At 50.1% G+C, this 115,343-nt stretch carries 105 protein-coding genes and 1 riboswitch (1 of these 106 running past the window's edge); of the genes, 54 read left to right on the forward strand and 51 right to left on the reverse strand.

The window, feature by feature from the left end; genetic code table 11:
• The first annotated feature begins 51 nt into the window (after positions 1-51).
• Positions 52-1,409 (forward strand): IS3 family transposase gene (locus tag OGX98_RS15820; RefSeq protein WP_286594712.1). Its coding sequence is split into 2 segments (ribosomal slippage): positions 52-514 and positions 514-1,409, totalling 1,359 coding nucleotides; the frame shifts between segments, so codons are not numbered across the junction.
• A 62-nt stretch (positions 1,410-1,471) separates the two neighbouring features.
• Here OGX98_RS15820 and clpA read toward each other — a convergent pair.
• Both clpA and clpS read right to left on the reverse strand, forming a co-directional pair.
• Positions 1,472-3,748, reverse strand: coding sequence for an ATP-dependent Clp protease ATP-binding subunit ClpA (gene clpA, locus OGX98_RS15825; protein ID WP_045444765.1), 2,277 nt, complete (start codon positions 3,746-3,748; stop codon positions 1,472-1,474).
• Positions 3,749-3,778: 30 nt separating this feature from the next.
• Positions 3,779-4,099, reverse strand: a complete 321-nt coding sequence (gene clpS / locus OGX98_RS15830; RefSeq protein ID WP_003036810.1) for an ATP-dependent Clp protease adapter ClpS — start codon at positions 4,097-4,099, stop codon at positions 3,779-3,781.
• A gap of 322 nt (positions 4,100-4,421) precedes the next feature.
• On the opposite strand from clpS, the gene cspD reads away from it, so the two are divergent.
• Positions 4,422-4,646, forward strand: a complete 225-nt coding sequence (gene cspD / locus OGX98_RS15835; protein WP_003036813.1) for a cold shock-like protein CspD — start codon at positions 4,422-4,424, stop codon at positions 4,644-4,646.
• Between the two features lie 84 nt (positions 4,647-4,730).
• Here the strand turns inward: cspD and macB are convergent, their stop codons facing one another.
• A complete protein-coding gene (gene macB / locus OGX98_RS15840) occupies positions 4,731-6,677 on the reverse strand; it encodes a macrolide ABC transporter ATP-binding protein/permease MacB (RefSeq protein WP_286595543.1) in 1,947 nt (648 codons plus the stop codon).
• Positions 6,674-7,789: a macrolide transporter subunit MacA gene (macA, locus tag OGX98_RS15845; RefSeq protein WP_045444771.1), complete on the reverse strand. Its 1,116-nt coding sequence runs from the start codon at positions 7,787-7,789 to the stop codon at positions 6,674-6,676. The genes macB and macA overlap by 4 nt, the downstream gene beginning before the upstream one ends.
• Before the next feature lie 161 nt (positions 7,790-7,950).
• Here macA and OGX98_RS15850 point away from each other — a divergent pair, with 161 nt between their 5' ends.
• Positions 7,951-8,901: a VirK/YbjX family protein gene (locus tag OGX98_RS15850; protein WP_286595545.1), complete on the forward strand. Its 951-nt coding sequence runs from the start codon at positions 7,951-7,953 to the stop codon at positions 8,899-8,901.
• On the opposite strand, the gene OGX98_RS15855 is transcribed toward OGX98_RS15850, so the two are convergent.
• Positions 8,898-10,556, reverse strand: a complete 1,659-nt coding sequence (locus OGX98_RS15855; protein WP_048221084.1) for an ATP-dependent endonuclease — start codon at positions 10,554-10,556, stop codon at positions 8,898-8,900. The two genes, OGX98_RS15850 and OGX98_RS15855, sit on opposite strands and share 4 nt — an antisense overlap.
• Positions 10,557-10,926: 370 nt before the next feature.
• Here OGX98_RS15855 and aqpZ point away from each other — a divergent pair, with 370 nt between their 5' ends.
• From aqpZ to hcr, 4 genes are all read left to right on the forward strand, one after another.
• The gene (gene aqpZ, locus OGX98_RS15860) at positions 10,927-11,622 is read left to right on the forward strand and encodes an aquaporin Z (RefSeq protein WP_045444783.1); all 696 of its coding nucleotides are present in this window, start codon (positions 10,927-10,929) and stop codon (positions 11,620-11,622) included.
• A gap of 171 nt (positions 11,623-11,793) precedes the next feature.
• The gene (locus tag OGX98_RS15865; protein ID WP_045444786.1) at positions 11,794-12,693 is read left to right on the forward strand and encodes a LysO family transporter; all 900 of its coding nucleotides are present in this window, start codon (positions 11,794-11,796) and stop codon (positions 12,691-12,693) included.
• 155 nt (positions 12,694-12,848) lie between these two features.
• Complete coding sequence (hcp, locus tag OGX98_RS15870; RefSeq protein WP_048221081.1) at positions 12,849-14,501, forward strand: hydroxylamine reductase; 1,653 nt, start codon at positions 12,849-12,851, stop codon at positions 14,499-14,501.
• Between the two features lie 10 nt (positions 14,502-14,511).
• Positions 14,512-15,480 (forward strand): NADH oxidoreductase, encoded by a 969-nt coding sequence (hcr, locus tag OGX98_RS15875; protein ID WP_045444792.1) that lies wholly within the window; start codon positions 14,512-14,514, stop codon positions 15,478-15,480.
• Positions 15,481-15,570: 90 nt separating this feature from the next.
• Here the strand turns inward: hcr and OGX98_RS15880 are convergent, their stop codons facing one another.
• Positions 15,571-16,005 carry a DoxX family protein gene (locus tag OGX98_RS15880; RefSeq protein WP_286595546.1) on the reverse strand — a complete coding sequence of 145 codons (435 nt, stop codon included), beginning with the start codon at positions 16,003-16,005 and terminating at the stop codon, positions 15,571-15,573.
• A gap of 152 nt (positions 16,006-16,157) precedes the next feature.
• On the opposite strand from OGX98_RS15880, the gene poxB reads away from it, so the two are divergent.
• The 4 genes from poxB to OGX98_RS15900 all read left to right on the forward strand — a co-directional run bounded on the left by poxB (position 16,158) and on the right by OGX98_RS15900 (position 21,467).
• Positions 16,158-17,876, forward strand: coding sequence for a ubiquinone-dependent pyruvate dehydrogenase (poxB, locus tag OGX98_RS15885; protein ID WP_286595547.1), 1,719 nt, complete (start codon positions 16,158-16,160; stop codon positions 17,874-17,876).
• 36 nt (positions 17,877-17,912) lie between these two features.
• Positions 17,913-18,914: a low-specificity L-threonine aldolase gene (ltaE, locus tag OGX98_RS15890; RefSeq protein WP_045444803.1), complete on the forward strand. Its 1,002-nt coding sequence runs from the start codon at positions 17,913-17,915 to the stop codon at positions 18,912-18,914.
• 10 nt (positions 18,915-18,924) lie between these two features.
• Positions 18,925-20,355 carry an SDR family oxidoreductase gene (locus OGX98_RS15895; RefSeq protein ID WP_286595548.1) on the forward strand — a complete coding sequence of 477 codons (1,431 nt, stop codon included), beginning with the start codon at positions 18,925-18,927 and terminating at the stop codon, positions 20,353-20,355.
• A gap of 98 nt (positions 20,356-20,453) precedes the next feature.
• Positions 20,454-21,467 carry a 3-beta-hydroxysteroid dehydrogenase gene (locus OGX98_RS15900; RefSeq protein WP_045444810.1) on the forward strand — a complete coding sequence of 338 codons (1,014 nt, stop codon included), beginning with the start codon at positions 20,454-20,456 and terminating at the stop codon, positions 21,465-21,467.
• Here OGX98_RS15900 and OGX98_RS15905 read toward each other — a convergent pair.
• Complete coding sequence (locus tag OGX98_RS15905) at positions 21,464-22,294, reverse strand: N-acetylmuramoyl-L-alanine amidase (protein ID WP_045444813.1); 831 nt, start codon at positions 22,292-22,294, stop codon at positions 21,464-21,466. The two genes, OGX98_RS15900 and OGX98_RS15905, sit on opposite strands and share 4 nt — an antisense overlap.
• Positions 22,291-22,614 carry a heavy metal-binding domain-containing protein gene (locus OGX98_RS15910; protein WP_001160725.1) on the reverse strand — a complete coding sequence of 108 codons (324 nt, stop codon included), beginning with the start codon at positions 22,612-22,614 and terminating at the stop codon, positions 22,291-22,293. Before OGX98_RS15910 ends, OGX98_RS15905 begins: the two co-directional genes overlap by 4 nt.
• Before the next feature lie 375 nt (positions 22,615-22,989).
• On the opposite strand from OGX98_RS15910, the gene OGX98_RS15915 reads away from it, so the two are divergent.
• From OGX98_RS15915 to yegS, 9 genes are all read left to right on the forward strand, one after another.
• Entirely contained in the window at positions 22,990-23,508 is a 519-nt protein-coding gene (locus OGX98_RS15915) for a ClbS/DfsB family four-helix bundle protein (RefSeq protein WP_286595549.1), read from the forward strand.
• A gap of 161 nt (positions 23,509-23,669) precedes the next feature.
• A complete protein-coding gene (locus OGX98_RS15920) occupies positions 23,670-23,999 on the forward strand; it encodes a YkgJ family cysteine cluster protein (RefSeq protein WP_071828981.1) in 330 nt (109 codons plus the stop codon).
• A 205-nt stretch (positions 24,000-24,204) separates the two neighbouring features.
• Positions 24,205-24,720 carry a lipoprotein gene (locus tag OGX98_RS15925; protein ID WP_045444822.1) on the forward strand — a complete coding sequence of 172 codons (516 nt, stop codon included), beginning with the start codon at positions 24,205-24,207 and terminating at the stop codon, positions 24,718-24,720.
• 227 nt (positions 24,721-24,947) lie between these two features.
• A complete protein-coding gene (gene artP, locus OGX98_RS15930) occupies positions 24,948-25,676 on the forward strand; it encodes an arginine ABC transporter ATP-binding protein ArtP (protein ID WP_045444825.1) in 729 nt (242 codons plus the stop codon).
• Positions 25,677-25,693: 17 nt separating this feature from the next.
• Positions 25,694-26,425: an arginine ABC transporter substrate-binding protein ArtI gene (gene artI, locus OGX98_RS15935; protein ID WP_045449691.1), complete on the forward strand. Its 732-nt coding sequence runs from the start codon at positions 25,694-25,696 to the stop codon at positions 26,423-26,425.
• 6 nt (positions 26,426-26,431) lie between these two features.
• Complete coding sequence (gene artQ / locus OGX98_RS15940) at positions 26,432-27,148, forward strand: arginine ABC transporter permease ArtQ (RefSeq protein ID WP_286595551.1); 717 nt, start codon at positions 26,432-26,434, stop codon at positions 27,146-27,148.
• Positions 27,148-27,816, forward strand: coding sequence for an arginine ABC transporter permease ArtM (gene artM / locus OGX98_RS15945; protein ID WP_045444831.1), 669 nt, complete (start codon positions 27,148-27,150; stop codon positions 27,814-27,816). The genes artQ and artM overlap by 1 nt, the downstream gene beginning before the upstream one ends.
• Before the next feature lie 194 nt (positions 27,817-28,010).
• Positions 28,011-28,742, forward strand: coding sequence for an arginine ABC transporter substrate-binding protein ArtJ (gene artJ, locus OGX98_RS15950; protein WP_286595552.1), 732 nt, complete (start codon positions 28,011-28,013; stop codon positions 28,740-28,742).
• Positions 28,743-28,870: 128 nt separating this feature from the next.
• The gene (yegS, locus tag OGX98_RS15955) at positions 28,871-29,770 is read left to right on the forward strand and encodes a lipid kinase YegS (protein ID WP_200012742.1); all 900 of its coding nucleotides are present in this window, start codon (positions 28,871-28,873) and stop codon (positions 29,768-29,770) included.
• 21 nt (positions 29,771-29,791) lie between these two features.
• Here yegS and fbaB read toward each other — a convergent pair whose 3' ends face one another.
• Positions 29,792-30,844: a class I fructose-bisphosphate aldolase gene (gene fbaB, locus OGX98_RS15960; RefSeq protein WP_045444840.1), complete on the reverse strand. Its 1,053-nt coding sequence runs from the start codon at positions 30,842-30,844 to the stop codon at positions 29,792-29,794.
• 252 nt (positions 30,845-31,096) lie between these two features.
• On the opposite strand from fbaB, the gene OGX98_RS15965 reads away from it, so the two are divergent.
• Genes OGX98_RS15965 through OGX98_RS15975 form a run of 3 tightly spaced genes read left to right on the forward strand, consistent with a single transcriptional unit; the run spans position 31,097 to position 34,337 of the window.
• Positions 31,097-32,374, forward strand: a complete 1,278-nt coding sequence (locus OGX98_RS15965) for a nucleoside permease (protein ID WP_045444843.1) — start codon at positions 31,097-31,099, stop codon at positions 32,372-32,374.
• On the forward strand, positions 32,371-33,375 hold the full coding sequence (locus tag OGX98_RS15970; RefSeq protein ID WP_286595553.1) for an ADP-ribosylglycohydrolase family protein: 1,005 nt from the start codon (positions 32,371-32,373) through the stop codon (positions 33,373-33,375). Before OGX98_RS15965 ends, OGX98_RS15970 begins: the two co-directional genes overlap by 4 nt.
• A complete protein-coding gene (locus OGX98_RS15975) occupies positions 33,372-34,337 on the forward strand; it encodes a PfkB family carbohydrate kinase (RefSeq protein WP_286595554.1) in 966 nt (321 codons plus the stop codon). The genes OGX98_RS15970 and OGX98_RS15975 overlap by 4 nt, the downstream gene beginning before the upstream one ends.
• On the opposite strand, the gene OGX98_RS15980 is transcribed toward OGX98_RS15975, so the two are convergent.
• The 4 genes from OGX98_RS15980 to OGX98_RS15995 all read right to left on the reverse strand — a co-directional run bounded on the left by OGX98_RS15980 (position 34,311) and on the right by OGX98_RS15995 (position 37,211).
• Positions 34,311-35,057 carry a GntR family transcriptional regulator gene (locus tag OGX98_RS15980; RefSeq protein ID WP_045444852.1) on the reverse strand — a complete coding sequence of 249 codons (747 nt, stop codon included), beginning with the start codon at positions 35,055-35,057 and terminating at the stop codon, positions 34,311-34,313. The two genes, OGX98_RS15975 and OGX98_RS15980, sit on opposite strands and share 27 nt — an antisense overlap.
• Before the next feature lie 114 nt (positions 35,058-35,171).
• Complete coding sequence (thiD, locus tag OGX98_RS15985; protein WP_225761158.1) at positions 35,172-35,972, reverse strand: bifunctional hydroxymethylpyrimidine kinase/phosphomethylpyrimidine kinase; 801 nt, start codon at positions 35,970-35,972, stop codon at positions 35,172-35,174.
• On the reverse strand, positions 35,969-36,757 hold the full coding sequence (gene thiM / locus OGX98_RS15990; protein WP_286492452.1) for a hydroxyethylthiazole kinase: 789 nt from the start codon (positions 36,755-36,757) through the stop codon (positions 35,969-35,971). The genes thiD and thiM overlap by 4 nt, the downstream gene beginning before the upstream one ends.
• 31 nt (positions 36,758-36,788) lie before the next feature.
• Positions 36,789-36,885: riboswitch (TPP riboswitch) on the reverse strand.
• 119 nt (positions 36,886-37,004) lie between these two features.
• A complete protein-coding gene (locus OGX98_RS15995; protein ID WP_225761160.1) occupies positions 37,005-37,211 on the reverse strand; it encodes a glycogen synthase in 207 nt (68 codons plus the stop codon).
• A 276-nt stretch (positions 37,212-37,487) separates the two neighbouring features.
• On the opposite strand from OGX98_RS15995, the gene OGX98_RS16000 reads away from it, so the two are divergent.
• A complete protein-coding gene (locus tag OGX98_RS16000) occupies positions 37,488-38,570 on the forward strand; it encodes a hypothetical protein (RefSeq protein WP_286595555.1) in 1,083 nt (360 codons plus the stop codon).
• 109 nt (positions 38,571-38,679) lie between these two features.
• On the opposite strand, the gene OGX98_RS16005 is transcribed toward OGX98_RS16000, so the two are convergent.
• From OGX98_RS16005 to OGX98_RS16015, 3 genes are read right to left on the reverse strand one after another with little or no spacing between them, the layout of a single operon-like run.
• Positions 38,680-39,819 (reverse strand): M20 metallopeptidase family protein, encoded by a 1,140-nt coding sequence (locus OGX98_RS16005; protein ID WP_048221063.1) that lies wholly within the window; start codon positions 39,817-39,819, stop codon positions 38,680-38,682.
• Positions 39,820-39,837: 18 nt separating this feature from the next.
• Positions 39,838-40,296, reverse strand: a complete 459-nt coding sequence (locus tag OGX98_RS16010) for a hypothetical protein (RefSeq protein ID WP_045444921.1) — start codon at positions 40,294-40,296, stop codon at positions 39,838-39,840.
• Between the two features lie 2 nt (positions 40,297-40,298).
• Positions 40,299-41,135, reverse strand: coding sequence for a DUF3100 domain-containing protein (locus tag OGX98_RS16015; RefSeq protein WP_286595556.1), 837 nt, complete (start codon positions 41,133-41,135; stop codon positions 40,299-40,301).
• Positions 41,136-41,423: 288 nt separating this feature from the next.
• On the opposite strand from OGX98_RS16015, the gene tdcA reads away from it, so the two are divergent.
• Both tdcA and OGX98_RS16025 read left to right on the forward strand, forming a co-directional pair.
• A complete protein-coding gene (gene tdcA, locus OGX98_RS16020; protein ID WP_286595557.1) occupies positions 41,424-42,362 on the forward strand; it encodes a transcriptional regulator TdcA in 939 nt (312 codons plus the stop codon).
• A 170-nt stretch (positions 42,363-42,532) separates the two neighbouring features.
• Positions 42,533-42,865 (forward strand): RcnB family protein, encoded by a 333-nt coding sequence (locus tag OGX98_RS16025; protein WP_144243075.1) that lies wholly within the window; start codon positions 42,533-42,535, stop codon positions 42,863-42,865.
• A gap of 67 nt (positions 42,866-42,932) precedes the next feature.
• Here OGX98_RS16025 and OGX98_RS16030 read toward each other — a convergent pair whose 3' ends face one another.
• From OGX98_RS16030 to apbC, 6 genes are all read right to left on the reverse strand, one after another.
• On the reverse strand, positions 42,933-43,916 hold the full coding sequence (locus OGX98_RS16030) for a fimbrial protein (protein WP_286595558.1): 984 nt from the start codon (positions 43,914-43,916) through the stop codon (positions 42,933-42,935).
• An 11-nt stretch (positions 43,917-43,927) separates the two neighbouring features.
• The gene (locus tag OGX98_RS16035; RefSeq protein WP_286595559.1) at positions 43,928-46,411 is read right to left on the reverse strand and encodes a fimbrial biogenesis outer membrane usher protein; all 2,484 of its coding nucleotides are present in this window, start codon (positions 46,409-46,411) and stop codon (positions 43,928-43,930) included.
• A gap of 14 nt (positions 46,412-46,425) precedes the next feature.
• Positions 46,426-47,106: a fimbrial assembly chaperone gene (locus OGX98_RS16040; protein WP_286595560.1), complete on the reverse strand. Its 681-nt coding sequence runs from the start codon at positions 47,104-47,106 to the stop codon at positions 46,426-46,428.
• Positions 47,107-47,171: 65 nt separating this feature from the next.
• Entirely contained in the window at positions 47,172-47,708 is a 537-nt protein-coding gene (gene yehD, locus OGX98_RS16045; protein ID WP_286492447.1) for a fimbrial protein YehD, read from the reverse strand.
• 274 nt (positions 47,709-47,982) lie between these two features.
• Positions 47,983-48,264 (reverse strand): DUF2574 family protein, encoded by a 282-nt coding sequence (locus OGX98_RS16050; RefSeq protein WP_045444945.1) that lies wholly within the window; start codon positions 48,262-48,264, stop codon positions 47,983-47,985.
• A 261-nt stretch (positions 48,265-48,525) separates the two neighbouring features.
• The gene (gene apbC / locus OGX98_RS16055) at positions 48,526-49,635 is read right to left on the reverse strand and encodes an iron-sulfur cluster carrier protein ApbC (protein ID WP_048221056.1); all 1,110 of its coding nucleotides are present in this window, start codon (positions 49,633-49,635) and stop codon (positions 48,526-48,528) included.
• A gap of 164 nt (positions 49,636-49,799) precedes the next feature.
• On the opposite strand from apbC, the gene metG reads away from it, so the two are divergent.
• Positions 49,800-51,833, forward strand: a complete 2,034-nt coding sequence (gene metG, locus OGX98_RS16060; protein WP_045444951.1) for a methionine--tRNA ligase — start codon at positions 49,800-49,802, stop codon at positions 51,831-51,833.
• 66 nt (positions 51,834-51,899) lie between these two features.
• Here the strand turns inward: metG and OGX98_RS16065 are convergent, their stop codons facing one another.
• The 3 genes from OGX98_RS16065 to OGX98_RS16075 are packed head-to-tail and all read right to left on the reverse strand — an operon-like array spanning position 51,900 to position 54,818.
• A complete protein-coding gene (locus OGX98_RS16065; protein ID WP_045449699.1) occupies positions 51,900-52,370 on the reverse strand; it encodes a YehS family protein in 471 nt (156 codons plus the stop codon).
• A 46-nt stretch (positions 52,371-52,416) separates the two neighbouring features.
• The gene (btsR, locus tag OGX98_RS16070; protein ID WP_045444954.1) at positions 52,417-53,136 is read right to left on the reverse strand and encodes a two-component system response regulator BtsR; all 720 of its coding nucleotides are present in this window, start codon (positions 53,134-53,136) and stop codon (positions 52,417-52,419) included.
• Complete coding sequence (locus OGX98_RS16075; RefSeq protein ID WP_045444957.1) at positions 53,133-54,818, reverse strand: sensor histidine kinase; 1,686 nt, start codon at positions 54,816-54,818, stop codon at positions 53,133-53,135. The genes btsR and OGX98_RS16075 overlap by 4 nt, the downstream gene beginning before the upstream one ends.
• 225 nt (positions 54,819-55,043) lie before the next feature.
• Between OGX98_RS16075 and mlrA the strand changes: the two genes are divergently transcribed.
• Both mlrA and OGX98_RS16085 read left to right on the forward strand, forming a co-directional pair.
• Complete coding sequence (gene mlrA, locus OGX98_RS16080) at positions 55,044-55,775, forward strand: HTH-type transcriptional regulator MlrA (protein WP_045449701.1); 732 nt, start codon at positions 55,044-55,046, stop codon at positions 55,773-55,775.
• 51 nt (positions 55,776-55,826) lie between these two features.
• Positions 55,827-55,934: a protein YohO gene (locus OGX98_RS16085; protein ID WP_003027354.1), complete on the forward strand. Its 108-nt coding sequence runs from the start codon at positions 55,827-55,829 to the stop codon at positions 55,932-55,934.
• Here OGX98_RS16085 and OGX98_RS16090 read toward each other — a convergent pair.
• The 5 genes from OGX98_RS16090 to bglX all read right to left on the reverse strand — a co-directional run bounded on the left by OGX98_RS16090 (position 55,915) and on the right by bglX (position 62,163).
• Positions 55,915-56,646: an ABC transporter permease gene (locus OGX98_RS16090; RefSeq protein WP_286595561.1), complete on the reverse strand. Its 732-nt coding sequence runs from the start codon at positions 56,644-56,646 to the stop codon at positions 55,915-55,917. The genes OGX98_RS16085 and OGX98_RS16090 overlap by 20 nt on opposite strands.
• The gene (locus tag OGX98_RS16095) at positions 56,630-57,577 is read right to left on the reverse strand and encodes an ABC transporter ATP-binding protein (RefSeq protein ID WP_286595562.1); all 948 of its coding nucleotides are present in this window, start codon (positions 57,575-57,577) and stop codon (positions 56,630-56,632) included. Before OGX98_RS16095 ends, OGX98_RS16090 begins: the two co-directional genes overlap by 17 nt.
• The gene (locus tag OGX98_RS16100) at positions 57,570-58,736 is read right to left on the reverse strand and encodes an ABC transporter permease (RefSeq protein ID WP_502873404.1); all 1,167 of its coding nucleotides are present in this window, start codon (positions 58,734-58,736) and stop codon (positions 57,570-57,572) included. The genes OGX98_RS16095 and OGX98_RS16100 overlap by 8 nt, the downstream gene beginning before the upstream one ends.
• A gap of 15 nt (positions 58,737-58,751) precedes the next feature.
• The gene (gene osmF, locus OGX98_RS16105; protein WP_045444969.1) at positions 58,752-59,669 is read right to left on the reverse strand and encodes a glycine betaine ABC transporter substrate-binding protein OsmF; all 918 of its coding nucleotides are present in this window, start codon (positions 59,667-59,669) and stop codon (positions 58,752-58,754) included.
• 196 nt (positions 59,670-59,865) lie between these two features.
• Positions 59,866-62,163 carry a beta-glucosidase BglX gene (gene bglX / locus OGX98_RS16110; RefSeq protein ID WP_284096290.1) on the reverse strand — a complete coding sequence of 766 codons (2,298 nt, stop codon included), beginning with the start codon at positions 62,161-62,163 and terminating at the stop codon, positions 59,866-59,868.
• A 231-nt stretch (positions 62,164-62,394) separates the two neighbouring features.
• Between bglX and dld the strand changes: the two genes are divergently transcribed.
• A complete protein-coding gene (gene dld, locus OGX98_RS16115) occupies positions 62,395-64,134 on the forward strand; it encodes a D-lactate dehydrogenase (RefSeq protein WP_045444972.1) in 1,740 nt (579 codons plus the stop codon).
• Positions 64,135-64,200: 66 nt separating this feature from the next.
• On the opposite strand, the gene pbpG is transcribed toward dld, so the two are convergent.
• Entirely contained in the window at positions 64,201-65,148 is a 948-nt protein-coding gene (gene pbpG / locus OGX98_RS16120) for a D-alanyl-D-alanine endopeptidase (RefSeq protein WP_045444975.1), read from the reverse strand.
• Positions 65,149-65,327: 179 nt separating this feature from the next.
• Positions 65,328-65,915 carry a Yip1 family protein gene (locus OGX98_RS16125; protein ID WP_045444978.1) on the reverse strand — a complete coding sequence of 196 codons (588 nt, stop codon included), beginning with the start codon at positions 65,913-65,915 and terminating at the stop codon, positions 65,328-65,330.
• Positions 65,916-66,078: 163 nt separating this feature from the next.
• Here OGX98_RS16125 and OGX98_RS16130 point away from each other — a divergent pair, with 163 nt between their 5' ends.
• Positions 66,079-66,648, forward strand: coding sequence for a DedA family protein (locus OGX98_RS16130; RefSeq protein ID WP_045444981.1), 570 nt, complete (start codon positions 66,079-66,081; stop codon positions 66,646-66,648).
• Between the two features lie 37 nt (positions 66,649-66,685).
• On the opposite strand, the gene mdtQ is transcribed toward OGX98_RS16130, so the two are convergent.
• A complete protein-coding gene (gene mdtQ, locus OGX98_RS16135; RefSeq protein WP_045444984.1) occupies positions 66,686-68,125 on the reverse strand; it encodes a multidrug resistance outer membrane protein MdtQ in 1,440 nt (479 codons plus the stop codon).
• Between the two features lie 169 nt (positions 68,126-68,294).
• Between mdtQ and OGX98_RS16140 the strand changes: the two genes are divergently transcribed.
• Positions 68,295-69,029, forward strand: coding sequence for a class I SAM-dependent methyltransferase (locus OGX98_RS16140; protein ID WP_286595563.1), 735 nt, complete (start codon positions 68,295-68,297; stop codon positions 69,027-69,029).
• A 71-nt stretch (positions 69,030-69,100) separates the two neighbouring features.
• Positions 69,101-69,184, forward strand: coding sequence for a small membrane protein YohP (gene yohP, locus OGX98_RS16145; protein ID WP_015572324.1), 84 nt, complete (start codon positions 69,101-69,103; stop codon positions 69,182-69,184).
• A gap of 122 nt (positions 69,185-69,306) precedes the next feature.
• On the opposite strand, the gene dusC is transcribed toward yohP, so the two are convergent.
• Positions 69,307-70,245: a tRNA dihydrouridine(16) synthase DusC gene (gene dusC / locus OGX98_RS16150; RefSeq protein ID WP_045444989.1), complete on the reverse strand. Its 939-nt coding sequence runs from the start codon at positions 70,243-70,245 to the stop codon at positions 69,307-69,309.
• A 217-nt stretch (positions 70,246-70,462) separates the two neighbouring features.
• On the opposite strand from dusC, the gene OGX98_RS16155 reads away from it, so the two are divergent.
• From OGX98_RS16155 to preA, 7 genes are all read left to right on the forward strand, one after another.
• A complete protein-coding gene (locus OGX98_RS16155) occupies positions 70,463-70,861 on the forward strand; it encodes a CidA/LrgA family protein (protein ID WP_045444991.1) in 399 nt (132 codons plus the stop codon).
• The gene (locus tag OGX98_RS16160) at positions 70,858-71,553 is read left to right on the forward strand and encodes a CidB/LrgB family autolysis modulator (protein WP_045444993.1); all 696 of its coding nucleotides are present in this window, start codon (positions 70,858-70,860) and stop codon (positions 71,551-71,553) included. The genes OGX98_RS16155 and OGX98_RS16160 overlap by 4 nt, the downstream gene beginning before the upstream one ends.
• Before the next feature lie 148 nt (positions 71,554-71,701).
• Positions 71,702-72,586 (forward strand): cytidine deaminase, encoded by an 885-nt coding sequence (cdd, locus tag OGX98_RS16165; RefSeq protein WP_286595565.1) that lies wholly within the window; start codon positions 71,702-71,704, stop codon positions 72,584-72,586.
• A gap of 130 nt (positions 72,587-72,716) precedes the next feature.
• A complete protein-coding gene (gene sanA, locus OGX98_RS16170; RefSeq protein ID WP_045449709.1) occupies positions 72,717-73,436 on the forward strand; it encodes an outer membrane permeability protein SanA in 720 nt (239 codons plus the stop codon).
• Between the two features lie 2 nt (positions 73,437-73,438).
• Positions 73,439-73,678 carry a DUF2542 family protein gene (locus OGX98_RS16175; RefSeq protein ID WP_048221049.1) on the forward strand — a complete coding sequence of 80 codons (240 nt, stop codon included), beginning with the start codon at positions 73,439-73,441 and terminating at the stop codon, positions 73,676-73,678.
• Between the two features lie 245 nt (positions 73,679-73,923).
• A complete protein-coding gene (locus OGX98_RS16180; RefSeq protein WP_286595566.1) occupies positions 73,924-75,165 on the forward strand; it encodes an NAD(P)-dependent oxidoreductase in 1,242 nt (413 codons plus the stop codon).
• On the forward strand, positions 75,159-76,394 hold the full coding sequence (gene preA, locus OGX98_RS16185; protein ID WP_286595567.1) for an NAD-dependent dihydropyrimidine dehydrogenase subunit PreA: 1,236 nt from the start codon (positions 75,159-75,161) through the stop codon (positions 76,392-76,394). Before OGX98_RS16180 ends, preA begins: the two co-directional genes overlap by 7 nt.
• Before the next feature lie 59 nt (positions 76,395-76,453).
• Here preA and mglC read toward each other — a convergent pair whose 3' ends face one another.
• The 6 genes from mglC to folE form a co-directional block, all read right to left on the reverse strand.
• Positions 76,454-77,464, reverse strand: a complete 1,011-nt coding sequence (gene mglC / locus OGX98_RS16190) for a galactose/methyl galactoside ABC transporter permease MglC (RefSeq protein WP_003027393.1) — start codon at positions 77,462-77,464, stop codon at positions 76,454-76,456.
• A 15-nt stretch (positions 77,465-77,479) separates the two neighbouring features.
• Positions 77,480-79,000, reverse strand: coding sequence for a galactose/methyl galactoside ABC transporter ATP-binding protein MglA (gene mglA, locus OGX98_RS16195; RefSeq protein ID WP_045445012.1), 1,521 nt, complete (start codon positions 78,998-79,000; stop codon positions 77,480-77,482).
• Positions 79,001-79,195: 195 nt separating this feature from the next.
• Positions 79,196-80,194, reverse strand: a complete 999-nt coding sequence (gene mglB / locus OGX98_RS16200) for a galactose/glucose ABC transporter substrate-binding protein MglB (RefSeq protein WP_045445015.1) — start codon at positions 80,192-80,194, stop codon at positions 79,196-79,198.
• A 296-nt stretch (positions 80,195-80,490) separates the two neighbouring features.
• Positions 80,491-81,513 (reverse strand): HTH-type transcriptional regulator GalS, encoded by a 1,023-nt coding sequence (gene galS / locus OGX98_RS16205; protein WP_045445018.1) that lies wholly within the window; start codon positions 81,511-81,513, stop codon positions 80,491-80,493.
• A gap of 144 nt (positions 81,514-81,657) precedes the next feature.
• On the reverse strand, positions 81,658-82,815 hold the full coding sequence (gene yeiB / locus OGX98_RS16210; protein ID WP_048221045.1) for a DUF418 domain-containing protein YeiB: 1,158 nt from the start codon (positions 82,813-82,815) through the stop codon (positions 81,658-81,660).
• A 15-nt stretch (positions 82,816-82,830) separates the two neighbouring features.
• Positions 82,831-83,499, reverse strand: a complete 669-nt coding sequence (folE, locus tag OGX98_RS16215; protein ID WP_043000121.1) for a GTP cyclohydrolase I FolE — start codon at positions 83,497-83,499, stop codon at positions 82,831-82,833.
• A 321-nt stretch (positions 83,500-83,820) separates the two neighbouring features.
• Here folE and fghA point away from each other — a divergent pair, with 321 nt between their 5' ends.
• A complete protein-coding gene (fghA, locus tag OGX98_RS16220) occupies positions 83,821-84,657 on the forward strand; it encodes an S-formylglutathione hydrolase (protein WP_048221044.1) in 837 nt (278 codons plus the stop codon).
• Positions 84,658-85,117: 460 nt separating this feature from the next.
• Entirely contained in the window at positions 85,118-87,103 is a 1,986-nt protein-coding gene (locus OGX98_RS16225; protein WP_048221043.1) for a ligand-gated channel protein, read from the forward strand.
• A gap of 106 nt (positions 87,104-87,209) precedes the next feature.
• Here OGX98_RS16225 and lysP read toward each other — a convergent pair whose 3' ends face one another.
• Both lysP and yieE read right to left on the reverse strand, forming a co-directional pair.
• On the reverse strand, positions 87,210-88,679 hold the full coding sequence (gene lysP, locus OGX98_RS16230) for a lysine-specific permease (protein WP_045445033.1): 1,470 nt from the start codon (positions 88,677-88,679) through the stop codon (positions 87,210-87,212).
• Between the two features lie 207 nt (positions 88,680-88,886).
• Positions 88,887-89,768, reverse strand: coding sequence for a DNA-binding transcriptional regulator YeiE (yieE, locus tag OGX98_RS16235; protein ID WP_045445036.1), 882 nt, complete (start codon positions 89,766-89,768; stop codon positions 88,887-88,889).
• A 131-nt stretch (positions 89,769-89,899) separates the two neighbouring features.
• On the opposite strand from yieE, the gene OGX98_RS16240 reads away from it, so the two are divergent.
• Both OGX98_RS16240 and nfo read left to right on the forward strand, forming a co-directional pair.
• A complete protein-coding gene (locus tag OGX98_RS16240) occupies positions 89,900-90,949 on the forward strand; it encodes a YeiH family protein (RefSeq protein WP_048221042.1) in 1,050 nt (349 codons plus the stop codon).
• A gap of 65 nt (positions 90,950-91,014) precedes the next feature.
• A complete protein-coding gene (gene nfo, locus OGX98_RS16245; protein WP_048221041.1) occupies positions 91,015-91,872 on the forward strand; it encodes a deoxyribonuclease IV in 858 nt (285 codons plus the stop codon).
• Between the two features lie 47 nt (positions 91,873-91,919).
• On the opposite strand, the gene hypT is transcribed toward nfo, so the two are convergent.
• Positions 91,920-92,825 (reverse strand): hypochlorite stress DNA-binding transcriptional regulator HypT, encoded by a 906-nt coding sequence (gene hypT, locus OGX98_RS16250; protein WP_075261762.1) that lies wholly within the window; start codon positions 92,823-92,825, stop codon positions 91,920-91,922.
• Positions 92,826-93,164: 339 nt separating this feature from the next.
• Between hypT and cuyB the strand changes: the two genes are divergently transcribed.
• Entirely contained in the window at positions 93,165-93,884 is a 720-nt protein-coding gene (gene cuyB, locus OGX98_RS16255) for a cysteate racemase (RefSeq protein ID WP_045445049.1), read from the forward strand.
• Positions 93,885-93,960: 76 nt separating this feature from the next.
• Complete coding sequence (locus OGX98_RS16260) at positions 93,961-95,259, forward strand: anaerobic C4-dicarboxylate transporter (protein WP_045445052.1); 1,299 nt, start codon at positions 93,961-93,963, stop codon at positions 95,257-95,259.
• A gap of 109 nt (positions 95,260-95,368) precedes the next feature.
• Here OGX98_RS16260 and fruA read toward each other — a convergent pair whose 3' ends face one another.
• From fruA to fruB, 3 genes are read right to left on the reverse strand one after another with little or no spacing between them, the layout of a single operon-like run.
• On the reverse strand, positions 95,369-97,057 hold the full coding sequence (gene fruA / locus OGX98_RS16265) for a PTS fructose transporter subunit IIBC (RefSeq protein ID WP_045445055.1): 1,689 nt from the start codon (positions 97,055-97,057) through the stop codon (positions 95,369-95,371).
• Between the two features lie 16 nt (positions 97,058-97,073).
• Complete coding sequence (fruK, locus tag OGX98_RS16270; RefSeq protein ID WP_003027446.1) at positions 97,074-98,012, reverse strand: 1-phosphofructokinase; 939 nt, start codon at positions 98,010-98,012, stop codon at positions 97,074-97,076.
• Positions 98,012-99,142 carry a fused PTS fructose transporter subunit IIA/HPr protein gene (fruB, locus tag OGX98_RS16275; RefSeq protein ID WP_048221038.1) on the reverse strand — a complete coding sequence of 377 codons (1,131 nt, stop codon included), beginning with the start codon at positions 99,140-99,142 and terminating at the stop codon, positions 98,012-98,014. Before fruB ends, fruK begins: the two co-directional genes overlap by 1 nt.
• Positions 99,143-99,510: 368 nt before the next feature.
• Here fruB and setB point away from each other — a divergent pair, with 368 nt between their 5' ends.
• Positions 99,511-100,692: a sugar efflux transporter SetB gene (gene setB / locus OGX98_RS16280; protein WP_048221037.1), complete on the forward strand. Its 1,182-nt coding sequence runs from the start codon at positions 99,511-99,513 to the stop codon at positions 100,690-100,692.
• Positions 100,693-100,711: 19 nt separating this feature from the next.
• Here setB and OGX98_RS16285 read toward each other — a convergent pair whose 3' ends face one another.
• The gene (locus OGX98_RS16285; RefSeq protein ID WP_045445064.1) at positions 100,712-100,966 is read right to left on the reverse strand and encodes a YkgJ family cysteine cluster protein; all 255 of its coding nucleotides are present in this window, start codon (positions 100,964-100,966) and stop codon (positions 100,712-100,714) included.
• A gap of 281 nt (positions 100,967-101,247) precedes the next feature.
• Here OGX98_RS16285 and yeiP point away from each other — a divergent pair, with 281 nt between their 5' ends.
• Complete coding sequence (yeiP, locus tag OGX98_RS16290; protein ID WP_045445067.1) at positions 101,248-101,820, forward strand: elongation factor P-like protein YeiP; 573 nt, start codon at positions 101,248-101,250, stop codon at positions 101,818-101,820.
• 55 nt (positions 101,821-101,875) lie between these two features.
• Here the strand turns inward: yeiP and torD are convergent, their stop codons facing one another.
• The 3 genes from torD to torC are packed head-to-tail and all read right to left on the reverse strand — an operon-like array spanning position 101,876 to position 106,139.
• Complete coding sequence (torD, locus tag OGX98_RS16295) at positions 101,876-102,508, reverse strand: molecular chaperone TorD (protein ID WP_045445070.1); 633 nt, start codon at positions 102,506-102,508, stop codon at positions 101,876-101,878.
• Positions 102,498-104,996, reverse strand: coding sequence for a trimethylamine-N-oxide reductase TorA (gene torA / locus OGX98_RS16300; RefSeq protein WP_286595570.1), 2,499 nt, complete (start codon positions 104,994-104,996; stop codon positions 102,498-102,500). Before torA ends, torD begins: the two co-directional genes overlap by 11 nt.
• Positions 104,997-104,999: 3 nt before the next feature.
• Positions 105,000-106,139 (reverse strand): pentaheme c-type cytochrome TorC, encoded by a 1,140-nt coding sequence (gene torC, locus OGX98_RS16305; RefSeq protein ID WP_286595571.1) that lies wholly within the window; start codon positions 106,137-106,139, stop codon positions 105,000-105,002.
• 166 nt (positions 106,140-106,305) lie between these two features.
• On the opposite strand from torC, the gene pdxR reads away from it, so the two are divergent.
• Positions 106,306-107,781 (forward strand): MocR-like pyridoxine biosynthesis transcription factor PdxR, encoded by a 1,476-nt coding sequence (gene pdxR, locus OGX98_RS16310; RefSeq protein ID WP_286595573.1) that lies wholly within the window; start codon positions 106,306-106,308, stop codon positions 107,779-107,781.
• Between the two features lie 42 nt (positions 107,782-107,823).
• Here pdxR and uxuA read toward each other — a convergent pair whose 3' ends face one another.
• Positions 107,824-109,014: a mannonate dehydratase gene (uxuA, locus tag OGX98_RS16315; RefSeq protein WP_200010125.1), complete on the reverse strand. Its 1,191-nt coding sequence runs from the start codon at positions 109,012-109,014 to the stop codon at positions 107,824-107,826.
• 202 nt (positions 109,015-109,216) lie between these two features.
• Between uxuA and OGX98_RS16320 the strand changes: the two genes are divergently transcribed.
• From OGX98_RS16320 to OGX98_RS16340, 5 genes are all read left to right on the forward strand, one after another.
• Positions 109,217-110,683: a mannitol dehydrogenase family protein gene (locus OGX98_RS16320; protein ID WP_286595574.1), complete on the forward strand. Its 1,467-nt coding sequence runs from the start codon at positions 109,217-109,219 to the stop codon at positions 110,681-110,683.
• A gap of 267 nt (positions 110,684-110,950) precedes the next feature.
• Positions 110,951-111,937 (forward strand): CobW family GTP-binding protein, encoded by a 987-nt coding sequence (locus OGX98_RS16325; protein ID WP_225761182.1) that lies wholly within the window; start codon positions 110,951-110,953, stop codon positions 111,935-111,937.
• Between the two features lie 33 nt (positions 111,938-111,970).
• A complete protein-coding gene (locus tag OGX98_RS16330; RefSeq protein ID WP_045445099.1) occupies positions 111,971-112,684 on the forward strand; it encodes a phosphatase PAP2 family protein in 714 nt (237 codons plus the stop codon).
• A gap of 413 nt (positions 112,685-113,097) precedes the next feature.
• Complete coding sequence (gene mepS, locus OGX98_RS16335; RefSeq protein ID WP_045445102.1) at positions 113,098-113,667, forward strand: bifunctional murein DD-endopeptidase/murein LD-carboxypeptidase; 570 nt, start codon at positions 113,098-113,100, stop codon at positions 113,665-113,667.
• Positions 113,668-113,851: 184 nt separating this feature from the next.
• Positions 113,852-115,343, forward strand: the 5' portion of a protein-coding gene (locus tag OGX98_RS16340) for a cyclic di-GMP phosphodiesterase (RefSeq protein ID WP_048221026.1). Its footprint extends 65 nt past the window's final position; the window shows 1,492 of its 1,557 coding nt (coding positions 1-1,492); its start codon is at positions 113,852-113,854; the stop codon falls past the right edge of the window.

Here is a 115,343-nt window from a genome sequence, read left to right on the forward strand (position 1 = left end):
TGAACTGCACCCAAAAAGTTGGACACCCAACGAAGTAAGGTGCAGTTTTTTATGAGCAAGTATTCTCTCAGCTTTAAGCTTGAGGTTGTGCAGCACTATCTTTCCGGGCAGGAAGGACAGGAAGCGACGGCAAAACGTTTTGGTATCGATCACAGTGCCGTTCGTAAGTGGTCTGCTGCCTGGAAGCTTCATGGCGAAGCCGGGCTTACAACCCGGCATTTTACCTATTCTCCTGCGTTTAAAGAGTCCGTTATCCTGCATATGCGTGAACACCACCTGTCTGTTCGCGAAGTCTGTGCAAAATTCATTATCCCGGCCTTTTCCACTGTTTGTCAGTGGGAACGACTGTATGATGAAGGGGGATTAGAAGCCCTTACAGACAGCCGACGCAGGAAAAAAACGATGCCAGAACACCCTGAGAATCACCCTGTCCCTCCTTTGCAGGCTCCTCTTGACCCGGATGAACGTGAGGAGCTTGAACAACTGCGTGCTGAAGTGGCATATCTAAAAAAGCTGCAGGCCTTACTCAGGGAAAGGAGCACGTCAGGACGCGGGATAAAGCGCAGGTCGTGAATGAGTTAAGGCTGAAGTTCTCTCTTGCACGCTTGTTAAACGCCGCAGGGCTGGCGAGAAGCACGTTCTACTGGCAACTGGCCAGCGGTAAAAAACCAGACAAATATGCTGATGACAAGCAGCAGATTTTAACGCTGTTCCATAAACATAAAGGACGGTATGGATACAGGCGAATCACGCTGGCTGGCCGCCGGGAAGGAAGCTTACTGAACCATAAAACGGTTCACAGGTTAATGAAGGCTCTGGGTTTAACCTGTTGTATCAGAAGGAAGAAATATAACTCTTACAAAGGCCGGTATGGGAAAGTTGTGGGTAATGTACTGAACCGGCAGTTCAGTGCGGATAAGCCCAACCAAAAGTGGGTTACAGATGTCACGGAATTTAAAATCAGCGGAGAAAAGCTGTATCTGTCCCCGATTCTGGATCTGTATAACGGAGAAATAGTTGCGTACCAGATGGGGCCCCGTCCTCTTCTGTCGATGGTGGATAACATGCTGTCGAAGGCTATATCTGTACTGGGCAAAAACGAATACCCGCTGCTCCACTCAGATCAGGGCTGGCAATATCAGATGGCACATTATCAGAACCGGCTTAAGGAGGCGGGTCTGAGACAGAGCATGTCAAGGAAGGGGAACTGTCATGACAATGCAGTGATGGAGAGCTTCTTCGGCACACTGAAATCTGAGTGTTTTTACCTCACGGAACACGAGAATATCAGCGAGTTGCGCATGGCTATCGATGACTATATCCACTATTACAACCATGAAAGAATAAAACAGAAACTGAAAGGCCTGAGTCCGGTAGAATACCGAATCCAGGCCCAGATAACCGCTTAAAATAAACTGTCCAATATTATGGGGTCAGTTCATTTACGCCCGGTCTGTTATGAGATAAGAATTTAATGTGCTGCTTCCGGTTTATGCTTTTGCGCACTCTGGAAGCCATACGTCAGCTCATTTTTCTCTTTATCCAGCGCGACTGTCACCTGCCCACCATCCACAAGCGAACCGAACAGCAGTTCGTTTGCCAATGGTTTTTTCAGGTTGTCCTGGACTACACGCGTCATCGGGCGTGCGCCCATAGCGCGGTCATAGCCTTTCTCTGCCAGCCAGTCACGTGCTTCCTGACTCACTTCAAGAGAGACGCCTTTCTGATCCAGCTGAACCTGAAGTTCGACAATAAATTTATCCACAACCTGGTGAATGACCTCAGTAGAGAGATGATCAAACCAGATAATATTGTCGAGACGGTTACGGAACTCCGGCGTAAATACTTTTTTGATCTCGCCCATCGCATCAGTACTGTTGTCCTGATGAATAAGCCCAATCGATTTACGTTCAGTTTCACGCACCCCGGCGTTCGTGGTCATTACCAGCACCACGTTGCGGAAATCCGCTTTGCGCCCGTTGTTGTCAGTCAACGTACCGTTATCCATCACCTGCAGCAGCAGGTTAAAGACATCCGGGTGCGCTTTTTCGATTTCATCCAGCAGCAGTACCGCATGCGGATGTTTAATCACCGCATCCGTTAACAAACCGCCCTGGTCAAATCCAACGTACCCCGGAGGCGCACCAATCAGGCGGCTGACGGTATGGCGCTCCATATATTCAGACATATCAAAACGCAGCAGTTCAATACCCAGCGCTTTGGACAGTTGCACCGTGACTTCGGTTTTACCGACGCCAGTCGGACCAGCAAACAAGAACGAACCGACAGGTTTATGCTCGTGACCAAGACCTGCACGACTCATCTTGATCGCTTCAGTCAGTGCCTCAATAGCTTTATCCTGCCCGAACACCAGCATTTTCAGGCGGTTGCCCAGATTTTTCAGCGTATCTCGATCGCTCTGCGAAACACTCTTTTCCGGGATCCGCGCAATGCGAGCCACAACGGACTCAATATCCGCTACGTTGACGGTTTTCTTGCGCTTGCTGACCGGCATCAGTCGCGCACGGGCGCCAGCTTCATCGATCACATCAATCGCTTTATCCGGCAGATGACGATCGTTGATATATTTCACCGCCAGCTCAACCGCTGCACGCACTGCTTTTGCGGTATAACGAACATCGTGGTGCGCTTCATATTTGGGTTTCAAACCGTTAATAATCTGCACGGTCTCTTCCACCGACGGTTCAGTAATATCGATTTTCTGGAAGCGACGCGCTAACGCACGGTCTTTCTCGAAAATATTGCTGAACTCCTGATAGGTGGTCGAACCGATCACGCGGATCTTCCCGCTGGACAGCAGCGGTTTGATCAGGTTTGCGGCATCAACCTGGCCGCCAGATGCAGCCCCCGCACCTATAATGGTGTGGATCTCATCGATAAACAGAATACTGTTGGTATCCTGTTCCAGCTGTTTCAGCAGAGCTTTAAACCGTTTTTCAAAATCACCACGGTATTTGGTTCCCGCCAGCAGCGACCCAATATCCAGCGAGTAAAGCGTGCAGTCTGCCATGACTTCCGGCACGTCACCCTGGACAATACGCCAGGCGAGGCCTTCAGCAATCGCGGTTTTCCCGACGCCAGACTCACCCACCAGCAGCGGGTTGTTTTTACGGCGGCGGCACAGTACCTGAATGGCTCGCTCCAGCTCTTTTTCCCGGCCAATGAGCGGATCAATACCGCCCACGCGAGCAAGCTGGTTAAGGTTAGTGGTGAAGTTCTCCATACGGTCCTCCCCGCCAGCTTGTTCTTCGCTATTTGGCTGATTACCTGAATCAGAAGACTGACTCGGTTCGTCTTTGCGCGTGCCATGAGAAATAAAATTCACCACGTCCAGGCGACTGACTTCATGCTTACGCAGCAGATACGCCGCCTGAGATTCCTGCTCGCTGAAGATGGCAACCAGCACATTTGCGCCAGTGACTTCATTACGCCCGGAGGACTGAACATGAAAGACAGCACGTTGCAGTACACGCTGAAAACTCAGCGTCGGTTGCGTGTCGCGCTCTTCTTCGCTGGCAGGCAATACGGGTGTGGTTTGTTCAATGAAGGCTTCGAGTTCCTGACGGAGCGCCACCAAATCCACAGAACACGCTTCCAGCGCTTCGCGGGCCGATGGGTTACTGAGCAATGCCAGTAACAAGTGCTCGACGGTCATAAACTCATGTCGGTGCTCGCGCGCTCTGGCGAAAGCCATGTTTAAACTGAGTTCCAGTTCTTGATTGAGCATAGGCACCTCCCCCAATATTTATGCCTGCATTCAGGCTTTTTCCAGCGTACACAGCAACGGATGCTCGTTCTCCCTCGCATATTTGTTCACCATCGCAACTTTGGTCTCAGCCACTTCCGCGGTAAATACGCCGCAGATAGCTTTACCTTGATAGTGAACAGCAAGCATCAGTTGCGTTGCACGTTCTACATCATAAGAAAAGAATTTTTGTAACACGTCAATAACAAACTCCATCGGAGTGTAATCATCATTGACTAATATCACTTTATACATAGATGGCGGTTTTAGCGCGTCGCGCAATTTGTCTTCCGCCAGCAGGTCGAAATCCAACCAATCGTTCGTCTTACCCATTGTCAGTCGTCATCTTCAGTTACGGTTACCGGCAGAATAACTTGCCGCTGACAAGAGCCTATGCGCACAATCAATCTACCTCAAGTATTAGATAATTATCATCTATCAGTGTCATTCGCGACATCTGTCACAGAACCGACAATAGCGTTAACTGCTTCAAATTTTGATGCATTTTTACCCTATTCCACTAGCCTGACGCTTGACGCCCCGCCTGATTTCTCTAAATTGTAGTCTCGAGAGTTGGCGAGGTTTTGAACAGCCCCCACTCCGCCACCGGTTCATTCCATCTTACTTATATAAGATTTACGAAGGATGTCGAAGCATGGAAACGGGTACTGTTAAGTGGTTCAACAATGCCAAAGGGTTTGGTTTCATCTGCCCTGAAGGCGGTGGCGAAGATATCTTCGCCCATTACTCCACCATTCAAATGGATGGTTACAGAACGCTAAAAGCCGGACAGTCTGTCCAGTTTGATGTCCACCAGGGGCCAAAAGGCAATCACGCCAGCGTCATCGTGCCTGTCATTGAAGCAGAAGCTGTCGCATAGCTCTTCTGTCTCATTGTGTACATCCCGCAGACAAAATGCCAGCCCCGGAGGCTGGCATTTTTATTTCCTATGCAATACAACACGTTATTCACGCGCCAAAGCATCGACGGGATCAAGGCGCGCCGCATTACGCGCAGGCAGCCAGCCAAACAAAACGCCGGTCGCCGTTGAGCACAGGAAAGCCGTCAGCAGGGCAAAAGGAGAGAATCCAATTTCCCATCCAGGCAGAAAAAGTTGCAACGTAAAAGCGATTAGCATCGACAGGCTAATACCTAACGCCCCACCGACCAGACACACCAGCACTGCTTCAATTAAGAACTGCTGCAGCACATCACTGGCACGCGCACCAACCGCCATACGAATGCCAATTTCACGCGTTCGTTCAGTCACGGAAACCAGCATAATGTTCATCACGCCTATTCCGCCGACCACCAGGGAAATCACCGCAACCAGAGTCAGGAACAACTGTAAAGTACGTGTGGTTTTTTCGGCGGTTTTCAAGACGCCGTCCATGTTCCAGGTGAAGAAATCTTTTTTACCATGGCGCAACGACAACAGTCGGGTCAGTTGCTGCTCCGCCTGCGCGCTGTCGAAACCATCCTTAACACGCACGGTAATAGAGTTCAGCCACGATTGCCCCATGATCCGCCCGGACATGGTGCTGTAAGGCAACCAGACCCGCAGGATCTTGCTGCTGCCAAACATCGACTGCTTCTCTTCGGCGACCCCAATCACGGTGGCAGGCATATTTCCCACCAGGATAACTTCTCCCACTACCTGCGCTTTGTTGGGGAATAGCTGGCGTCGGGTATTGCTGTCAAGCACCACCACCTGTGCCCGACCATTTAACTGTTCTGCGTTAAAAGTGTTCCCTTCGCTAAACGTCATGCCATAAACGTTAAAGTAATCTCCACTAACGCCGTTCGCGCTGGCCGCCACGTCGATATTTCCATAACGCAGACGCAAATTCTTCGACACCGCAGGCGTAACGGAACTCACCCAGGGCTGCTTCTGAATAGCGACTAAGTCGTCATATTTCAGCGCCTGCTGATACCGTGGGTCATCATCACCGAAATCTTTGCCGGGGTAGATATCAATGGTGTTCGTCCCGATAGCGCGAATATCAGCCAGCACCAGCTGTTTTGCTGCGTCACCAACAACCACAATAGAGACCACAGAAGCAATACCGATGATAATGCCAAGCATGGTCAGCAGTGTACGCATCTTATTGGCGGCCATTGCCAGCCACGCCATGGTAAGCGCCTCACGAAAACCGCTGGCAAACTGACGCCAACCGGAGGCCGTCGTCACCGTCGGTTCCGCAATACCGCGCCCTGCAGAGGGTTTCTGTGACGGCGGATTACGCACGATTTCGCCATCACGAATTTCAATCACTCGCTCGGCCTGTGCAGCTACCTGCGGGTCGTGAGTTACGATAATCACCGTATGTCCACGATCGCGCAGCTGATGCAGAATAGCCATCACCTCTTCGCCAGAATGGCTGTCCAGCGCCCCGGTCGGTTCATCGGCCAGAATCACCTGTCCGCCATTCATCAGCGCACGCGCAATACTGACGCGCTGCTGCTGCCCACCGGAAAGCTGGGAAGGTTGATAGTCGACCCTGTCACCCAGTCCCAGTCGCTGGAGCAACTCCTGCGCTCGTGCCAACCGCTGCTTACGCTCGGTTCCGGCGTAGACCGCGGGTACCTCAACGTTTTGCGCTGCCGTCAAATGCGAGAGTAAATGATACCGCTGGAAGATGAAGCCGAAATGCTCACGCCGTAGTTGCGCTAACGCGTCGCTGTCCAGGGTGGAAACATCGCGCCCGGCAACCTGATACGTCCCGTTGGTAGGCTTGTCCAGACATCCCAGAATGTTCATCAGCGTCGATTTGCCCGAGCCAGAAGCCCCGACAATCGCCACCATTTCGCCGGCCTGGATGCTCAAGGAGACGTTCTTTAACACCTCGACCTGCCCTTCTCCTGACGGGTAACTGCGGCAGATATTGCTCAGCTCAAGCAATGCCGTCATTGCGCCGCTCCAGGTTTCGCCTCACCGATGATGACTTCATCCCCTTCTTCCAGCCCTTTTACAATCTCTACATCGGTGTCATTACGTGCGCCGATAGAGACCTCACGTTCCCGGGTCTCGCCGTTGCGCAACAGTCTGACGTTATAACGGTTGTTGCCAATAGGATCGCCAAGGGCCGCTAACGGGATTGTCAGCACATTTTTCACATCCGTTAGCTGAATATGAACCTGCGCGGTCATATCCAGACGCAGGATCCCTTTCGGGTTAGGCACTTCGAAGCGGGCGTAATAGAAAATAGCGTCATTCACTTTCTCTGGCGTTGGCAACACATCTTTGAGTGTACCTTCATAGCGCGTCTGCGGATCGCCCAGCACAGTAAACCAGGCCTTTTGCCCCGGATGCAGATGAATAACATCCGCCTCGGACACCTGCGCTTTTACCAGCATGGTGCTCATATCTGCCAGAGTCAGAATGTTTGGTGCCTGCTGTGCAGCAATCACGGTTTGCCCCTGCAGGGTGGTAATTTGGGTTACCTCACCGGCCATAGGAGCCACGATGCGGGTGTAATCGAGGTTAGTCTTTGCCGTATCAAGCGAGGCCTGATTACGCTTAATTTGTGCATCAATGGTGCCAATTTGCGCCTGTTTAACCGCCATTTCGGTAGCAGCAGTGTCGAGATCCTGCTGAGAAACAGCCTGTGTTTTCGCCAACTGTTGCTGACGAGAAAGCGTTACCCGCGCCAGTTTCCATTCGGCTTCTGCCTGCAAACGCTGAGCGCGTAATTCCATGAGCGTCGCCTCGACCTCTTTGATCTGGTTTTGCGCCTGTTCAGGATCAATAACACCAAGCAGTTGATCTTTTTTTACTTTATCGCCAATCGCTACTGACAACGTTTTCAGCTGCCCGCTCACCTGCGCACCTACGTCAACTTTGCGTAACGCATCCAGTTTCCCGGTTGCCAGTACGCTTTGCTGGAGATCGCCAGGTCGAACAATTAACGTCTGATACTGAGGTAATGGAGCATTTAGTGTTCTCCAAAGTGCAATCATCACCACAATAATAATGATGGCGATGAGAAAATACCGTTTTTTAATTTTTCCCTTGAGCTTCATAAAAATCCCAGTTTCCCCCAATACGTCCACCAGAGTGGAGTGATAAACATCAACGATAAATTAACAGGCGTTGAAAAGTTCAAAGAATAACAGAGTTATTGATGAATCGTTAAGATCCACCGTGCTGAAATTAGTACCAGTATATCAATTGGATTGTTATTATGAGCCAGCTAACTGAAAACACTTTTCATTCTGCAAAACCGGCAACTGGTTTTGGCCTTTTTTGCAACCTGGCATCCGGTCATTTACGGCCCAGTAAATTTTGGGGTAAACGGAGTTTTCGCCGTAAGTTTATCTGGCGCTCATTACTGACACCTCGCCTTACCAGAGAATGGATGACTGAACTGGCACAGTGGCCAGATCTAGATAACCTGCTCGCCCGGCATCCCCGACTGCCGGTTCGTCTGCACCGTCCTTACCTTGCCGTAAACTTCGATCGCAATATGCGCTTAGATGCCGTACGTTTTCACTATCATGTCATCCGTCATGCATTCTTACCTGGCGAATTTAACGCCTTATTAAGCAATGACGGCTTACAGTTGGCGCAATTTGAGGGCAAAGATGGTGAAATATTTACCATAGTATTAACTACATTCATTGCACTGGATAAAGAAGGTGAAAGCACCATACTTGTGCGTAATAGTAACGGTGAAACGTTGGCGGAAATAACCTTTACGCTATGTCAGTATGAAAAGATAACCACTGTTTTTATTGGAGGATTACAAGGAGGAAGTCGCCTACTGCCGCACGAAGAAATTCAAAAAGCGACCAAATCATGCCATGGAATTTTTCCTAAGCGTATTGTAATGGAGGCTATTTGCCGCTTTGCGGAACAGCTTAATATCGAACAAGTTCTGGCTGTCAGTAATGAGCAGCATATTTTTCGCAGCCCACGTTACCATGATAAAAACAAGGTTATTCTTTCTGACTATAATGCCTTTTGGGAGTCGGTAGGTGGAGAATGCGACAGCCACGGGTATTATCATATTCCACGCTCGTTGGCTCGAAAAAACGAGGCAGATATTGCCAGTAAAAAACGCGCGGAATACCGCCGCCGCTATCAGTTACTGGACAATATACACGCTCAGTTATCGCTGATGTTCCGCCACTAATCAGCCCGCCCGCGCGCCAACCACAGCACGCGCGAAAACATTTTCCTGAGCAGGGTTGGTACGGCTTCAACGCCGCGTCGCCCTGCTTCCATCGCCACTTCAATCGCCAGATCCGGTTTTGACGAACGATGAATAGCTTTCGATATAATCTTGCGCATATTCATTGGTACATTTTCCGGAATTTGTGCCACCCGATGAAAGACGTCAGAGAATCCCTGTCGGTACATAAAGTGTTCCATATCCAGCGCAGGCAGTATGGTTAAATGTTCGCGTTCTTCTTCCCGATCGTTATTCAGCAAGCTGCGTACGGTAGCGGCGTACTTTTTGCCCGCTTCATCTCCATCGACCAACACATGCCACTCTATCCCCATACGCCGGGCAAACTTAACCAACGGTTTAAGGCCTGACTGGGCGAACTCAATGACTTTAATGCCTTCGGCATCAAAGTGATGTCCGCACTGACGAGCCAGTTCGTTAATAACCCAGGTTTCCGTTTCCCCCTCCACCAGCAGCCAGCAGCGGGCAAACAACGACGACGCTCGATTAAAGCGAATATGAAACGCAATACGCCGTCCGTCTTCCGCACTCAAACCCCCCGGCCCCAGCCGCCAGGCGGCAACGCGAGAGGATTCACGCACCAGACGGACAACATGCTCAACGGGCGTGAGAGACAACAATTCTCCGGAGTTGGTGGTCGCCACACGCTGCAGAGGAAGTAGATTCAGCAACTGCCAGGCGACAGAGAGCATAATAGGATGCAACCGTGTTTCTGGATCTTCTACCAGCAACAAAGGACGGGCATCTTTATCCAGTCTAAGTGTGCCTTTAGCCTGTAACAGGGTCGAAAAAAGCCCCAAAAGGATCACGCGGTGCGTACGTCCTCCAGGCTTATCAATCATGCGGTTAATAATGTCCAGATAACGCCAGCTACGTTGTTCGTTATTGGATCGCCGACGCATCAGACGATAACGTGACTGACTAGATCCCTGCTCAGAAAAATAGTGCTCCAGCAGTTGAACCATGGCTGAAAGCCCCTGGCGAATCTGTCCATCCGTCAAATTTTGTGGACGGTTAGCGAGTTCGCGCGCCAGAAAATCCAGTTGACGGGCGGTGACTTCAACATCGGCCATATCTGGCACCGTACCGTTGCGGATCCGCCGCATAAAACGCGCATCACGCAGACGTAGAACCGGCATCAGGCGGACGAGATGGCGGGCCTGGTCGTTAATATCGTCGATGGGTAAAGGATGGCCTGCGCCATCAAGGAAGCTGCGCAGCGTCAGGACACTACCATCATCCGCACACTCTCCTTCCAGCCGATAGAAAATACGGTGATAGTTATCCGAACATGGGGACCAGCATGCTTCCAGCGGACGGTACCGACGTACCCGATGGCGGCCCGGTTGAGATTCGCGAAACGTCAGAATAATGTGCAAATGATGTTCCCGCCCCTGGACATCACCCGGTGGGAACCAAAAGTCTTCGCGATCAAAATGGTATAAATCCGACTCAGGTGACAACAACAGGGTTAATGCATCCAGCAGGCTGGATTTACCCCACGCGTTCTCCCCAATCAGCACGTTGTTTTGCTCCAGCACCAACGACAGCCGATTAATACCACGAAACCCAACAATCTCAACGCGTTCGAGAATCATATAGCCTCCGGAAATGCTAACTTTTTCCTTCAAGTTATCAGGAGTATAACGGCAAGCAGGCACTCAGGACACCCGATATCACCCAAACCGAAACCGGGGGAACTAAAAAACATAAGAATATTCTTCTTAAAATTTACAATGAATATTATTTCAGGGCACAACAATCCGCTTAATGTAATTAAACGATACCTTATCTACATCAAATCCAAAAAGGATTGACGTCGCATTGCCTTAAATCAAATTTTTTTATTAATTTAAGTGGCGAAGGGATGATGTTTTTTTCTAAAATATACGCTCTTTAATCATCGCCCCTTTTAGCGATGAATAACCGGGTACGACAACGAACCCGGAACTTTTAATTGAGGTGGTTATGTTCAGGAAATTAGCAGCCGAATTCTTCGGTACATTCTGGCTTGTTTTTGGTGGATGTGGGAGTGCCGTGCTGGCCGCAGCATTCCCTGAGTTAGGTATTGGATTTGCCGGTGTTGCGCTGGCCTTCGGTCTCACTGTTTTGACAATGGCATTTGCCGTCGGTCATATTTCAGGCGGACATTTTAACCCAGCAGTGACATTCGGTTTATGGGCTGGTGGTCGCTTTCCGGCAAAAGACGTTATTGGTTATGTTATTGCCCAGGTCGTGGGCGGTATTGTTGCGGCAGCTGTGCTGTATCTTATTGCCAGCGGTAAAGCAGGCTTCGATGCTACAGCCAGTGGGTTTGCGTCAAACGGCTACGGTGAACATTCTCCGGGCGGCTATTCGATGCTTTCCGCTATCGTTATTGAAATCGTTCTGACCGCAGGTTTCTTACTGGTTATCCACGGTGCTACCGATAAACATGCTCCGGCAGGTTTCGCACCCATTGCTATTGGTCTTGCGTTAACGCTGATTCACCTGATCAGCATTCCGGTCACCAACACATCCGTAAACCCGGCACGTAGTACCGCCGTTGCCCTCTTCCAGGGCGGCTGGGCGCTAGAACAACTGTGGCTGTTCTGGGTCATGCCGATTATCGGTGGGGTTCTCGGTGGACTTATTTATCGCACCCTGCTGGAAAAACGCGATTAATCCCACGTAGGCCATAGTGTCAGGTGGCAGTGTCTTACCTGACCTACAGTTCACTGCAATATGTAAGCCGGGTAGGCATCAGCGCCACCCGGCTTTTTTTGTAACTTTACCTGAAAGCTTTTATTGGGTAGTGTCATTGCGCTGCTTCACATATAAAGGACCCGGTTGTTCATGTTTTCAGGACTGTTAATCATTCTGGTCCCACTTATTGTGGGTTATCTGATTCCGCTTCGGCACAGGGCTGCTTTAAAACTCATTAATCGCCTGCTGAGTTGGATCGTCTACCTTATTCTCTTCTTTATGGGCATCAGCCTGGCGTTTCTGGATAATCTCGCCAGTAATCTGTTATCCATTCTTCATTATTCTGCCGTCAGTATTACGGTCATTCTGCTATGTAACATTGCGGCGCTACTGTGGCTGGAACGTGCACTGCCCTGGCGACACAACCACCAGCAAGAAAAGTTACCTTCGCGAATTGCAATGGCACTTGAGTCGCTACAACTTTGTGGTGTCGTTGTCCTGGGTTTTCTGCTCGGGCTTACCGGGTTTTCAATGCTGCAGCACGCAACCGAAGCCAGCGAATATACGCTGATCTTTTTATTGTTCCTCGTGGGAATTCAATTGCGCAACAGCGGCATGACCTTAAAACAGATTGTGCTGAACCGCAGAGGCATGATTGTTGCCGTCGTCGTGGTTGCCAGTTCGCTGCTGGGTGGAGTCATCAATGCACTAATCCTCGGTCTACCGATGAAAACGTCACTGGCGATGGCATCGGGATTTGGCTGGTATTCCCTTTCCGGTATTTTGTTGACCGAATCGTTCGGGCCGGTTATCGGCAGCGCCGCTTTCTTTAACGATCTGGCGCGCGAACTGATTGCCATTATGTTAATTCCGGGATTAGTTGGCCGCAGTCGATCCACCGCCTTAGGACTCTGCGGTGCGACATCAATGGATTTCACCCTGCCCGTTTTACAACGTAGCGGTGGTCTGGAGATGGTTCCAGCTGCAATCGTTCACGGCTTTATTCTGAGTTTACTGGTGCCTCTGTTGATGGCATTTTTCTCCGCCTGATATACAGACAAATACCTCTCTGGCGGTAGTCAGCTACCGCCAAAATTGCGCTAAATCAATCTCCCTGCAAGTTGTATTAGAAATCCCTTTAATCCCTGCGCGCGCAGGCATAACCTTAAACATGTATATTAAATATAACTTTAAAAGGTGTGACCATGTTTTGTGTGCAATGTGAACAAACCATCCGTACTCCGGCAGGGAACGGCTGCTCTTACGCGCAGGGTATGTGCGGTAAGACAGCGGAGACCTCCGATCTGCAGGATCTGCTGATTGCTTCCCTACAAGGTCTGTCTGCATGGGCGGTTAAAGCGCGTGAATACGGCATCATCGACCATGAAGTTGATAATTTTGCTCCGCGCGCGTTCTTCTCCACGCTGACCAACGTAAACTTCGACTCCCCACGTATTGTCGGCTATGCTCGCGAAGCTATCGCCATGCGTGACGCACTGAAAGCACAATGTCTGAATATTGATGCTAACGCGACTGTCGATAACCCGATGGCTGACCTGCAACTGGTCAGCGACGATCTGGGTGACCTGCAACGTCAGGCAGCGGAATTTACCCCGAATAAAGACAAAGCGACCATTGGCGAGAACATTCTCGGCCTGCGTCTGCTTTGCCTGTACGGCCTGAAAGGTGCGGCAGCCTACATGGAACACGCACATGTTCTGGGTCAGTACGACAACGATATCTACGCTCAGTACCACAAAATCATGGCATGGCTGGGTACCTGGCCTTCCGATATGAACGCTCTGCTGGAGTGCTCTATGGAAATAGGCCAGATGAACTTCAAAGTGATGAGCATCCTGGATGCCGGTGAAACTACCAAATACGGTCACCCGACACCGACTCAGGTCAACGTGAAAGCGACCGAAGGGAAATGCATTCTGATCTCTGGTCATGACCTGAAAGATCTGTATAACCTGCTGGAGCAGACCGAAGGCACCGGCGTTAACGTCTACACCCACGGTGAAATGCTGCCAGCGCACGGTTACCCGGAGCTGCGTAAATTCAAACACCTGATCGGTAACTACGGCAGTGGCTGGCAGAACCAGCAGGTGGAATTCGCCCGCTTCCCAGGTCCAATCGTAATGACCTCTAACTGCATCATCGACCCGACCGTTGGCGCATACGACGACCGTATCTGGACTCGTAGCATCGTCGGTTGGCCGGGCGTGAGCCATCTGGAAGGCGACGACTTCGGTCCGGTTATCGCTCAGGCGCAGCAAATGGCGGGCTTCCCGTACAGCGAAATTCCACACCTGATCACCGTCGGTTTCGGTCGTCAGACGTTGCTGGGCGCAGCTGATACCCTGATCGACCTGGTGAGCCGCGAAAAACTGCGTCACATCTTCCTGGTTGGCGGCTGCGACGGCGCACGTGGTGAACGTAACTACTTCACCGACTTCGCCACCAGCGTACCGGACGACTGCCTGATCCTGACCCTGGCCTGTGGTAAATACCGTTTCAACAAACTGGACTTCGGCGATATTGAAGGTCTGCCACGTCTGGTCGACGCCGGTCAGTGTAACGATGCTTACTCTGCCATCATCCTGGCGGTAACCCTGGCGGAAAAACTGGGCTGTGGCGTCAATGACCTGCCGCTGTCTCTGGTGCTCTCCTGGTTCGAACAGAAAGCGATTGTAATTCTGCTGACCCTGCTGTCCCTGGGTGTGAAAAACATCGTCACTGGCCCAACTGCACCTGGCTTCTTCACGCCGGATCTGCTGGCTGTACTCAACGAGAAATTCGGTCTGCGTTCTGTGACCACCGTTGAAGAAGACATGAAGCAGCTGCTGAGCGCGTAAGGAGTAGAGAATGACAATGCCAACCCATCAGTGCCCGTGGCGGATGCAGGTTCATCACATCCATCAGGAAACGCCGGATGTATGGACAATTTCGTTGCTATGCCACGACTATTACCCATATCGTGCCGGGCAGTATGCACTGGTCAGCGTACGTAACTCAGCGGATACGCTGCGTGCTTACACCCTCTCCTCAACACCGGGCGTTAGCGAATACATCACGCTGACTATTCGGCGGATTGACGACGGTGCAGGTTCTCAGTGGTTAACCCGTGACGTGAAGCGCGGCGACTACATCTGGCTGTCCGATGCCATGGGTGAATTCACCTGTGAAGATAAAGCGGAAGACAAGTTCCTGATGCTGGCTGCTGGCTGTGGTGTTACGCCAATCATGTCAATGCGTCGCTGGTTGGCAAAGTATCGTCCGCAGGCCGATGTACAGGTGATCTTTAACGTCCGTTCGCCGGAAGATGTCATTTTTGCCGACGAATGGCGTGAGTATCCGGTCACGTTAGTCGCCGAAAACAATGCTACCCATGGCTTTGTTTCCGGCCGACTGACAACCGAACTACTGAAGAGCGTACCGGATCTGACCGCACGTACCGTAATGACCTGCGGCCCGGCGCCGTACATGGATCTGGTTGAAAAAGAAGTGAAAGCGCTTGGCGTGACGCGCTTCTTTAAAGAGCAGTTCTTCACTCCGGTCGCGGAAGCCGCCACCAGCGGTCTGAAGTTCACCAAGTTACAACCGGCAAAAGAGTTTTATGCACCGGTTGGCACGACCCTTCTGGAAGCGCTGGAAAGCAACAGCGTGCCGATCGTCGCCGCATGCCGTGCGGGCGTATGCGGCTGCTGTAAAACCAAAGTCGTTGATGGTAACTACACGGTCTCCAGCACCATGACGCTGACTGACGCGGAAATTGCTGAAGGTTATGTACTGGCCTGCTCCTGCCATCCACAAGGTGATCTGGTACTTGCATAATCATTAATAGCCGGATGACACTGAGCTTATCCGTCCTACAAGAACAACCGTAGGACGGACAAGCTGTTTATGTTGTCATCCGACTATTTTTTACCGCCAGGCCGAGTTGCCACCCAACGCATATCTCCCCGCACCTAAAAATGCCACTGCCAGCGCACCAATAAAAAAATACACCAGGCTTTCAATCGCCCATGCGCCGGTTTTGTCCAGCGACCAGGTCTCCCCCATCCCGACCATCAGCCATGCTACAACCATCGTAAACGCCAGCCCTAACGCCGCCGGACGCGTCAGGATACCGAGAATAATCAGGCAAGGAGCAACCACCTCCCCCAACAAAACACCGTAAGCGATGAAACCCGGGAATCCCCTAGCGATCAACATGCCGCTGATACCATCAATACCCGCAAAAAGCTTATGCAAGCCGTGAAACAGCATCAGTCCCCCAACGGCAAGGCGTAACAAAAATTTGCCAAAGTCCTCATGAGTCAGCATCCGATTCACTGCATTTAATAGGCTCATAAACATTTGAATTTATTCCTTGTTTTACCATGTCTGCTCTCAAACTACGCTTTATCTATCTGAAAAGAAAGCTGCCGAAAATCAGGGGGAATGAGAAGCATAACTATTATCTTCATCTAAACTTGTAACCGGTATCACATTAAAGGAGATGGAAAACCATGAAACAAACGGTTGCTGCGTTTATTGCTAAAACCCTTGAACAAGCTGGGGTAAAACGCATTTGGGGCGTAACAGGGGACTCACTGAATGGCCTGAGTGATAGTCTGAATCGCATGGGAACGATTGACTGGATGCCAACCCGGCATGAAGAGGTTGCGGCCTTTGCCGCAGGTGCAGAAGCACAACTGACTGGTGAACTGGCGGTGTGTGCCGGTTCATGTGGGCCGGGAAACCTGCACCTGATTAACGGCCTGTTTGATTGCCACCGTAACCACGTCCCGGTGCTGGCGATTGCCGCGCATATTCCCTCCAGTGAAATCGGCAGTGGTTATTTTCAGGAGACCCACCCGCAAGAGTTGTTCCGTGAATGTAGCCACTATTGCGAGCTGGTTTCCAGCCCTGAACAGATCCCGCAGGTACTGGCAATTGCCATGCGTAAAGCGGTGTTAAATCGCGGCGTTTCCGTGGTCGTTCTACCAGGTGACGTGGCATTAAAACCGGCCCCTGAAAGCGCCAGTACACACTGGTACCACGCGCCGTTACCGGTGGTGACCCCAGCAGAAGAAGAGATTAAAAAGCTGGCGCAACTGCTACGCTATTCCAGCAATATCGCGTTGATGTGCGGCAGTGGTTGCGCTAGTGCGCATAAAGAACTGGTCGAGTTTGCTGCGAAAATCAAAGCACCGATTGTTCATGCCCTGCGCGGGAAAGAGCACATTGAATATGACAATCCGTACGATGTCGGCATGACCGGGCTAATTGGCTTTTCATCAGGTTTTCATACCATGATGAATGCCGACACGCTGATCTTACTCGGCACCCAGTTCCCCTATCGTCCCTTCTACCCAACCGACGCCAAAATTATTCAGATTGATATCAATCCGGCGAGCATTGGCGCGCACAGTAAAGTCGATATGGCGCTGGTGGGTGATATTAAATCCACACTTAGCGCCCTGCTACCGCTGGTGGAAGAAAAAACCGACCGGCAGTTTTTGGATAAAGCACTGGAACACTATCGTGATGCACGCAAAGGCCTGGATGATTTAGCCAAACCCAGCGATAAAGCCATACATCCGCAGTATCTGGCGCAACAGATCAGTCATTTCGCCGCCGACGACGCCATCTTTACCTGCGATGTCGGCACGCCTACCGTATGGGCAGCTCGCTATCTGAAAATGAACGGTAAGCGCCGTCTGCTTGGTTCGTTTAATCACGGATCAATGGCGAATGCTATGCCACAGGCGTTAGGCGCTCAGGCGACAGAACCAGGACGCCAGGTAGTCGCAATGTGCGGCGACGGTGGGTTCAGCATGCTGATGGGAGATTTTCTTTCAGTCGTGCAGATGAAACTGCCAGTGAAGATTATCGTTTTTAACAATAGCGTGCTGGGATTTGTGGCGATGGAGATGAAGGCCGGCGGCTACCTGACTGACGGTACTGAACTGCACGATACCAACTTCGCGCGCATTGCCGAAGCATGTGGGATCACCGGCATTCGCGTGGAAAAATCATCAGACGTAGATGAGGCACTACAAAGGGCAATGTCGATTGATGGCCCGGTGCTGGTTGACGTGGTTGTAGCGAAAGAAGAACTGGCAATTCCACCACAAATCAAGCTCGAACAGGCTAAAGGTTTTAGCCTGTATATGTTGCGCGCGATCATCAGCGGACGCGGTGATGAAGTGATCGAACTGGCGAAAACCAACTGGCTCAGGTAAAACAGAGGGCATTACCTCACACTACAAGGAATGCCCGTGATCGATTTACGCAGTGATACCGTTACCCGGCCGAGCCGTGCCATGCTCGAAGCAATGATGACCGCCCCGGTCGGGGACGACGTGTACGGGGACGACCCTACCGTCAATGCACTTCAACAATATGCCGCTGAGCTTTCAGGCAAAGAAGCGGCAATTTTCTTACCTACCGGCACTCAGGCAAATCTGGTTGCGCTACTCAGTCACTGCCAACGCGGTGAAGAGTACATTGCAGGCCAGGGGGCGCATAACTATTTATACGAAGCCGGTGGTGCCGCAGTGCTGGGCAGTATTCAGCCGCAGCCTATCGACGCAGCACCAGACGGCTCTCTTCCATTGGATAAAGTTGCTGCCAAAATCAAAGCAGACGATATCCATTTTGCCCGCACACGCCTGCTCAGTCTGGAAAATACCCACAACGGTAAAGTGCTGCCGCGCGAGTATTTAAAGGATGCCTGGGACTTCACCCGCGAACGAAATCTTGCGCTACACGTTGACGGCGCACGTATTTTTAACGCTGTCGTTGCCTACGGATGTGAGCTGAAAGAGATCACCCAGTATTGCGACTCGTTCACCATTTGCCTCTCCAAGGGTCTGGGAACGCCGGTCGGCTCACTGTTAGTCGGTAGCCAGGACTACATCAAACGCGCCATTCGCTGGCGTAAAATGACCGGCGGCGGGATGCGTCAGGCTGGTATTCTGGCGGCTGCCGGCCTGTACGCGCTTAAAAATAACGTTGCGCGTTTGCAGGACGATCATGACAACGCGGCCTGGATGGCAGAGCAACTACGAGAAGCTGGCGCTGACGTGATGCGTCACGACACCAATATGCTGTTTGTCCGTGTCGGTGAAGAGCATGCTGCCGCGCTGGGCGAGTATATGAAATCGAAAGACGTTCTGATTAACGCCTCGCCAATTGTACGTCTGGTAATGCATCTGGACGTCTCGCGTGAGCAACTTGCTGAAGTCGCCGCTCACTGGCGCACATTCTTAAACCGCTAAGGAGACAGGCGTGCCGCAACGGATTTTGGTACTTGGCGCCAGTGGTTACATTGGTCAGCATCTGGTTCAGGCGCTCAGCCAGCAAGGGCATCAGGTGCTGGCTGCGGCACGTCGCATTGAGCGACTGGAAAAACAGCAGCTGGCTAACGTCAGTTGCCATAAAGTCGATTTAAACTGGCCGGATAACCTGACGCCTCTTCTGGCTGGGGTCGATACTGTCTATTATCTGGTTCATGGCATGGGCGAAGGTGGCGATTTTATCGCTCATGAACGTCAGGTCGCGCTGAATGTCCGTGATGCGTTGCGTAACACCCCGGTCAAACAGCTTATTTTCCTGAGTTCATTACAGGCTCCCAAACATGAACAGTCCGATCACTTGCGCGCACGCCAGATAACGGCGGACACACTGCGAGAATCCGGTGTGCCGGTAACTGAGCTACGGGCTGGCATAATCGTGGGGGCTGGCTCAGCAGCCTTTGAGGTGATGCGCGACATGGTCTACAACCTGCCGGTGCTGACTCCCCCCCGTTGGGTACGCTCACGCACCACACCAATTGCACTGGAAAACCTGCTGCATTACCTGGTGGCATTGCTGGATCACCCAACAAGCGAACATCGTGTGCTCGAAGCCGCAGGGCCACAGGTATTAAGTTACCAAGAGCAATTCGAGCATTTTATGGCAGTCAGCGGCAAGCATCGCCTGCTTATTCCCATCCCCTTTCCTACCCGTTGGATCTCGGTCTGGTTTTTAAATGTGATTACCTCAGTTCCGCCGAACACCGCAAAAGCGCTGATACAAGGGCTGAAACACGATCTTCTGGCCGATGACACCGCGCTACGGTTGCTTATTCCGCAACAATTGATTGCGTTTGACGATGCGGTACGCAGTACGCTCAAAGAAGAAGAGAAGCTGGTCAACTCCAGCGACTGGGGTTACGACGCCCAGGCATTCGCACGCTGGCGCCCTGAATACGGCTATTTTGCCAAACAGGCCGGTTTTAGCGTCGAAACGTCTGCCAGCCGGAAAGCGCTGTGGCAGGTAGTAAACCGGCTCGGCGGTAAGGAAGGTTATTTCTTTGGCAATATATTGTGGAAAACGCGTGCAGCACTGGACCTGCTGGTAGGCCATAAGCTGGCGAAAGGTCGACCCGAACACCCGATTTTACAGGTCGGCGATACCGTTGATAGCTGGAAAGTCATTATTGTAGAGCCGGAAAAACAGCTCACCCTGCTGTTTGGAATGAAAGCTCCAGGACTTGGCCGCCTGAGCTTTACGCTGGAAGATAAAGGCGATCACCGCCGTATAGACGTTCGCGCCTGGTGGCATCCACATGGTATGCCAGGCCTCTTCTATTGGTTGCTGATGATCCCGGCTCACCTGTTCATTTTCAGGGGGATGGCGAAGCGTATCGCCAAACTTGCAGAACAAATCACAGACTAAAGACAAAAAGAGGCTGTATTCTTTCACGTTTCCCATTGCATACAGTCGTATTTCACGGAAGAATGCGCGTGAAGTTCTATTAAACACAGCGGATTGATATGAAGGTACTGGTTACCGGAGCCACCAGCGGCTTAGGCCGAAACGCGGTTGAGTTTTTACGCAACAAAGGCATCAGCGTCAGAGCCACCGGTCGCAACGAAGCGATGGGTAAGCTGCTGGAGAAAATGGGCGCAGAATTTGTGCATGCAGATTTGACCGAACTGGTCTCTTCGCAGGCAAAAGTGATGCTCGCAGGCATCGACACGCTGTGGCACTGCTCCAGTTTTACCTCGCCGTGGGGAACACAAGAAGCGTTCGATCTGGCCAACGTCCGTGCGACCCGTCGTCTGGGCGAATGGGCCGTCGCCTGGGGCGTGCGTAACTTTATTCATATCTCCTCCCCGTCGCTCTATTTTGATTATCACCACCATCGCGATATTAAAGAGGACTTCCGTCCACACCGTTTCGCCAACGAATTCGCCCGTAGTAAAGCGGCTGGTGAAGACGTTATTGCGCTGTTGGCCCAGGCCAACCCGCAGACCCGCTTTACAGTGCTTCGTCCGCAAAGCCTGTTCGGCCCTCACGATAAAGTTTTTATCCCCCGCCTGGCACACATGATGCATCACTACGGCAGCATCCTTTTGCCACACGGTGGCAGTGCGCTGGTGGATATGACCTATTATGAAAATGCGGTTCACGCAATGTGGCTGGTAAGTCAGGAAACCTGCGATAACCTGCCGTCGGGTCGTGCGTATAACATTACCAATGGTGAGCATCGTACCCTGCGTAGTATCGTGCAAAAACTTATCGACGAGCTCAATATTGATTGCCGTATTCGCTCAGTGCCCTATCCGATGCTGGACATGATTGCCCGCAGCATGGAGCGTCTTGGTAACAAATCGGCTAAAGAACCTAAGCTCACTCACTACGGCGTTTCAAAGCTGAATTTTGACTTTACGCTGGATACCACTCGCGCCCAGGAAGAGTTAGGCTATCAGCCCGTTGTGACGCTGGATGAAGGAATTGAGCGTACCGCGGCCTGGCTGCGCGACCACGGTAAGCTACCGCGTTAATCCTGCCCGTATTTCTCCAGTAGCGCTTCGGCAATCGCCTGAGTTTCAGCATCCGCCACGCCGTTCCACAACGCCGGGCGGAAGTGCATCTGAAACGCCATAATCAACCGCTGCTGCTCGCGTGACGTCATTTCCGGTTTTACCTCATAGCCATAACGCGACAACAGATCGAGTAACGATGCCGTTTCAACTAACTCATGAGGTGCGCGTCCGCCGAGATAAAACATCACGCGCTGCGCATCCGGCCATGCGCCAATCCCCTGTGCCGCCAGTTCACGCCACGGAAACAGGGGACCAGGATCGTCTTTGCGCTGCGGCGCAACATCCGCATGTGCCACCACGTTCTGTGGTTTGATGTCGTAGCGAGCAATGATTTCCTTCGCCAGAGGGATCAATGCCTGAATCTGCGCGGGCTCAAACGGGGCAAAATACTTTATGCCTGCCGATTTCTGCCAGCCACGGTTTTCCAGTTCAATACCAATCGACGTATCGTTAATACGTGTGGCGCCACGCCAGAAACTAATCCCCGCATGCCATGCCAGATCTTTCTCCGGAACCAGTTGCCAGATACGCGGCTTTCCGTGGTACAGCGGCGGTATCGCCGGGATCAGATAGTGCGAACTGACGTTTTTATCCGTCAGTGTCGCCAGAGAAGAGTCAAAATCGTCTGCCGTATAGTGGATAACCAGCACTTTTATCCGCGGATACGCCGCCTGAGCCTGACGGCGGGTATCCAGTTGATACCCGTCTTTATCAACAATACCTTTCTCACCGGCACACCCTGCCAATAGCAGGGTAAACATCAGCAGACATAACAAACGTTTCATCGGCGAGTTTTCACCGCAGTACCGCTGACGCTCACCATCAACATGCTGCCGTCTTTACCTACAGTTTCGTAGTCAATATCGATACCGACGACCGCGTCCGCACCCAGCGCTTTCGCCTGTTCCCCCAGCTCCTGAAAGGCAATTTCACGCGCTTTTCGCAACTCTTTTTCATACGCGCCGGAGCGGCCCCCGACAATATCACGAATGCCCGCAAAGAAATCACGGAAGATATTTGCGCCCAGAATAGCTTCACCAGTTACCACACCGCAGTATTCCACGATGCTCTGCCCTTCAAGCGTAGGGGTAGTCGAAAACTGCATGGTTAATCTCCTTAATGCGCTAAGCGTGCGATCTCAAAAGTATTCTCAAACCTATACACTATCATTGAAAATGATGTGATTGTATATTTTTCAAAACGACAAAAAGCACGTCCAGAAGTCGATTACCTTTCAGCAAATTATATAAATTTCAAATTAATATATTTGATTTTTTTGAGCTCGATGCTGCCTCAATAAACAATTTTCCTCCCAATAGTTTCCCTGTTTTTTGTATTGATATCTTATGAAGAAAAAGCAAATGAGCTTATCTACCCAAGGGCCTTTCCCTGCTGTTGTAAGTGATACATAATTGACTGTTTTTCAAACACTACACCGTAGTCTTTATGGTAACTCTTCTGAAGCGAGAGGGAATTCTTTATGAGTGTGCCGCAAACCAAATCTGAACTACTTTTCGCTATTGATAAAAATTTCAGTAAATTAATGAGTTACCTTAGCGCAATCCCTCCCGAGTTAACTGCAGATAGCTCGATGGAGGGACATGCCAAAGGGACAGAAATGAGCGTTCATGACCTGGTTTCATACCTGCTCGGATGGAACGCCCTGGTTGTAAAGTGGATCACTTCTGACGCGAAAGGGATGCCCGTCGACTTTCCTGAGACGGGCTATAAATGGAATCAGCTTGGTCTTTTAGCGCAGAAATTCTACTCAGATTACAGTGAGTTGAGCTATAGCTCATTAGTAACCGAGCTTCAGTCCGTAAAAAATGAAATTGTGAAGCTTATTGATGAGCGCTCTAATGACATTTTGTATGGAAAACCATGGTACACAAAATGGACAATGGGAAGGATGATCTCCTTTAATACATCTTCACCTTATGCCAATGCTAATGGAAGATTAAGAAAATGGGCCAAAAATAAGAATATCAGCTTAAAGTAAACATCTGCGCAAAATAGCATGGATGAAAAATTATCCTGCCCCCCTATTTACAAATACCCAACTGGATGCAATATCAGTAACGTACACTTGCCCGGGTACCAAAGGCTGACATAATTTATATGTCGATTTAATTGATATGTAATGTTGTAACAGGTGAAGTAATGAGCAATCTGAACCCATGCATGACATGTGGCGCGTGTTGTGCATTTTTTCGTGTTTCTTTCTATTGGTCTGAAGGTGATGATGCTGATGGTGTAGTGCCAGCCCAATTAACCGAACAGGTATCCCCTTTCCTGCGCTGTATGACAGGCACTAACCAACCCCGCCCCCGCTGCGTTGCCCTTTGTGGAACGCCAGGACAATCTGCCCACTGTACTATTTATGAAAACAGGCCTACTACATGTAGAGAGTTTGCCATGACTGGTGAAAATGGTGGTGTGAATGAAGCGTGTAATCGTGCAAGGACATATTACGGACTCCCCCCACTTTGAACGTGGCTCCCCAGGGAGCGAGCAAAAACAATGCCTTAATCAATTATGCTATCATTGAAAAGATATGATTCATTATCGCTGTTGTAGAACGCTCATACTCTGAATCGTTCGAGCGCCGGTCACGCTGCTACGCAGTGACCGGGATGAGCGAGTATAGCCAACGCATCAGCAACTTGAAATATAACGAGTATATAAGGAAATCATTATGCGCTACTCAAAACTCTCTCTGCTGGTTCCATGTGCACTACTTCTCAGCGCCTGTACGACGGTGACTCCGGCCTATAAAGACAATGGTCCGCGTAGCGGCGCATGTGTGGAAGGTGGGCCGGACAGCGTGGCACAGCAATTCTACGATTACCGCATTCAGCATCGTAACAATGATATGACCGCCCTTCGTCCGTACCTGAGCGACAATCTGGCGAAACTGCTGACCGATGCCAGCCGCGACAACACGCACCGTGAACTGTTTAACAGCGATCTTTTCTCCAGCCGCACCACATTACCGGATAGCGCCAGCGTTGCCAGTGCATCGACCATTCCGAATAGTGATGCACGCAACATTCCACTGCGCGTAGAGCTTAAACAAGGGAATCAGACCTGGCGTGATGAAGTGCTGATGATCCGTGAAGGCCAGTGCTGGGTTGTGGACGATGTACGCTATCTCGGAGGCAGCGTACACGCGCCAGCCGGGACGCTGCGCCAGTCCATCGAAAATCGCTAATTACCACCATTCAACAGCTTAAATCATAACCCCCATAAATTGTCTGGCATTCTGCATAGAATGCCGACAATTATTCTTGCCCACTGGTGACCCCGCTATTTTGTGCTATGTTTAGATAAGAATGCGGTTTGCATTTAACTTTTAACGCATAAATATTGCATAACTATTCTGTCAAAGGTAGTATCTGCGGCTTCAATAGCTATCAGACTGCCAGTATACGAGTGTCAATGAGTATTCAATTAAACGGCATTAACTGCTTCTACGGCGCCCATCAGGCGCTGTTCGATATCACGCTGGATTGCCCTCAGGGTGAAACACTGGTGTTACTTGGCCCAAGTGGAGCCGGGAAAAGCTCGCTACTGCGCGTACTCAATCTGCTTGAGATGCCGCGCTCGGGCACGCTCTCTATTGCGGGCAACCGTTTCGACTTCACGAAAACCCCTTCCGATAAAGCCATTCGTGAGCTGCGTCAGAACGTGGGTATGGTTTTCCAGCAATACAATCTTTGGCCGCATCTCACAGTGCAGCAAAACCTGATTGAAGCGCCCTGCCGCGTACTCGGTCTGACGAAAGAAAAAGCGCTGGCACGTGCCGAGAAACTGCTGGAACGTCTGCGCCTCAAGCCTTACAGCGATCGTTACCCACTGCATCTTTCCGGCGGTCAGCAACAGCGTGTGGCCATTGCTCGTGCGTTGATGATGGAGCCGCAGGTACTGCTGTTTGATGAGCCTACCGCGGCGCTTGATCCGGAAATTACGGCACAAATCGTCAGCATCATCCGTGAGCTGGCTGAAACCAACATTACTCAGGTGATCGTCACCCATGAAGTGGAAGTTGCACGTAAAACTGCCAGTCGTGTGGTGTATATGGAAAACGGTCATATCGTAGAGTTTGGGGATGCGAGCTGCTTTGCCAACCCGCAAACCGAAGCGTTTAAAAACTATCTCTCTCACTAAGATTCGGGACAATGACAATGAAAAAAGTTCTGATTGCCGCGCTAATCGCAGGTTTTAGCCTTTCCGCTACCGCAGCCCAAACTATTCGTTTTGCTACAGAAGCGTCTTATCCTCCGTTTGAATCCATCGATGCTAATAATAAGATCGTGGGCTTTGACGTTGATCTGGCGAATGCGCTGTGTAAAGAGATTGACGCTACCTGTACGTTCACTAACCAGGCGTTCGACAGCCTGATCCCAAGCCTGAAATTCCGTCGTTTTGACGCGGTAATGGCCGGCATGGACATCACTCCGGAGCGTGAAAAACAGGTACTGTTCACTACTCCTTATTACGACAACTCTGCGTTGTTTGTTGGTCAGCAAGGTAAATTTACCAGTATTGACCAGCTGAAAGGCAAAAAAGTCGGCGTGCAAAACGGCACCACGCACCAGAAATTCATCATGGATAAACATCCGGAAGTGACCACCGTTCCGTATGACAGCTACCAGAATGCCAAACTTGATCTGCAAAACGGTCGTATTGATGGCGTCTTTGGTGATACTGCAGTCGTGACTGAATGGCTGAAAGACAATCCGAAACTGGCCGCAGTCGGCGATAAAGTCACGGATAAAGATTACTTCGGCACCGGCCTGGGCATTGCTGTGCGCCAGGGTAATACCGAGCTGCAGCAGAAATTTAACGCTGCGCTGGAAAAAGTGAAGAAAGATGGGACTTACGAGACCATCTACAACAAATGGTTCCAGAAGTAATACTTGATGAATGAATTTTTTCCTTTAGCAAGCGCCGCCGGGATGACCGTCGGCCTTGCGGTTTGTGCGCTGATCATCGGCCTTGCGCTCGCCATGCTTTTTGCCGTCTGGGAGTCTGTAAAATGGCGTCCGGTGGCCTGGACGGGCTCAGCTCTGGTCACTATCCTGCGTGGGCTACCAGAAATTCTGGTCGTTCTGTTTATCTATTTTGGTTCCTCTCAACTTCTGCTGACGCTGGCCGATGGCTTTACGATCAATCTTGGGCTCGTACAGATCCCCGTTCAGATGCAGATCGAAAACTTCGACGTCAGCCCGTTCCTGTGCGGCGTCATTGCATTGTCATTGCTGTACGCGGCCTATGCCTCGCAAACGCTGCGCGGTGCGCTGAAGGCCGTTCCGCTCGGACAATGGGAGTCGGGTCAGGCGCTGGGGTTGTCTAAGACCGCCATCTTCTTTCGTCTGGTGATGCCGCAAATGTGGCGCCATGCTCTGCCAGGCCTGGGTAACCAGTGGCTGGTACTCCTGAAAGATACCGCATTAGTTAGCCTGATTAGCGTGAATGATCTGATGCTGCAAACCAAAAGCATTGCTACCCGTACTCAGGAGCCATTTACCTGGTACATCGTTGCAGCCGCTATTTACCTGGTGATTACGCTGGTGAGTCAGTACATTCTCAAACGCATTGACCTGCGCGCAACACGTTTTGAGCGGAGACCGGGCTGATGCTTGAGTATTTACCTGAATTGATGAAAGGGCTGCATACCAGCCTGACACTCACGGTCGCATCCATCGTTGTGGCTCTGGTTCTGGCGCTAATTTTCACCGTCATCCTGACGCTGAAAACCCCCGTGCTGGTCTGGCTGGTTCGCGCCTATATCACGCTGTTTACCGGTACGCCGCTGCTGGTGCAAATCTTCCTCATCTACTACGGGCCAGGACAATTTCCCGCGTTGCAGGAATACCCGGTACTCTGGCATCTGCTGTCAGAACCGTGGTTGTGCGCCCTGATTGCGTTGTCATTAAACAGCGCGGCCTATACCACGCAACTGTTCTACGGCGCTATCCGTGCGATACCGGAGGGCCAGTGGCAATCATGTGGTGCGCTGGGGATGAGCAAAAAGGATACGCTGGCAATACTGCTACCTTACGCCTTTAAACGCGCCCTATCCTCTTATTCAAACGAAGTGGTGTTGGTGTTCAAAAGCACCTCGCTGGCCTACACCATTACGTTGATGGAAGTCATGGGCTACAGCCAGTTGTTGTACGGTCGCACTTATGACGTGATGGTCTTCGGTGCAGCAGGCGTCATTTACCTGATCGTAAACGGGCTGTTGACGTTAATGATGCGCTTAATCGAGCGCAAGGCACTGGCGTTTGAACACAGAAATTAACTATATAATCCAGACCGTATAAACTGCATAAGACAATAACATCAAGACGGACAAGTCTCTCAACTGTCCGTCTTTTTTTGTCTTGCAAAAAATATTTAATCATTTTTATTGCATACAAATTCATTAAATGGCATTGTAAATCCATGCCGCAGACACGGTAAATAATCATAAGATTGACAGACGGGAGTTCCACCATGAAAAAGTTAGTACTGGCCGCATTACTTGCTACTTTCGCCTCCGGCGCCTCAGCTGCTGATAAAATTAATTTCGGTGTATCAGCGACCTACCCGCCATTTGAATCGCTGGATGCGAGCAATAAAATTGTCGGTTTTGACATCGACCTGGCAACAGCATTGTGCAAACAAATGCAGGCTGACTGTACTTTTACCAATCATGCTTTTGACAGTCTGATCCCCGCGCTAAAATTCAAAAAATATGATGCGGTGATTTCCGGTATGGATATCACCCCAGAGCGTAGTAAGCAGGTCTCCTTTACTCAGCCATACTATGCAAACTCTGCGCTGGTGATTGCGAAAAAAGATACCTATAAAACTTTTGCCGATCTAAAAGGCAAACGTATCGGAATGGAAAACGGCACCACACACCAGAAATACCTGCAGGACAAACATCCTGAAGTAAAAACTGTAGCCTATGACAGCTACCAGAATGCGATCATCGACCTGAAAAATGGACGTATTGATGGCGTATTTGGTGACACCGCGGTGGTTAATGAGTGGCTGAAAACCAACCCTCAGTTAGGTACGGCAACGGCAAAAGTAACTGACCCTGAATATTTCGGAACCGGCCTTGGTATCGCAGTTCGCCCGGATAACAAAGCCCTGCTGGAAAAATTGAATAATGCGCTGGCCGCCATCAAAGCTGACGGTACTTATCAAAAAATCAGCGACCAGTGGTTCCCGCAATAATCTCCCCTTGTCAGAAAAGCCGCAATCGCGGCTTTTTTTCTCTTTACGCTTCCGCTTTCAGTCTGTTCCTGGGTCATATCCCGATTCCTGGCATACACTTGTTAAAACGATAAAAGTGAGGTGAAAGGATGATAGCGTTCCCTGCCAGCTTACTGATCCTGAATGGAAAAAGTGCTGATAATCTCCCTCTACGTGATGCAGTCGCCCTGCTTCGCGATGAAGGCGTGGAAATTCATGTTCGCGTTACCTGGGAAAAAGGTGATGCCCGGCGCTACGTTGATGAAGCCCGTCAACTGGGTGTCGCAACGGTGATTGCCGGCGGGGGTGACGGCACCATCAATGAAGTCTCCACCGCGTTAATTCAGTCGGAGGATAGCCACGCTATCGCACTGGGTATTCTGCCGTTGGGAACAGCGAATGACTTCGCCACCAGCGCAGGCATCCCGGAGGCGCTGGATAAAGCGTTAAAGCTTGCTATCGCCGGGAATACGGTAGAGATCGATATGGTACAGGTGAACGATAAAACCTATTTTATCAATATGGCGACGGGGGGTTTTGGAACCCGGATCACCACCGAGACACCGGAAAAACTCAAAGCCGCACTGGGAGGCGTGTCGTACTTTATCCATGGACTAATGCGAATGGATACCCTCAAACCCGACAGTTGCGAAATTCGCGGTGAGGGCTTTCACTGGCAGGGCGACGCGCTGGTGATTGGCATCGGCAACGGGCGCCAGGCTGGTGGCGGACAGCAGCTTTGCCCAACAGCACTGATTAATGACGGTTTGCTACAGTTGCGGATATTTACCGGAGAAGAACTGCTTCCGGCACTGCTTTCGACGTTAACGCAATCCGATGACAACCCTAACATCATTGATGGAGCATCGGCATGGTTTGACATCCGTGCGCCACATGAAATCACCTTTAATCTCGATGGTGAACCGCTCAGCGGACAGGAGTTTCATATTGAAATCCTGCCCGCAGCGTTGCGTTGCCGGTTACCACCAGATTGCCCGCTGTTACGTTAGTACAAAGCAATCCGCAATGATTCAGGCAATTGTGACTTTGCTATCCAGATAAACATCCTGCACGGCGTTAATCAGCTTAACGCCGTCTGCCATAGTTTTCTTGAAGGCTTTACGACCAAGAATTAATCCCATCCCACCGGCACGTTTATTAATCACCGCTGTGCGCACCGCATCGCTGAGATCGGTTTCGCCCCCGGCGGCCCCGCCTGAGTTAATTAATCCAGCCCGGCCCATGTAGCAGTTCGCTAGCTGATAGCGCACCAGATCGATAGGGTTGTCAGTCGTCAATTTGCTATAGACGCGATCGTCGGTGTAGCCGAAATTAACCGCTTTATACCCGCCATTGTTTTCTGCCATTTTCTGCTTAACGATATCTGCACCGATAGTGGCAGCCAGGTGGTTAGCCTGCCCGGTTAGATCGGCGGAAACATGGTAATCCACGCCGTCTTTTTTAAATGCCGAATTACGCAGATAGGCCCACAGAACCGTCACCATCCCCAGTTCATGAGCACGCTCAAATGCCGCAGAAATCTCTTCAATCTGGCGACGTGACTCCTCTGAACCAAAATAGATGGTCGCTCCAACCGCTACCGCCCCCATGTTGAACGCCTGCTCCACGCTGGCATACAGCGTCTGATCAAAAGTATTAGGGTAACTGAGCGTTTCATTGTGGTTAATTTTCACAAGGAATGGGATACGGTGCGCGTAGCGGCGAGAAACGGAAGCCAGTACACCATAGGTCGATGCCACGCAGTTACAGCCCGCTTCGATAGCCAGCTCAACGATATTCTTTGGATCAAAGTACAACGGATTAGCAGCAAACGATGCCCCGGCGGAATGCTCCACACCCTGGTCCACCGGCAAAATAGACAGATATCCCGTCCCGGCGAGTCGGCCTGTGTTGTACAGCGTCTGCATATTACGCAGCACGGCAGGCGGACGGTTATTATCCACCATCACTCGGTCGACGTAGTCATGTCCAGGCAGGTAAAGTTGATCAGAAGGAATGGTCATACAACGATGCTGTAAAAGGTTGTCGGCGTCTTTGCCAAGCAACTGCGCAATATCAGTCATAGCTATGCTCCCGTAAGTTCCGGCCAGATACCGGAATATGGATTGTCCTGACCCGCCTTGTTGCGGGCAGCAATAAGTCTGGTACTGACTGCGCATTTTTTCCATCTTTAGCGCACTTTTCAGCGGTTTCCGCTGGCTCGATTCAGGCAGAAAAAATGTTACAGCGGTCAAATTTAAGCCACAAAGGTATTTTAAAGGTATTATCAAGTGGTACTATCGAGGCGTACCTTACCTGTCATGAAGGATTTAAAGATGAAAACTACAGTTAAGCTGTCGTTCATGATGTTTGTAGAGTGGTTTATCTGGGGCGCCTGGTTTGTGCCTCTCTGGCTATGGCTGAGTAAAAGCGGATTTACCGCCGGTGAAATTGGCTGGTCCTATGCCTGTACAGCGATTGCTGCCATTCTCTCACCAATTTTTGTTGGCTCGTTAACTGACCGCTTTTTCTCCGCGCAAAAAGTGCTGGCCGTGCTGATGTTCGTCGGGGCAATTCTGATGTACTTTGCGGCGCAGCAAACGACATTTAGCGGATTCTTCCCGTTATTACTGGCGTACTCGTTAACCTATATGCCGACCATTGCGCTCACTAATAGCATCGCTTTTGCCAACGTACCGGACGTCGAACGCGATTTCCCACGCATCCGTGTTATGGGGACAATTGGCTGGATTGCTTCCGGTTTAGCATGCGGATTCTTACCGCAAATGCTCGGCTACAACGATATCTCACCAACCAATATTCCACTGCTCATCACCGCCGGAAGCTCTGCTTTACTCGGTGTTTTTGCCTTCTTCTTACCGGATACACCACCGAAAAGTACCGGCAAAATGGATTTCAAAGTCATGCTGGGGCTGGACGCATTAATCCTGCTGCGTGATAAAAACTTCCTCGTCTTTTTCTTCTGTTCGTTCCTGTTTGCTATGCCACTCGCGTTTTATTACATCTTCGCCAACGGCTACCTCACGGAAGTCGGGATGAAAAACGCTACCGGCTGGATGACGCTGGGCCAGTTCTCTGAAATCTTCTTTATGCTGGCGCTGCCGTTCTTCACGAAACGCTTTGGCATCAAAAAGGTATTACTGCTTGGTCTTATTACCGCGGCGATCCGTTACGGATTTTTCGTTTACGGCGGCGCGGAAGAATATTTCACTTACGCACTGCTGTTTCTCGGCATTCTGCTGCACGGGGTCAGTTACGACTTCTACTACGTGACGGCCTATATCTATGTCGATAAAAAAGCGCCAGTACACATGCGGACTGCCGCCCAGGGGTTGATCACTCTCTGTTGTCAGGGATTCGGCAGCCTGCTTGGGTACCGTCTGGGCGGGGTGATGATGGAAAAAATGTTTGCCTATAAAGAACCGGTAAATGGTCTCACTTTCAACTGGGCAGGTATGTGGGGATTTGGCGCGATTATGATCGCCGTCATTGCCGTACTGTTTATGATTTTCTTTCGCGAATCAGACAAAGAAATCACCGCAATTAAGGTGGACGATCGCGATACTGCGTTGACACAAGGGGAAGTAAAATGAAAGCAGAACGTATTCTCGGTGCTCTTTATGGGCAGGCGTTAGGGGATGCGATGGGTATGCCGTCGGAACTATGGCCAAGAAGCCGTGTTAAAGCACACTTTGGGTGGATCGACCGCTTTTTGCCTGGCCCTGCGGAAAATAACGCTGCCTGTTATTTTAACCAGGCAGAATTCACTGATGACACATCAATGGCATTGTGCCTGGCTGACGCCCTGCTTGAATGCAACGGGGAAATCGTACCAGACGTGATTGGACGCAATATTCTGGCCTGGGCCGAACGCTTTGATGCCTTCAATAAAAACGTACTCGGCCCCACGTCTAAGATTGCGCTAAACGCTATTCGCGATGGTAAGCCGGTCGCCGATCTTGAAAATAACGGCGTAACCAACGGCGCAGCGATGCGCGTTTCTCCGCTGGGTTGTCTGCTGCCAACACGCGATCTCGATGCTTTTATCGATGATGTGGCGCTGGCATCCAGCCCGACGCATAAATCAGACCTGGCGGTGGCCGGTGCAGTGGTGATCGCATGGGCGGTTTCGCGTGCGATCGACGGAGCGAAATGGGCGGATATTGTCGAGGCTCTCCCAGCCATTGCCCTGCATGCACAACAAAAACGGATCACTACCTTTAGTGCATCGCTCTGCGCACGTCTGGAGCTGGCGCTTAAAATCGTCCGCAACGCAGACGGTGCAGAATCGGCCAGCGAGCAGTTGTATCAGGTCGTTGGAGCCGGTACCAGTACCATTGAATCCGTCCCCTGCGCAATCGCCATGGTTGAACTGGCGGGGACCGACCCCAACCGCTGCGCCATTCTGTGCGCTAACCTCGGCGGCGATACGGACACTATCGGCGCAATGGCGACAGCTATTTGCGGCGCGTTGCACGGCCCTGACGCTATTGATTCGATGTTGAAACTGGAGCTGGATACCGTTAATCAACTGGACTTTACACGCTACGCCACGGAATTGACGCGCCTGCGCGAACAACGGGAGGTATTATGAGCATCACGCGTCTGCGAGATCTTCTTCCGCAATTACACACTCAGCAGCCGGTAACGGTGGTGGGCGCGGCGGTAATTGATGTGATTGCCGATGCGTATGCCCTTCCCTGGCGCGGTTGTGACATTGAGCTGAAACAACAGGGCGTTAACGTTGGCGGCTGTGCGCTGAATATTGCTGTAGCGCTCAAGCGTTTAGGTATCAACACCAGTAATGCTCTACCGCTAGGCCAGGGCGTGTGGGCCGATATTATCCGCAACCGGATGGCAAAAGAGGGATTACACAGTCTGATCGATAATGCTGAAGGCGATAATGGCTGGTGTCTGGCACTGGTGGAGCCGGATGGTGAACGCACCTTTATGTCCTTCAGCGGCGTAGAAAATCAGTGGAATGCTGACTGGCTGGCACAATTGAACATTCCGCGCCAGAGCCTGGTTTACCTGTCAGGCTACCAGCTGGCCTCACCGTGCGGCGAGCTGCTTGTGCAATGGCTGGAGGGTCTGGAAGAGGTGACGCCGTTTATCGATTTTGGTCCACGGATCAGCGATATTTCTGATGCCCTGATGGCACGAATTATGGCTTGTCATCCGCTGGTGTCACTGAATCGCCAGGAGGCAGAAATCGCCGCCGGGCGGTTCAGGTTAAGCCCCGATGTTGAAGGTTTCGGCGCCGAATGGGTGAAAAAATTTACCACACCGGTTGTGGTCCGCCACGATAAAGAGGGTGCATGGTATTTCAGCGAGCAAACGTCCGGTTGCGTTGCCGCATTCCCCACGACGGTCGTGGATACTATTGGCGCGGGTGACAGCCACGCAGGAGGAATGCTGGCTGGACTGGCCTCGGGCTGGTCGCTGGCCGATGCCGTACTCCTTGGCAACGCAGTGGGATCGTGGGTGGTCGGTCATCGCGGCGGCGATTGTGCCCCCTCACGTGACGCGTTACTCCTCGCACACAAAGACGTATAGATCGCTTCGACAATAGCTAATACTGTACTCAATGGGCCGTTGCTGCTGGTCGAGCGCTACCTGCTTGATCACCAGTACCGGCACTCTGCTGTCCATCTGAATATGCGACTGAAATTCCGCATCTGGCATCCGCGCGCTGACGCGTGAGCGCGTACGCTGCGGGAAAATATGCTGGCTGCGGAAATAGTCATAAAGAGAAACACCGATGGAATCCACATCATGAATAAGATGCGCGGGAACCCACGATTCTTCAATTGAAACGGCATCTTCATCCACGTAGCGAATACGTTTGAGCAGGAAAACTTCACTTCCGACGGCAATTGCCAGTTGCTGCGCCACCTCTTCCGGGCATGCCACCACACGTTTGTTAACCCACAGCGTATCCGGCTTTTTACCGCGTAAAACCACCTGCTGCGAAAAACCGCGTGCTTCTTTTAGCGAATACTCGAAGATATTATTAATCTGCGTCCCGTAACCACGGGCGCGGGTTACCACACCTTCTTCTTCCAGCGCCTGCATCGCTTTGCGCACCGTAATTCGTGAAACACCAGTCAACTGGCTGAGATCGCGTTCACCAGGCAGAATATTGCCATGTTCCAGGATCCCGCTGCGCACAGCGTCCTTAACCGTTTGAGCGAATTTCATATACAGCGGCGTGTTATCTGCCGCTGAAATACGTTCATTCAGTTGCGCGATAAGCTGGGTATGCGCTTGTTCCATTTATCTTTTTCCTGGCTGCCAGTACTGCAGTCAGTATATACAAAAAATCATTCAAGATGCATCGTGGTGGCGAATGTGAAATCGACCGGGAGCAATATTGAAAGATAATCTGTGTTACCACCACGCATGGAAATGATGCACCGGACCAATCCCCTCCCCCACCTCAAGCGTATCCGCCTGAGCCAGTGCTGCAGAGAGCCACAACTTAGCCTCCTGTACCGTGTCGGCCCAACTGGAATGACGCGGACGCAGTGCCGCCAGCGCCGCCGATAGCGTACAACCAGTACCGTGGGTATTTTTGGTCATCACCCTTGGGGCGGTAAAACGCTGTTCACCATCGCGGGTAAAAAGCCAGTCCGGGCTTTGTTCGTCATCCAGATGACCACCTTTCATTAATACTGCATCACAGCCTAACGCACGAAGTGCACGCCCTTGTTCGAGCATTTCCTGTTCCGTTCGTGCGTGCGATGCCCCAAGTAACGCCGCAGCTTCAGGCAAATTCGGCGTGATAATCGACACCTGCGGCAACAAACGGGTACGTAGTGTTTCAACCGCAGAAGACGAAAGTAATGGATCGCCGCTTTTCGCCAGCATGACCGTGTCCAGCACCACGTTCTGCACCTGATGACGGCGCAGGCGTTCAGCGACCGCCTCAACAATGTCCGTTTCAGCCAGCATGCCGATTTTGGTGGTATCGATACGCACATCATTGAATACGGAGTCCAGTTGCGCGGCGACAAAATCAGGTTCGATCCGATAAACCGACTGCACCCCGCGCGTATTTTGCGCCACTAACGCCGTAATTACAGAGCAACCATATGCCCCGAGCGCTGAGAAGGTCTTCAAGTCAGCCTGAATACCTGCGCCGCCGCTAGGGTCGGTTCCGGCTATCGTTAATGCGTTAATGCGTTTCATGCTTGCTCCTGCATTTCCAGGTTATAGAGGGCATCGAGAAATGCCGGGATAAAACTTCCCGGTCCGATTGCTTGTTCAGAGGCTATTTTTCCAGCCTGCTTCATCCAGCTACAGGCGGAAGCCACGTTATCAAGCCGATCACCATGCAGTGCGCAACTGGCTGCTACCACCGCCGACAGAGCACATCCAGTACCAACCACACGCGTCATCAGCGGATCACCTCCGCTCACGCTGACGGTGCGCTGGCCATCGGTGACGTAATCCACTTCCCCGGTGACCACAACAATAGTTCCAGCCTGGCGCGCCAGCGCCTGTGCCGCCGGAAGTGCTGCGACTGCCGTATCGGTGGTATCCACCCCTCGCCCACCGCTGTTCATCCCCGCGAGGGCAAGTATTTCCGAGGCATTACCGCGAATTGCGGCAGGCCGAAGCGTCAGTAAATCCAGACAAAAATAACGACGATAGTCCAGAACACCCACGGCAACGGGATCGAGAGTCCAGGGGGTTTTAGCAAGATGCGCCCGCTCGGCTGCAGCACGCATTGCTGTGGCGCGACGTTGAGTGAGAGTACCTACATTAATCAGTAACGCACTGGCGATAGCTGCAAACTGGCTCGCTTCTTCCGGTTCAATCACCATTGCAGGCGACGCACCTAAAGCCAGTAATGTATTGGCAGTAAAACTCTGTACGACCTCATTGGTCATACAATGTGTGAGCGGGGAAAGTGTTCTAAATTGGTGAAGGGTATGAGCCGCGAGCGTGCGGCTGTGCAGGTCAGGCTGCATGGTTCAGCTCCTGCCCGCGCGAAGAAGGGACACGAGCAGTGTCAGACTTCCCTACGCTGGCATTATCCAGATCAGGTGGTACGGGTATTTCTCAGCCTTCACAAGGAAGGGCACCCCGAGTCGTTGTCACATAAAATTTTGTAACACTGGCAGCGTAGAGGAAGTCGTTTGCTGATGCAAGTCCTTGCCAGGTATCCCATCTTTATATCTGATACAAGCCAACAGCAGAAACATCAACACCTAATAATCACTTATTGTTAGCATGCCTGTTTCTGTGAAAATCGAGACGCGCCAGAAAAATTTCTTTTTGTTCATCGGTCATATTCCCGGCGACTTCCTCGGGACTCAATTGAGTCCCGTTTGATTCCATCATAACCAGGCTACGCGCGATGAAATCCAGCCCGGTAAAAGTTTTGGCACTGTCGAATTTTTCAGCGGTGAGCGTTTTTGACATTTTGGCAGTTTCCTTACATTTTATGATGCGTCTTAGTCTGATAGTACATCGTCAGGCTTAGAAAAATGCTCAGTGGCTCTCAGTTCTGTTCTACCGAACTCACTTTGATACTTAGTAAAGAAGCGAAATACCTAAATTTATCGCCCTGAACGTCAAAAATAACATTCGCAACGTCTCACATCTCCATTCATTCATTTGAGATTAAAAACAACTCGCTTTTAAGTTTCCCACTGGTTCTGTCGTTTTACTTCCAGAGATAAATTGGAAATTTAAATCATGATGACACCACTTCGTCCAGCCAGGGCCATTGCTCAGCGTTTATTTGTTGGCTCACTGCGCTCGGCCTTTTCATCAGAAAATGCAAATGGCAATAAAACCGTACAAACTGACAGTGCCATCGTCACATCAGTTGTTGAGATAGCGGAATCTTCGCTACAACCGCCTCAACCGGAAACGATAAAAAGAGAGGTATTGCTGGCAGCGACAAAATATCTTCTGGATGAGGATATTCAGCCTGAACCTGAACCTGAACCTGAACCTGAACCTGAACCTGAACCTGAACAGCATTATTCAGCATCTCCATCGCTGATAAAATCCACTCGTTTGCAATTAGCACCGCCGCCAACAGCTCCAACATTACCAAACCGCTCCCCTGCTCCTTCAGATAAAATATCGCCACAACCCGCAACGCCAGACCGCAGCCAACCCGCTGGCACTGAAAAACCTGGCATAGAGGGGGGCAAGCGGGAACAAACTGCGTCCCCCATTGTGTTAACGGGTAAAATCGGTACGTTGAGGTTACCAGATGAAACTCTTGCCGCTTCTCGCCGCTCGCCCGAACTCGTCACCACACAAGCACCGATGACTCGTATAGCCACTGACAGTTTGTCGGTGACAACAGAAAGTACTCAGAAGCTCCCCCCGAATGAGGAAAACCAGCAACCCATTCAATTTCCGGCACTATTTTCCAGAATAAAGGTTCACTCCACTCAGGAGGCATCCCCTTCAGCCAATCCTGAAAAAGCAGGAACGGCGGAATTTCCAGAGATAAAAGAACAAACGGTGCTGGTCAAAGAACGACGCGAAAGTACGCCATCTCGGCGCCCTAAAGAGGGGCTCGATATATTGGATAAGATGCAACAGGAAGAGACAAAAATGTACGAATCTCGCAATAGTGCCAAAAAAACGCGCAAAGAAGAGAACGTTCATACCAGTGAAATGCCCAAAGGCGAGTATTACCCTTATCCACCAGCAACGCAGCAGGAAAACACACTATCCCCTTCCAGTATGTTGCATCTTCCCATTATCGCCGGGTTCACTTTTTTAGTCGTGACGGTACTGTTTCTTATTCTGAATTAACATAAACCCCTGGTTATGCTTTCTCTGAGAATAAAATCGGCGTTACTTTCACTGAGAAATGAGGCCACAATTGTAGCCTCTTAAGTATATTAGTGGGTTGCTGGGAGCGTCACAAACCAGCAAGCATGGCAAACAGTGTGGCACCAGTAAGAATGCAATTCTCATTAACAATAAAGGGATTAGAATGCAGCGGGTTGCTAATTCCTTTGCTGTGATCGCCACTGCCAAGAAAGAAAAAGGCACCTGGCTTTTCTTCCAGGAAAAACGAGAAATCCTCAGATCCCACCATTGGCGGATGCCCGGTCAGGACATTTTCACTCCCAAGGAACTGACGGGCAATATCTATCAATTTCTGGGCCTCTGCTGGATGATTACTGATAGCCGGGTAACCCTTCATTTCAAGTTCTGCGGTATACCCTCTCCGACGAGTCTCCTGAATTTCTTCCATAAAATGCCGAATCATTGTTTTTTGGACATCTTTATCAAATGAACGAATAGAACCCTGCAACTCTGCCGTTCGGGCTAAAATATTGGGCGCTTCACCAGCTTTAAGCATACATGTGGAAATCAGTGCGGCTTTGTTGGGATCAACGTGATCAGTAATAATTGCTCTGAACTCATTCAGCAGACGGACGGCTTCCGACAACGCATCCAATCCCAGATGGGGGGCAGAAGCATGAGCACTCTTGCCTTCAATCATCAACCTGAACTGATCGCCGTTAGAGGACATGATGCCCGGACTAATGGCTATCTGACCGCAATCTATCTGCGGGTCATTATGCAAACCGTAAACCTGATCAACTCCGTCCAGGCAACCTTTCTCGATCATTCCTTTTGCCCCTCCACGGAACATTTCTTCCGAAGGTTGGAACAAAAAGCGTATGTTAGCCTTAAGGTTCATCCGCTGATCGCTCATGATCTTCGCGGCAGTCAGTGCGATAGCCATATGCAGATCATGTCCGCACAGATGCGCAGCCCCAGGATACTGAGAGATAACCACCTCACCGGGTTTTTCTGTTGCCGGTAAAGCATCCATATCAGCGCGGAATGCAATCACTGGAAAAGCCGTATCGACATATAGGTCGGCATAAAAACCCGTATGAAAACAATCAGTAACTGTATACCCCATATCTTTGAGCTGATGAATACAAAAACTCCGGGTTTCACATTCCTCTCGACCCAGTTCCGGGTACTGGTGAAAATGTCGACGCATGCTGATGCCGTAATCAAGGTAGGTTTGATATTCCATAATTTACTCGCTTGTTAATCAGATAATGCCCTGGATGTTCAGGATGAACTGGGCCACAAAAGCAGCGCCGAAGAAGGCGGTGGTAAAGACCAGTAATGAAATGATGACAATGCGCCAGCTGAGAGATTTCAGTTTGTCGAGACTGTTTCCAACAGACAGTCCTGCGAACGCCAACAAGGGTGTAGTCGTGGCCAGAAAATCAATCCTGTTGGTGTAACGCATGAATATTTCACTCACTGGTGAGTATGGAATGCTGAGTAAGAGTGCAATCAGTGTGGCCCATGCAAATGCAGGAAGCGGCAGTCTCGGCAGCCAGGCTTTGATTTGCAGTGATACCAGAATAATGGCCAACATCATCAACGCACCGGGGATTGCAGCCAGTGGGGACATCCCTTTTCCAACCCACTGAGCGACCAGAACCAGGGCAATGCACGGAATAATGATGCGGGTACTCGCAAGGTGTTCTTTAAGTGTCATGGTTATTTCTCCGCTGGGATCTGGGTATTTTTATGAGGTAACACGCGATACATCAGGTTACTCAGGGGAAGAGCGAGAAAGATCAGTGCATACATACCCGTGAATGCGGCCAGCATGTTACTTGTTGCAGCGAATGCCAGAATTTGCGAGGACATTGCAGGTACGGCGGCGGCAAGTGAGGCGGAAGCTGCGGCCATCATACTTCCGGATCCCAGTCCACAAGCGACAGCCAGAGATAAGGGGTTCAGTCCAATTTGCAGCCCTAATGGACTAATGATCCCGAAATAGACTGTTCCGATAACCGAGCCGACGAGGTAAGTACCAAGAACACCAGTGCCTTCCGGACTCTCGATACCATATTTTTCGCCAATAACGCCCAGTGAAGGTTCACGAGAAATACTTGAGCAAGCACCGATAGATTCCCGGCGCATCCCTAGCATCAGGGCAACTGGCATGGCGATTAACACTGAACCAAGGTTGCCAATTTCCTGGAGGATAAGAGCAGGCCCCGCATTAATCACCGCCCTAATGTTTGGTCCCACCAGAGTGCCATATTTAACGCCCAGGGGAAGCAATGCCAGCATCACCACATTGCCGGTGATGCTTATTTCTTTACGAGAAATAAATTTCCCGAGTGGTTTTATATAGTTGCCCAACAAATCAGGGGTTATTATAACGCCAAGGACAACGGCGTAGAGCATCGGTAAAAAATTAATAGTTGTTTTACCGATGTGTATTGAAGTCACTCCAATCCATTCAGATACAACCACGATAATTAACACTGCCATTATTATTTTAACCAATGAACGTTCATTTTCACTTTTATCATATGAACTCATGATCAGACTCCATGATAGAGAACTAAGGGGTACGGGTTTATCATGAAGTCAAATAATCCAGAGCATAAGACTGTGAAAAACTATAGTGATAAAAAAAAGTTATCACTGTTTCCGTTATTTTGATTTAAGTCAAAAACGAAGAAAAAATAGATATTATTTTACGAGTAAAATCAACACTATAAAGCAAATCGTTATCTGTATCACAAAATAAAAAAAGCCATTTTTGCTTAGTCTGCGCATTTGTTTTATGGGAATATAAGTATAATTACTTTGTATGAGAGCTTATTTATGCATGCCCTGCCAAAGACACAATATTTTATCGTGTTTCAGGAAGTCGTTCGCTGTGGGAGTATCCGGGCTGCAGCAAGATCGCTGGGACTCACACAGCCCTCGGTTACTAAAACCATTCATGATATTGAAGACTATTTTGGTACAGAGCTAATAATCCGAAATAACACCGGCATTGAATTGAGTGATGCTGGCAAAATATTACTTCCGCATGCCAGAACGGTTCTTAAAGATTTATCGCTGGCCGTCAATGATATGCGCAGGATCCTCGATGAACCGGTTATGGAACTCGCTTTTGGATTTTCATCTCTGATCGGTTTTACCGCAATGCCGGATATTATTACGCAATTTACCCGGCGCTATCCGATTGCTCAGATATCAATGAACGAAGCCCAACTCTCATCCCTGCTACCGGATTTGCGGGAAGGCAGACTTGATTTCGCTATTGGAACAGTGACACCAGATATGCCAGTTCAGAATTTGTATGTCTGGCCACTCTTTAGTGCAGAGTTTGCATTCATTTCCCGGCAAGATCACCCCCTTGCAGCATGTGAAACATTGAACGCTCTGCGACAAGCTCGCTGGGTATTGCCCCAGACAGATATGGGATACTACCAGGCGTTGTCCGAGTTGTTAGAGCATAACGTCGTCAACACTGACCGGGTAATACATACTGACTCAGTGATCACTATTTTTAATCTGGTGATGCATGCTGGGTATATCACGGTACTGGCGCGAGCAATGTCATCCCCTTTCGAAGGATTTCAGTTGCGGGAGCTACCTGTCAGGGAAATTCTTCCTCAGGCCCGTTACGCCCTGGTTTGTCCCCGGAATAAAAGAATGAGTCCAGGTGTTGAGGCACTGGTTTCCGTTATCCGAAATTATGACTGGTCGCGGTTTGCTGGACTCAATGTTACGGAGAATTCTCCCTCATCCTGATTAGCCCGATTCAACGCCTTGCCGACCTACATCATGAGTGGCGTATCTCTACGTTTTTATTTACACTTTTTACGAAATTCTGGGAGTCATAACAAAATAGTGCTTGTCAGAAGCCCTGTACGATGAGAATGATACACGACTGATTTTGACGACCCGAATAAGTAGAGAGGATGGGTATGAAGAACAAAATGTTGTTGGGTGCATTATTACTCACGACCAGCGTTGTTTGGGCCGCGCCAGCCGCAACAGCTGCCCCCAAGGGGATTGATAAGTATGAGCTAAGTGGTTTTATTGCCGACTTTACCCATTTCAAACCAGGAGACACAGTCCCTCAGTTGTACCGTACTGATGAGTACGCCATTAAGCAGTGGAATCAGCGCAACCTGCCAGCACCAGCCGCAGGCACACACTGGACCTATATGGGTGGCGCATATGTACTGATTAATGATGCCGACGGGAAGATCATTAAAGCCTATGACGGCGAGATTTTTTATCACCGGTGATAAAATACATACACGTACTTTCGGAATGAAAGTACGTGAGTTCACCAGACTGTCATAATAATATTAATTAATCATAGGATACAGCAAATATCACTTTGCTCTGCATTTCACCTGGTTGCAATGGTTCCTCTGCGACTCGCACGTACTTTGCGATAATCGGAAACGTGTACTGATTACTGATTGCTGCCATTTTAACAATCCTGTTCATTAATATATCTCCGCGTCTTAATGGCGTAGTCGCAGTGCCATTATATATCTGGAAGCCAACGCCTTTTGCACCATTAATGAAGGTATTTTTCAATATTGTACCACTCTCGTTCCAGTCACCACGTGAAACGATAAAACTTACCGGATTAGTAGTAACGTTGTACACACTATCGCAGTTCAATACCAGATTTGCAGTACCTGATTTGGTATTAGTCGTGCCTACTATGTCATTTAATGTGGTCTCTGGCATTTGGATTTTGTATGTAGATTCTGAAAACCGGCAGGTTGTAGGTTTGTGTGTCACAGTAAAATTAATATTCTGAGTAAAGGCTGAAGAGTTTGACAATCGTCCTGTAATCCAACAATAGAGATAACTTAACCAGTTGGATGTACAGGTGTTTTCTGAGGTAATGCTCACTGCGGGATCACTCAGATTAAATGCATTGCCAGATACCGTCTGCTTTGCAGTTCCTGAATTTACATAAGATGCCGTCACTGTAAAAACTTTATCATTCAGTATTTCTCCGGCACTAACCGTTCTATTTCCTATGCTTACAGGAAAACCATCTCCGATTAAGTTAATCTTAATTAAAACTCTATTACCACTACTACCCTGAAAAGCAACAATATAGTCCTGCAATGGTGTGGCGTAATATAAATTATCACTATTGGCATTGCATTTTATATTACCAGTAGCGTTGATATTTAGTTTCACTACCGCAACTCCTGTAGTCATATCCAGATTAACAACTGGCGTTGCCGCGTTTGAATTATCAAAAGTACATTTCGCCTGTAACCCAAAGGATGACAACAGCAAAAATATTAGACATATATACTCTTTCATATTTATCATCCTTACTGGCAAATATAGACTTTGCTCTCATCAATCATCTTCTCAAAGATAATTGTGCAGAATTGTCCCTGTTGTTTATTAACCGCAACACGTACAGAAGCAGGAATGTCGTCGGTGCGAATAAATAATCGACTGCCCTGGCCGACCAAACCAACGTTATTGCCGGTATTATCCTCCACTTCATAGCCAAACGATAATGGAGAACCGTCCGTCCGTTGAGCACGGAAGTTCCAGGATTTACGCCGGTCAGTTTCAAACTCCGCCATCACAACCGCGCCACGATAAGGCACTGTGCCTTTGTGATTTCCCAGTAATGTCACATCGCTGTTGCTGTCGGAAAGATCCAGCATCAGCATATTTTCGCGGTATGGAGTCAGACTGTCATAAACAGCATAGCCTTTGCTGTCCGTCGTTAAATAACGCTGTCCCTGCACCGCCGCACCCTGCAGGCCTGGGGCTTTTATAATGGCGAAAGTTTCTGAAAGTCGGGGAGTTAGGGCGACACCGTCAGACCACGCCACAATCCCTCCCTGAATATTGCCGCTGACCTGTTGATATTGATTCGATTGACTGTAACTGCCGCCGAGCGTCGCCACTGGCATGCGCCATACTAAACTGCCGCTCGCCGCGGTCTCACTTCCCTGCTGCTGATGACTGAAATTAGCACCGTAGCTGAATTGATCACGGTTACCCGCCACCCCACTTAAACTGGTGTTATTCGACTGATAACCGTCATCATCGAACGTCGTTGAATTGGAAACAAACAGATCGCGCCGCCGAGTGGCAATCCCATCGCCCCAGGAGAATGGAATAGAGATATACAGGTTAAAACGTTTATCCTGACGGTTTTCTTCATCATACGTCTGGCTGGCAGATAAGGTATAACTGATACGTTGCCAAGTGTTCGAATAGCTCAACTGATAATCTTTACCGGTTCCGCTACGGCCCCAGTAATCGCGCCACAGGCCGCTAACAGCCAGAAATCCCCAGCTATCAGGCAATGCCTGGTTGATGTTGAGGGAAAAGCTATTCTTACGACCAAAGTCATATTGGTAGTAGTCTGCAATGTCATACGCATCATTTTCGTCTCGATCATAACTATTTTTGTTATTCGCCCACACATGATCGTTGAAAGTACGGTAATCCCGCGAAGAGTAGCGATAGGCCGCCAGCGCAAACTGAGTTCCGGTCTGCGCGACATATTTGTTCCACGCGACCTGATAACTCTGCCCGTCAAAAACGCCGTTATCCTGTTCACTGTGTGAGCGAGTTCCATCTACCGAGATCGCACCAATCGGCGTGTTCCATCCAGTACCGAGCACAAATGAATAGTAGTTCTCCGACAACATTGAACCACCATATGCAGTTAGCAGATTATTCAATCCATACTGATAACTACCCTGGATAAAATCAGACTGATTGCTCGCACCTTCAATATTGCTACGTCCGGCAGCGAAATCATATTTCGCTACCCCAGCCTGCAACATATTGGGTACCGATGAATAAGGCACCAGATAATGTCTTATCGAACCATCGGCCTCTTTCACACTAACATCCAGATCCGCTCCACCACCGGCAAGCTGCAAATCATCAATAGCGAAAGGCCCCGGAGAGACCTCTTTCTGATAAATAACAAAACCGTTTTGTTCAATAGACACCAGCGCGTTGCTCTGCGCTATGCCACGTACCACCGGTGTAAAGCGCTGTTTCGAGTTTGGCAACATTTGCATATCACGCCAGATACGTACGCCGCGAAACCGTACAGCGTCAAAAATATCCGAACTGGTATACATGTCTCCAGCGCGCAACGTGCTAAGGATCGACGGAATACCACGTTCCACATATAAGGTATTACTTTTCCACTCACCTCTGCCCTCGTTGCCTTTCGTATAGTTAGCATTCGAATGCAGCTGCCAGTCCAGTACGTTCAATCCGCTGTTCAGACTCACATAACTGCTTTTATCATCGCCACCATGCTTATAATTACTGTAATACTGGCTGGCATAATAAGAAGTGTAAAATGCGTTAATCCCTCGTTCCCAGGTTTCGGGAGGCATATAACCCGACTCATATTCATTCACATATGCCTGAGGCACGTTCAAATTCAGTACAAATTGCCCGATATCATACCCAATGCTACCACCCTGTACTGCCGCACGTAGCGGTACGCAATCTTCATTTTTATCAGCTTTAATACCTTCAGTACGAATACCAATTTGCTGCAACTGCACCCATGATAAGCATGTCATCTCCGGGTCAGCTTTAATATTGATATCGTAATGCCCGCGCCACTGCTTATTTAGATAGACATCCATTTCATACATGCCGGGCATCGGCTTATCGCCATCAATCTGATAGTGAGAAATTTTCTCACCATTTAAACCGCCGATCATAAAATGAGTATCAAACGATTCCTCTTCAGCCCATACGGCTGGATTCGTTAGCACTGACAAAATGGCCAGTGTAATAGAATTTATCTTTGACATAGCCAGTCCTTGAGCTATTTATCGACTTTTATATTTTCACTCAAGTAATTGCCGTGATCATCAATAAGAGTAACTTTGTAATAATTAACAATAGTGGTGGTATTCAGCGTTTTATCCGACCATGGCGCCAGCATCAACGTTTCTGTATTGATTTTTTTATTTCCCATTAACTCAGGAATAGTTATCCAGTTAGCCGAATCATTTTTTATATTTAAACCACCACCGACATACCTGATCTTCAGATGGGCAAAACTATCTTTAGTTACACCAGCAACACTTTGTGGACGGTAAATAAATTTAATACGATTTTGCATAGCAAATTTAATTATATTCTTACTTTCGGAGTCTGATGAATTAGGAGGAATATCTAATACATTAAGGAAAAATAAGCTTTCTCGATCTTTCGGTAGAGTATTTGCCAGTTGTTTAATTTTCAGTTGCTGACCGGAACCGCCACTGACACGAACTACCGGCGGAGTCATCACAAACGGCACCTGAATTTTCTCTGGTGGCAGACTGGTATCACCATCGTCAATCCACGACTGGACAAGTGCGCTGCGATTACCTTCATTCATTAACTGTACAATAATCTCTTTTTTTTGCGCCGGATAAATAACACGGGTGCCGTAAATATAGATGCCCCCCCACGCTGGCAATACTGTGCCAAGCAACAATAAGACTAATATTTTTTTCATTATAATTATCCTTGCTACAGAAATAACCGGCGGCCATAGCCGCCGACAAAAAGGATATTAATCAATTAATCAGTAACAACGGTCATTGTCAGTGAAGAAGCAACATCACCAGCAGTAACAGCATTGCCAGCTTTCGCATAACGAGCTTTAAAGTTCAGAATATATTTGTTATCACTTGTCTTGGTTAAATTAATACCCGTGCCAGGGTTAACCTGTTGAGTAAAATCATTACCATAGTAAACTGCAAAACCAGCACCATTACTCGATGCCGTATTCCGTGTAATGTACTTATTTGCGCTGTCGAATTGAGAACTGGAGAAAGTAATTCTTGGCGCTTCAGTACCCGTACATTCAACTGTCAGAGGTGTTGTTGTCTGATTAGAATATCCATCATAAACTCCCCCCAGAGTCAGAGCATTCAACCGGTCAGCACCAATCTGGTTCATGCCGATTGTCGCAGTAGTATCTCCCACAAATTTACATGTCGTTCCTGTTACCTTACCGGTAATAACCAACTCGCCCTGGTCAGAATCAACAGCAAAAGCCCCAGCGCTCATAAATACAGCAGTCAGCACAGCAGCAGAAATAACTGAACGTTTCATAGTATCTTCCTTAATGAATTAATTTCTATTTGTAAGAGCTGTTAACTCCGGGAATTAAATTCTCATAGGAAGATCGTTAACGCAATGTAAACGCATTGTTTTATTGATTTAAAACAAATGAAATCCAGCAATATAATTGCAACAAATAAATTTCATTTAACAATATATTAAGAATTAATAAATCGATGCAATTAACTGTTCGTAATTATCCATTAAGCAAATAAAAAATACACACATTATTCATTGAAATAATATGTGCTGAATAAAATAGATATTAGTCATAACGATTTAGCACAATCTGTCGCGTTGCATCACCCTGGACGGCAACGACTTCGGTCATCACGCCTCTGGCTGGCGCTGAAACCACATCGGATGTACTGGAAAGGTGGGTGGTATTACCACATCGCTGTTGGAGTTGATTTTCCACAACATCGGTACTGCAGGTGGGAGCGGTGACCGTTCCGCTAATGGTTAATGTCGCAGTATCAGAAGCAAAGGCAGGTGAGCCTATTCCATAACCCAGAACTATTATCCCCATCAGCAAACGGTTTTTCATTTTTAACGTTATTCCTGTAGTTAACGTAAAACGGCATAAACACAGTTTGTTCAGTGTCCTGTGAGCGAAAGTATCCGCCCCGACCAATAGAAATTGTAGATTAAGGGAATAGATTTGATCAATTTAAATGATGGGTTACAGATTTATTTTTGGATAAAATTGAGGTTTATTAACTCAGGGTAAACAATAAATCGCGACTATTTATTTAAAATATTCACCGCATCAATAATTCATTAATGCGGTGAATATGTGCAGCGTAAATTACACGGCGCGGAAAGCAATCTCACCCGGGATCACTTCTCCCTGCCAGTAAAGCTGTGCTGCCACACGTCCCGCCAGGTCGCGGTAAATCGCCGTGAATTCGCTGTCAGGGCGGCTGATAACCGTCGGCGTGCCACGATCGAGATCTTCGCGCAGGGTAATATGCAGCGGCATTTGTCCCAGTAGTTGGGTATGGTACTGTTCTGCCAGTTTCTGCGCACCACCAGTGCCAAAAATCGGCTCGTGGTGGCCACAGTTACTGCAGATATGCATACTCATGTTCTCAACAATGCCTAATACCGGCACTTCCACTTTTTCAAACATGACGATGCCTTTTTTAGCATCGATTAGCGCGATATCCTGCGGCGTAGTCACAACAACTGCCCCTGTCACCGGAATGTTCTGCGCCAGCGTCAACTGAATGTCACCAGTACCCGGCGGCATATCCAGTACCAGATAATCAAGATCCGGCCATAAGGTCTCCTGCAGCATCTGCAGCAGCGCCTTGCTGGCCATTGGGCCTCGCCACACCATCGCGTTGTCGTCCGTTACCAGATAACCAATGGAGTTGGTTGCCAGGCCATGAGACATAATCGGCGCCATATGGGTGCCATCTGGCGAGGTCGGACGCTGATTTTCTGCACCGAGCATGGTCGGAATAGAGGGACCATAAATATCGGCATCAAGAATACCGACTTTCGCCCCTTCTGCCGCGAGCGCCAGTGCAAGGTTAACGGCAGTAGATGATTTACCTACCCCACCTTTACCTGAACTAACGGCGATGATGTTCTTCACACCATTAATACCCGGCTGGTTTTTCACGCGCTTCAGCGTCGCAATGTTATGCGACAGCTTCCAGTCAATCGCTTTCGCACCAGTGATACGCAGTAAATCGGCACTGCACTGCTCTTTTAATACCTCAAACGCACTGTGCCAGACGAATGGCATGACCAGCTCTACGTGCAACGTGTCATCCATCCAGGCGACATGATGCAACGCTTTAAGCGTCGTCAGATTATGCTTCAGGGTTGAATGCTGAAAATTCGCCAGCGTCCCGGCGACCATGGCGCGCAGGGTTTCTGGTGATTTGGCCTGGGATTGTGGGTTCATCCCGACTCCTTTTTGTTGTTCTGAAAATACGATTGTCATCGGGTAGTTTACTCCAACCGTCGCAATTATTCATTTGTGGATAAATGTCCTTATCGCTTGGCGCAGTAATTACCATTTTGGTACTATCAAAGCCCTTTTCACTACAAAAGAAGTAATTGCCCACTATGACTCAAGTCGCGAAGAAAATTCTGGTAACGTGCGCGCTGCCGTACGCCAACGGCTCTATCCACCTCGGCCATATGCTGGAGCACATCCAGGCTGATGTCTGGGTCCGTTACCAGCGAATGCGCGGCCACCAGGTTAACTTCATCTGCGCGGACGACGCACACGGTACGCCAATCATGCTGAAAGCACAGCAACTTGGTATCACACCTGAGCAGATGATCGGTGAAATGAGTCAGGAGCATCAGACTGATTTTGCAGGTTTTGACATCAGCTACGACAACTACCACTCAACGCATAGCGAAGAGAACCGCGAGTTGTCCGAGCTGATTTACACACGCCTGAAGGAAAACGGTTTTATTAAGAACCGTACCATCTCCCAGCTTTACGATCCGGAAAAAGGTATGTTCCTGCCGGACCGTTTTGTAAAAGGTACCTGCCCGAAATGTAAGGCTGCGGATCAGTACGGCGATAACTGTGAAGTATGTGGCGCGACCTACAGCCCAACCGAACTTATCGAACCGAAATCCGTCGTTTCCGGCGCGACGCCGGTAATGCGTGACTCCGAACACTTCTTCTTCGACCTGCCGTCGTTCAGCGAAATGCTGCAGGCATGGACGCGCAGCGGCGCGCTGCAGGAACAAGTGGCAAATAAAATGCAGGAATGGTTTGAATCCGGCCTGCAGCAGTGGGATATCTCCCGCGACTCGCCGTACTTTGGTTTTGAAATACCGAACGCTCCAGGCAAATATTTCTACGTCTGGCTGGACGCGCCGATTGGCTACATGGGCTCCTTCAAGAACCTGTGCGACAAGCGCGGCGATACCACCAGCTTTGACGAATACTGGAAGAAAGATTCCGACGCCGAGCTGTATCATTTCATCGGTAAAGATATCGTCTATTTCCACAGCCTGTTCTGGCCTGCCATGCTGGAAGGCAGCAACTTCCGTAAGCCGACCAACCTGTTCGTACACGGTTATGTCACGGTAAACGGTGCGAAGATGTCCAAGTCTCGTGGTACGTTCATTAAGGCCAGCACCTGGCTGAAGCATTTTGATGCCGACAGCCTGCGCTACTACTACACAGCGAAGCTCTCTTCGCGTATTGATGACATCGACCTGAACCTGGAAGACTTTGTTCAGCGTGTTAATGCCGATATCGTCAATAAAGTGGTGAACCTGGCTTCTCGTAACGCAGGTTTTATCAGTAAGCGTTTTGATGGCGTACTGGCGGCAGAACTGGCCGATCCGGCTCTGTACAAAACCTTTACCGACGCCGCAGCAGTTATTGGTGAAGCATGGGACAGCCGTGAATTTGGTAAAGCCATTCGTGAAATCATGGCGCTGGCAGACGTAGCAAACCGCTACGTCGACGAACAGGCTCCGTGGGTTGTCGCGAAACAGGAAGGCCGTGACGCCGACCTGCAGGCGATTTGCTCTATGGGGATCAACCTGTTCCGTGTACTGATGACGTACCTGAAACCGGTTCTGCCAACGCTGAGCGAGCGTGTCGAAGCGTTCCTGAACACAGAGCTGAGCTGGGATGCCATTCAGCAGCCTCTGCTCGGCCACAAGGTCAACACCTTTAAGGCGCTCTACAACCGCATCGACATGAAACAAGTTGAAGCGCTGGTTGAGGCATCCAAAGAAGAGGTGAAAGCAGCAGTTGCACCGGTTACCGGTCCGCTGGCGGATGACCCGATTCAGGAAACCATCACCTTTGACGATTTTGCCAAAGTTGACCTGCGCGTAGCGCTGATTGAAAACGCTGAGTTCGTTGAAGGTTCCGACAAGCTGCTGCGCCTGTCGCTGGACCTGGGCGGTGAAAAGCGTAATGTCTTCTCTGGTATTCGTTCTGCTTATCCGGAACCACAGGTGCTGATTGGTCGTCTGACCGTGATGGTTGCCAACCTGGCGCCGCGTAAAATGCGCTTCGGTATTTCGGAAGGGATGGTAATGGCCGCAGGCCCTGGCGGGAAAGATATCTTCCTGTTAAGTCCTGACGAAGGTGCAAAACCTGGTCAGCAGGTGAAATAATCCGCATAAAAAAACGCTGCTTCGGCAGCGTTTTTTATATCGCGGTTCAGTACAGATAAATACGCGCTACGCTTTCTTTGCGTGTTCGCGAATCACCAAACCACGCAGGAAATAACGCAGGAACTGATCCCCACACTCACGATAGTTTTTGTGGTCCGGCGCGCGCATCATCGCGGTGATCTCCGGCATCGACACGCGAAACTTCTGCTGGGTCATAATGGCCAGAATGTCATCGGTTTTCAGTGAAAAGGCGATACGCAGCTTTTTCAACACCGTGTTGTTATTAACGCGGCGCTCAAGTGCCAGTTCAGGCGCAGAATCATCTTTACCGCGCTTATGGTAGATAAGGCCGTTTAAAAAACCGGAGAGGATGATATCAGGGCAGCGAACAAAACCCTCTTCATCTTCTTTCGTCATCCAGGTGTCGAAACCTGCGGAGGTGGATTCCATGTCGGCGAGCGCAAGAATACGCACCATGTCATTATTATTCGCTTTCAGGGTGTAGCGCAGGCTACGAAGAATGTCGTTACTTAGCATAGAGTCTTCAACTGTCGGTGATGCAATGGCGCGCAGTGTATCAGTTTTACAGTCCAATCGCCTCTTTTAGACTTTTAAGATAACGACGACTTACCGGGACCGTCAGTCCGTTGCGTAAAATCAATTCTGCCTGGCCGTTATCTTCCAGGCGGATCTCCTGTAATTGCGCCATGTTAACCAGGTATTGTCGATGGCAGCGCAACAGCGGAGTACGGCTTTCCAGTGTTCTCAATGTAAGTTCAGTAAAGCCTTCTTTACCATCGCTGCTGGTGACATAGACACCGCTCATACGACTGCTGATAAACGCCACATCATCCATTTGCAGCAGATAGATACGGCTATGGCCAGTACACGGAATAAACTTAAGCATCTGCTGGTTTTCCGGCAGCAGCGACACATCCTGCTTGGTACGTTCCTGACGTAAACGGATCAGCGTTTTCTCCAGCCGCGTTTCCTCTATCGGCTTGAGCAAATAATCAAAGGCGTGTTCTTCAAAAGCTTTAACCGCATATTCATCGAAAGCGGTCAGAAAAACGATATACGGACGATGCTCCGGATCAAGCATACCGACCATTTCCAGGCCACTAATCCGCGGCATCTGAATATCGAGGAACAATACATCCGGGCGCAATTTATGTACTGCACCGATGGCCTCAACCGCGTTCGAACACTCCCCCACAATCTCAATGTCACTTTGCTCCTGCAACAGGATCCGCAGATTCTCCCGCGCTAACGGTTCATCATCCACAATCAACACCTTGATCATGCCAGTTCCTCCAGAGGAAGTCGTAAAGTGATTCGGGTAAAATGGTCGGGTTCGCAGGCTACGCTGATGCCAAAATCATCACCAAACCGCTCCCGCAGTCGTTTATCTACCAGATTCATACCCAGTCCGCTGGCTTCTGTTGTGGGCTGATACAATCCGGCATTATCTTCGATATCCAGCATCAGATACTGCCCTTCTCGTCGGGCAGTAATCGACACCTCACCGGTATCAAGTAGCTGTGAAGTACCGTGCTTAATGGCATTCTCCACTATCGGCTGCAAGGTAAAAGCCGGTAATTGCTGGTGAGAAAGCTCTTCCGGAACCGTTAGGGTCACCTGCAAGCGTGACTGGAATCGCGCCTTTTCAATTTGTAGATAAGCATTAACGTGCTCAATTTCATCGGCCAACGTCACAATCTCTGATGGCCGTTTTAAGTTTTTGCGAAAGAAGGTCGAGAGATACTGCACCAGTTGGCTGGCCTGTTCGCTGTCGCGTCGAATCACGGCTTTAATGGTATTGAGCGCATTAAACAGAAAATGTGGATTTACCTGAGCATGCAAGAGCTTAATTTCTGACTGCGTGAGCATCGCTTTTTGACGCTCGTACTGGCCGGCCAGAATCTGCGCCGATAGCAGTTGGGCGATCCCTTCTCCCAGCGTGCGGTTAATTGAGCTAAAAAGACGATTTTTAGCTTCATACAGTTTAATGGTCCCCATCACCCGCTGATTTTCACCACGTAGCGGGATCACCAGCGTAGAGCCTAATTTGCATTGCGGATGCAGCGAGCAGCGGTACGGCACTTCGTTACCATCGGCATAAACCACCTCTCCGGTATCAATCGCCCGTTGCGTATACGAGGATGAAATGGGCCGGCCTGGCAGGTGATGATCGTCGCCAATGCCGGTAAACGCCAGGAGCTTTTCGCGATCGGTAATCGCCACTGCGCCGATATCTAGCTCTTCGTACAACACCTGGGCGACCTTCATGCTGTTAACCTCGTTGAACCCCTGACGCAAAATACCTTCCGTCGAGGCAGCAACTTTTAACGCAGTGGCAGAAAACGCTGAAGTGTATTTTTCAAACATGGCTCGTTTGTCGAGCAAAATACGCATAAACAACGCCGCACCCACAGTATTGGTGACCATCATCGGTGCGGCAATGTTACTGACAAGGTGCAACGCATTTTCAAAAGGACGCGCAATCAATAAAATGATCAGCATCTGTACCAGTTCAGCAACAAAGGTAATCGCACCTGCCGTCAGCGGGCTAAATACTTTATCAGTGCGACCGCGGCGGGTAAGCACGCTGTGTACCAGCCCTCCGAGCAGGCCTTCCACGATGGTCGAAATCATACAGCTGAGGGCCGTCATTCCGCCCATCGAGTAACGATGAAGGCCACCGGTCAGCCCAACTAAACCTCCGACAACCGGGCCACCCAATAAGCCGCCCATCACCGCACCGATAGCTCGGGTATTCGCAATCGAGTCTTCAATATGCAGACCAAAGTAGGTGCCCATAATGCAGAAGATGGAGAAGGTAACATAACAGAGGAGTTTGTGAGGCAGCCGGATGGTGACCTGCATCAGCGGGATAAACAGGCGTGTTTTGCTCATCAGCCACGCGATAACGAGAAACACACACATCTGCTGAAGCAGCAGCAACACCAGATTAAACTCGTACATACCCGCCAACCACACTTCACTTAAAAGGGCGTAACATACATGGGCTACGCTTAACTTTCTTTGAACTGTTGCAAAAAAAAAAGAATTTGTGAGAACGATCACTCAAAAGCGCCCGTCCGGACACAATATCACCCACATTGTGATCAAAAAACAATCAAAACTACCTGGTTCGCAAAAGAGCGTCTAAAGTAAAACTGGGACCTCGCGAGCATGAGTGAGACAACGATGGCGCTTTACACAATAGGTGAAGTGGCTTTGCTTTGTGATATCAATCCTGTCACTTTACGCGCATGGCAGAGACGTTATGGATTACTAAAACCGCAACGGACAGACGGCGGTCATCGCCTGTTTAACGATGCTGACATCGACCGGATCCGCGAAATCAAACGCTGGATAAATAATGGGGTACAGGTCAGCAAAGTAAAAATGTTGCTCAGTAATGAAAATATTGATGTGCATAACGGCTGGCGTGAACAACAAGAAACCTTATTGAGCTATTTGCAAAGTAATAATTTGCATAGCCTCAGAGTATGGATAAAGGAGCGTGGCCAGGATTATCCCGCGCAGACGCTTAACACACATTTATTCATTCCTCTGCGGCGGCGTCTGCAATGTCAGCAGCCTGTACTCCAGGCGTTACTGGGTATCCTTGATGGCGTCCTCATCAACTACATTGCTATTTGCCTTGCGTCGGCGCGTAAAAAACAGGGGAAAGATGCACTGGTCGTCGGCTGGAATATTCACGATACCACCCGATTATGGCTGGAGGGTTGGGTTGCCAGTCAGCAGGGATGGCGGGTTGATGTGCTGGCACATTCGCTAAACCAGCTACGACCGGAACTGTTTGAAGGTCGGACTTTACTCATCTGGTGTGGAGAAAGTCAAACCCCCGCTCAGCAACAGCAACTGGATGAATGGCGGGCGCTGGGCCACGATATTTATCCACTTGGCATTTAATATTCTATTAACAAACGTGTACAATCCTTTAATCAACATAAGGAGTGCATAATGAGCGCAGCTAAAATCGGTGTAATAACCCTCTTCCTGCTGATGGCCATCGGCGGTATCGGCGGTGTAATGCTGGCAGGCTATACCTTTATTTTACGTGCCGGGTAAGGTAGTGCGATAAGCGCTCAAACCCGCGATCGACAATGACTGCGGCCAACGCGACCAACAGCGCTCCCTGAATTACATAAGCAGTATTGAATCCGCTTAGTCCGATGATAATCGGCGTTCCCAGCGTGTTTGCCCCAACGGTCGAAGCAATTGTCGCGGTGCCAATGTTAATAATCACCGACGTGCGAATTCCCGCCAGAATGACCGGAGCCGCCAGCGGAAGCTCCACTTTACGCAGTCTCTGCCCATCGCTCATCCCCATTCCGCGGGCGATATCCATCACGCTGCCAGAAATTCCCCCCAACCCTGCCAGCGTTGCCTGTAAAACTGGGAGCACGCCATACAAGGTCAGCGCAATAATGGCAGGCTCCGGACCAAAACCCATTACGGGTACGGCGATCGCCAGTACAGCTACCGGTGGAAAAGTTTGCCCCACGGCGGCGATTGTTTCCACCAGGGGGCGAAACTCAGTCCCCCATGAACGGGTTACCGCTATCCCCGCACCTGTACCGATGATCACGGCAACCAGGCTGGAGCTCCCCACCAGCGCAAAATGGGCCAGCGCCAGTGCCATAAAACTTTCCTGCTGATAAACAGGACGAGGTAACTGTGGAAACAGCGCGCCAAACAGTGCCTGGCTGTGCGGTAAGCCTGCCAGCAGGATCAGAAAAAGCGCAATAAGCCAGAGCAGCGGGTCAGACAGACGTTTCACGGTACGGTATCTCCGTAAGCAAATCGTGAAAATGAAGCGTACCGCAGGCAACGCCCTGTGAATTAACCACCGGTAAGACTTCACAACCGCGAGCCACGAAAACGGAGAGCGCATCACGTAACGTCATCTCATCGACCAGTGGTTCCCCGCACAGTTGCGTATCATGTCGCATAAAATCGCCCACAGTTCGCAGCGACAGGAGCCGCACGCCAAGTTCGCTGCGACCAAAAAATGTTTGAACGAAATCATTAGCCGGAGCGGTCAACATCGACAGCGGTGTTCCTTGCTGCACGACCTCACCCGCATCCATCAATACCAGATGTTCCGCCAGCCTCAACGCCTCGTCGATATCGTGTGTCACCAGCACAATAGTGCGACCAAGCAAGCGATGAATACGGGTCATCTCTTGCTGCAAGGCACCGCGCGTCACCGGATCCAGCGCGCCAAAAGGCTCATCCATCAAAAAAACCTGAGGATCCGCCGCCAGAGCACGTGCCACCCCCACACGCTGCTGCTGCCCACCGGAAAGCTGATGCGGATATCGGTGACGCAACTCTGCTTCCAGTCCCAGTAAAGCCATCAGTTCTTCTGTTCGTTCATCAATACGCGAACGCGACCATTTTTGCAGTTGTGGTACGGTGGCAATATTCTGCGCGACAGTCCAGTGTGGAAACAATCCGATAGACTGAATGGCGTACCCCATACGCCGTCTTAACTCCAGCACCGGCAGACTGCGGATCTCCTCCCCGGCAAAGCGGATCTGACCGCTGTCATGTTCCACCAGTCGATTTATCATTTTCAACGTGGTGGATTTCCCCGAACCTGACGTGCCAATTAATACTGAAAAGCTGCCTTCGCGAAAATGCAGGTTAAGATCGTTGACCGCCGTTTGTTGACCATAGGTTTTACTGACATGGCTAAATTCAATCATCGTTTGTCACCTTCAGCAGAGCTAAGCCTAAATCAAACAGCGCATCAATCAACACCGCCAGCACAACTACCGGAATCACGCCCAACAGCACCAGATCTACAGCGCTACTGAGTAGTCCCTGAAAAACCAGCGCGCCAAATCCCCCCGCGCCAATCAGTGCGGCAATGACGGCCATCCCCACCGTCTGCACCATCACCACGCGCAAACTGCGCAAGAAAACGGGCAGCGCCAGCGGGAGCTGTACCGCGCTAAAACGTTGACGCGAACTCATCCCCATTGCCCTGGCACTTTCCAGTACATCACGAGGAACCTGGTTCAGTCCTGCCACGACGCCGCGCACCAGCGGTAATAATGCGTACAACACCAGAGCAATGAGTGCCGGTGTCAGACCGGTTCCCGCAATCCCAAGCCTGCCTAGCCAGGGAAAATGATTAACCAGACCGGCAAGCGGTGCGATCAGCAGGCCGAACAACGCCACAGAAGGAATGGTTTGAATGATGTTCAGTACGGCAAATACCGGCCCCTGCCGCGATGCAGATAAAGCGCACCAAATCCCCAGCGGCACGCCAATCAACAGCGCAGGAACAACGGTTCCAACCAGGATAGTCAGATGCTGCGCCAGTGCATCATCGAAGACGTCCTGGCGATTGGTATACTCTTTGAGCAGAGAAAGATCGTTGAATGTGCCGAAGAACAGCAACGCCAGCGGTACGACAGCAATTTGTGTATGCAGAATCCAACGCCAGAGTGGCTGAGATGTGATACGGCGAATGGCGTCACTGCATGCCAGCAGCATTAAACCCAGTCCAAGCCAGAACCCACTACCGAGGCTGGTTCTGGCCAGCGGGCTTCCCGTCTGAGCAAGCCAGGTTGCTATTTTCCCGGCGGTCATCAGTGCTGCAATCACCAGCAGTTGCATGACGACAAGCGTGAATACGCTGCCGGACTTACCGGGTTGCAAGCACAAAAAAAGCAGCAGTAAAAATAGAACCACCAGCCCCCACGCACTTGCGGGCCAGATATCCCAGAGCTGGCGACCTTCGCCGGAGACGAGGCGATTAGGGGCATAGCTGATGAAAGGAAGCGCTGCGGCAGCCATCATAAGAAGAACCAGCAGCAACAGCACCCGGTTGACTGATATCTTTGACACCACACTCACCTGCTGCAAAATCCGTTACTTCACCCATCCTTTTTGCTTCAGGTAGTCTGCTGCAACTTTTTTCGCATCCAGCCCTTCAACGGCGATACTGGCATTAAGTTGTTGCAGCGTTTTTTCATCCAGGCTGGCGAATACCGGTCGCAGCCATTCCTCTATTTGCGGATAAGTCTTCAATACCGATTCACGCACGACCGGCGCAGGAGCATAAATTGGCTGAACACCTTGCGGATCACTTAAAGTTTGTAATCCCAGTGCGGCTACGGGACCATCGGTTCCATAGGCCATTGCTGCATTAACGCCCGATGTCTGCTGCGCAGCGGCTTTAATTGTCACCGCCGTATCTCCCCCAGCCAGCGATAAAAGCTGGTTCTGATTAAGCTTGAAGTCATACGCTTTTTCAAAGGCGGGAAGTGCGTCAGTCCGTTCAATAAATTCCGCGGAGGCAGCCAGTTTGAATGTTCCGCCCTCTTTCAGGTAGCGCCCCAGATCGGCCAGTGAAACGAGTTTGTTCTTTTCAGCAACGTCCTGACGTACCGCGATGGTCCAGGTATTGTTAGCAGGCGCTGGTGTTAACCAGACCAGTTTATTCTGTTCTGCATCCAGCTTTTTGACCTTTTCAAATCCAGCCTGAGCATTTTTCCAGGCCGGATCATTTTCATCTTTAAAGAAGAAGGCACCATTTCCGGTATATTCCGGGTAAATATCCAGCTCACCAGACGTTATTGCCCCACGCACCACTGGTGTGGTACCCAGTTGCACTTTATTGACAGTTTTCACGCCGTGGCTTTCAAGTACCTGCAAAATAATATTGCCGAGCAGCGCCCCTTCGGTATCAATTTTTGAACCGACCGTTACGGGTGACGCGGCCTGCAAGGGTAAGCTCACCGCAGCTAACAACACCAGCGATCCCGCCCATACCTTTGAGATTGTCATGCTGCTCTCCTCATCCTTTTATTGCCCTTTTCAGAGACTTGAGGAAAAAGCATAGACGAAAAATCTGGCATTAACCTGCCAGCTAAGAGGCCACGAAGGAAATTATTCGCACTAACCCGGTGATTCATCCCCCCTGACGCAATATCTGCGCCCATAAAAAAGGCCGGTTTCCCGGCCCTTTATTCATCTCTAATGTTTACAGTAGCTCAAACTCACCCTGTTTCACCCGGGCGGAATCAACGCCGATGAAGACGTTAAATTTGCCCGGTTCAGCATCATATTTCATGCGCTGGTTCCAGTATTTCAGTGCCTCAATATCAATCGGGAAACTGACGGTCTGAGTTTCGCCAGGTTTAAGGTTCACTTTCTCAAACCCTTTCAGTTGTTTTACCGGACGGCTCATTGACGCGGTAACATCCTGTAAATACATCTGGATCACCGTCGCACCTTCGCGCTTACCTGTGTTGGTCACCTGCACGCTGGCCGTTACTGTTCCGTCACGTTTCATCGTCGGCGAAGAGAGCTTCACATCAGAAACCGTAAACGTGGTGTAGCTCAAACCATAGCCAAATGGATACAACGGGCCATTCGCTTCATCAAAATAGCGCGAGGTATATTTATTTGGCTTATCAGCGTTATATGGACGCCCGGTATTCAGGTGGCTGTAATAGACCGGGATCTGCCCGACAGAACGCGGGAAGGACATCGGCAATTTTCCAGACGGGTTGTAATCGCCAAACAGCACGTCAGCGATGGCGTTACCGCCTTCCGTTCCGGCAAACCAGGTTTCCAGAATCGCATCGGCCTGCTGATCTTCCTTCACCAGCGCCAATGGACGACCGTTCATCAGCACCAGTACCAGCGGTTTACCGGTTGCTTTCAGCGCGGTAATCAGATCGCGCTGACTCTGCGGGATAGTGATATCGGTACGACTGGATGCCTCATGCGCCATACCCTGCGCCTCGCCGACCACTGCGACAACCACATCGGACTGCTTCGCCACATTGACCGCTTCATCAATCATCGCCTGCGGCGAGCGCGGGTCAACTTTCACCGCCTCTTCATACAGATTGAGGAAGTCGACAATACCTTTATCGTTGGTGATATTCGCCCCTTTGGCATACACCACTTTGCCCTTCTCACCCAGTGCATTTTTAATACCTGTCAGCACCGTCACGGACTGGTCGGCAACACCGGCAGCGGACCAGCTTCCCATCACGTCACGTTTGCTGTCCGCCAGCGGCCCGATAACAGCAACGGTACCTGATTTTTTCAGCGGCAACGTTTCCAGACGATTTTTCAGCAGCACCAGGCTTTCACGCGCCACGTCACGCGCTTCTTTACGGTGTAAACGACTTTCGGCGTTTGTGTCCTGCGGGTCTGACTCTTTTGCCCCCAGATGGCTGTAAGGATCGTTAAACAACCCCATATCGTATTTCACATTCAGCACGTGACGCGCAGCATCATCCAGTTCTGCCATAGTGACTTTTCCTGATTTAATCAGGCCTGGCAGATACTTACTGTAATACTCATCGCTCATGCTCATGTTAATGCCGGACTTGATCGCCACGCGCACAGCATCTTCAGGATCGGACGCGGTGCCGTGCTTTATCAGCTCTTTAATTGCACCGTGGTCGGAAACGGTGATGCCTTTAAAGCCCCAATCGTCACGCAGTACGTCTTTTAGCAGCCAGGCATCGGAAGTCGCAGGCGTGCCGTTAAGTGAATTAAGTCCCACCATCACTGCACCGCTCCCGGCGTCAAGTCCGGCTTTGTACGGCGGCATATAGTCGTTAAACAAACGCTGCGGACTCATATCCACGGTGTTGTATTCTTTGCCGCCCTCTACTGCACCATAGGCGGCAAAGTGCTTGACGCTGGTCATCACGGAATAGCGATCGGCCGGGCTTTTACCCTGCATCGCTTCCACCATGGTTTTCCCCATCGTGGCGGTTAAATAGGTATCTTCCCCAAAACCTTCAGAAGCGCGTCCCCAACGTGGATCGCGCGAAACATCGACCATCGGCGCCCAGGTCATATTCAGGCCATCGTCTGCGGCTTCATAGGCGGAAATACGCCCCACCGTTCTGACGGCATCCAGATTAAAAGACGATGCCAGGCCGAGGCTTATCGGGAATACGGTACGTTGGCCATGCAATACGTCATAGGCGAAAAAGAGAGGGATTTTCAGGCGACTGAGTTCCATCACTTGATCCTGCATTTTGCGGATATCCTGGCGCGTAACGGTGTTAAAAATCGCCCCTACCTGCCCGTCTTTGATCATCTCGCGGATGGCTTCTTTCGGGTTATCAGGCCCGACGCTTATTAAACGTAATTGCCCGATCTTCTCATCCACGGTCATCTGTTTGAGCAAATCGGTAACAAAGGCATCCCGCGCGTCAGGCGTCAGTGGATGGTTACCAAACAGGGAGCTCGCCAGCGCTGGCTGCAACGCCAGGCTCACCGCGACACCTACAGAACATAGCCATTTCATGTTGATTCTCTCTTTATTTTTTCCCGATGAGGCAGCGAAAATATAACAAAAACCGCAGTTTGCCGTAAGCCTAAACGTGAGAGGCAAAGAAAGCTAAGGTTATTCTCTGAATTTTCAAAACCGTGGTGAATGAACACAGCCAACCAAGAGACAAGCTGAATGAGAAAGCGTATTGTCATACAAAGCGCTATGCTTGTTCCTGATATTGAGTCCCACCACAAGGAGTGGAGAATGTCTTCCATTACAACAACTGAAAATAAAGCTTTTCTGAATGAACTAACCCGCCTGGTGGGTCATTCTCACCTGCTCACCGAACCTGCTAAAACCGCCCGCTATCGCAAGGGCTTTCGCTCCGGTCAGGGCGACGCATTAGCCGTTGTCTTTCCGGGTACGTTATTAGAACTGTGGCGTGTCCTGAACGCCTGCGTCAACGCCGACAAAATTATTCTGATGCAGGCCGCCAATACCGGTCTGACAGAAGGCTCTACGCCGAGTGGTAATGACTACGATCGCGACATTGTCATTATCAGTACCCTGCGCCTCGACAAGCTACACGTCATTGGCAAAGGCGAGCAGGTGCTGGCCTATCCGGGCACCACGCTTTACTCGCTGGAAAAAGCGCTTAAGCCTTTTGGTCGTGAACCGCATTCGGTTATCGGTTCTTCGTGCATTGGCGCATCTGTTATTGGCGGCATCTGCAACAATTCCGGCGGCTCGCTGGTGCAGCGTGGTCCGGCATACACTGAAATGTCGCTGTTTGCACGCATTGATGAGCAGGGAAAATTACAGCTGGTAAACCATCTGGGTATCGAACTGGGCCAGACACCGGAACAAATCCTCAGCAACCTTGATGATGAACGCATCAAAGATAACGATGTACGTCATGATGGCCGTCATGCACACGATCATGATTACGTCACTCGCGTCAGAGATATTGAGGCCGATACCCCGGCACGTTATAACGCAGATCCGGATCGTCTGTTTGAATCATCCGGCTGTGCGGGAAAACTGGCGGTATTCGCCGTGCGTCTGGATACGTTCGAGGCCGAGAAAAATCAGCAGGTCTTTTATATCGGCACCAATCAGCCAGAAGTGCTGACAGAAATCCGCCGCCATATTCTGGCAAAGTTTGAGCATCTGCCGGTCGCGGGTGAATATATGCACCGCGATATTTACGACATCGCAGAGAAGTACGGCAAAGATACGTTCCTGATGATCGACAAGCTCGGCACCGATAAAATGCCGTTCTTCTTTACTCTAAAGGGCCGTACCGATGCGATGCTGGAAAAAGTGAAAATTTTCCGCCCGCACTTCACCGACCGGGCGATGCAGAAGTTTGGCCATTTATTCCCCAGCCATTTACCGGCAAGAATGAAAAGCTGGCGCGATAAGTACGAACACCACCTGTTGCTTAAAATGGCAGGTGGCGGTGTAGCAGAAGCGCAAAACTGGTTGACCGAGTTTTTCAAAACCGCCGAAGGTGACTTCTTTGCCTGTACACCGGAAGAAGGCAGCAAAGCCTTTCTGCATCGCTTCGCGGCGGCTGGCGCGGCAATCCGCTACCAGGCCGTTCATGCGGATGAGGTGGAAGATATTCTGGCGCTGGATATTGCATTGCGCCGTAATGACACCGAATGGTACGAACATCTGCCGGCAGAAATTGACAGTAAGCTGGTACACAAACTCTATTATGGTCACTTTATGTGCTACGTCTTCCACCAGGATTACATTGTGAAGAAAGGCGTGGATGCTCATGCGTTGAAAGAGCAAATGCTTGAATTACTGCATGCGCGCGGGGCGCAGTACCCGGCAGAGCATAATGTGGGACATTTGTACAAAGCACCGGAAACACTGGCTCGTTTTTACCGCGAAAACGACCCTACCAACAGCATGAATCCGGGTATCGGTAAGACAAGTAAGCAGAAGTTCTGGAAAGAAAACGTTTCGGACGAAACAAAACTTTCTGATTGATTTTTCTGTAAAAAGGCCTGGCAGCGTTATGCTATCAGGCCTCTTTTTATTACCATCCCACGCTATTTAATCGTTCTGCGCAGTTTGCTCGCCCGTTGCCGAACCAGTTGCCGCCATCTGTGCGGCTTTCTGTTTTTTATAGCTCAGCGCCGCCGCCGGAACCGGCATCACTTTACCGGTCTCGATCCAGGTACGTAAGCGGCTGGCATCGGCAAAGTGGGTATATTTACCGAAGGCATCCATCACCACCAGCGCAACCGGTTTGTTATTGATAACCGTACGCATCACCAGACAGTGGCCTGCCGCATTGGTAAAACCTGTTTTGGTTAACTGAATATTCCAGTTATCGCGATAAACCAGATGGTTAGTGTTGCGGAACGGCAACGTATAAGCCGGATTAGCAAAGGTCGCCATGTCTTCACGCGTCGTACTTAGCTGACCAATCAGCGGATATTGTTTGCTGGCAATCAGTAGTTTAGTTAAGTCACGGGCGGTCGAAACGTTGTGAATGGATAACCCTGTAGGCTCCACAAAACGTGTCTGGGTCATACCCAGCGCTTTTGCTTTAGCGTTCATCGCTTTGATAAATGCGTTATACCCGCCAGGGTAATGATGCGCCAGGCTTGCCGCCGCACGGTTTTCTGATGACATCAGCGCCAGCAGCAGCATGTTTTTACGGCTGATTTCACTGTTCAAGCGCACGCGGGAATAGATACCTTTCATTTCCGGCGTCTGGCTGATATCAACTTTTAGCTTTTCATCCAGCGGCAGTCGTGCATCAAGCACCACCATCGCCGTCATTAATTTGGTAATCGACGCAATCGGACGCACAAGATCCGGGTGGTTCGAATAGATCACTTTGTTGGTATTCAGATCGACAATCATCGCACTACCAGACGCAATCTCAGGTTGAGAGGCGCTCGCGGTAGTCGCCGTTTTCGCCACGGCTTGAGGTGCAAAAGGAACGGCCAGCACCAGGGCAAGACTTAATAATGAAACTCGGAATTTCAGCATGATGAGATTTCTGATAATGGTTCACGCACGTCACAACGCACACCGCCAGAAGTAAGGGTTACCTCTGGCTAGCTCAGGCATCATAACGACCCGACAGCGTCACCGCTACTGGATAATCATCTCGAAATGCTGCGTTGCTGGCTTTTACAGCAGCAACGCAGCGTAGACAGGTTTGAACGTCAGAATAACCGATAGCCGTAGCCCCACAGGACCACCGTAATCGCCAGCAGAACTTCCAGCACCAGCACACCAATCGCCAGTGTCGAACTGGAAAAACTTAGACCTTCCTCTTTGCTGATGTTCAGGAATGTTGGAATGCCGAGATACAGTAAATATCCGGTGTAAAACAGCGCGATAGTCCCAATTAAGGCACACAACCAGACCAACGGATAAAGCGCTACAAGCCCGCTTAAAAACAGCGGCGTGGCAACATATCCGGCAAAGACCATACAGTGCGCCAGCGATGGACGCTGCGGATAATTGCGTGCCATCCACCAGATCACCCGGCCCATAACGGCCACGCCCGCCAGCATCACACCGTAGAACAGAATTGCCATCGCAAATCCGGTAAACAGGGATAGTTGCAGTATGTTTCCGTCGCCAAAATTCCAGCCGATCTGTGTCGTACCAATAAAGGCACAAATAACCGGGATTGCCGCCATCAGCAGTACATGGTGAGTATAGTGATGCGAAACACTTTCGTTTTCGCTGTTGATCACGTGCATTTCACGATCGGGATGGGAAAACAGCCCCCAGACATGGTTCATACCGCCCCCTTCTTGTCAGCTCCGGACCTCAACACTTCAAGTATAATTCACCTTTTGATTATTTTATGTACACAACAAAAATACCGATGCGCTACGCTGAGGCTTTTCCGGCATCAACAATTTATAGGGTGTATGCTAAGAGTTGTGGAGGTCATACAGACGTATGGATATAAACAGTCTTATTGCGCAGTACGGCTATGCGGCGCTAACTATTGGCAGCCTGGCCGAAGGTGAAACAATTACCCTGTTAGGTGGCGTTGCAGCGCATCAGGGATTACTCAAATTTCCACTGGTTGTCATCTCCGTCGCGCTGGGTGGGATGATAGGCGATCAGTTACTTTATTTACTTGGACGGCGTTATGGCGGCAAAATTTTACGTCGTTTCTCGCGTCATCAGGCAAAAATTCATTACGCACAGAAAATGATCCAACGACGTCCCTACCTCTTTGTGGTCGGGACACGTTTTATGTACGGATTCCGCGTCATTGGTCCCCTGCTGATCGGCGCCAGCCACCTGCCACCAAAAATCTTTTTACCGTTGAATATTCTGGGAGCGCTCGTCTGGGCACTGCTGTTCACTTCGCTCGGTTACGTGGGTGGTGAAGTGATTGCCCCGTGGCTGCACAGCCTCGACCAGCATATTAAACACGGAATATGGCTGGTTCTGGTTGTCGGCCTGGTGGTGGCTGCCCGTTGGTGGATGAAGCAGCGAAATAAACAAAAAACGCAATGAAACTGGCCCGACAACAAATATCTGCCGGGCCGGAAAGTCAGGAGGCGTGGTATCCGCCACCCAGGGCGCTGGTTAACTGAATAGAAGCATCCAGCCACTGACCTTGTAAAATCAGAGCGTTACACTGCTCACGTAATGCCGGAATTTTTGCCTCGCTGACGCGGGACCCCGCAATGATACCGGCATTAAACCGTGCCTGGGCGAGTCCCACTATACGCTGCGCGTCATGTTCAATCTTTTGCTGTTGCTGATTCTTCTGCGCCAATGTTTCCACCTGCGTTGCCGCACGTGCCACATCATTCACCGCGTCCACTACGGCTTTGTTGTAACTGGCAACCGTCAGATTGCTTTGCGCGGTGGTCATATCGAGATTTGCATTCAGTCTGCCACTATCAAAGACAGGCAACGTCAGCCCGGCAGACACCCCCATTTGTTGCGCGGAATGACGGAACAGATCGCTCAGATGTAACGCGTCCTGCTGTAAAAATGCCATCAGGTTAACGTCGGGATAAAACGCAGCTTTCGCCGCATCAATACTGCTCATCGACGATTCAATATACCAGTGTGCAGCCTGTAAATCAGGGCGGCGAGCCAGTAGTGAGTAACCTAACCGGGACGGCAACTGGCTTTCCACCACCGGCATAGTCGCGGCATTAAGCTTCAGGGAGGTGGATTGTGTATTGGTCAGGGCGAGCAGTCGCGCCTCGATCACCTTCATTTTTCCACTGACATCGTTCAGTTGCTGCTCTGTTTTGCTGGAATCGATATCGGTTTCCACCCCCTCCACCGAAGAGGTAATACCGTTTTGATACAGTTGGCGATCCGCTGTGATGACATTCTGTTGCTCATTTTTAATCTGCGTTAGCACGGTTTTCAGCGCCGCCTGTGTCTGCCACTCCCAGTACAGACGAGACACACTGCTTGCCAGCAGTTGTCGGGTTTGCTCACGCTCGGCCTCACGCGCTTTAACCTCACCAATGCGCGCCGCGACTTCTGCCCGGTTTTTGCCCCATAGATCCAGGTCCCAGCCTGCGGTTAAACCAAATGTTCCATTGGTGTACCACGGCCCCGTAGTACCAGCAGCGGGATCGGTAATGGCAAACGGTCCCATCACACCTTCGGCAGACATTTTCTGACGCTCAACGCCTGCGGAAAAATCAATCTGCGGTCCATCCTGCGCTTCTATGGCCTGAGCCTGCGCTTCCGCCAGCTGAATACGCTGCTCCGCCACTTGCATATCAGGAGAGTTTTGTAACGTACTGTCAATCAACGCATTAAGCTGTGGATCGTGATACGCCTTCCACCACTGGCTATCTGGCCAACCGTTTTTCAATGCCGCTGGTAATGTGGAATCAACGTTTGCAGAGGGGGTCTGCTGTGACAGTAGCTGGCGGTTATCGTGCATAGGGGCGCAGCCCGCCATCAGAATAAAAAGCGGCAAACATGCCGTAGCGACAAGAACAGAATTACGATTCATGGAGGTACGCAGATAAGAAAAGAGGTGCAGAGATTACGACTTGTCGCACTCGCTTTTTTAGTTACGCGTGGCAATACATCTTTGGAAATTAAAATATATAATCAGAAAAATATATACCAGTTAAATATTATGGATAATATTATTCTAATAATTTATGAATGGAGCCGATATGTCACAAAATATCTATGATGATCCTGAGTTCTTTGCCGGATATGCCACACTGGATCGTTCAGTAAAGGGGCTCGACGGTGCACCAGAATGGCCAACAATACAAACGCTGCTTCCTCCGCTACAGGGTAAAAATATTCTTGATTTAGGCTGCGGATATGGCTGGTTTTGCCGCTACGCGAGAAATAACCACGCTGCAAGCGTTGTGGGTCTGGATATTTCAGAGAAGATGTTAGCCAAGGCGCGCAGTATGACCCATGGCGATGGGATCGTGTACCAGCGCGAAGATCTTGAAACACTCACACTCTCGCCGGGCTCATTTGATCTGGTCTATAGCTCACTCGCCCTGCACTATTTGCATAATATTGAACGATTACTGACAACGATTTATCAGTCACTAACACCGGGCGGAATGCTGGTATTTTCTGCCGAGCACCCTATTTATACCGCACCACTGACCCAGGGCTGGATCAAAGATAAAACCGGTCAACAATCCTGGCCGGTTAATCACTATCAGCAGGAAGGCGAACGCATCAGCAACTGGTTCGCCGAAGGCGTCAAAAAACAACACCGTAAACTGGCCACGTGGATTAATGCGCTGATTGCCGCCAGGTTTCAGATCATAAGCCTTAATGAATGGGGTCCGTCTGCTGAACAGATTGCCGCTAACCCGGCGCTGGATGAAGAGAAAGAGCGTCCAATGATATTTCTTCTCAGCGCACGTAAGCCGGAGTAATGAAACCGCCAGGCAGAATTGCTGATGCTTTCCTATACTCAACCTGAACTTACCAAAAATAAGGAAAGTTAATGAAAATTCTGCTGTGGGTTATTTTAATTATTTTTCTGATTGGGCTGTTGGTGGTGACGGGTGTGTTTAAGATGATTTTCTGATGTCGATTCCGGATCCAACACGCCTGATAAGCGAATTGCCATCAGGCAATATCTCAACTCTGATGCCGGATGGTGGCATAACCGCCATATCCGGCTTACTAAACAGAGGTATCAGCGCTCAGTTAACACTCAATGGCCTGAATCGCACGCGCGATATCCGGTGAATTATTTAATGCGCGAATTTCCTGAAACAACGTTGTCGCCTCTGAATACTCTTTACGTAAATATCCCAGCCACTGTTTGATACGCGCCACGTGGTATAGACCGGTATCGCCCTGTTTTTCCAGCCGGGTATATTTTTTCAGCAACGTCACCACATCAGGCCACGGCATACGCGGTTCGTTGTATTTCACCACACGACTAAGATTAGGGATGTTGAGTGCACCACGTCCTATCATCACGGCGTCACATCCGGTAATAGCCATGCAATCCTGGGCACTCTGCCAGTCCCAGATTTCTCCATTAGCGATAACCGGGATAGTGAGACGTTTGCGAATTTCACCAATAGCCTGCCAGTTAATGTGCTCAGCCTTGTAGCCCTGCTCTTTGGTTCGGCCATGAACCGCCAGCTCGCTGGCACCTGCCTGCTGAACGGCATCGGCAATTTCAAACTGTCTGTCGCTGCTGTCCCAGCCGAGGCGTACTTTTACCGTCACCGGCAAATGGTCCGGAACGGCCTCGCGCATCGCTTTTGCCCCCCGGTAGATAAGCTCCGGATCCTTTAATAACGTTGCGCCGCCGCCACTGCCGTTAACCAGTTTCGACGGGCAGCCACAGTTCAGATCGACACCAAACGAGCCCAGTTCAACCGCGCGGGCCGCATTCTCCGCCAGCCACTGCGGATACTGCCCCAGCAGTTGTATGCGCACCCGTGTGCCGGATGTCGTACGGCTGGCGTTGAGCAACTCAGGACAAATGCGATGGAACACTTTTACCGGCAGGAGTTGATCCACCACCCGGACAAATTCGGTGATACAGAGATCATAGTCATTGACTTCAGTCAGCAGCTCGCGAACCAGTGAGTCGAGCACACCTTCCATCGGCGCCAGTAAAACACGCATATTGTTACCCGCAAAAAAGAGAGGCGCTATGGTAACTTCTCTGAGATAGGGTTTAAAGCACAGAGAAGCTGTTACTTACCGCTATTCTGTATTCAGCGCAGAGTTTAGCCGATGTTCCCGTTATCTATTTCCACTATGCTTAGAATTCATGATGTGATCGGTAGCACGTTTTAAAGTTTAATTGTATGATGAATCAGTCTCGTCAAGGGTTTCTACTATGAGCAAGTCACTGAATATTATCTGGCAATATATACGCGCTTTCGTACTGATTTATGCCTGCCTCTATGCAGGTATTTTTCTTGCTTCCCTGCTCCCCATAACTATTCCGGGCAGCATTATCGGCATGCTAATCCTGTTTGTCCTGCTGGCGCTGCAAATCTTGCCTGCGAAATGGGTTAATCCAGGTTGCTATGTCCTGATTCGCTATATGGCCCTTCTGTTTGTCCCAATTGGTGTAGGGATCATGCAGTACTTTGACTTGCTCCGTGCGCAATTTGGTCCGGTGGTGGTGTCCTGCACCATTAGTACACTGGTCGTTTTCCTGGTAGTGAGCTGGAGCTCGCATCTTGTGCACGGTGAACGAAAAATCGTTGGGCAGAAAGGATCTAAAGAATGATGTCGTATATCTGGTGGTCGTTACCCCTCACGCTGGCGGTATTTTTTGCCGCTCGTAAGCTGGCTATGCGGATCAAAATGCCGCTGCTGAATCCACTGCTCGTCGCCATGGTGGTCATTATTCCCTTTCTGATCCTGACCGGTATTCCCTACGATCACTATTTTAAAGGCAGCGAGGTTCTCAACGATTTACTGCAGCCTGCGGTGGTCGCGCTGGCCTATCCGCTGTATGAGCAATTGCACCAAATCCGCGCCCGCTGGAAGTCCATTATTGCTATCTGTTTCGCAGGCAGCGTAGTGGCGATGGTTACCGGCACATCTATTGCTTTGCTACTGGGGGCTTCACCGGAAATTGCCGCGTCTATCATGCCTAAATCAGTGACAACACCTATCGCCATGGCGGTAGGAGGAAGTATCGGCGGCATCCCGGCAATCAGCGCTGTCTGCGTTATTTTTGTCGGCATCCTCGGTGCCGTATTTGGCCATACTCTGCTGAATGCAATGCGGATTCGCACCAAGGCTGCACGTGGGCTGGCAATGGGTACTGCCTCGCACGCCCTGGGCACCGCACGCTGTGCTGAGCTTGACTACCAGGAAGGCGCATTTAGTTCTCTGGCGCTGGTCATTTGCGGGATAATCACTTCACTGGTGGCTCCGTTCCTGTTCCCGGTTATTCTGGCACTGTTCGGCTAATCCTGATTTTTAGGTCATTTATTTGCGATGCGTTGCACATTTTTAATTTAAGTTTCATAAGTTGCATACATAATGAGATATGAATCACATATAAAGGCGTAACAGGCCCGTAAACTACGATTCCATTACATTGTTATGAGGCATCGCCATGCATCCACGTTTTCAAACTTCTTTTGCCCAACTCGCGGATAACTTGCAATCAGCCCTGGCTCCCCTTCTGGCGGATGTTCATTTCCCCGCCATGTTAACTGCTGAGCAGGTCTCTGTGCTTAAACGCGAATCGGGACTGGACGAAGACGCGCTGGCATTCGCTCTGCTGCCGCTGGCTGCTGCCTGCGCTCGTACCGATCTCTCCCATTTTAACGTTGGCGCAATTGCGCGTGGTATCAGTGGTACCTGGTATTTCGGTGGGAATATGGAGTTCCTTGGCGCGACGATGCAGCAAACTGTTCATGCCGAGCAAAGCGCCATCAGTCACGCCTGGTTACGCGGTGAAAAGGGACTCACCGCCATCACCGTAAACTACACCCCTTGCGGTCACTGCCGTCAGTTTATGAATGAACTGAACAGCGGGCTGGATTTACGCATTCACCTGCCAGGACGTGAGCCGCACGCCCTGCGCGACTATCTGCCGGATGCTTTCGGCCCGAAAGATTTAGACATCAAAACCTTGTTGATGGATGAGCAGGATCACGGCTTCGCGCTGGAAGGCGATACGCTGACCCAGGCGGCGATTACCGCCGCTAATCATTGTCATATGCCATACAGTCACTCCCCGAGCGGTGTTGCGCTGGAGTGCAAAGATGGTCAAATCTTCAGTGGCAGCTATGCTGAAAACGCCGCCTTCAACCCAACTCTGCCTCCGCTGCAGGGCGCATTAAACCTGTTGAACCTCAACGGCTATGATTACCCGGACATTCAACGCGCGGTGCTGGCAGAAAAAGCCGATGCGCAATTAATCCAGTGGGACGCCACTTCCGCTACCCTGAAAGCATTGGGATGCAATAACATCAGTCGCGTACTGCTGGGTTAATTTCCTGATGGCTCGACGCTTATCACGGCTGGATTGTTGAAAATCCCCTCAATCAGGTTGCTGTTTCTTGCGCTACGCCGTCGGGTACAGTAGCCTGATTGAAATTCCATCCAATTATCGAGTTTTCCGCATGTTAAAGCGCGTGTTTTACAGCTTGTTAGTCCTGATCGGCTTGCTGCTGTTAACTGTGCTTGGTCTCGACAGATGGATGAGCTGGAAGACAGCACCTTACATCTACGACGAATTGCAGGATTTACCCTATCGCCAGGTCGGCGTGGTATTAGGCACAGCGAAATACTACCGTACCGGCGTCATTAACCAGTATTACCGCTACCGCATTCAGGGCGCATTAAACGCTTATAACAGCGGTAAGGTGAATTACCTGCTACTCAGTGGCGATAACGCACAGCAAAGCTATAACGAACCGATGACGATGCGTAAAGATCTGATTGCCGCAGGCGTCGATCCTGCCGACATCGTGCTCGATTATGCCGGATTCCGCACGCTCGACTCCATTGTGCGGACCCGCAAAGTGTTTGATACCAATGATTTCATCATCATTACCCAGCGATTCCACTGTGAACGCGCCTTGTTTATTGCACTTCATATGGGCATTCAAGCCCAGTGCTACGCGGTGCCTTCACCTAAAGATATGCTGACCGTACGGGTACGTGAATTCGGCGCCCGTTTTGGGGCGCTGGCCGATCTCTATCTCTTTAAGCGCGAGCCTCGTTTTTTAGGCCCGCTGGTGCCGATCCCGACAATGCATCAGGTACCGGATGATGCTCAGGGTTATCCGGCGGTAACGCCAGAACAGTTACTTGAATTACAAAAGAAACAAGGAAAATAAGCATGGATGTGCAAACACTCTTCGTCGTTTTGGCCTTTCTTCTCATCCCTGTGTTTTGCTTTCGTGAAGCATGGAAAGGCTGGCGCTCTGGGGCCGTTGATAAAATAAAGAAGAACGCACGTGAACCGGTATATGCCTACCGCAATGAAGATCCACTGCAATTCTGGTGTTATGTTCTTGTTTATGCCGGGTGCGGATGCTTATCTTTTGGGATGGTTATTTATTTAGTCTTTTATCGATAAGGACATTTATGTAATATTAGTGTTTGAGAATAACTAATATTATGAGAACAATTGTTATTTCAACATAAGGGATAAATGCTGTCCACCAGCATTTCCCTGACACTGTCCTCTATTTGTGAATCCTTTCACAGAATACTCTTCCTGCAGTGCTAGCCTTGAGAATAGCCTTAGAAATTATTTTTTCTAATTTTATATTTTGTTATTAACGGTTCGCCTTAATTTACTCAAGCATTAAGGAAGAAAATATGCCACAACAAAATTATCTGGATGAACTGACGCCTGCTTTTACGCCATTATTAGCAATAAAAGAGGCCTCCCGCTGTTTATTATGTCACGATGCCCCCTGTAGCCAGGATTGTCCGGCGCAAACCGATCCAGGGAAATTTATTCGCTCTATTTATTTTCGCAATTTTAAAGGCGCAGCCGAAACGATCCGTGAAAATAATGCGCTCGGAGCCGTATGCGCCCGGGTATGTCCAACCGAAAAATTATGTCAACGCGGGTGTACGCGTTCAGGAATTGATAAACCTATCGATATCGCACGTCTGCAACGTTTTATTACCGATTTTGAACAGCAGACGGCAATGAAAATTTATCAACCCGGAACGAAAACGCTGGGCAAGATTGCCATTATCGGCGCAGGCCCGGCAGGGTTGCAGGCCAGTGTAACCTTGAGCAATCTGGGTTACGACGTGACAATTTACGAAAAACAGCCTCAGCCAGGCGGCTGGCTGCGCTATGGCATTCCTGAGTTTCGGCTGCCGCAATCTGTTCTGGATGTCGAGATTGCTCGTATCGTTGAAATGGGCGTCACCATTAAATGCCATTGTGAAGTCGGCAACACCCTCTCTGTTGAGCAGCTTAAAGCGGAAAATAACGCTGTACTGCTTACCGTAGGCATGTCCTACGGCTCGACCCTGCCATTGTTTAACAATGCAAATAATGTCGAGATTGCCGTCGATTTCCTGCAACGTGCCCGCCAGTCCGGCGGCGATATTGCCGTACCGCAAAGTGCGTTGATCATCGGTGGCGGCGATGTGGCAATGGATGTCGCCAGTACGTTAAAACTCCTTGGCTGTCCGTCAGTCACCTGTGTCGCACGTGAAGAACTCGCTGAACTCCCCGCCAGCGACAAAGAGTTCACCAGTACGCAAGCGTTAGACGTATCGATCATTGACGGCTTCACACCCGTAGAGGTTACCGGGAATAGAGTCACCTTTAAGCATGTTCGTCAGCCAGGAGAACTCACGTTTGAAGCCGAAAAGATTATTCTCGCCGTTGGCCAACACGCTCAACTTGATGGTTTCGCGGCGTTAAAGCCAGAGCGTAATCTTATCGATACGCAAAATTATCAAACCGCCGATCCGGTTCTGTTTGCCGCGGGCGATATCGTTAAAGGCGATAAAACCGTCGTCTATGCCGTGAAAACCGGGAAAGAAGCCGCTCAGGCTATTCATCACTATTTAGAGGGAGCTTGCTCATGTTAACAAAAGATCTTTCTATTACTTTTTGCGGCGTAAAATTTCCCAACCCGTTTTGCCTCTCTTCTTCTCCGGTGGGTAACTGTTATGAGATGTGCGCCAAGGCCTACGATACCGGTTGGGGCGGAATTGTTTTTAAAACAATTGGTTTCTTTATCGCCAATGAAGTCTCCCCACGCTTTGACCATCTGACCAAAGAAGATACTGGCTTCATTGGCTTCAAAAATATGGAGCAAATTGCTGAACACCCACTGGAAGAGAATCTGGCCGCCATTCGTAGGCTGAAGCAAAATTACCCGGATAAAGTGCTAATCGCATCGATCATGGGGGAAAATGAGCAGCAATGGCAGGAGCTGGCACACCTGGTCGAAGAAGCGGGTGCGGATATGATCGAGTGCAACTTCTCGTGTCCGCAGATGACATCTCATGCGATGGGCAGCGATGTGGGACAAAGCCCGGAGCTGGTCGAGAAATATTGTCGGGCAGTTAAACGCGGTTCTTCACTGCCAATGTTAGCCAAAATGACACCCAATATTGGCGATATGTGTGAAGTGGCTCTGGCGGCTAAACGCGGAGGTGCCGACGGTATTGCCACCATCAATACCGTAAAATCTATCACCAATATCGACCTGAACCGGAAAATCGGCATGCCAGTAGTCAACGGCAAATCCAGTATTTCCGGCTACTCCGGCAAGGCAGTAAAACCCATCGCCCTACGTTTTATACAACAACTGCGTACCCACCCTGAACTACAAGATTTTCCGATTAGCGGCATTGGTGGCATTGAAACCTGGGAAGATGCTGCTGAATTCTTGCTCCTGGGTGCCGCTACGCTGCAGGTGACTACCGGGATCATGCAGTATGGCTATCGGATTGTGGAGGATATGACCAGCGGGCTGTCGCACTATCTTGCCGATCAGAGCTTTGATTCGCTGGAGGATATGGTTGGCCTTGCCAATACCAATATCATTCCCGCCGAGGATCTTGACCGCAGTTATATTGTCTACCCACATATCAACCTCGATAAATGCGTTGGCTGCGGGCGCTGCTACATCTCCTGCTATGACGGTGGACATCAGGCGATGGAATGGAATGAAGAAACCCGTACACCACACTGCAACACCGAAAAATGCGTGGGTTGTCTGCTGTGCGGTCACGTCTGCCCGGTAGCCTGTATCGATTTAGGGGAGGTAAAATTTAAAGCCGGTGAGAAAGAACATGCGCTAACGCTGTAACACGAAGAACAGAAAAGCCCGGGACAGATTTCTCTGCACCGGGCTTTTGCATAGTTACGTTACTTCTTACGTGCGTATTTCAGTGAGTCCAGCGCCACCGCGAAGATGATAATGCCGCCCTTAATAATGTACTGCCAGTAAGGGTTCACGCCGATATAGGTCAGACCGTAGTTAATAACGGTGAAGATAATAACACCGGTCACAACACCAAATACGGTACCGACACCACCACTGAACGACACACCGCCGACCACGCACGCCGCAATCGCATCCAGCTCATACATAAAGCCGAGGTTGTTGGTCGCAGAGCCGATACGTCCGGCTTCCAGTAAGCCACCGAAAGCATAGAACACGCCAGACAGCGCATAGATAATCAGCAGGTTCAGCGCGACGTTAACGCCAGATACTTTCGCCGCTTCGGGGTTACCGCCGATAGCGAAAATGTTTTTACCAAAGCGGGTCTTGTTCCAGAGTACCCAAACAAAGGCCACTGCAATCAATGCGTAGAAAGTGATATAGGAGAGTCGGAAACTACCCAGCGCAATAAAGCCCTGCGCAAAGGTGGAGAATCCGCTGTCAAAGCCAGAAATTGGCGAGGCCCCGACAAAGTCGTAATAGAGTGAGTTGATACCGTAAACGATGATCATCGTACCTAGAGTGGTAATAAACGGGGTCACATTCAGGTACGCAATGATGATACCGTTCACCAGACCAATAATGGCACCGATAACACAGACAATCAGCACCACCACGATGATCGGCATGGTGGCCATTTCCGGGAACACCTTATTGGCATTCTCCATCGACTGCAGCAAAGTAGCCGCGACCACCGCAGCCAGACCAACCTGACGACCTGCAGACAGGTCTGTCCCCTGGGTGACAATCAGTCCGGCAACGCCCAGTGCGATAATAATACGCACCGAGGATTGCGTCAGAATATTACTCAAGTTCAGCAAACTTAAGAAAGTAGGGTCCTGGAAAATAATAATCGCCAGCAAAACTAAAAGAACAACGTAAATTCCGCCTTCTTTCAGGTAAGTAAGAAAACTTTTCTTATTTAACGCACTCATGAGGAGCCCCTAATCTTAAAGGTGCAAAGACGCAAGACGGAGAATTTCGTTTTGCGTTGTCGTTTTAGTTTCAACAATTCCAGCCACAAGACCATTGCTCATAACCAGAATACGATCGGTAATACCTAACAGCTCCGGCATTTCGGAGGAAATAATGATAATCCCCTTCCCTTTTTTCGCCAGCTCCGCAATTAACTGATAAATTTCAAATTTTGCACCAACATCGATCCCACGTGTTGGCTCATCCAGCATCAGTATTTCTGGCTGTGTTAATAACCAACGGCCAATAACTACCTTTTGCTGGTTGCCACCGGACAGTGAACCAATTTGTGTACGGTGACCTGGTGTTTTCACCCTCATGGAGTCAATTACCCATTGGGTATCGCTTTTCATACGGGTATTATCCAACAGGCCAACTTTATTTTTATAGTTTTGGATATTGGATATTAACGAGTTAAAACCGATATCCAGATAAGCATAAATGCCCGTTGAGCGACGTTCTTCCGTCACCAGCGCAAAACCATGGTTAATGGCTTCATTCGCACTGTGGTTATTAATTTTTTTGCCGTGTAGCGTAATCGTACCTGATGATTTCTCACGAATACCAAAAAGTGTTTCAACAATATCTGTGCGTTTTGCACCAACCAGACCGGCAATGCCAAGGATCTCCCCTTTATGCAGGTCAAAAGAGATATCACGAATCGACGGCTGACGCAGAGATGTCAGGTTACGCACTTCCAGAATCACTTCGCCAGGCTTGTTCTCTTTATCCGGGAAACGTTGGTTCAGCGAACGTCCCACCATCATGGCGATGATCTTATCCATATCCAGCCCTTCCAGTGGCTGGGTCGCAATCCACTGACCATCACGTAGCACGGTAATTTCATCGCACAACTGGAAGATTTCTTCCATTTTGTGAGAAATATAAACGATACCGCATCCACGCTCTTTCAGTTTACGAATAATCGTGAACAGATGATTAACCTCTTTCTCCGTCAAAGACGAGGTAGGTTCATCCATGATGACGATTTTGGCATCGTACGAAAACGCTTTAGCAATTTCTATCATCTGCATTTGCGAAACTGACAATGTACCGACGCGCGCACGCGGATCGATATCAATATCCAGTTCATCAAATATCGCTTTGGTATCCCGGTACATTTTATCCTGGTCGACAAACATGCCTTTGGTGGGATAACGCCCTAGCCACATGTTGTCCATTACGGAACGTTGTAATACCAGGTTCAATTCCTGGTGTACCATCGAGATACCATTTTCAAGCGCTTCTTTAGCAGAATGAAAATCGATTTCTTTACCCTGAAATAAAATACTACCGGAATCTTTTTGATAGATTCCAAAAAGACATTTTAATAATGTTGACTTTCCAGCTCCATTCTCCCCCATTAAGGCGTGAATAGAATGTGGGCGGACTTTTAAATTGACATTATCAAGAGCCTTAACGCCGGGAAAGGACTTGTTGATGCCGCTCATTTCCAACAAGTATTCGCCTGACGACTGAGTATTAGTGCTGACCATAATTATACCTTGTTGGCCTTGCTGAGTGCGTAATTGAGGGCGCAACAGAATTGCGCCCACAGACATATACACTAAAAAATTCGAGTTGCAGGAAGGCGGTGAGTGAGTAAATCCCCAGTCACATAGATAACTATGTAACTGGGGTGAACGAGCACAGCCAACGCACAGGCAACTTGAAGTATGGTGTGTATAGGCTTATTTATTAGTGAACTCAGCCAGATTGTCTTTATCGACACCTACATACGGAACGCGAACAATTTTGTTCTCAATTTTCCAGGTTGTGCCGTCTGCCGCACCTTTGCCTTCAGCCAGGTTTTTCGCCAGATCGAAGGTTGCTTTCGCCTGGTTATTGGCGTCGTTCAGCACGGTACCGGCCATTGCGCCAGATTTCACCAGAGCCAGAGCTTCAGGCAACGCATCCACGCCAAATACCGGAACGCTGGTTTTGTTGTGTGCTTTCAGCGCTTCAACTGCACCCATTGCCATTGCGTCATTATTCGCAATCACAACTTCAATTTTGTTGGCGTTTGGACCGGACATCCACGCATCCATTTTATCTTTCGCCTGAGCGGTATCCCACATGGCGGTATCTAACTGCAGCTGCTCAGTTTTAATGCCTTTGTCGTTCAGCTCTTTAATCACGTAGGTAGTACGTGCTTCAGCATCCGGATGTCCCGGCTCGCCTTTCAGCAGAACAAACTGAATTTTACCGTCTTTGTTCAGATCCCAGTTCGGGTTTGCTGCCCAGTGTTTAGCAATCAAATCACCCTGGATGATGCCAGATTCTTTAGAGTCAGTACCGACATAGAAGGCCTTGTCATAGCTGTCCAGCGCTTTACGTGAAGGTTCTTTGTTGAAGAACACAATCGGTACGTTCTGGCCACGAGCTTTCTCAATTACCGTGCCTGCTGCAGCCGGGTCAACCAGGTTGATAGCCAGTGCTTTAACGCCTTTTGCCAGCAACACATCAATCTGATCGTTTTGCTTGGATTGATCGTTCTGGGAGTCGTTCATCAGCAACTGGACATCTGGCGCCGCTTTGGCATCTTTCTCAATAGCCTTACGCACCACAGACATAAAGTTATCGTCATACTTATAAATCGTCACACCAATGCGGGTATCAGCAGCGTGCGCAGCCGCGCCGAATAACATGCTTGCCATTACAGCAGACAGGGTCAACACCTTCTTATTCATGGTATCTCCGGTTTTATTATGCAGGGTAGTACTTGAGATAAATGCTCGGCAGGGCAGAACGTTACTAAACTGTTACTGAACGCCGAAGCTCACTTTTAAAAATATTTCTTCCGTGTCTGGCAACGCTCCAAAAACAGGCTTTAATTTTTGTTTAAGACGCCTATACCTCGATGAAAGTGATTATTCACCGTTACATAGTAGTTACAGCGCAACAAACAGTGTCATCATAGCTATGGCATTGTTAAGATACTGTGAATTTACTCACATATTGAAAACGGTTACATCGAGTGACATTATCAGTTAGTGATCGGTGCCGCATTCTGCCGCAACGCCACAGAATGACGACGCACCAGCGTTGGCATAAAGCAATGGGTCGCCGCAGGATCCAACGTACCCGCAGCGCCTTGTAGTGCGAGCTCTGTCGCCATTTTTGCCATTGATGCAATAGGATAGCGCACGGTCGTCAGCTGCGGATCGGTGTAACGCGCAATAGGGATATCATCGAAACCAATGATAGACAGATGTAACGGAATGGCGATGCCGTTGTCTTTTAGCGCAGTAAGCGCCCCGGCGGCCATATTGTCGTTGTAAGCGAAGACCGCCGTCAGTTGCAAATTACGTCCCAGCAGTTCCACCATCGCTGATTCTCCGCCCTGCATATCGGGCGAACCGGTGCCAACCCAGCTTTCTGCCGGAGTGATTCCGTTTTCTTTCAACGCGCTTAGCCACCCTTCTCTACGCATCGCGTCATCTTCAATACGATGACTTGACGCCAGATACCCTATGCGTTGGTGCCCGTTATTGAGCAGCATACGGGTCGCCATTTTGGCCCCGCTGATATTGTCCAGGCAGACACAACGGTGGGCGTAGCCCGGCACAATACGGTTGATCAATACCATTCCGGGGATCTGATCCATAAACTCCCCCAGTTCCTGGTCACTCAACGCTTTTGAGTGAACAATCAGCGCGTTACAACGCTGACGGATCAGGACTTCGATGGCATGACGTTCTTTTTCTGCTTCATGATAACTGTTACCAATCAGCACATACTTCTGATGCTGCTGGGCAACCATATCTACGGCTTTCACCAGCGCACCAAAGAACGCATCTGAAACATCCATCACCACTACACCAATAGTGTCACTCACCTGCGTGGCCAGCGCTTGCGCATTAGCATTGGGCCGATAGCCTAGCTGAGTCACTGCCTTCATTACCGCTTCGCGAGTATCTGGACTCACCAACGCGCTGTTATTCAGTACGCGGGAAACAGTCGCCACAGAAACGCCAGACTGACGTGCCACATCACGTATGGTGATCATATTCACTACCCTGTTTGAGATTGCGGTTGCCCACAGACACCCTGGATTGTGTATTTTGTCAGCACGATGAATAGCACTGCGTGAGTCATGTCACAGGAATGAAAACGCTTACATCCATTTTGTTAATGAATGTGATCCAGATCGTTATCTGGATGTTCCCGGCAATGACGCCCCTGAGGCACGCAGGGTTAGTTGACGCCACAGCCACTCCACCGGACCTTGCCGATAAAAACGTAGCCAAATGACGGAGAAAAGAAGGTTTATAGTCCAAACAGGGATAACGAAATACAGCAGTTCCAGCCGGTCAAACTTCATAAACAGACCAAACTGATAGAACAGTGTGGTGCAGATGAGCGTTTGCAGAAGATAATTGGTCAATGCCATGCGTCCTACGCAGGCAATGGCAATAACAAATTTAAAGCGGTTAAGTTGCGGCCAGAAACCAAACATCAATGCGGCGTAACCGATAGTCTGAAACGGTGCGCTCAGTTCTCGCGGGGCTTGTAACAGAAAAGCACACCAGCGATATGCCCACTCCAGATGCCATTGGGCGACGATAGCCGGCAGGTTAATCGCCATTCCGATGATGACCAACAACGCGCCTGTACGACGATAATGCGACAAACTGTATTGTCCTTTCAGCCAGCCGCTGCGCATCAATGCCGCGCCGAGCAGCATCATTCCCGCAAGCTGCCAGCCGTACTGCGCCCCCAGTGCCAGCAGGCTGTTCGACAGCATATCCACGCGGTTACTGACCGCTTCCATACCGCCGTTAATCTTCCAGAACTTTTCATACAGCAGTGCAGAGGCATCCGGCGTCCAGGCCCGGCTGGTTTCGCCCCCGGAAATAACGCCAAGCAGCAGCAATACGCCGATACCTACGAGGTAGAGCAGCACACCGGTATTAAACAGGCTTTTGACCGAAGGAGCGTCGCGGATCAGCCGCCAGCAGATAAGACCAATTAAGCCGTATGCCAGCAGGATATCGCCATCCCATAATAATAAGCCGTGAATAAAACCCAGCAAAACTAGCAGAGTGAGTCGCGACTGGATCCAGCGTTTGCCGCGCGGCAACAGCATTTGCAGGCCTGCGCCGAACAACAGCGCAAAAAGAGTAAGGAACTTCACCTGCGCGAAGAGATCAAGCACCGCCCAGGTCCAGGCATCCGACAGGGTAATGTTGCCATACCAGGCAGGGTTCAGGTATGCCGCCTTCGGCAAACCAAAGGCGCTAATATTGAGAAGCAGGATACCAAGGATGGCAACGCCACGAATAAAATCCAGCGTGACATTACGCTCCATGGTTCCCTGCCCTAATCAGTTGTGGTGACGCACGGCGCGCAGGAATTCCTGACGCGTATTCTGGCTGGACTTAAACAGCCCGCCAAGCGAGGTGGTAGTGGTCGCACTGGTCGCATCACGGATACCGCGCGCTTTCACGCAGTAATGCACCGCATCAATTGAAACCGCCACATTATTAGTACCGAGCAGCGTTTGCAGCGCGGTCAAAATTTGCTGAGTCAGACGTTCTTGTACCTGTGGACGCTGCGCAAAGAATTGCACAATGCGATTAATCTTCGACAGGCCAATCACAGACTCTTTCGGGATGTACGCCACCGTCGCTTTGCCATCAATTGTGACAAAGTGATGCTCACAGGTGCTGGTCAGCGTGATATCACGAACCGTGACCATCTCATCAACCTTCATTTTATTTTCAATGACGGTAATTTTCGGGAAGTTCGCGTAATCGAGACCGGAGAAAATCTCATCAACATACATTTTAGCGATGCGATGTGGGGTTTCCATCAGACTGTCATCGCTCAAATCAAGATTGAGCAATTGCATAATCTCGGTCATATGGCCGGAGATAAGACGTTTGCGCGTTTCGTTATCCATCTCATGCACGGGCGGGCGCAACGGGGTTTCGAGACCACGTGCGACCAGCGCTTCATGAACCAGGGCCGCTTCTTTACTGAGTGATGACATTTCTTCTTCTCCTGCAGGTGTGGCGCCTCTGCCCTGCGTGGGGCAAAGTTTTTAGGCTGTGTCACAGCCAGAACATTGTGCGTGAGGCGGCGCACATAATCCAGTATTCACCGCGATAATTATTGAAATTGGCGCAGCCTGTTAATGCACAGATCCTACTTGCCGTTCAACCCGGTGAGTATGAGTGTTAATGTAAAGTTATATAGATGATGAAGTATGTTTGCCCAATGCGGAAGTGAAAGTTACTCACAGTGCAATGAATAATCTGTATTATGATGGGTTCGCAAACACATTCAGATTCGACACAACAAGGAGCCACGCATGGAAATGCTTGAAGAGCACCGCTGTTTTGAAGGCTGGCAGCAACGCTGGCGTCACGACTCCGCTACGTTAAATTGCACCATGACTTTCAGCATTTTTCTCCCTCCGCCGCGCGATAACACCCCGCCTCCGGTACTGTATTGGTTGTCGGGTCTGACCTGCAATGATGAGAATTTTACTACCAAAGCAGGCGCGCAGCGTATTGCAGCTGAGTTGGGGATTGTTCTGGTGATGCCAGATACCAGCCCGCGCGGTGAACTGGTGGCCAATGATGACGGGTACGATTTAGGTCAAGGTGCCGGATTTTATCTCAATGCCACACAGCAGCCATGGGCTTCGCATTTCCGCATGTATGACTACTTGCGCGATGAGCTTCCGGCACTGGTTCAGTCACAGTTTAACGTCGGCGATCGCTGCGCCATCAGCGGACACTCCATGGGCGGTCACGGTGCACTGATTATGGCGCTGAAAAACCCCGGTAAATACACCAGTGTTTCCGCGTTTGCGCCAATCGTAAACCCATGCCGTGTTCCGTGGGGAGAAAAGGCATTTAGTGCCTATCTGGGCGATGATAAGACGACCTGGGCCGCATGGGATAGCTGCGCGTTAATGTTAGCCAGTAAGCCAGAAGATGCCATTCCAACACTCATCGATCAGGGTGACAGCGATCAGTTCCTTGCCGATCAACTTCAACCTGCGGTGCTGGCAGAAACGGCTCGTCAGACGGCGTGGCCGATGACGTTACGCATTCAGCCCGGATACGATCATAGCTATTATTTTATTGCGTCGTTCATTGAAGATCATCTGCGCTTCCACGCACAATATCTGTTGAAGTAACGCACTGAGGGCGTCCGCCCTCTTTGTTTCTCCATCATTTCCTCATTTTTTCTCCATTTTTATTTTGCCGCTATCTCATTGACTGAAAAAGCTTTTCCTTGCCAATCATATCAAACACAAATGATTCCAATTATCATTTGTGTTTACAAACATTCACACTTTTGTACAATCTCCTAGCTTCTTTACTTAAAAGAGTCCTTAAAAGACAAATACATATAATTGTCATGGCCTTTGTCATGACGAGTTGATCGTTACCCTAAGAATTCGAGTTGTAGGACAAAATGCAATTGCATTTTGAACAGTGCTGGCCCCGAAGGGGTGAGGCTCTCTTGCCGGATCATGCGGCAGGGGAGTAAATCCCAGGAACGCACATAAGTACGTTCCTGGGGTGAACGAGCTTAGTCAGCACACCTGCAACTTGAAGTATTACGGGTAAATTCATTTAAATGGAATGATACAAATGACTATACCTCACGTTAAGGCTGTTGCTGCCGCAGTATGCGTCGCCAGTCTCCCATCACTCGTCTATGCTGCTGACCAGGATACCGTCGTTGTTACAGCCACCGGGTTTGAGCAAAAAATTCAGGACGCCCCCGCCTCTATTTCTGTGATCACCAAGCAGCAGATAGAGGATAAAGCTTACCGTGATGTCACCGATGCGCTAAAAGATGTACCTGGCGTCGTCGTAACAGGTGGTGGTAGCAGCAGCGATATCAGCATTCGCGGGATGGCTTCGCAATACACGCTTTTCCTGGTAAACGGTAAACGTATCAGCACGCGTGGTACACGTCCCAACAGCGATAACTCTGGCATTGAGCAAGGCTGGCTCCCGCCGCTGGAATCCATTGAACGTATCGAAGTGATCCGTGGCCCTATGTCTTCGCTCTACGGCTCTGATGCAATGGGCGGCGTCATCAACGTAATTACCAAAAAAGTCTCGAATACCAAAGCCTGGACCGGCTCCTTGCATGGCGATGCCACTTTCCAGGAAGACCGGGATTCTGGCGATATTTACCAGACTAACGCCTATGCTTCCGGGCCGCTGATTGACGGGTTACTCGGCGCAAAAGTCACCGGTTTATTCTCTCACCGTGCAGAAGATGAAATCGTCAATGGTTACAATGAGCAGCGTATGCGTAGCGGGGGATTAACCCTGAACTTTACGCCGGATGATAAAAACGATATTGACTTCGATTACGCACGTGAACTGCAGGATCGCGACAGCACGCCAGGCAAGTCAATGGCCGCAGAGAGCTGCCGCAACGGCACCTGTAAGCCAAACAGCAAAAGCGAAAGCAAGTATGTGCACACCACCTATTCATTAACCCACAGCGGTTACTATGACGACTTCAATACCACCAGCTATGTTCAGCAGGAAGAGAGCGAGAATCCCGGTCGCCAGATGAAGTCCTACAACACCATCTTCAATAACCAGAACCAGATCTTCCTCGGGGCACATACCCTGACGGCGGGTGGACAGTACCGTTATGAAAAACTGCGCGATAACGGTAACCAGTTGCAAGCGGCAGATGGTCTGAACAAGCTAACTCGCTGGAGCTGGGCGCTGTTTGCCGAAGATGAATGGGCCGTTACCGATACCTTTACGCTGACCGGTGGTCTGCGTATGGACAAAGATGAAAACTACGGTGATAACTGGACGCCGCGTGGCTATGGCGTATGGCATCTTAGCGATCAATGGACCTTAAAAGGCGGTGTTTCAGCAGGCTATCGTGCACCAGACCTGCGTCAGTCATCTGCCAGTTGGGGACAGGTCACCGGCGGTGGTCGCCTGAACGGTATCATTGTAGGTAACCCGGATCTGAAACCGGAGAAAAGCCTGAGTGAAGAAATCGGGTTGCTGTGGGACAACGGTAACGACCTCAACGCAGGCGTCACTCTGTTCAACACTGACTTCAAAAACAAAATTACCGAAGTTCGCCGCTGTAACAGCAGTTCCGATCCTGCCTGCACCATCGGCACAACCAGTTACGATTTTGTCAGCGATCGGGTTAACGTTGATAAAGCCAACATGCGCGGCGTAGAGTCCACCTTCGGCTGGAAGATTACCTCTGACCTCAACTGGACAGCTAACTACACCTACACCGAGTCTGAGCAGAAAAGCGGTCAGTTCTCTGGTCAGCCGCTGAATAAAATGCCAAAACATATGTTTAACACTACGCTGGACTGGCAGGCTACGCAGGATATCGGCTTCTGGAGCCGTCTGAACTTGCGCGGTAAAACATCCGAGTACCTGAGCCGTACCTCAATGGCACAAGGAACCCCTTCCTATACTCAGGTTGACGTCGGCTTGCGTTACTACGCCAACAAAGATCTGTTGCTGACTGCTGGCGTGTATAACGTTCTGGATAAGCAAATCAATTACGATACCTACGACACCGTTCTCGATGGTCGTCGCTATACCGTTGGCCTGACTTACAACTTCTAAGTACAGTGCAATAAAAAACCCCGGCACGAATAATGCCGGGGTTTTTGTTATTTTGTCTGCCGGATGACGGCATAAATGCTGGATCCGGACAGGTCTGTCTAAAAGGTTATTTCTTCACTCGCCCCGGGAAGTGCATTTCGCTGTAGCGAACAAAATGGGTCCCTTTTGTCAGCTTGTAGCCAAACCAGATAATCAGGAACAGCGGGATACCGATATAGGTTGCCATCACACCGCCCCAGTCAATGGTATCTTTCAGGAATGCTTCGTAGTTTTGTCCCAGCGTAATAATCAGGCACAACACGAAAGCAAAGATCGGACCCAGCGGGAAGAAACCTGAACGATACGGCAGATCCTTCACATCATGCCCCTGCAGCACATAGCCACGACGGAAACGATAGTGGCTAATGGCAATCCCCAGCCAGGCGATAAAGCCCGTCATCCCGGAGGTATTCAGCAGCCACAGGTACACGGTCTGGTTGCCAAACATTGAAGTCAGGAAGCACAACCCTGCCACCACCGTGGTCGCATATAACGCATTACGCGGTACACCGCCACGAGACAGCTTAGCGAAAATACGCGGCGCTTTACCATCACATGCCAGGGTATAAAGCATACGCGTTGACGCATACATCCCGGAGTTACCCGCCGACAATACCGCTGTCAGGATAACGGCGTTCATCACCGCCGCCGCAGAAAGCAGGCCGGCGTGCTGGAATACCAGCGTGAACGGACTGACGCTGATGTCTTTAACATCATTGCGCAGCAGGCTTGGGTCAGTGTATGGAATAATCAGGCTGATGATCAAAATAGCGAACACATAGAACAACAGGATTCGCCAGAACACCTGACGCACAGCGCGAGGAATGTTCTTCTCAGGATCTTCAGATTCGCCTGCAGCGATACCAATCAACTCGGTGCCCTGGAAAGAGAAACCGACGATCATCGCCACGCCAATCATCGCCGCAAAACCACCGGCAAAAGGAGCCTCACCTGTCGTCCAGTTGCTCCAGCCCACCGGTTGAGCGCCTTTAAAGATACCGACGATCATCATCACGCCAACCACAATGAAGATAATAACGGTGGTAACTTTGATCAGCGAGAACCAGTACTCCGCTTCACCAAAACCCCTGACCGAGATGTAGTTCAGCAGGAAGATGACGCACAGGAACAACGCACTCCAGATCCAGCCGGGCGTATCCGGGAACCACCAGCTCATCACCAGTTGTGCAGCCACAAGGTCAACGGCAATGGTTACCGCCCAGTTGTACCAGTAGTTCCAGCCCAGCGCGAAGCCAAAGCCTTCTTCTACATAGTTCTGACCGTAGGTGGAGAACGAACCGGAAACCGGCATATACGCGGCTAATTCACCAAGACTGGTCATCAGGAAGTACACCATCAGACCAATCAGAATATAGGAAAACAGCGCGCCGCCAGGACCCGCCGCAGAAATGGTTGCACCAGATGCAACAAAAAGACCCGTACCGATGGAGCCACCAATGGCAATCATCGTCAGGTGACGCGCTTTCAGTTCACGACGTAGCGTGGGCGCTTCTGTGGTTTTAGTTTCGGAAACCATGTGAAAATGCTATCCATCCAAAAAATGAGGCGCGATTGTAGCAGACGAAACGGCATTCTTCCGGCACAAATGCGCTGTTATAAGAGACCTTCATGACTGGCCGCGGATTATAAGTAAAGCAGAGATTTGAAAGCGTGCAGACCAGATAAACATAGCCCCATCAGGTAAGAGCGTGTCGGCACTACCTGCTTCCGACACACCTGCGTCTTACCCGGCCTGTTCCACCTGATCGCTATAACGTAAAAAACGCAGCAGCGCATTGGAGAGGTGTTTTTGACGATGATGGACACGCCAGAGGGTGCGAACTAACCGCGGTAGTGGCACGGGAACTTCGCTCAGCGTTCCGGCCCGCAACTGTTCCTCAATGACACGACGCGACAGACAGCTAATCCCTAATCCATGACGCACAGCATGTTTAATCGCTTCTGAATTACCCAGCTCCATGGCCATTTGAAACCTCGGCAAATGCGACAACAGCAGGTAATCAACAAGCTCACGCGTACCGGAACCACGCTCGCGGAGGATCCAGGGCGACGCTGCCAGTTGTTCCAGCGTAACGGGCCCCTTCGTTAATGGCGAAGACGGCGCAGCAAAGACCACCAGCTCATCTTCCAGCCACGGTTCAGAGATAATTTCCGTGCTGTGGCAAGGGCCTTCGATAAGCCCAATGTCTACCCGAAAATCCAGTACCGCGTTGATAACATCCTGACTGTTGCCCACGCTCAGCTCCAGTGGCAAATCAGGAAAATCCTGCCGGTAACGGGCGATCATGGCAGGAAGAATGTAATTACCAATGGTGCTGCTGGCATATACGCGAATAGCGCCATTATCTTCACGAAAAAGCTGTTCAATTTCAGTTGTTTGCTCAAGCAGCGCCAGCGCGCGAGGATAGAGTAATCGCCCGTGCTCATTAACGACCAGGCGCTTACCCACGCGGTCAAATAGCTGGACACCAAGTTGCCCCTCTAAATCGGTAAGCGCGGCGCTAACCGCCGACTGCGACAATGACAACATCACAGATGCCTGAGTCGTCGAGCCGCTTTTCAGTACCTCAGCAAACACTTCAAGTTGTCGTAGGGTGATATGCATAGTCATTTTCCACCAGGTAGCCGTGCTTACCACTTATAAAGATTAATTATAAATATATAATCAATTTTATTTTTAAGCCACTTCACCTTACTATTTTGTCAAAGATTTCATTCCAATTCACAGGAGGGGTCATGACAGAACTCGCCCTACAGAATCATCGACGTACAGTGTGGCATTTTATTCCGGGGCTTGCCCTGAGTGCAGTTATCACCGGGGCCGCTTTGTGGGGTGGTTCCATTCCCGCCGTAGCGGGTGCCGGGTTCAGCGCCCTCACCTTAGCCATTTTATTGGGGATGGTTCTCGGTAATACCGTCTATCCACACATCTGGAAAAGCTGTGACGGTGGCGTACTGTTTGCCAAACAACATTTATTACGCCTGGGGATAATCCTCTACGGCTTTCGCCTCACATTCGCGCAGATTGCTGACGTTGGCGTCAGCGGTATCGTGATCGATGTGTTGACGCTGACCAGTACCTTTATGCTTGCCTGTTTCCTTGGGCAGAAAGTGTTTGGCCTGGATCGGCACACCAGCTGGCTCATTGGTGCCGGGAGCAGCATTTGCGGTGCAGCCGCGGTGCTGGCAACAGAACCGGTAGTCAAAGCAGAAGCCAGTAAAGTGACGGTCGCTGTCGCAACTGTGGTTATCTTCGGTACGATTGCAATCTTCCTGTACCCGGCAATGTATCCACTGCTGGCGCACTGGTTTAGCCCGGAAACCTATGGGATTTACATTGGCTCTACCATGCATGAAGTAGCACAGGTTGTCGCCGCCGGACATGCAATTACTCCGGATGCAGAAAACGCGGCAGTGATTGCAAAAATGTTGCGCGTTATGATGCTGGCTCCATTCCTCATCATCCTGGCTGCCCGTGTGAAACAGCTGTCTCCGGCGACCGGAGGGGAAAAAAGTAAAATCACTATTCCGTGGTTTGCCATCCTGTTTATTGTGGTTGCGATTTTCAACTCGTTCCACCTGCTACCGAAGTCCGTAGTGGACATGCTGGTTACGCTGGATACAGTTCTGCTGGCGATGGCGATGGCCGCACTTGGGCTTACCACTCACGTCAGTGCACTGAAGAAAGCAGGTGCTAAACCCTTACTGATGGCGCTTGTTCTGTTTGTATGGCTGATTGTGGGCGGCGGTGCGATTAACGTTGCCATCCACGCGCTGATGGCATGATCGATCACGACTAACCCTTGTTAACCCGCTATACTCTCCCCTTTTGAGTATGGCGGGTTTAACTTATGAAATATATTGGAGCGCACGTAAGCGCCGCTGGCGGTCTGGCTAACGCCGCTATTCGAGCCGCGGAAATCGAAGCGACCGCATTCGCCCTGTTCACCAAAAATCAGCGCCAGTGGCGCGCCGCGCCGTTGACGACCGAAGTCATAGATGACTTTAAGTCAGCCTGCGAGAAGTACCATTTTTCTCCGGCACAAATCCTGCCTCACGACAGCTACCTGATTAACCTCGGACACCCGGTGAGCGACGCGCTGGAAAAATCACGCGATGCCTTTATTGATGAAATGCAGCGCTGTGAGCAGCTTGGCTTATCTCTGCTTAACTTTCACCCTGGTAGCCATTTGATGCAGATCCCGGAAGATGAGTGCCTGGCGCGGATCGCGGAGTCGATCAATATTGCCCTCGCTCAGACTCAGGGCGTGACGGCAGTCATTGAAAATACCGCCGGACAGGGCAGTAATCTTGGGTTTAAGTTTGAGCATCTGGCGGCCATTATTGATGGCGTAGAAGATAAAACCCGTGTCGGTGTCTGCATCGATACCTGCCACGCCTTCGCTGCCGGATACGATCTACGCACTACTGCCGAGTGCGAAAAGACCTTTGCGGAATTTGAACGCATCGTCGGCTTTAATTATTTACGCGGGATGCATCTCAACGATGCCAAGAGCACATTTGGCAGCCGTGTTGACCGCCACCACAGCTTAGGTGAAGGCAACATCGGTCACGATGCCTTCCGCTGGATCATGCAGGACAAGCGTTTTGACGGTATTCCACTGGTACTTGAGACCATCAACCCTGATATCTGGGCAGAAGAGATAGCCTGGCTGAAAGCCCAGCAAACAGAAAAAGCAGTCGCGTAACATCGTTCCCGCGCGCCAGACAAACTGGCGCATCTCAGAAGTGAAAATCAAAGCTCTGGCATATGGTTACGCAAGATGCCCCAGAAATTTTCAGCTGTTTTATTCAACCGGGTATCCATCCTGTAAATATAGGCCTGAATTGGCACCATTAGCTCCGGTACCGCCAGTGAAACCAACCGTTTTGTGCGCAGTTCGTTAACAATCGACCATGCGGGCAACCAGGCGATACCATGTCCATCAAGCGCCATATTTTTCAGCAACTCACTCATCGAAGACATAAATAACGTGCGTCCCGTAATTCCGCCCACTTCCGCCAGATGGCGGTTAACCAACCGCCCCATATAAGATGTACTGGTGTAGTTCAATATCGGCACCTGCGGCTGCCAGATATCAAACAACGGTTTACCCTGCTCATCAGCAGCACAAACAGGGTACAGCTCTGATTCAAAAACTTTCAGGCCACAAAAAGGTGACTGCATCAGGTCTTCATCGCGAAATGAGATAATAAAATCACTTTTCCCTTCTCGCAGGGTGTTAACCGCCTGCACAACATCAATGGCCTCAACGTGATAAACAAATTCTTCGCCGTAGGCTGCCATCGAGTGAACTAATCTGGGTAGCATGGTAAGCGACAGCGAATGTGCCGCCGCAACTTTAATATTCGGCACTCCTAGCAAGTTATGACCGCTTAGCTCATCAAGATTACATTCCAGCTGTTGCAATAAGCTTCGTGTCTGCGAGTGAAACAACTTCCCCTCTTCCGTAAGTTGCAACGGCGAAGTGGTGCGATCAAATAACATGACTCCTACCGCCGACTCGAGCGCTTTGATCCGTCGGCTAAATGCTGGTTGAGATATATTACGTTGCTCAGCTGCCTGGGAAAAATGACGACAGGCTTCCAGTGTCAAAAAATCATATAACCATTTTGTCTCGATGTTTTTCATATCGGTCACACAGGTATTTAAATATGTCCATGAGCATATAACATCATGCCTGAGAATTTCAGGACATATCATTGACTCTCAGCAATTAGTGATTCGTTTTTTGCATGACACCTTCGTTTTTGACATTAACCTCCTGATGGTTTCTCCCATATGTTCGCGCTCGATTCTGACCAGAACCCATACTCTTTGCCGGGCGCTGGCATTCTGCCCCTGACGCAACACTCACAATCATGCGGTTTTTGCATTACAGCAAACATTATTGCATTTCTCATCGCCGTCATCAGCTGTTAAACATTAGCGAAAGAAAAAATACAGATTATTTATTAACGGTTAAATGAGGTATAAATCGTGAAAGGTTTAATTGGCGTACTTGGCGGAATGGGTCCTGCTGCAACCGTCGATCTTTTTAATAAATTTGTCACTTATACGGCAGCACAGTGCGATCAGGAACATATTCCATTAATTATATCATCTATTCCTGATATTCCCGACCGGACCGATGCTCTGATGCATCATGGTCGCTCCCCTCTTCCCGCTATGCGTGATTATCTGCATAAACTGGAAGATGCCGGGGCGGAGTGTATTGTGATTCCCTGTAATACCGCCCATTTTTGGTTCAACGAATTAAAAGATTCCTGCCATATAGACCTGCTAAGCATTGTTGATACAACGATGAATGAGGTTGAAAAATGCAGAAAAACCCGTATTGGGCTGCTGGCAACCAACGCCACACTCTACATGGGACTTTATCAAAAAGGTATAGAATCTCTTGGATTAAGCTGCATCAGTCCTGATACGTCCAGTCAGGAAAAAGTGATGGAAAGTATTTATTGCTTAAAAGCAGGTGATCTTAAGCACGCGCAAAAAATGATGCTTGAACAAGCCGAAATACTTTTCTCACGCGGTGCTGAAGTTATCGTTCTGGGCTGTACGGAAGTTCCTGTGATCCTTGCCGAAGCAGTTAAACAGTCACCGGATAAATATATTGATTCAACCGGATCATTAGTTCGTGCAGGTATTAAGTGGTACGAAAAAAGAGTAGGAAAGCACCATCTCCTGGCGCAATAAAAACAAACCTAACTAAATAAACATATTAACTAAACACTCACCTTTAACGACAAATTATTGTCTGGCGGAGATCATTATGATTTGGCTAGAAATTATCGTGGTATTAGGATCAATATTTTTTGGTATTCGTCTCGGCGGGATTGGCATTGGTTTATGCGGTGGACTGGGACTGGCAATTCTGACGCTGGGATTTGGTCTTTCCATCGGTTCCCCGCCCGTAGATGTTATTCTTATTATTATGACGGTTGTTGTAGCAGCATCTGCACTACAGGCCGCAGGAGGCATGGATTATCTGGTACGCATCGCCGGCAATTTTATGCGACGAAATCCAAAATATATTAATATTATTGCGCCAATTATTACCTGGTCGATGACCATTATGGCGGGAACCGGGTTTATCGTCTTTTCTACCTTGCCGGTAATTGCAGAAGTGGCAAAAGAATCCGGCATACGTCCCTCTCGCACGCTAGCTGGCTCCGTAGTCGCCTCCCAAATTGCGATATCTGGCTCGCCGATTAGCGCCGCCATGGCCGCGATGCTGACGATCATGGAAGGGAATGGCGTCAGCTTTATTCAGGTCATGGCGGTTTGTCTTCCGGCCTCATTCGTTGCCGCGATGGTTGCCGCATTAATCGCTTCACGCCAGGGATGCGAGCTGGAAGATGACGAAGTATATCTGGAGCGTCTGCAAAAAGGTCTGGTCCGTAAATATGAAGGGCAGCACAGCACTACGCCGGGAGCCAGGCTTTCTGTCGGCCTGTTTATGCTGGCAACAGTCGTCATCGTTATTCTTGCCGCATGTCCTCAGCTACGCCCCGGCTTCGACATCGGTAGCCCAATGAATACGCGGGATATCATTATTATCTGCATGCTGTCCGCCGCTTGCCTGATGGTGGTGTTGTGTAAAACATCCACAGATTCCATTGTGCTGACATCCACTTTTCGCGCGGGCATGAGCTCACTGGCAGTAATTCTCGGGATCGTAACGCTGGGCACAACATTTATTGATGCGCATCTGGCGGAGATTAAAAGTATCGCGGGCGATATTCTGCAGGCCTATCCGATGCTGTTGGCACTGGTACTCTTTGGTACCTGCGCGCTCCTCTATTCACAAGGAGCAACCACGCCACTGATTATCCCTCTTGCCGTCGCCCTCGGTGTACCAACCTGGGCCATACTGGCTTCGTACGTCGCGGTAACCGGGGTGTTTGTTCTGCCAACTTATCCCACGTCGCTGGCAGCAATGGAATTCGACACCACAGGGACAACGCGGGTTGGCAAGTATGTCTTAAACCATCCGTTTATGTTGCCAGGGTTAGGCGGCATTATTGCTGGTGTTGCCTTTGGCTTTATCATTGCACCCATGATTGCCTGAACCGCATAGCAAAAGGATTCGTTATGCCTCGCCCCATAGAATTTCAATGGATAACGCTTTAAGCATAAAAAAAGGGCAGAGAAATCTCTGCCCTTTGATGAGAGGAGGGTTATGCCGCTTTAGCGACAGCGTCCTCTTCCGGACGTTTCAGGAACGCATAGGCCAGACCTGCAACCAGCGTACCTGCGATAATTGCCAGCAGATATCCAAGAACCGGTGTAATTGCGCCAGGGATCAGCAGTACGAACAGACCACCGTGCGGAGCCATCAGCTTAGCACCTACCGCCATGGAGATTGCTCCGGTCAACGCACCACCGACGATACAGCACGGCAGAACACGCATCGGGTCACGGGCTGCGAACGGAATCGCCCCTTCGGTAATGAAGCACAGACCCAGAACCAGAGCGGCTTTCCCCCCTTCCTGTTGTGCTTTGTCGAATTTACGACGCGCAACAAGGGTAGACAGACCCAGTGCCAGCGGTGGCACCATACCCGCAGCCATGATTGCAGCCATTGGCGCATACGTTTGTGTACTCAGCAGACCCACACCGAAAGCATATGCGGCTTTGTTTACCGGTCCCCCCATGTCAGTACACATCATACCGCCAAGAATTGCACCGAGCAGTACCGCATTCGCCGTCCCCATGGTTTGCAGCCAGTGAGTCAGACCTTCCAGGATGCCAGCAACCGGTTTGCCAATGAGGTAAATCATCGCCAGACCCACCACCAGGCTCGAGAGCAGTGGAATGATCAGGATCGGTTTCAGCGCTTCCATACTTTGCGGCAATTTCAGCTTAGTGCTGATTAACTTCGCCAGGTAACCCGCAAGGAAACCGGCAATGATCCCGCCGATAAAACCGGAACCGGTGCTTACCGCCAACATACCGCCGATAAGACCCGGCGTCAGGCCAGGACGGTCGGCAATAGAGAACGCAATGTAACCCGCCAGAACCGGAACCATCAGCGCAAAGGCTGAGCCACCGCCAATCTGCATCAACGCCGCTGCCAGCGTGTTAGGCTCTTTAAATGCTTCAATACCAAACGCGAAAGACAGCGCAATACACAAGCCACCCGCAACCACCATTGGCAGCATGTAAGAAACGCCCGTCAGCAGGTGACGGTATGCGCCAGCACTCTCTTTCTTACCCTGTGTCGCTGTAGACTGTCCTTTCCCCGCAGGCTGGTAGAGGGTCGCTTCGTCGACGGCTTTATCCAGCTCTTGCTTCGTTTTCTTCAGTGCCAGACCGGTCGAGGTACGGTACATCGGTTTTCCGGCAAATTTCGCCAGATCCACTTCAATATCAGCAGCCACGATCACCAGATCAGCTTCGGCAACCTCTTCCGGGGTTATGGCATTACCCGCCCCAACAGAGCCACGGGTTTCAACCTTCACCCACCAGCCGCGTTTTTTGGCCTCGGTTTCAATGGCTTCAGCAGCCATAAAAGTATGCGCTACGCCCGTTGGACAGGCCGTTACCGCAACCACACGTTTCGGACCACTGCTTGCCACAGGTGCGGCAGCAGCTGGCGCGCTGTAGGGTTTTGCATGACTTTTCGCTTCGCTAAGGAATAACTCAGGATGAGCAACCGCACGACCAATATCACCCAACCAGACATTTTTTCCGTTCAGCGAAGTGTCATTCGGGAGTTTGTCGCCCAGAACAATCGCCAGCTCAGCATCATTAGGATTATCAATAATATCCAGATGCGCCTTATGCGCCGCCGCTCCAAGCAGGGTTTTCGCCATGTAAGCACGAGCCTGGCCGAGATTAGCGTCAATAATCAGCAGCGTTTTCATTATGCCTCTCCTGCTGTCAGTTAAACGGTTTTAAGTCGACACGCGCCATCATTGCGGCCAACTGAGGACGATCGGTAATACCCACATTACTTTGACTTACGGCCAGTGCAGCAACAGCGGTCGCCAGACGTAAGGTGTGTTCACTGGACTCACGCATCAGCAGGCCGTAAATCAGGCCGCCGACCATTGAGTCTCCCGCACCTACGGTGCTGACCACCTCAACGGATGGCGGTTTCGCAATCCATTCGCCTGAAGCGTTAACCCACAGCGCACCTTCCGCACCGAGTGAAATCACCACATGAGCGATACCCTGCTCGCGCAGTGCATGTGCAGCATCAATAACATCTTTCATTTCCGGCAGTTTACGGCCAGCCCAGATCTCCAGCTCGCGGCGGTTAGGTTTTACCAGCCACGGAGCCGCTTTCAGACCCGCGACCAGTGCTTCACGGCTACTATCAAAGATAATGCATGGACACTGGCTGCGCAGGCGCGTCATCCAGTCGGTGAATGCTTCCGGACTAACACCGGTCGGCAAGCTGCCGCTGACACACACCATGTCGAACTGCCCCAACCAGCTCAAGGAGTCATTCACAAAGCGTTCCCAGTCGGCTGGGGTGACTTCAAAACCAGAGAAATTGAAGTCTGAAACTTCGCCGTCTTTTTCAGTCAGTTTGACGTTAATACGGGTACGCCCCTGCACCACCTGAAAACGGTTAGCAATACCCAATTCGCTGAACAGTTGCTGAAAGCCATCCTGGTTGTCTTTACCCAGGAAACCGCCAACCGTAACGTCGATACCCAGATCTTTCAGAACTTTCGCGACGTTGATGCCTTTTCCAGCCGCGTGCAGACCGGTCGTTTTAACCAGGTTTACTTCACCGCGTTCAATTTCCGGGCAAAAACCGACAAGGTCGTAAGCCGGGTTCAGGGTGATAGTTGCAACACGTCTGCTCATTACGCGCCCTCCCCAAGACCTGCCGCGATAGCATCGCCAATCGCTTTCAGCGCCTGTTCAGCATCATCACCCTGTGCGGTAAAGCGCAGGTGATGTCCTTTCTTCACGCCTAAGGCAACGACTTTCATCAGACTACGTCCATTTGCCGGTTTTCCGGTTCCATCAAGATTTGTCACGGTAATTTCACTGTTAAATTGTTTAATCGTATTCACCAGCATGGTGCCCGGACGGGCGTGTAAACCATGCTCATTGCGCACCACAAACTCAGCGCTTAATACATCGTCAGTTAATGCGTCATCGCTGGTCAGCAGCGCCAGCACGGTAGCTGCGTCAGCTTTCAGTAAACGGTCAGCTTTATTGTTCAACAACAGATCGCCAAGGCGCTTCAGCACCGCAACGGGCTGCTCATCATTCATAGCAACGGTAATCAACGCCGCAGCCGTTTCACCTTGAACCTCAAATGCGTTGGCCGCACGACTGACCGCGATAGCGCTGCGCACATTGCCTTCAGCACAGTCATTCAGCCAAATCCCTTGACCGAGATTCATCGGTTGTTCGTTAATCGCTCTGGTGACGAATGTCGCATCGACCGCTCCAGCTTCTTTCAGCCGTGCAGCATTCAGCGCCTGCAGCGTCATCAGAGAGTTGGCGGCAACGTCCAGCGTCAGCATGTCATTATCAAGCTTCAGCTGTTCACTTTGCTTTTCGCCCATCAGTAAGGCGCGCAGTTCTTCTGCTGTAGTGGCTGATTTCAGTTGCTCAGCCACCGAATCATCACTCAGCACGTGCGTCAGTTGGCGCAGTAAACCGAGGTGTTCATCCGAGCTGGCTGCAATACCGATAGCCACATACGCGACCTGGTCTTCACCCCAGGTCACGCCTTGCGGGAACTGAAATACCTGCACACCGGTTTTCAGCACGCGGTCGCGCGTATCCGTTGTACCGTGAGGTATAGCAATACCGTTGCCAAGGAAAGTGGATGTCTGTTGTTCGCGTGCCAGCATGCCATCGACGTAGCCCTCCGCGACGTTGCCCGCTTGTACTAACGCGGCTGCAACCTGACGAATGGCCTCTTCTTTGTTTCCGGCCTGCTCGCCCGGGTGTATATCCTGAACAGATAACTGGAACATGGTTCTCCTCTCCTGCCGAATTGAAACGATTCAGCTAACATGAGAAAAAAGGCGCCACCCGACTCCATCATTTAAAATCTGATAGCGCTGAAACGTTTCAAGAAGTCTTGATCTTTCTGCTTCAGCACGCAAGTAAAGTTGTAGATTTGCTTGCTGAATTTAGATGTAACGCACATTTTTTCTTCTATGTGTGGAAATTGCTGACGCAAAAAATAGGGTTACCCTATCATGTTCAGCATCGTCAGCATGCTGTTTTCTCAGACTGAAATGCGATTTTGATTTTTCATGCTGATTTTGATTTAGCTCCTTGTTTGTTTTCTGACAAGCAGCGTAAACTCCGCCTCTCTTCACACCACTGATATCGAAACATGCATAACACCCCCGTAGCCGCCACACCAAAGGCGTTTGATTTAACGTCTTCGGCGTTTTTGCTTGTCGCTTTTCTGACGGGTATTGCTGGCGCATTGCAGACTCCTACACTCAGCCTTTTTCTGACCGATGAAGTCCATGCCCGCCCAGGGATGGTGGGTTTCTTTTTTACCGGCAGTGCCGTCATCGGCATCCTGGTAAGTCAGTTTCTGGCCGGGCGCTCTGATAAAAAAGGCGATCGCAAGAACCTGATTGTTTTTTGCTGTGTGCTGGGGATGCTGGCCTGCGTGTTGTTTGCCTGGAACCGTAACTATTTTATTTTGCTGTTTGTCGGTGTTTTTCTCAGTAGCTTTGGCTCTACCGCTAACCCACAAATGTTTGCCCTCGCCCGCGAGCATGCCGACCGCACAGGCCGGGAAGCCGTGATGTTCAGCTCAATTTTACGCGCACAGGTTTCACTGGCATGGGTGATCGGTCCCCCTCTGGCCTACGCACTGGCGATGGGGTTCAGCTTTACGGTGATGTATCTCAGCGCTGCGGTCGCATTTATTATCTGCGGCGTCATGGTCTGGCTGTTCTTACCGTCCATGAACAAAAACGTCCCACTGGCAACCGGCGTAGTCGAGGCTCCAAGGCGTAATCGTCGTGATACGCTTCTGCTTTTTGCAATCTGCACATTAATGTGGGGCACCAACAGCCTCTATATTATTAATATGCCGCTGTTCATCATCAACGAACTGCACCTGCCGGAAAAACTCGCAGGCATCATGATGGGTACCGCCGCCGGGCTGGAAATACCGACAATGCTGATCGCCGGATACTTTGCTAAACGGCTGGGTAAACGCCTGTTAATGCGGATCGCTGTAGTCGCCGGTTTTTTATTTTATGCCGGTATGCTGCTGGCGCACTCACCGGTTATTTTGCTCGGTTTGCAACTATTGAACGCGATTTACATCGGCATTCTCGGCGGAATTGGGATGCTCTATTTTCAGGATTTAATGCCGGGACAGGCTGGTTCAGCTACCACCCTGTATACGAACACCATCCGCGTGGGGTGGATTATTGCAGGTTCGCTGGCGGGCATTGCCGCTGAAATCTGGAATTATCATGCCGTGTTCTGGTTCGCGCTGGTGATGATTATCGCCACCGTATTTTGCCTCGCGCGCATCAAAGACGTTTAAGAGCCTGATGGGACTGGCTCTAGGGTGCGGTCAGCGCTTCGAGTTCAATAAGATACAGCATTGCCTGGTGCGTTGTTTGCCCGCACATTTCCGCGCTGGGCTGCAAACCTGCACACACTTTTGGGCGCAACTCAGAACCAAAGAGTTTACAGCGCAGTGATTCATCAAGCTGAACGCACGGTGTATTGGCAGGCTTGCCATCAGGCATGCCAGGGATAGGGCTGGAGATAGAAGGCGCAGTGCAACATGCACCACAATCCGGACGGCATTCCATACAGTATTCTCTTTAACGTAAACCATCGGATGGTGCAGGTAGCGAACAGTATACACACAATCACTCGATAAGCATCGGGGCAGCAAGTGAATGAGTCCCGGAAGCGTACACGTAAGACGCCCCTGGAGTTATAAGCGCAGCCAACAAAGAGGCAACGTCAAGGATGATGTGTGTATCCCCTTTTTTGCACCAGCAAAAGTGACAATTCCGCTTGCCTGAATGGCCCGGCGCGAGTAGTTTGACGCGATATTTTAGACACTCCCCACTACAGGATTTTTTCGATGCCAAGAGCGAACGAAATTAAAAAAGGTATGGTACTGAACTACAACGGCAAACTGCTGATTGTAAAAGATATTGATATTCAATCACCAACCGCACGCGGTGCAGCTACGCTGTACAAAATGCGTTTTTCTGATGTCCGTACCGGTCTGAAAGTTGAAGAGCGCTTCAAAGGCGACGATATCGTAGATACCGTTACGCTGAGCCGCCGTGGCGTTGATTTTTCCTACGTTGATGGCAACGAATATGTCTTTATGGATAAAGAAGACTATACCCCGTATACCTTCACCAAAGACCAGATTGAAGAAGAGCTGCTGTTCATTCCGGAAGGCGGGATGCCGGACATGCAGGTTCTGACCTGGGACGGCCAACTGCTGGCGCTTGAACTGCCACAGACCGTAGATCTGGAGATCGTTGAAACGGCACCGGGCATCAAAGGCGCTTCAGCAAGTGCGCGTAACAAACCCGCCACTCTGAGCACTGGTCTGGTGATCCTGGTTCCTGAATATCTGAGTGCGGGTGAAAAAATCCGTATTCACATTGAAGAACGCCGCTATATGGGCCGTGCAGACTAACTTTTCGCAGCGACACAAGTTAAAAGGGACAGCATCTGCTGTCCCTTTGTTATTTTCAGCTCTGGCTGCTGAGGTAAAAATCGTCCATCAAAAGAGATTCCAGATACAACTCATCTTCACGCATAAAATGCGTTATGACATTAACCGCCTGAGGATAAAATCCCTCTTCGTCCCGGTGCAAGCAGCTTTCCCGTAACAGCGGTGCCCAGCACATGATGTGATGATGCAAAAAGTAATATTGCGCGGACAGCTTCTCTTTATTGGCAACCATTCTCGCCATCAATGACAACTGTACAGCAATATGGTCGGCAGTCTCATTTTCATGCGGTGTCAGCCCATACTCAACTAACAGCACATTCATTTCCCTGCGTTCTTCGGCCGCCGTCGTATGTGGATAATGTCCCGCATAGGGAGAAACACCGCCGGGAGGCGCCAGCAAAAACAACGAGGCAAAATCCGCCGCCAGCTCCAGTTGTCGGTCTTCACGGCGCAGCACCCGGGCAAGGCTGCGTTCCAGATTTTTGATATCAAAAGACAACCCAGGGATCGCCGTTAGCGACGCCAGCCACTTTCGGTTTTCCCCACTTTCCAGGCTGGTGAGTTGCTCCTCGTGCAGCTCACGGAACAGCAGTTGCGAAAACCACTGGTATACCGCTGCACGCTGCTGAAAAATGTGATTATGCTGCACTAACCTTCTCCTCTTTCATGACCTCCGGACCACCGAAACCCGTGACCTGTGGGGCACTCCCCTGGTATCGTTCCACCTCGACCAGTACCGTATGCGCTGAAGGTCCCTGCGCCAGTTGCGATGTACCGACATCCGCACTCAGCACATTCGGATCGCCATAGGTGCATAACGTGCCCGATTTCCCACCTTCTTGCGGCGAATACCACGCTCCCTCATGAATTCGGATAACGCCAGCCGCGTAGTCAGGGCTGATTACCACGCCCGCCAGCACCTGACCACGGGCATTAAATACGCGCGCAATATCCCCGGCTTTTAAGCCACGCGCACGGGCATCCGCCTCGCTCATGTACAACGGCTCTCTTCCAGCAACCGCATAGGTATTACGAAACGCATCGCTGGAACAGAGCTGGGAATGAAGGCGTTTATCCGGGTGGCAGGATTGCAAATGCAGCGGATATTTATCTTTCTTACCAGAATGGCTGCGCTCAAATGGCTCCATCCACACCGGATGTCCAGGACAATCCTGATACTGGAAACCAGCGATGGTTTTACTGTAGATTTCAATCAGACCGGAAGGCGTTCCTAACGGATTGATATCCGGCTGTTCGCGAAATTCTCCATGTCGCACCCACGGCTTCCCGACAGGATATTCAATGTATCCTTCGCCCTGCCAGAAGGTTTCAAAGTCCGGCATACTGACGCCAAGTGATGACCCGGTTTTCACGCCCTCTTCATAAATGGATTTTATCCACTGCATTTCATCGCGCTTTTCGCGATATGTCTCTTCCTGACCAAAGCGTTTGCACAGACCGGCAAAGACATCAAAGTCGTGTCGCGCTTCAAACTGGGGTTTGACAACCTGGCGGACGGCCATCAGCCCTTTATTCGAATGTGTACCAAACTGCTCAATGTCGTTACGCTCAAAGCGCGTTGTCACGGGCAGGACGATATCTGCAAAACGACAAGATGCCGTCCACTGATGATCGAGAACTACCACGGTTTCCAGCTTCTTCCAGGCATCGATCATCCGGTTGCGATCCTGCTGGGCATGGAACGGATTGGCCGCGCTGAAAATCGCCATTTTGATGTCAGGAAAAGTTAATGTTTCACCATTGAAAGCGATCTTCTTGCCCGGCTCCAGCAGACAATCGATCATTCGTGAGGTAGGAATATGCTCCGAAGCGCCGCGAAAGTCCGCTTTGTATTTCGCAGCAGGCGGGTTGTTGATACTGCCGAGGCCACTCAGTACGGGGCCCGCAGAGGTGACTGTACCGCCACCGTTGTAATGCCAGCCAAAGCCCACACCGCCACCAGGCAGCCCAATTTGTCCAGCCATGCTGGCCAGTACCACCAGCATCCAGGGATATTGTTCGCCATGGTGCATACGCTGCACGCACCATCCACCCATAAATTGTGTGCGCCCCTTCACCAGCAAACGGGCAAAATCGCGAATTTGCTCCGCAGTCAGGCCGCAAATTTCCGCCGCCCACTCAGCGTTTTTCGGCTGTTTGTCGCTCTCTCCCGTCAGGTACGGCAAAAACTGCTCGAACCCAACGGTGTAATCGCTGATAAACTCGGCGTCGTATAGTTTTTCTTCGTACAAGGTATGTGCGAGCGCCAGTAGCAAAGCAACATCAGTTTGCGGTCTTACCGCCAGTTGTTCACAGCCAAGATAGTTTTGCGATTTGCTGCGTACGGGATCGACGCTGATAACCCGCATTTTACCCTGCGCGACGGCCTCTTTAATCTGCTGCCAGTATCCAAATGCGTCGTGATCGGGAACGAGGAATTCGATCTGTAAGTTCTTGATAGGATCGCAACCCCATAGCACGATTGTATTGGTATTTTCGATAACCAACGGGAGCGAAGTTTGCTGTTCATAGACTTCAAGCGAGCCAATCACGTGAGGCAAAATCACCTGCGCCGCTGCAGCTGAATAGTCGCCAACGGTAGTGACATAGCTACCGTGCAAGCCAAGTCCCCGGTCCATCGCGCCGCCGGCCTTATGGTATTTTCCAATCATTTGCCAGTCCGCCAGTCCGGTAAATACGCCCGAAGAACCAGAGGTCTTTTGCACCCGCTCCAGCTCCTCATAGAACAGATCCAACGCCTGATCCCAGCTCACACGGACAAAACGGTTATCGCCACGTTGGTTGCGATCTGACTTTTCACGTTTGCGTAACCAGTCCAGCCGCACCATCGGATAGCGCACGCGCGATGGGTTATAAACCACTTCCCGAACGGCATTGAGCATATCGCAGGGATATTTATCATGTTTGAATGGACGGGTATCTATCCATTCACCGTTCACGACTTTGGCTTCAAAAGCGCCAAAGTGCGAACCTGACTGGATCCATTGCTCAGGATTTTCACCTGCAGCCCAGACCTTTGAGATCAGGGGATTCGGCCCTAATGCGCTGGCGGCGCCAACGGCTAACATTCCGGTCAAAAACCGTCGACGTGACGGGTTAAAATCATGAATATCCATAAATTATCCTTTTGTATTGTTAGATTCAGGTACATCGCTGGCGTGAGTCTGGAGATATTTCAACAGCGTGCGATCTTCCACCGGATTAAGCCGGTAGTAGGTGGACATGGATTTCAAGCCGGCGATCCAGCCATTAGCGGTATAACGACTCGTTGGCGGTGTGCTATGACAGGCGCTACAGGTGGACTGCAACATCTGATCGGCGTATTGCCAGATGGAGTCAACATTGTCGGTAAAACCATCCGCAGAACTCCAGGCAATCACGCTCACCAGTTGCCATTCCTGATGTGACTCAGGATCAACCTGAGTTTGCTGAATCTTCACATTATTCATCAGCGAAGCATCTAATACGGCAGCGAAAACGCGTTTGCCCATATACTGAGTTATCACCCGACCACGTCCTTTGCTTTCCCGCCAGCCGGTCAGTTCTATCTGAACGTTTTTCCCCTCTCTTTTCAGCACACGCACTTCCGTTGCCGGGTACAGCATGGCTTTACCTGCAGCACTCTCTGCTGTGGCAGCCAGTGATTTTTCACCTAACGAATACAGCGTCGTCGCCGTGGGTAATTGTTCACCCTGACTCTGCAATTGCTTGTAACGATCGCGAAAACCGCTGCTCATATCGGGTTTGTGATGTGCAATGCCTTTGTGGCAGTCAATGCAGTTACTGTTCTTTGCCGCAGCCGCCATCATTTGTGCCACAGCATTAGCAGACTGTTTAGCGTGATCCATCGCTTCATAGCTATGACACGATTTACAGGCCGCGGAATTGTTAGCGCTCATGCGCGCCCATTCCCGTTGCGCCAGTTCCGCACGCTTTAGATTGAATTTCTCAGGCGTATCGATCGAAGGAGAGATAATGGTGTGGTATAGATCGTTTAACGCTTCCGTCTTACGTATCAGGGTTGGAACAATACCCGGTGGAATGTGGCAATCCTTACATTCCGCGCGAACGCCAGAGGCATTTCGAAAATGCACGCTGGTTTTATATTCCTCCCCTGCAGTACCCATCGCGTGGCACGATAAACAAAACTCAGTGGTGCTGGTGTAATGTACGCCCTGCCACGTTCCCCAAATGACGAAAGACATTGCTACTGCTCCGCCGAATACGCACCAAAGCGCGTTTTTTCTTATCCACGACATACTTGCCTCCATTATTTTAATAGCGACACGCTAAGGGATAATAAAAATCAAAAATAGAGACACTGAAGGTGGGGCGTAGGAACAGCACCGACTCTATGAGGCGCGTCAAAATAGTGGAAAGCCGAAAGTCGTAATATGCCAATAATGTTTTAATAAGGAATTTCTCATGCTGACACTGTCTCTCAACAGAGAAAGCCGTACTCCACTGCAATTGCAGATCTTTCAATTTTATTTCCAGGCTATTCAGCAGGGAGATTTGCTTTGCGGTGACAAACTGCCCTCTATCCGTGAGCAAGCCCAGACGTTAAATGTTGCCAAGATTACGATAGTTATGGCGTATGAAAAGCTCATGACGGCGGGCTTTATTAAGAGCCGGCAGGGTATTGGTTATGAAGTGATCTTTACGGCTCCTGTGCGTAGCCCCCCAACACACGTGACCTCTGCAGAAGGCTCTCCGCCAGTAAAGCCCAAGCCTGCGGGGGCTTCCACCGATGTCTACGGTGAGATGGGTAGAGAGTTCTATTGCCGGATGGGCGTTCCCGATCCCAATGCCTTTCCCTGGGCAAGTTGGCGAAAATGGAATAATGCTCCCAGTGTACTTAAGGAACAATTGCTTACTCGTTATCATTCACCAAATGGATTATTTCCATTACGTGATCAAATGGTCAGATACCTTAATTTATCCCGAGGTATTAATACTCGTGCAGAGAACATCATTATTACCAATGGGATTCAGGAAGGATTATCTCTGCTTAGCCAAATATTTATTATTCATCATGCTGTATCACAGAAAAAAAAGTGTCATGTTGTGACCGAATCCCCTTGTTATTCTGGCGCATGGCACCTGTTTAATTATTACGGCGCGGATATTACCCCTGTTGCAGTCGATAGCCATGGCCTACGCACTGATAATTTACCCGAAGTTGAAACCCAGCTTTGTTATGTGACACCAGCTCATCAATACCCGATGGGAAATGTTCTGTCGTTAGAACGACGAAAGTCATTACTGACCTGGGCACAGCGCGTTGGAGCCTACATCATTGAAGATGACTATGATGCCGTTTTTACCTACGGAGAGAATCCTCTTCCGGCACTGAAAGCCATGGACTATCACGATCGGGTTATCTATATGGGGACATTCTCAAAAACGCTGGGGCCGGGGGTGCGTCTCGGCTATCTCGTTTGTCCTGATGAGCTTCTACCGGCTGTACAGAATATGAAAGCGCTAAATAACAACGGCAGCCAGTGGTTATTGCAGCAGTTTTTAGCTGAGCTCATGCAAAATCAGGTGTTTTATACCCATCTTGGCAAACTTGCCTGCAGCTATGTAGCACGTCTTACCCTATTGCGTGACGGCCTTTCAGTTTTGTTTCCTGAAGGGAAAATCGATGGTGCGACGGCAGGCCTGCACCTCTCTTTGCGCATAGCCAGATCACCCGAGGTTATCGCAAAACTGCAAGCGCGCTGTCTGCAGGCAGGTATCCGTTTTGATACGCTGGAGAACATTGAAAATGGTTCGGAAGATGCCTGGCGTAAAGAGAACAGCGACGCTGTCATGTTTTTCGGTTTTGGTGGGTTGCAAATACAGCAGATAAACAAGGTACTGACGGTGCTGGAGCAGGCATTATTGCAGCCCTGGTGATGAACAGGGATCGAGCCTGACGCTCAATCCCTGTTAGCGACATTACAACAGATCGCGGAACTGTGTTTGTTTCAGTGCCAGTTCAACACCACGAACTTCAGCCAGCCCTTTCAGACGACCAATAGCAGAGTAGCCTGGGTTGGTTTTTTTGTGCAGATCGTCAAGCATCTGGTGTCCATGATCCGGACGCATCGGGATTGGACGCAGATCGCCCGCCTTCTTACGACGCTGTTCTTCGGTCAGAATGGCAGCCACTACCGATACCATATCCACATCACCTTGTAAGTGTGCGCCTTCATGGAAAGTTTTCGGGTTTTCTTCACGGCAGGTTGAGCGCAAATGCGTAAAGTGGATACGATCGCCAAAGGTTTCAATCATTTTCACCAGATCGTTATCCGCACGCACACCGTATGATCCGGTACACATGGTGAAACCGTTATAGATGCTGTCTACCGTTTCTTTCAGCCACTGCATATCTTCAATCGTAGAAACGATACGTGGCAGGCCGAGGATCGGGCGTGGCGGATCGTCAGGATGTACGGCCAGGCGCACGCCAACTTCTTCTGCTACCGGTACGATCGCACGCAGAAAAACAGCCATATTATTACGCAGATCATCTTTGCTGATGCCGTCGTATTCCGCCAGACGCGCGCGGAATTGATCCAGGGTATAACCTTCTTCAGCACCTGGCAGACCAGCGATAATATTGCGGGTCAGCTTTTCAATATCAGCGGCGCTCATGGAATTGAAATAGTCCCGGGCCTGGCGCTGCTCTTCCACGGTGTAATCCACCTCAGCGCCTGGACGTTGCAGGATGTGCAACTCAAAGGCTGCAAACGCTATCTGATCAAAACGCAACGCTTTAGAGCCGTCCGGCAACTGATATTCAAGGTCAGTACGCGTCCAGTCGAGAATCGGCATGAAGTTATAACACACGGTATCAATGCCGCAGGTCGCCAGATTACGGATACTTTGCTGATAATTCGCAATCCACGTTTGATATTGCCCGGAGAGCGTTTTGATATCTTCGTGAACCGGAATACTTTCCACCACCGACCAGGTCAGCCCCTTTTCAGCCAGAATGGCCTGGCGTTTTTGAATCTCTTCGACGGGCCACACTTCACCGTTGGGAATATGGTGCAAGGCGGTCACAACACCAGTTGCGCCAGCCTGACGCACATCATCAAGCGATACCGGATCGTTAGGTCCGTACCAACGCCAGGTTTGTTCCATTGGTTCACCTCATAAGTTGTTATACCAAATTAAGTTGCGCGAATGACGACTACCATACAGGCATCCGTTGAATGATCAACAGAACGCCGATGATTGATTGATCAAGCTCACATTCCCCGGATAAATAAGGCACACCAATTTAATTTGCTGTCATATAACTTTATACTGGCATTGTTAATTAATGGTTAATCAGGTGTATTTAATGAAAACTATTGCCTCCGCCCAACTCCCGGAAAATGTACTGATGCCTCAGTACGATCGACAACAATTAAAAACGCGGATCGTACATTTTGGTTTCGGGGCATTTCACCGTGCTCATCAGGCCTTATTGACCGATCGGGCACTGAATGCACAGGGTGGCGATTGGGGAATTTGTGAGATCAGTCTGTTCAGTGGCGATCGACTGATGAGTCAACTTCGTGAGCAGGATCATTTATATACCGTGTTAGAAAAAGGCGCGCATGGCAATCAGTCAATTGTTATTGGCGCCGTCAAAGAGTGTCTGAACGCTAAGCTGGATTCACTGGCAGCCATCATTGAAAAATTCTGCGAGCCACAGGTGGCTATTGTTTCCTTAACCATCACCGAAAAAGGTTACTGTATTGATCCGGCGACAGGGACGCTTGATATCTCCAACCCGCGCATTGTTCACGATTTACAGACGCCGGATGAACCGCACTCAGCACCAGGTATCATTGTTGAAGCCCTGCACCGCCGACGCGAACGAGGAGTGCCTCCTTTTACCGTACTCTCCTGCGATAACATCCCGGACAATGGCCATGTGGTAAAAAATGCCGTACTGGGAATGGCAGAAAAGCGATCGCCTGAACTGGCGCTGTGGATACAAGAGCATGTCAGTTTTCCTGGCACCATGGTAGACCGCATTGTCCCGGCCGCGACCGAAGAGTCACTGGATGAAATTGCCCATGAATTGGGCGTTGCCGACCCTTGCTCAATCAGCTGCGAGCCTTTTATCCAGTGGGTCGTCGAAGATAACTTTGTCTCTGGTCGCCCCCAGTGGGAGCGCGCGGGCGTACAGATGGTCGATGACGTTCTGCCGTGGGAACAAATGAAACTGCGAATGCTCAACGGCAGCCATTCGTTTCTGGCCTATCTCGGTTATCTGGCCGGATTTCAACACATCAGCGACTGTATGCAAGACAGTGCGTTTCGTAAAGCCGCTTACTGCCTGATGCTCAATGAACAGGCCCCCACGCTGCAAATCACCGACGTTGATTTAGACCAGTACGCCACCAGCCTGCTGGAACGCTTTGCCAACCCGGCGCTAAAGCACAAAACCTGGCAAATCGCGATGGACGGGAGCCAGAAATTACCGCAGCGCATGCTGGAAAGCATCCGCGTACATTTAGCGCGCCAAAGCGAATGGCCCTTGCTGGCACTCGGTATTGCGGGCTGGATGCGTTACGTTAGCGGGGTGGACGATGCAGGCTCAGCCATAGATATACGCGACCCGATGAGTGAAAAAATCCGCACAATTGTCGAGCGCAGTACGGAATCAGAGCGTGTCACCGCATTACTTTCCTTGCACGAAATTTTTGCCACCGATCTGGTGCAAAATTCGCAATTTGTCAGCGCCATTGAGCAGGCATGGCAACGTATTGCCCAGCACGGTGCGCACCAGGCCGTAATTGATACGTTAAAAAATTAACGATTTCTGCCATTAAGAGCCTATCCCATTAGGCGTAGATTGTTGCAGTCAGTTTGGATACGAACAGCGCGGAACAACCGAAGCGTGCATGCAGTACGTGAGGATTATGGGCACTGCCAGGATACAAAATGACAAATAAAATAGCCTAATGGGATAGGCTCTAAACAGGACGAAGCATTCCTTCGTCCTCTCTCCCCTTCTCTTTTTCATTTTTTTTCGCCAGGATTATTGAACGCTATCACGGCATTTTATAATTCTGGAGCAAACGTGACTAAAACCAACCTCATTACCGGTTTTCTCGGCAGTGGCAAAACCACCTCGATTCTTCATTTACTGGCGAACAAAGATCCCGCAGAGAAGTGGGCCGTGCTGGTCAATGAATTTGGTGAAGTCGGCATTGACGGTGCTTTGTTGGCTGACAGCGGAGCGCTGCTAAAGGAGATCCCCGGTGGCTGCATGTGCTGCGTTAACGGTTTACCGATGCAGGTTGGTCTCAATACGCTGTTGCGCCAGGGAAAACCTGACCGGCTGCTGATCGAACCTACCGGTCTTGGGCACCCAAAACAGATTCTGGACTTACTCACCGCTCCGGTTTACGAACCATGGATCGATCTGCGCGCCACGCTTTGCATCCTTGACCCACGCCTGTTACTGGACGAAAAAAGCGTCGCTAATGATAACTTCCGCGATCAGCTAGCTGCCGCAGATGTCATTGTCGCCAACAAATCAGATCGCGCCACAACGGAAAGCAAGAATGCCCTGCAAACCTGGTGGCAGCATTACGGCGGAAATCGCCAGTTGATTCATGCCGAGCACGGAAAAATTGACGGGCAGTTACTGGATTTACCGCGACTGAATCTGGCTGAACTTCCCTCCAGCGCAGCGCACACCCACCAACATGCTGACAAAAAGGGGTTGGCGGCGCTGAGTCTGCCTGCACAACAACGCTGGCGTCGTAGCCTGAACAGTGGCCAGGGTCATCAGGCCTGCGGCTGGATTTTTGATGCTGATACCGTGTTCGATACCATCGGCCTGCTGGAATGGTCACGTCTTGCCCCGGTCGGGCGCGTAAAGGGCGTTATGCGTATTAAAGAAGGACTGGTGCGGATTAATCGTCAGGGCGACGACTGGCATATTGAGACACAAAATGTCGCACCGCCGGACAGCCGTATTGAACTCATCTCAGACACTGAGACCGACTGGAATGCGTTACAGAGCGCATTGTTGAGGCTTCGTTTAGACGGTTGCGCGTAAGGTTGCCTGCGTTTTTAGCAATGGAAAACGACGATGAAAACTCGATACCCTCTTATCCTTATGCTCAACATCGCTGGCCTGGCGCTGTTTCTGTCATGGTACATTCCGACCGGGCATGGTTTCTGGTTTTCTATTGATTATGGCGTCTTCCACTTTTTTAATCAGAAACTGGTTGAAAGCCCGCTCTTCCTGTGGATTGTTGCAATCACCAACAATCGGGCATTTGACGGCTGCTCATTGTTGGCGATGGGCGCACTAATGCTGAGTTTCTGGTTAAAAGAAACACCAACCGGGCGCCGGCGTATTGTCGCTATTGGCCTGGTGATGCTGCTCACTGCGGTGGTATTAAACCAGTTGGGCCAGGCGCTTATTCCGGTTAAACGCGCCAGCCCCACCCTGATGCTGGATAATATTAATCGCGTCAGTGAACTGCTGCATATTCCAACCAAAGATGCGTCAAGAGACAGTTTCCCTGGCGATCACGGTATGATGCTGCTTATTTTTTCCGCATTTATGCTGCGTTATTTCGGAAAAGTCGCAGGATTAATCGGCCTTATTATCGCTGTGGTTTTTGCATTTCCGCGTGTAATGATCGGCGCTCACTGGCTCACTGATATCGTGGTCGGTTCAATGACGGTAGTATTGATTGGACTGCCCTGGTGGCTAATGACGCCATTAAGCGACCGGATGGTGACTCTTTTTGCTAATTATCTTCCGGGTAAAAACAAACATTTTTTAAACAAATAACGCAAAGTAATTAACATCATCAGGGATACTTCTGATTCCCTGATGATGTTGAACAATAATTCATCATTTTAACTGTCATTCTCCTGTCATCTTATTCCTGTTGAAAATGAATGGATTGCATGTTTCCCACCCTGATTGTTCTTATTTTGACCAATGCCGTTTATTCACTTTCTGTATCACTTTTTCTTATAAAAAATCACATAAAATGACTCGCAATGACCGTAGCGATCGGGTAATCTCGAACTCGTTTTGCCTCGCGGGATAATTATTCTCTTTATGAATAAATTTGTGCGTTCTGCCACAGATTTGACCTTAAAGAATTGTCTCATCGTGCGTGGGTAATTAGTCTCGTCACGTTTGGCATTTTTTATAACGATATTTATCGTTAAGGACTTCAAGGGAAAACAAACAAAATGGTCAAATCTCAACCGATTTTGAGATATATCTTGCGGGGTATACCCGCGATAGCAGTTGCGGTTCTGCTTTCTGCATGTAGCACAACGAACACCGCCAAGAATATGCATTCTGAGACGCATGCTGTGGGCAATGGAGATAACTCTTCACTGCAAGCCTCTCAGGATGAATTTGAAAATATGGTTCGTAATATCGATGTTAAATCACGAATCATGGATCAATATGCTGACTGGAAAGGTGTGCGTTACCGCCTTGGCGGCAGCACCAAAAAAGGCATCGATTGTTCGAGTTTTGTACAGCGTACATTCCGTGAACAATTTGGTTTAGAGCTTCCTCGCTCAACCTACGAACAACAGGAAACGGGTAAATCCGTTTCGCGCACCAATCTGCGCACAGGCGATCTGGTTCTGTTCCGTGCTGGCTCCACTGGACGTCACGTCGGTATTTATATCGGTAACAATCAGTTTGTCCACGCCTCGACCAGTAGTGGCGTTGTTATCTCCAGTATGAATGAGCCTTACTGGAAAAAACGCTACAACGAAGCTCGCCGGGTCCTGAGCCGCAGTTAATTTTCGTTTGGCAGCTATCCCTTGGCTATCCTGATGAGACTTTTAAAAAGCACTGCTTAGGCAGTGCTTTTTGCTTTACGCCTTCACTTAAGAAAAATCTCACTATGTGAGTCATTCCAGGTTATAGTCATACAGATTAAGCGGTTTAATAATAAGCGGTTACTTCGGGTAAACATCAGGAACTATGTTCAAACGCGCCTCTTCTTCCGGTCGGAAAATCCTGCTCACCTGTGTTTTAACGGGGTTAATCGTTGCATTATTCGTCAGCATTCTGCAATTTTTCATGTCATGGCATAATCGAGAAGTTAAGTACGATACGCTGGCGTCCGATATACAGCATCATGTGGAAAAATACTTCGCAGAACTTAGCTTTACTGCCCAGGCACTACAGCCTCTGATCCCCAAAAGCTGTCAGCAAGTTTCATCTAAGCTCACTTCCAGCGCGGCTTTTAGCCTGAATGTTCGCGCTTTTTTGCTGGTAAAAGACGGCATCGCGTTCTGCTCGTCAGCAACCGGAGCGATGGACTCCCCTATTCAGTCATTGATACCCGGCCTGGATATCAGTAAAAAAATCGATATGGAGATCCAGTCTGGTACACCGATGATGCCGACCAAACCAGCCATAATGATTTGGTACCCTCATCCATCACTGGATAATAGTGGCGTATTTGCTTCTCTGAATATCAACCTGGCCCCTTACCTTCTCTATACTGCCCGGCAGGATGATTTTAAAGGTTTTGCCCTGCTCATCGGCAACACCGCAATCTCGACATTTTCTGCGCGATTAATGACGCTTGCCGATCTCCCCGATACCCCCTCACGTGAGGTGGCAATAGGTGACCTGCCGCTAAAGATACGGTTGTATACCGATGAGTGGACATACAACGACGTATGGTATGCAGTCATGTTGGGCTGCATGGGCGGGGTCATTGCCGCTTTACTCTGCTATTACATTTACTCAGTCCGTTTACGACCGGGTAAAGAGATCCTGGCAGCTATCAAGCACAATCAGTTTTATGTGGTCTACCAGCCCGTTATGGATATGCAGACGCTGGAAGTTAAAGGTGTCGAAATATTATTGCGCTGGCGCGATCCTACCGCAGGCGAAATTCCCCCCGATGCGTTTATTCACTATGCCGAATCACAGCAGATGATTGTGCCGTTGACCCAGCACCTGTTCGAGCTGGTGTCCCGGGATGCACCTGTGCTGCAAAAAGTGTTACCTGTTGGGGCCAAATTAGGGATCAATATTGCACCGACTCATCTGCACGACGAAAGTTTTAAAGACGATATTCAGCAACTGAAATCCTCGATGCCTGCGCAGCATTTTCAAATAGTCCTGGAAATTACCGAACGCGATATGCTTGATCAGCATGGAGCGACTCAAATATTTGAGTGGTTGCATTCCGCCGGGTTCGAAATTGCCATTGATGATTTTGGCACCGGCCATAGCGCACTCATCTATCTGGAACGTTTCACCGTCGATTACCTGAAAATCGATCGCGGTTTCGTCAAAGCTATTGGTACAGAAACCGTGACATCCCCGGTGCTGGACGCCGTATTGACTCTCTCCAGACGCCTCAATATGCTGACGGTTGCTGAAGGGGTGGAAACCCTGGAGCAAGCCCGTTGGTTACGCGCCCATGGGGTTAATTTTTTTCAGGGATATTGGGTCA

Source organism: Citrobacter sp. Cm046 (assembly GCF_030333065.1).
GTDB lineage: Bacteria > Pseudomonadota > Gammaproteobacteria > Enterobacterales > Enterobacteriaceae > Citrobacter > Citrobacter murliniae.

Coding starts and splice junctions, on each gene's coding strand:
- sanA (WP_045449709.1), top strand. CDS start 72,717: ATGTTAAAGCGCGTGTTTTACAGCTTGTTAGTCCTGATCGGCTTGCTG.
- apbC (WP_048221056.1), bottom strand. CDS start 49,635: ATGAACCCACAATCCCAGGCCAAATCACCAGAAACCCTGCGCGCCATG.
- pbpG (WP_045444975.1), bottom strand. CDS start 65,148: ATGCTGAAATTCCGAGTTTCATTATTAAGTCTTGCCCTGGTGCTGGCC.
- macA (WP_045444771.1), bottom strand. CDS start 7,789: ATGAAGCTCAAGGGAAAAATTAAAAAACGGTATTTTCTCATCGCCATC.
- OGX98_RS16030 (WP_286595558.1), bottom strand. CDS start 43,916: ATGAAAGAGTATATATGTCTAATATTTTTGCTGTTGTCATCCTTTGGG.
- OGX98_RS16085 (WP_003027354.1), top strand. CDS start 55,827: ATGAGCGCAGCTAAAATCGGTGTAATAACCCTCTTCCTGCTGATGGCC.
- OGX98_RS15965 (WP_045444843.1), top strand. CDS start 31,097: ATGAAAACTACAGTTAAGCTGTCGTTCATGATGTTTGTAGAGTGGTTT.
- OGX98_RS15995 (WP_225761160.1), bottom strand. CDS start 37,211: ATGTCAAAAACGCTCACCGCTGAAAAATTCGACAGTGCCAAAACTTTT.
- OGX98_RS15925 (WP_045444822.1), top strand. CDS start 24,205: ATGCGCTACTCAAAACTCTCTCTGCTGGTTCCATGTGCACTACTTCTC.
- artP (WP_045444825.1), top strand. CDS start 24,948: ATGAGTATTCAATTAAACGGCATTAACTGCTTCTACGGCGCCCATCAG.
- bglX (WP_284096290.1), bottom strand. CDS start 62,163: ATGAAATGGCTATGTTCTGTAGGTGTCGCGGTGAGCCTGGCGTTGCAG.
- OGX98_RS16005 (WP_048221063.1), bottom strand. CDS start 39,819: ATGGAATATCAAACCTACCTTGATTACGGCATCAGCATGCGTCGACAT.
- OGX98_RS16160 (WP_045444993.1), top strand. CDS start 70,858: ATGATGTCGTATATCTGGTGGTCGTTACCCCTCACGCTGGCGGTATTT.
- OGX98_RS16155 (WP_045444991.1), top strand. CDS start 70,463: ATGAGCAAGTCACTGAATATTATCTGGCAATATATACGCGCTTTCGTA.
- dld (WP_045444972.1), top strand. CDS start 62,395: ATGTCTTCCATTACAACAACTGAAAATAAAGCTTTTCTGAATGAACTA.
- aqpZ (WP_045444783.1), top strand. CDS start 10,927: ATGTTCAGGAAATTAGCAGCCGAATTCTTCGGTACATTCTGGCTTGTT.
- OGX98_RS16095 (WP_286595562.1), bottom strand. CDS start 57,577: ATGATTGAATTTAGCCATGTCAGTAAAACCTATGGTCAACAAACGGCG.
- dusC (WP_045444989.1), bottom strand. CDS start 70,245: ATGCGTGTTTTACTGGCGCCGATGGAAGGTGTGCTCGACTCACTGGTT.
- lysP (WP_045445033.1), bottom strand. CDS start 88,679: ATGGTTTCCGAAACTAAAACCACAGAAGCGCCCACGCTACGTCGTGAA.
- mglB (WP_045445015.1), bottom strand. CDS start 80,194: ATGAATAAGAAGGTGTTGACCCTGTCTGCTGTAATGGCAAGCATGTTA.
- nfo (WP_048221041.1), top strand. CDS start 91,015: ATGAAATATATTGGAGCGCACGTAAGCGCCGCTGGCGGTCTGGCTAAC.
- OGX98_RS15880 (WP_286595546.1), bottom strand. CDS start 16,005: ATGTTTATGAGCCTATTAAATGCAGTGAATCGGATGCTGACTCATGAG.
- artJ (WP_286595552.1), top strand. CDS start 28,011: ATGAAAAAGTTAGTACTGGCCGCATTACTTGCTACTTTCGCCTCCGGC.
- setB (WP_048221037.1), top strand. CDS start 99,511: ATGCATAACACCCCCGTAGCCGCCACACCAAAGGCGTTTGATTTAACG.
- torC (WP_286595571.1), bottom strand. CDS start 106,139: ATGTCGTGGATAAGAAAAAACGCGCTTTGGTGCGTATTCGGCGGAGCA.
- OGX98_RS16175 (WP_048221049.1), top strand. CDS start 73,439: ATGGATGTGCAAACACTCTTCGTCGTTTTGGCCTTTCTTCTCATCCCT.
- OGX98_RS16330 (WP_045445099.1), top strand. CDS start 111,971: ATGAAAACTCGATACCCTCTTATCCTTATGCTCAACATCGCTGGCCTG.
- OGX98_RS16240 (WP_048221042.1), top strand. CDS start 89,900: ATGACAGAACTCGCCCTACAGAATCATCGACGTACAGTGTGGCATTTT.
- OGX98_RS16130 (WP_045444981.1), top strand. CDS start 66,079: ATGGATATAAACAGTCTTATTGCGCAGTACGGCTATGCGGCGCTAACT.
- OGX98_RS16320 (WP_286595574.1), top strand. CDS start 109,217: ATGAAAACTATTGCCTCCGCCCAACTCCCGGAAAATGTACTGATGCCT.
- mdtQ (WP_045444984.1), bottom strand. CDS start 68,125: ATGAATCGTAATTCTGTTCTTGTCGCTACGGCATGTTTGCCGCTTTTT.
- OGX98_RS16015 (WP_286595556.1), bottom strand. CDS start 41,135: ATGAGTTCATATGATAAAAGTGAAAATGAACGTTCATTGGTTAAAATA.
- OGX98_RS15980 (WP_045444852.1), bottom strand. CDS start 35,057: ATGGAACAAGCGCATACCCAGCTTATCGCGCAACTGAATGAACGTATT.
- OGX98_RS16000 (WP_286595555.1), top strand. CDS start 37,488: ATGATGACACCACTTCGTCCAGCCAGGGCCATTGCTCAGCGTTTATTT.
- cspD (WP_003036813.1), top strand. CDS start 4,422: ATGGAAACGGGTACTGTTAAGTGGTTCAACAATGCCAAAGGGTTTGGT.
- preA (WP_286595567.1), top strand. CDS start 75,159: ATGTTAACAAAAGATCTTTCTATTACTTTTTGCGGCGTAAAATTTCCC.
- torA (WP_286595570.1), bottom strand. CDS start 104,996: ATGGATATTCATGATTTTAACCCGTCACGTCGACGGTTTTTGACCGGA.
- artM (WP_045444831.1), top strand. CDS start 27,148: ATGCTTGAGTATTTACCTGAATTGATGAAAGGGCTGCATACCAGCCTG.
- OGX98_RS15910 (WP_001160725.1), bottom strand. CDS start 22,614: ATGCAGTTTTCGACTACCCCTACGCTTGAAGGGCAGAGCATCGTGGAA.
- OGX98_RS15915 (WP_286595549.1), top strand. CDS start 22,990: ATGAGTGTGCCGCAAACCAAATCTGAACTACTTTTCGCTATTGATAAA.
- OGX98_RS16040 (WP_286595560.1), bottom strand. CDS start 47,106: ATGAAAAAAATATTAGTCTTATTGTTGCTTGGCACAGTATTGCCAGCG.
- OGX98_RS15900 (WP_045444810.1), top strand. CDS start 20,454: ATGAAGGTACTGGTTACCGGAGCCACCAGCGGCTTAGGCCGAAACGCG.
- fruB (WP_048221038.1), bottom strand. CDS start 99,142: ATGTTCCAGTTATCTGTTCAGGATATACACCCGGGCGAGCAGGCCGGA.
- OGX98_RS16285 (WP_045445064.1), bottom strand. CDS start 100,966: ATGGAATGCCGTCCGGATTGTGGTGCATGTTGCACTGCGCCTTCTATC.
- mlrA (WP_045449701.1), top strand. CDS start 55,044: ATGGCGCTTTACACAATAGGTGAAGTGGCTTTGCTTTGTGATATCAAT.
- btsR (WP_045444954.1), bottom strand. CDS start 53,136: ATGATCAAGGTGTTGATTGTGGATGATGAACCGTTAGCGCGGGAGAAT.
- clpA (WP_045444765.1), bottom strand. CDS start 3,748: ATGCTCAATCAAGAACTGGAACTCAGTTTAAACATGGCTTTCGCCAGA.
- poxB (WP_286595547.1), top strand. CDS start 16,158: ATGAAACAAACGGTTGCTGCGTTTATTGCTAAAACCCTTGAACAAGCT.
- mglA (WP_045445012.1), bottom strand. CDS start 79,000: ATGGTCAGCACTAATACTCAGTCGTCAGGCGAATACTTGTTGGAAATG.
- mepS (WP_045445102.1), top strand. CDS start 113,098: ATGGTCAAATCTCAACCGATTTTGAGATATATCTTGCGGGGTATACCC.
- galS (WP_045445018.1), bottom strand. CDS start 81,513: ATGATCACCATACGTGATGTGGCACGTCAGTCTGGCGTTTCTGTGGCG.
- artQ (WP_286595551.1), top strand. CDS start 26,432: ATGAATGAATTTTTTCCTTTAGCAAGCGCCGCCGGGATGACCGTCGGC.
- metG (WP_045444951.1), top strand. CDS start 49,800: ATGACTCAAGTCGCGAAGAAAATTCTGGTAACGTGCGCGCTGCCGTAC.
- OGX98_RS16225 (WP_048221043.1), top strand. CDS start 85,118: ATGACTATACCTCACGTTAAGGCTGTTGCTGCCGCAGTATGCGTCGCC.
- yegS (WP_200012742.1), top strand. CDS start 28,871: ATGATAGCGTTCCCTGCCAGCTTACTGATCCTGAATGGAAAAAGTGCT.
- fruA (WP_045445055.1), bottom strand. CDS start 97,057: ATGAAAACGCTGCTGATTATTGACGCTAATCTCGGCCAGGCTCGTGCT.
- hcr (WP_045444792.1), top strand. CDS start 14,512: ATGACAATGCCAACCCATCAGTGCCCGTGGCGGATGCAGGTTCATCAC.
- OGX98_RS16125 (WP_045444978.1), bottom strand. CDS start 65,915: ATGAACCATGTCTGGGGGCTGTTTTCCCATCCCGATCGTGAAATGCAC.
- OGX98_RS15920 (WP_071828981.1), top strand. CDS start 23,670: ATGAGCAATCTGAACCCATGCATGACATGTGGCGCGTGTTGTGCATTT.
- yieE (WP_045445036.1), bottom strand. CDS start 89,768: ATGCATATCACCCTACGACAACTTGAAGTGTTTGCTGAGGTACTGAAA.
- fghA (WP_048221044.1), top strand. CDS start 83,821: ATGGAAATGCTTGAAGAGCACCGCTGTTTTGAAGGCTGGCAGCAACGC.
- OGX98_RS15850 (WP_286595545.1), top strand. CDS start 7,951: ATGAGCCAGCTAACTGAAAACACTTTTCATTCTGCAAAACCGGCAACT.
- cdd (WP_286595565.1), top strand. CDS start 71,702: ATGCATCCACGTTTTCAAACTTCTTTTGCCCAACTCGCGGATAACTTG.
- fbaB (WP_045444840.1), bottom strand. CDS start 30,844: ATGACTGATATTGCGCAGTTGCTTGGCAAAGACGCCGACAACCTTTTA.
- artI (WP_045449691.1), top strand. CDS start 25,694: ATGAAAAAAGTTCTGATTGCCGCGCTAATCGCAGGTTTTAGCCTTTCC.
- OGX98_RS15855 (WP_048221084.1), bottom strand. CDS start 10,556: ATGATTCTCGAACGCGTTGAGATTGTTGGGTTTCGTGGTATTAATCGG.
- tdcA (WP_286595557.1), top strand. CDS start 41,424: ATGCATGCCCTGCCAAAGACACAATATTTTATCGTGTTTCAGGAAGTC.
- OGX98_RS15970 (WP_286595553.1), top strand. CDS start 32,371: ATGAAAGCAGAACGTATTCTCGGTGCTCTTTATGGGCAGGCGTTAGGG.
- OGX98_RS16075 (WP_045444957.1), bottom strand. CDS start 54,818: ATGTACGAGTTTAATCTGGTGTTGCTGCTGCTTCAGCAGATGTGTGTG.
- OGX98_RS16035 (WP_286595559.1), bottom strand. CDS start 46,411: ATGTCAAAGATAAATTCTATTACACTGGCCATTTTGTCAGTGCTAACG.
- OGX98_RS15975 (WP_286595554.1), top strand. CDS start 33,372: ATGAGCATCACGCGTCTGCGAGATCTTCTTCCGCAATTACACACTCAG.
- OGX98_RS16065 (WP_045449699.1), bottom strand. CDS start 52,370: ATGCTAAGTAACGACATTCTTCGTAGCCTGCGCTACACCCTGAAAGCG.
- OGX98_RS16140 (WP_286595563.1), top strand. CDS start 68,295: ATGTCACAAAATATCTATGATGATCCTGAGTTCTTTGCCGGATATGCC.
- thiD (WP_225761158.1), bottom strand. CDS start 35,972: ATGAAACGCATTAACGCATTAACGATAGCCGGAACCGACCCTAGCGGC.
- yehD (WP_286492447.1), bottom strand. CDS start 47,708: ATGAAACGTTCAGTTATTTCTGCTGCTGTGCTGACTGCTGTATTTATG.
- OGX98_RS16260 (WP_045445052.1), top strand. CDS start 93,961: ATGATTTGGCTAGAAATTATCGTGGTATTAGGATCAATATTTTTTGGT.
- OGX98_RS15865 (WP_045444786.1), top strand. CDS start 11,794: ATGTTTTCAGGACTGTTAATCATTCTGGTCCCACTTATTGTGGGTTAT.
- uxuA (WP_200010125.1), bottom strand. CDS start 109,014: ATGGAACAAACCTGGCGTTGGTACGGACCTAACGATCCGGTATCGCTT.
- clpS (WP_003036810.1), bottom strand. CDS start 4,099: ATGGGTAAGACGAACGATTGGTTGGATTTCGACCTGCTGGCGGAAGAC.
- OGX98_RS15905 (WP_045444813.1), bottom strand. CDS start 22,294: ATGAAACGTTTGTTATGTCTGCTGATGTTTACCCTGCTATTGGCAGGG.
- OGX98_RS16025 (WP_144243075.1), top strand. CDS start 42,533: ATGGGTATGAAGAACAAAATGTTGTTGGGTGCATTATTACTCACGACC.
- macB (WP_286595543.1), bottom strand. CDS start 6,677: ATGACGGCATTGCTTGAGCTGAGCAATATCTGCCGCAGTTACCCGTCA.
- OGX98_RS16050 (WP_045444945.1), bottom strand. CDS start 48,264: ATGAAAAACCGTTTGCTGATGGGGATAATAGTTCTGGGTTATGGAATA.
- yeiP (WP_045445067.1), top strand. CDS start 101,248: ATGCCAAGAGCGAACGAAATTAAAAAAGGTATGGTACTGAACTACAAC.
- hcp (WP_048221081.1), top strand. CDS start 12,849: ATGTTTTGTGTGCAATGTGAACAAACCATCCGTACTCCGGCAGGGAAC.
- folE (WP_043000121.1), bottom strand. CDS start 83,499: ATGTCATCACTCAGTAAAGAAGCGGCCCTGGTTCATGAAGCGCTGGTC.
- yohP (WP_015572324.1), top strand. CDS start 69,101: ATGAAAATTCTGCTGTGGGTTATTTTAATTATTTTTCTGATTGGGCTG.
- thiM (WP_286492452.1), bottom strand. CDS start 36,757: ATGCAGCCTGACCTGCACAGCCGCACGCTCGCGGCTCATACCCTTCAC.
- pdxR (WP_286595573.1), top strand. CDS start 106,306: ATGCTGACACTGTCTCTCAACAGAGAAAGCCGTACTCCACTGCAATTG.
- osmF (WP_045444969.1), bottom strand. CDS start 59,669: ATGACAATCTCAAAGGTATGGGCGGGATCGCTGGTGTTGTTAGCTGCG.
- OGX98_RS16180 (WP_286595566.1), top strand. CDS start 73,924: ATGCCACAACAAAATTATCTGGATGAACTGACGCCTGCTTTTACGCCA.
- OGX98_RS16010 (WP_045444921.1), bottom strand. CDS start 40,296: ATGACACTTAAAGAACACCTTGCGAGTACCCGCATCATTATTCCGTGC.
- yeiB (WP_048221045.1), bottom strand. CDS start 82,815: ATGGAGCGTAATGTCACGCTGGATTTTATTCGTGGCGTTGCCATCCTT.
- mglC (WP_003027393.1), bottom strand. CDS start 77,464: ATGAGTGCGTTAAATAAGAAAAGTTTTCTTACTTACCTGAAAGAAGGC.
- fruK (WP_003027446.1), bottom strand. CDS start 98,012: ATGAGCAGACGTGTTGCAACTATCACCCTGAACCCGGCTTACGACCTT.